The sequence below is a fragment of the Pseudomonas cavernae genome (genome assembly GCF_003595175.1).
Lineage (GTDB): Bacteria > Pseudomonadota > Gammaproteobacteria > Pseudomonadales > Pseudomonadaceae > Aquipseudomonas > Aquipseudomonas cavernae.
Window position 1 is genome coordinate 622,004 of sequence record NZ_CP032419.1, and the last position, 112,099, is coordinate 734,102.

At 64.2% G+C, this 112,099-nt stretch carries 110 protein-coding genes and 2 riboswitches (2 of these 112 cut by a window edge); of the genes, 72 read left to right on the top strand and 38 right to left on the bottom strand.

Features of this window, described 5'->3' with window-relative positions; all coding sequences use genetic code 11:
- The 14 genes from rplF to bfr all read left to right on the top strand — a co-directional run.
- A protein-coding gene (rplF, locus tag D3880_RS02880; RefSeq protein WP_119892023.1) for a 50S ribosomal protein L6 crosses the window boundary here: on the top strand, positions 1-257 show its final stretch. It extends 277 nt beyond the left edge of the window; only the last 257 of its 534 coding nucleotides appear in the window; the start codon falls outside the window, past its left edge; its stop codon occupies positions 255-257.
- A gap of 10 nt (positions 258-267) precedes the next feature.
- Positions 268-618 carry a 50S ribosomal protein L18 gene (gene rplR, locus D3880_RS02885; protein WP_119892024.1) on the top strand — a complete coding sequence of 117 codons (351 nt, stop codon included), beginning with the start codon at positions 268-270 and terminating at the stop codon, positions 616-618.
- A 3-nt stretch (positions 619-621) separates the two neighbouring features.
- Complete coding sequence (gene rpsE / locus D3880_RS02890; protein ID WP_119892025.1) at positions 622-1,122, top strand: 30S ribosomal protein S5; 501 nt, start codon at positions 622-624, stop codon at positions 1,120-1,122.
- Between the two features lie 2 nt (positions 1,123-1,124).
- On the top strand, positions 1,125-1,307 hold the full coding sequence (rpmD, locus tag D3880_RS02895) for a 50S ribosomal protein L30 (protein WP_119892026.1): 183 nt from the start codon (positions 1,125-1,127) through the stop codon (positions 1,305-1,307).
- A gap of 3 nt (positions 1,308-1,310) precedes the next feature.
- Entirely contained in the window at positions 1,311-1,745 is a 435-nt protein-coding gene (rplO, locus tag D3880_RS02900) for a 50S ribosomal protein L15 (protein ID WP_119892027.1), read from the top strand.
- Positions 1,746-3,074 carry a preprotein translocase subunit SecY gene (gene secY, locus D3880_RS02905; RefSeq protein WP_119892028.1) on the top strand — a complete coding sequence of 443 codons (1,329 nt, stop codon included), beginning with the start codon at positions 1,746-1,748 and terminating at the stop codon, positions 3,072-3,074. It begins immediately after the preceding gene.
- A gap of 28 nt (positions 3,075-3,102) precedes the next feature.
- Positions 3,103-3,219: a 50S ribosomal protein L36 gene (gene rpmJ, locus D3880_RS02910; RefSeq protein ID WP_002555468.1), complete on the top strand. Its 117-nt coding sequence runs from the start codon at positions 3,103-3,105 to the stop codon at positions 3,217-3,219.
- Between the two features lie 131 nt (positions 3,220-3,350).
- Positions 3,351-3,707 (top strand): 30S ribosomal protein S13, encoded by a 357-nt coding sequence (gene rpsM, locus D3880_RS02915; protein ID WP_119892029.1) that lies wholly within the window; start codon positions 3,351-3,353, stop codon positions 3,705-3,707.
- A gap of 30 nt (positions 3,708-3,737) precedes the next feature.
- Positions 3,738-4,127, top strand: a complete 390-nt coding sequence (gene rpsK, locus D3880_RS02920) for a 30S ribosomal protein S11 (RefSeq protein WP_039806105.1) — start codon at positions 3,738-3,740, stop codon at positions 4,125-4,127.
- A 17-nt stretch (positions 4,128-4,144) separates the two neighbouring features.
- Positions 4,145-4,765, top strand: a complete 621-nt coding sequence (gene rpsD / locus D3880_RS02925) for a 30S ribosomal protein S4 (protein WP_119892030.1) — start codon at positions 4,145-4,147, stop codon at positions 4,763-4,765.
- A 22-nt stretch (positions 4,766-4,787) separates the two neighbouring features.
- A complete protein-coding gene (locus tag D3880_RS02930) occupies positions 4,788-5,789 on the top strand; it encodes a DNA-directed RNA polymerase subunit alpha (protein ID WP_119892031.1) in 1,002 nt (333 codons plus the stop codon).
- A gap of 43 nt (positions 5,790-5,832) precedes the next feature.
- Positions 5,833-6,219 carry a 50S ribosomal protein L17 gene (gene rplQ, locus D3880_RS02935; RefSeq protein ID WP_119892032.1) on the top strand — a complete coding sequence of 129 codons (387 nt, stop codon included), beginning with the start codon at positions 5,833-5,835 and terminating at the stop codon, positions 6,217-6,219.
- 577 nt (positions 6,220-6,796) lie between these two features.
- Positions 6,797-8,947 carry a catalase/peroxidase HPI gene (gene katG, locus D3880_RS02940; RefSeq protein ID WP_119892033.1) on the top strand — a complete coding sequence of 717 codons (2,151 nt, stop codon included), beginning with the start codon at positions 6,797-6,799 and terminating at the stop codon, positions 8,945-8,947.
- 163 nt (positions 8,948-9,110) lie between these two features.
- Positions 9,111-9,575, top strand: coding sequence for a bacterioferritin (gene bfr, locus D3880_RS02945; RefSeq protein WP_119892034.1), 465 nt, complete (start codon positions 9,111-9,113; stop codon positions 9,573-9,575).
- A 65-nt stretch (positions 9,576-9,640) separates the two neighbouring features.
- On the opposite strand, the gene uvrA is transcribed toward bfr, so the two are convergent.
- Positions 9,641-12,475, bottom strand: a complete 2,835-nt coding sequence (gene uvrA, locus D3880_RS02950; RefSeq protein ID WP_119895650.1) for an excinuclease ABC subunit UvrA — start codon at positions 12,473-12,475, stop codon at positions 9,641-9,643.
- Positions 12,476-12,609: 134 nt separating this feature from the next.
- On the opposite strand from uvrA, the gene D3880_RS02955 reads away from it, so the two are divergent.
- Genes D3880_RS02955 through D3880_RS02970 form a run of 4 tightly spaced genes read left to right on the top strand, consistent with a single transcriptional unit; the run spans position 12,610 to position 16,323 of the window.
- Positions 12,610-13,998, top strand: a complete 1,389-nt coding sequence (locus D3880_RS02955) for an MFS transporter (protein WP_119892035.1) — start codon at positions 12,610-12,612, stop codon at positions 13,996-13,998.
- Between the two features lie 17 nt (positions 13,999-14,015).
- Positions 14,016-14,501 carry a single-stranded DNA-binding protein gene (locus D3880_RS02960; RefSeq protein WP_119892036.1) on the top strand — a complete coding sequence of 162 codons (486 nt, stop codon included), beginning with the start codon at positions 14,016-14,018 and terminating at the stop codon, positions 14,499-14,501.
- 15 nt (positions 14,502-14,516) lie between these two features.
- Positions 14,517-15,401 carry a sugar nucleotide-binding protein gene (locus D3880_RS02965; RefSeq protein WP_119892037.1) on the top strand — a complete coding sequence of 295 codons (885 nt, stop codon included), beginning with the start codon at positions 14,517-14,519 and terminating at the stop codon, positions 15,399-15,401.
- Complete coding sequence (locus tag D3880_RS02970; RefSeq protein WP_119892038.1) at positions 15,394-16,323, top strand: NAD-dependent epimerase/dehydratase family protein; 930 nt, start codon at positions 15,394-15,396, stop codon at positions 16,321-16,323. Before D3880_RS02965 ends, D3880_RS02970 begins: the two co-directional genes overlap by 8 nt.
- A gap of 52 nt (positions 16,324-16,375) precedes the next feature.
- Here the strand turns inward: D3880_RS02970 and D3880_RS02975 are convergent, their stop codons facing one another.
- The 5 genes from D3880_RS02975 to D3880_RS02995 form a co-directional block, all read right to left on the bottom strand.
- Positions 16,376-17,041, bottom strand: a complete 666-nt coding sequence (locus D3880_RS02975) for an OmpW/AlkL family protein (protein ID WP_119892039.1) — start codon at positions 17,039-17,041, stop codon at positions 16,376-16,378.
- Positions 17,042-17,179: 138 nt separating this feature from the next.
- Positions 17,180-17,698 (bottom strand): DUF3299 domain-containing protein, encoded by a 519-nt coding sequence (locus D3880_RS02980; protein WP_119892040.1) that lies wholly within the window; start codon positions 17,696-17,698, stop codon positions 17,180-17,182.
- Positions 17,699-17,708: 10 nt separating this feature from the next.
- Positions 17,709-19,115, bottom strand: a complete 1,407-nt coding sequence (locus D3880_RS02985) for an ABC transporter permease (RefSeq protein WP_119892041.1) — start codon at positions 19,113-19,115, stop codon at positions 17,709-17,711.
- Between the two features lie 2 nt (positions 19,116-19,117).
- A complete protein-coding gene (locus D3880_RS02990) occupies positions 19,118-19,825 on the bottom strand; it encodes an ABC transporter ATP-binding protein (RefSeq protein ID WP_119892042.1) in 708 nt (235 codons plus the stop codon).
- A gap of 87 nt (positions 19,826-19,912) precedes the next feature.
- Entirely contained in the window at positions 19,913-20,494 is a 582-nt protein-coding gene (locus D3880_RS02995) for a DUF2796 domain-containing protein (protein WP_119892043.1), read from the bottom strand.
- A 129-nt stretch (positions 20,495-20,623) separates the two neighbouring features.
- Here D3880_RS02995 and D3880_RS03000 point away from each other — a divergent pair, with 129 nt between their 5' ends.
- Positions 20,624-20,962 (top strand): hypothetical protein, encoded by a 339-nt coding sequence (locus D3880_RS03000; protein ID WP_119892044.1) that lies wholly within the window; start codon positions 20,624-20,626, stop codon positions 20,960-20,962.
- A gap of 57 nt (positions 20,963-21,019) precedes the next feature.
- Here D3880_RS03000 and D3880_RS03005 read toward each other — a convergent pair whose 3' ends face one another.
- The 3 genes from D3880_RS03005 to D3880_RS03015 form a co-directional block, all read right to left on the bottom strand.
- Complete coding sequence (locus D3880_RS03005) at positions 21,020-21,889, bottom strand: thioredoxin family protein (protein ID WP_119892045.1); 870 nt, start codon at positions 21,887-21,889, stop codon at positions 21,020-21,022.
- Positions 21,890-22,040: 151 nt separating this feature from the next.
- Entirely contained in the window at positions 22,041-22,697 is a 657-nt protein-coding gene (locus tag D3880_RS03010) for a class I SAM-dependent methyltransferase (RefSeq protein WP_119892046.1), read from the bottom strand.
- Positions 22,694-23,131: a hypothetical protein gene (locus tag D3880_RS03015; protein ID WP_119892047.1), complete on the bottom strand. Its 438-nt coding sequence runs from the start codon at positions 23,129-23,131 to the stop codon at positions 22,694-22,696. The genes D3880_RS03010 and D3880_RS03015 overlap by 4 nt, the downstream gene beginning before the upstream one ends.
- 117 nt (positions 23,132-23,248) lie before the next feature.
- Between D3880_RS03015 and nrdR the strand changes: the two genes are divergently transcribed.
- The 10 genes from nrdR (at position 23,249) to D3880_RS03065 (ending at position 31,387) form a co-directional block, all read left to right on the top strand.
- Positions 23,249-23,716, top strand: a complete 468-nt coding sequence (gene nrdR, locus D3880_RS03020) for a transcriptional regulator NrdR (RefSeq protein ID WP_119892048.1) — start codon at positions 23,249-23,251, stop codon at positions 23,714-23,716.
- 31 nt (positions 23,717-23,747) lie between these two features.
- A complete protein-coding gene (gene ribD, locus D3880_RS03025; protein WP_177412189.1) occupies positions 23,748-24,839 on the top strand; it encodes a bifunctional diaminohydroxyphosphoribosylaminopyrimidine deaminase/5-amino-6-(5-phosphoribosylamino)uracil reductase RibD in 1,092 nt (363 codons plus the stop codon).
- 59 nt (positions 24,840-24,898) lie between these two features.
- Positions 24,899-25,049: riboswitch (FMN riboswitch) on the top strand.
- 118 nt (positions 25,050-25,167) lie between these two features.
- Positions 25,168-25,830, top strand: a complete 663-nt coding sequence (locus D3880_RS03030) for a riboflavin synthase (protein WP_119892050.1) — start codon at positions 25,168-25,170, stop codon at positions 25,828-25,830.
- A 16-nt stretch (positions 25,831-25,846) separates the two neighbouring features.
- Positions 25,847-26,941: a bifunctional 3,4-dihydroxy-2-butanone-4-phosphate synthase/GTP cyclohydrolase II gene (ribBA, locus tag D3880_RS03035; protein WP_119892051.1), complete on the top strand. Its 1,095-nt coding sequence runs from the start codon at positions 25,847-25,849 to the stop codon at positions 26,939-26,941.
- 87 nt (positions 26,942-27,028) lie between these two features.
- Entirely contained in the window at positions 27,029-27,505 is a 477-nt protein-coding gene (gene ribH, locus D3880_RS03040) for a 6,7-dimethyl-8-ribityllumazine synthase (protein WP_119892052.1), read from the top strand.
- A complete protein-coding gene (nusB, locus tag D3880_RS03045; RefSeq protein ID WP_119892053.1) occupies positions 27,502-27,999 on the top strand; it encodes a transcription antitermination factor NusB in 498 nt (165 codons plus the stop codon). Before ribH ends, nusB begins: the two co-directional genes overlap by 4 nt.
- Before the next feature lie 70 nt (positions 28,000-28,069).
- A complete protein-coding gene (gene thiL / locus D3880_RS03050) occupies positions 28,070-29,029 on the top strand; it encodes a thiamine-phosphate kinase (protein WP_119892054.1) in 960 nt (319 codons plus the stop codon).
- Between the two features lie 443 nt (positions 29,030-29,472).
- Positions 29,473-29,985, top strand: a complete 513-nt coding sequence (locus D3880_RS03055) for a phosphatidylglycerophosphatase A family protein (RefSeq protein ID WP_119892055.1) — start codon at positions 29,473-29,475, stop codon at positions 29,983-29,985.
- 12 nt (positions 29,986-29,997) lie between these two features.
- Positions 29,998-30,753, top strand: coding sequence for a type 2 periplasmic-binding domain-containing protein (locus tag D3880_RS03060; protein WP_119892056.1), 756 nt, complete (start codon positions 29,998-30,000; stop codon positions 30,751-30,753).
- The gene (locus D3880_RS03065) at positions 30,740-31,387 is read left to right on the top strand and encodes a retropepsin-like aspartic protease family protein (RefSeq protein WP_119892057.1); all 648 of its coding nucleotides are present in this window, start codon (positions 30,740-30,742) and stop codon (positions 31,385-31,387) included. The genes D3880_RS03060 and D3880_RS03065 overlap by 14 nt, the downstream gene beginning before the upstream one ends.
- An 83-nt stretch (positions 31,388-31,470) precedes the next feature.
- Here the strand turns inward: D3880_RS03065 and D3880_RS03070 are convergent, their stop codons facing one another.
- The 5 genes from D3880_RS03070 to D3880_RS23165 are packed head-to-tail and all read right to left on the bottom strand — an operon-like array spanning position 31,471 to position 35,441.
- Entirely contained in the window at positions 31,471-33,483 is a 2,013-nt protein-coding gene (locus D3880_RS03070) for a hypothetical protein (RefSeq protein WP_162934925.1), read from the bottom strand.
- 15 nt (positions 33,484-33,498) lie between these two features.
- Positions 33,499-34,158, bottom strand: coding sequence for a PilW family protein (locus D3880_RS03075; protein ID WP_119892059.1), 660 nt, complete (start codon positions 34,156-34,158; stop codon positions 33,499-33,501).
- On the bottom strand, positions 34,155-34,574 hold the full coding sequence (locus tag D3880_RS03080) for a type IV pilus modification PilV family protein (RefSeq protein ID WP_162934926.1): 420 nt from the start codon (positions 34,572-34,574) through the stop codon (positions 34,155-34,157). Before D3880_RS03080 ends, D3880_RS03075 begins: the two co-directional genes overlap by 4 nt.
- The gene (locus D3880_RS03085; protein WP_119892061.1) at positions 34,552-35,019 is read right to left on the bottom strand and encodes a pilus assembly FimT family protein; all 468 of its coding nucleotides are present in this window, start codon (positions 35,017-35,019) and stop codon (positions 34,552-34,554) included. Before D3880_RS03085 ends, D3880_RS03080 begins: the two co-directional genes overlap by 23 nt.
- Positions 35,016-35,441, bottom strand: coding sequence for a type IV pilin protein (locus D3880_RS23165; RefSeq protein ID WP_119892062.1), 426 nt, complete (start codon positions 35,439-35,441; stop codon positions 35,016-35,018). Before D3880_RS23165 ends, D3880_RS03085 begins: the two co-directional genes overlap by 4 nt.
- Positions 35,442-35,752: 311 nt before the next feature.
- On the opposite strand from D3880_RS23165, the gene ribA reads away from it, so the two are divergent.
- The 3 genes from ribA to D3880_RS03105 are packed head-to-tail and all read left to right on the top strand — an operon-like array spanning position 35,753 to position 37,583.
- Positions 35,753-36,373, top strand: a complete 621-nt coding sequence (gene ribA / locus D3880_RS03095) for a GTP cyclohydrolase II (protein ID WP_119892063.1) — start codon at positions 35,753-35,755, stop codon at positions 36,371-36,373.
- Positions 36,370-36,783: an MFS transporter gene (locus D3880_RS03100; protein ID WP_119892064.1), complete on the top strand. Its 414-nt coding sequence runs from the start codon at positions 36,370-36,372 to the stop codon at positions 36,781-36,783. The genes ribA and D3880_RS03100 overlap by 4 nt, the downstream gene beginning before the upstream one ends.
- Entirely contained in the window at positions 36,783-37,583 is an 801-nt protein-coding gene (locus D3880_RS03105) for a cobalamin-binding protein (protein ID WP_119892065.1), read from the top strand. Before D3880_RS03100 ends, D3880_RS03105 begins: the two co-directional genes overlap by 1 nt.
- Before the next feature lie 426 nt (positions 37,584-38,009).
- Here the strand turns inward: D3880_RS03105 and D3880_RS03110 are convergent, their stop codons facing one another.
- From D3880_RS03110 to D3880_RS03125, 4 genes are all read right to left on the bottom strand, one after another.
- Complete coding sequence (locus D3880_RS03110) at positions 38,010-39,917, bottom strand: TonB-dependent receptor domain-containing protein (RefSeq protein WP_119892066.1); 1,908 nt, start codon at positions 39,915-39,917, stop codon at positions 38,010-38,012.
- Between the two features lie 104 nt (positions 39,918-40,021).
- Positions 40,022-40,224, bottom strand: a riboswitch (cobalamin riboswitch).
- A 227-nt stretch (positions 40,225-40,451) separates the two neighbouring features.
- Entirely contained in the window at positions 40,452-42,353 is a 1,902-nt protein-coding gene (gene dxs / locus D3880_RS03115; RefSeq protein ID WP_119892067.1) for a 1-deoxy-D-xylulose-5-phosphate synthase, read from the bottom strand.
- 251 nt (positions 42,354-42,604) lie between these two features.
- Positions 42,605-43,561: an alpha/beta fold hydrolase gene (locus tag D3880_RS03120; RefSeq protein ID WP_119892068.1), complete on the bottom strand. Its 957-nt coding sequence runs from the start codon at positions 43,559-43,561 to the stop codon at positions 42,605-42,607.
- A gap of 13 nt (positions 43,562-43,574) precedes the next feature.
- Positions 43,575-46,841 carry a carboxyl transferase domain-containing protein gene (locus D3880_RS03125; protein WP_119892069.1) on the bottom strand — a complete coding sequence of 1,089 codons (3,267 nt, stop codon included), beginning with the start codon at positions 46,839-46,841 and terminating at the stop codon, positions 43,575-43,577.
- 201 nt (positions 46,842-47,042) lie between these two features.
- On the opposite strand from D3880_RS03125, the gene D3880_RS03130 reads away from it, so the two are divergent.
- A complete protein-coding gene (locus D3880_RS03130; RefSeq protein WP_119892070.1) occupies positions 47,043-47,954 on the top strand; it encodes a phosphatase PAP2 family protein in 912 nt (303 codons plus the stop codon).
- A 230-nt stretch (positions 47,955-48,184) separates the two neighbouring features.
- Here D3880_RS03130 and ispA read toward each other — a convergent pair whose 3' ends face one another.
- Together ispA and D3880_RS03140 are read right to left on the bottom strand one after the other, a co-directional pair.
- Positions 48,185-49,072, bottom strand: coding sequence for a (2E,6E)-farnesyl diphosphate synthase (ispA, locus tag D3880_RS03135; RefSeq protein WP_119892071.1), 888 nt, complete (start codon positions 49,070-49,072; stop codon positions 48,185-48,187).
- On the bottom strand, positions 49,069-49,311 hold the full coding sequence (locus D3880_RS03140) for an exodeoxyribonuclease VII small subunit (protein WP_119892072.1): 243 nt from the start codon (positions 49,309-49,311) through the stop codon (positions 49,069-49,071). The genes ispA and D3880_RS03140 overlap by 4 nt, the downstream gene beginning before the upstream one ends.
- 771 nt (positions 49,312-50,082) lie before the next feature.
- Here D3880_RS03140 and rfaH point away from each other — a divergent pair.
- The 21 genes from rfaH (at position 50,083) to D3880_RS22600 (ending at position 72,426) form a co-directional block, all read left to right on the top strand.
- On the top strand, positions 50,083-50,589 hold the full coding sequence (rfaH, locus tag D3880_RS03145) for a transcription/translation regulatory transformer protein RfaH (RefSeq protein WP_119892073.1): 507 nt from the start codon (positions 50,083-50,085) through the stop codon (positions 50,587-50,589).
- A gap of 673 nt (positions 50,590-51,262) precedes the next feature.
- Positions 51,263-51,931 carry a hypothetical protein gene (locus D3880_RS03150; protein ID WP_218567590.1) on the top strand — a complete coding sequence of 223 codons (669 nt, stop codon included), beginning with the start codon at positions 51,263-51,265 and terminating at the stop codon, positions 51,929-51,931.
- Positions 51,932-52,042: 111 nt separating this feature from the next.
- On the top strand, positions 52,043-53,200 hold the full coding sequence (locus D3880_RS03155; RefSeq protein ID WP_119892075.1) for an outer membrane beta-barrel protein: 1,158 nt from the start codon (positions 52,043-52,045) through the stop codon (positions 53,198-53,200).
- Between the two features lie 77 nt (positions 53,201-53,277).
- The gene (locus tag D3880_RS03160; protein ID WP_119892076.1) at positions 53,278-53,817 is read left to right on the top strand and encodes a polysaccharide biosynthesis/export family protein; all 540 of its coding nucleotides are present in this window, start codon (positions 53,278-53,280) and stop codon (positions 53,815-53,817) included.
- 102 nt (positions 53,818-53,919) lie between these two features.
- Complete coding sequence (locus D3880_RS03165) at positions 53,920-56,160, top strand: GumC family protein (RefSeq protein WP_119892077.1); 2,241 nt, start codon at positions 53,920-53,922, stop codon at positions 56,158-56,160.
- A 360-nt stretch (positions 56,161-56,520) separates the two neighbouring features.
- Entirely contained in the window at positions 56,521-57,246 is a 726-nt protein-coding gene (locus D3880_RS03170; protein ID WP_119892078.1) for a tyrosine-protein phosphatase, read from the top strand.
- A 143-nt stretch (positions 57,247-57,389) separates the two neighbouring features.
- Positions 57,390-57,998 carry a hypothetical protein gene (locus D3880_RS03175; RefSeq protein ID WP_162934927.1) on the top strand — a complete coding sequence of 203 codons (609 nt, stop codon included), beginning with the start codon at positions 57,390-57,392 and terminating at the stop codon, positions 57,996-57,998.
- Positions 57,999-58,369: 371 nt separating this feature from the next.
- Positions 58,370-59,761, top strand: coding sequence for an undecaprenyl-phosphate glucose phosphotransferase (locus D3880_RS03180; RefSeq protein WP_119892080.1), 1,392 nt, complete (start codon positions 58,370-58,372; stop codon positions 59,759-59,761).
- A 98-nt stretch (positions 59,762-59,859) separates the two neighbouring features.
- The gene (wbpA, locus tag D3880_RS03185; RefSeq protein WP_119892081.1) at positions 59,860-61,173 is read left to right on the top strand and encodes a UDP-N-acetyl-D-glucosamine 6-dehydrogenase; all 1,314 of its coding nucleotides are present in this window, start codon (positions 59,860-59,862) and stop codon (positions 61,171-61,173) included.
- 78 nt (positions 61,174-61,251) lie between these two features.
- Positions 61,252-62,202 (top strand): UDP-N-acetyl-2-amino-2-deoxy-D-glucuronate oxidase, encoded by a 951-nt coding sequence (wbpB, locus tag D3880_RS03190; protein WP_119892082.1) that lies wholly within the window; start codon positions 61,252-61,254, stop codon positions 62,200-62,202.
- A gap of 8 nt (positions 62,203-62,210) precedes the next feature.
- Positions 62,211-62,792 carry a UDP-2-acetamido-3-amino-2,3-dideoxy-D-glucuronate N-acetyltransferase gene (gene wbpD / locus D3880_RS03195; protein ID WP_119892083.1) on the top strand — a complete coding sequence of 194 codons (582 nt, stop codon included), beginning with the start codon at positions 62,211-62,213 and terminating at the stop codon, positions 62,790-62,792.
- A gap of 3 nt (positions 62,793-62,795) precedes the next feature.
- On the top strand, positions 62,796-63,917 hold the full coding sequence (locus tag D3880_RS03200; protein ID WP_119892084.1) for a DegT/DnrJ/EryC1/StrS family aminotransferase: 1,122 nt from the start codon (positions 62,796-62,798) through the stop codon (positions 63,915-63,917).
- A gap of 35 nt (positions 63,918-63,952) precedes the next feature.
- Positions 63,953-65,326: a lipopolysaccharide biosynthesis protein gene (locus D3880_RS03205; RefSeq protein WP_119892085.1), complete on the top strand. Its 1,374-nt coding sequence runs from the start codon at positions 63,953-63,955 to the stop codon at positions 65,324-65,326.
- A gap of 341 nt (positions 65,327-65,667) precedes the next feature.
- On the top strand, positions 65,668-65,820 hold the full coding sequence (locus D3880_RS22855) for a hypothetical protein (RefSeq protein WP_177412153.1): 153 nt from the start codon (positions 65,668-65,670) through the stop codon (positions 65,818-65,820).
- A gap of 81 nt (positions 65,821-65,901) precedes the next feature.
- On the top strand, positions 65,902-67,020 hold the full coding sequence (locus tag D3880_RS03215; RefSeq protein WP_119892086.1) for a glycosyltransferase: 1,119 nt from the start codon (positions 65,902-65,904) through the stop codon (positions 67,018-67,020).
- A gap of 135 nt (positions 67,021-67,155) precedes the next feature.
- Positions 67,156-68,265 (top strand): EpsG family protein, encoded by a 1,110-nt coding sequence (locus D3880_RS03220; RefSeq protein WP_119892087.1) that lies wholly within the window; start codon positions 67,156-67,158, stop codon positions 68,263-68,265.
- On the top strand, positions 68,262-69,080 hold the full coding sequence (locus D3880_RS03225; RefSeq protein ID WP_119892088.1) for a glycosyltransferase: 819 nt from the start codon (positions 68,262-68,264) through the stop codon (positions 69,078-69,080). Before D3880_RS03220 ends, D3880_RS03225 begins: the two co-directional genes overlap by 4 nt.
- A 63-nt stretch (positions 69,081-69,143) precedes the next feature.
- On the top strand, positions 69,144-70,205 hold the full coding sequence (locus tag D3880_RS03230; protein WP_119892089.1) for a glycosyltransferase: 1,062 nt from the start codon (positions 69,144-69,146) through the stop codon (positions 70,203-70,205).
- A 20-nt stretch (positions 70,206-70,225) separates the two neighbouring features.
- Positions 70,226-71,248, top strand: a complete 1,023-nt coding sequence (gene galE / locus D3880_RS03235) for a UDP-glucose 4-epimerase GalE (protein WP_119892090.1) — start codon at positions 70,226-70,228, stop codon at positions 71,246-71,248.
- 67 nt (positions 71,249-71,315) lie between these two features.
- On the top strand, positions 71,316-71,675 hold the full coding sequence (locus D3880_RS03240) for a VanZ family protein (RefSeq protein WP_119892091.1): 360 nt from the start codon (positions 71,316-71,318) through the stop codon (positions 71,673-71,675).
- Positions 71,676-71,952: 277 nt separating this feature from the next.
- On the top strand, positions 71,953-72,426 hold the full coding sequence (locus tag D3880_RS22600) for a hypothetical protein (protein WP_162934928.1): 474 nt from the start codon (positions 71,953-71,955) through the stop codon (positions 72,424-72,426).
- A 22-nt stretch (positions 72,427-72,448) separates the two neighbouring features.
- Here the strand turns inward: D3880_RS22600 and D3880_RS03250 are convergent, their stop codons facing one another.
- From D3880_RS03250 to D3880_RS03265, 4 genes are all read right to left on the bottom strand, one after another.
- Positions 72,449-73,717 (bottom strand): O-antigen ligase family protein, encoded by a 1,269-nt coding sequence (locus D3880_RS03250; protein WP_238474396.1) that lies wholly within the window; start codon positions 73,715-73,717, stop codon positions 72,449-72,451.
- A 470-nt stretch (positions 73,718-74,187) separates the two neighbouring features.
- Positions 74,188-74,715 carry an inorganic diphosphatase gene (gene ppa, locus D3880_RS03255; protein WP_119892094.1) on the bottom strand — a complete coding sequence of 176 codons (528 nt, stop codon included), beginning with the start codon at positions 74,713-74,715 and terminating at the stop codon, positions 74,188-74,190.
- Between the two features lie 123 nt (positions 74,716-74,838).
- A complete protein-coding gene (locus D3880_RS03260) occupies positions 74,839-75,645 on the bottom strand; it encodes a M90 family metallopeptidase (protein WP_119892095.1) in 807 nt (268 codons plus the stop codon).
- 6 nt (positions 75,646-75,651) lie between these two features.
- Positions 75,652-76,314 carry a DedA family protein gene (locus tag D3880_RS03265; protein WP_119892096.1) on the bottom strand — a complete coding sequence of 221 codons (663 nt, stop codon included), beginning with the start codon at positions 76,312-76,314 and terminating at the stop codon, positions 75,652-75,654.
- Between the two features lie 215 nt (positions 76,315-76,529).
- Between D3880_RS03265 and D3880_RS03270 the strand changes: the two genes are divergently transcribed.
- Positions 76,530-77,129, top strand: a complete 600-nt coding sequence (locus tag D3880_RS03270) for a hypothetical protein (protein WP_119892097.1) — start codon at positions 76,530-76,532, stop codon at positions 77,127-77,129.
- Positions 77,130-77,136: 7 nt separating this feature from the next.
- Here the strand turns inward: D3880_RS03270 and D3880_RS03275 are convergent, their stop codons facing one another.
- On the bottom strand, positions 77,137-77,592 hold the full coding sequence (locus D3880_RS03275) for a GNAT family N-acetyltransferase (RefSeq protein WP_119892098.1): 456 nt from the start codon (positions 77,590-77,592) through the stop codon (positions 77,137-77,139).
- A 328-nt stretch (positions 77,593-77,920) separates the two neighbouring features.
- Between D3880_RS03275 and D3880_RS03280 the strand changes: the two genes are divergently transcribed.
- Complete coding sequence (locus tag D3880_RS03280; RefSeq protein WP_238474397.1) at positions 77,921-80,998, top strand: ATP-binding protein; 3,078 nt, start codon at positions 77,921-77,923, stop codon at positions 80,996-80,998.
- The gene (locus D3880_RS03285) at positions 80,995-82,194 is read left to right on the top strand and encodes a response regulator (protein WP_119892100.1); all 1,200 of its coding nucleotides are present in this window, start codon (positions 80,995-80,997) and stop codon (positions 82,192-82,194) included. The genes D3880_RS03280 and D3880_RS03285 overlap by 4 nt, the downstream gene beginning before the upstream one ends.
- Here D3880_RS03285 and D3880_RS03290 read toward each other — a convergent pair.
- Both D3880_RS03290 and D3880_RS03295 read right to left on the bottom strand, forming a co-directional pair.
- Positions 82,191-82,478 carry a DUF2218 domain-containing protein gene (locus D3880_RS03290; protein WP_119892101.1) on the bottom strand — a complete coding sequence of 96 codons (288 nt, stop codon included), beginning with the start codon at positions 82,476-82,478 and terminating at the stop codon, positions 82,191-82,193. The two genes, D3880_RS03285 and D3880_RS03290, sit on opposite strands and share 4 nt — an antisense overlap.
- 44 nt (positions 82,479-82,522) lie before the next feature.
- Positions 82,523-83,164, bottom strand: a complete 642-nt coding sequence (locus D3880_RS03295; protein WP_119892102.1) for an NAD(P)-dependent oxidoreductase — start codon at positions 83,162-83,164, stop codon at positions 82,523-82,525.
- Between the two features lie 369 nt (positions 83,165-83,533).
- Between D3880_RS03295 and D3880_RS03300 the strand changes: the two genes are divergently transcribed.
- From D3880_RS03300 to D3880_RS03310, 3 genes are all read left to right on the top strand, one after another.
- Positions 83,534-84,505: an IS110 family RNA-guided transposase gene (locus D3880_RS03300; RefSeq protein WP_119892103.1), complete on the top strand. Its 972-nt coding sequence runs from the start codon at positions 83,534-83,536 to the stop codon at positions 84,503-84,505.
- Between the two features lie 163 nt (positions 84,506-84,668).
- Entirely contained in the window at positions 84,669-85,565 is an 897-nt protein-coding gene (locus D3880_RS03305; protein WP_119892104.1) for a LysR family transcriptional regulator, read from the top strand.
- A gap of 97 nt (positions 85,566-85,662) precedes the next feature.
- Positions 85,663-86,556 carry a PA4780 family RIO1-like protein kinase gene (locus tag D3880_RS03310; RefSeq protein WP_119892105.1) on the top strand — a complete coding sequence of 298 codons (894 nt, stop codon included), beginning with the start codon at positions 85,663-85,665 and terminating at the stop codon, positions 86,554-86,556.
- 90 nt (positions 86,557-86,646) lie between these two features.
- Here the strand turns inward: D3880_RS03310 and cueR are convergent, their stop codons facing one another.
- The 3 genes from cueR to D3880_RS03325 all read right to left on the bottom strand — a co-directional run bounded on the left by cueR (position 86,647) and on the right by D3880_RS03325 (position 90,052).
- The gene (gene cueR, locus D3880_RS03315) at positions 86,647-87,048 is read right to left on the bottom strand and encodes a Cu(I)-responsive transcriptional regulator (protein WP_119892106.1); all 402 of its coding nucleotides are present in this window, start codon (positions 87,046-87,048) and stop codon (positions 86,647-86,649) included.
- Positions 87,045-89,441 (bottom strand): heavy metal translocating P-type ATPase, encoded by a 2,397-nt coding sequence (locus tag D3880_RS03320; RefSeq protein WP_119892107.1) that lies wholly within the window; start codon positions 89,439-89,441, stop codon positions 87,045-87,047. Before D3880_RS03320 ends, cueR begins: the two co-directional genes overlap by 4 nt.
- Before the next feature lie 203 nt (positions 89,442-89,644).
- Positions 89,645-90,052, bottom strand: a complete 408-nt coding sequence (locus D3880_RS03325) for a hypothetical protein (protein ID WP_420800860.1) — start codon at positions 90,050-90,052, stop codon at positions 89,645-89,647.
- Between the two features lie 140 nt (positions 90,053-90,192).
- On the opposite strand from D3880_RS03325, the gene D3880_RS03330 reads away from it, so the two are divergent.
- Positions 90,193-90,399: a heavy-metal-associated domain-containing protein gene (locus D3880_RS03330; RefSeq protein WP_119892109.1), complete on the top strand. Its 207-nt coding sequence runs from the start codon at positions 90,193-90,195 to the stop codon at positions 90,397-90,399.
- A gap of 234 nt (positions 90,400-90,633) precedes the next feature.
- Here D3880_RS03330 and D3880_RS03335 read toward each other — a convergent pair whose 3' ends face one another.
- Entirely contained in the window at positions 90,634-91,263 is a 630-nt protein-coding gene (locus D3880_RS03335) for a TetR family transcriptional regulator (RefSeq protein WP_119892110.1), read from the bottom strand.
- A 149-nt stretch (positions 91,264-91,412) separates the two neighbouring features.
- On the opposite strand from D3880_RS03335, the gene D3880_RS03340 reads away from it, so the two are divergent.
- The 3 genes from D3880_RS03340 (at position 91,413) to D3880_RS03350 (ending at position 97,230) form a co-directional block, all read left to right on the top strand.
- Positions 91,413-92,588, top strand: a complete 1,176-nt coding sequence (locus D3880_RS03340; protein ID WP_119892111.1) for an efflux RND transporter periplasmic adaptor subunit — start codon at positions 91,413-91,415, stop codon at positions 92,586-92,588.
- A gap of 11 nt (positions 92,589-92,599) precedes the next feature.
- Positions 92,600-95,785 carry an efflux RND transporter permease subunit gene (locus tag D3880_RS03345; protein WP_119892112.1) on the top strand — a complete coding sequence of 1,062 codons (3,186 nt, stop codon included), beginning with the start codon at positions 92,600-92,602 and terminating at the stop codon, positions 95,783-95,785.
- A gap of 260 nt (positions 95,786-96,045) precedes the next feature.
- On the top strand, positions 96,046-97,230 hold the full coding sequence (locus D3880_RS03350; RefSeq protein WP_119892113.1) for a multidrug effflux MFS transporter: 1,185 nt from the start codon (positions 96,046-96,048) through the stop codon (positions 97,228-97,230).
- Here D3880_RS03350 and D3880_RS03355 read toward each other — a convergent pair.
- Both D3880_RS03355 and D3880_RS03360 read right to left on the bottom strand, forming a co-directional pair.
- On the bottom strand, positions 97,218-97,418 hold the full coding sequence (locus tag D3880_RS03355) for a hypothetical protein (RefSeq protein WP_119892114.1): 201 nt from the start codon (positions 97,416-97,418) through the stop codon (positions 97,218-97,220). The two genes, D3880_RS03350 and D3880_RS03355, sit on opposite strands and share 13 nt — an antisense overlap.
- Before the next feature lie 444 nt (positions 97,419-97,862).
- Positions 97,863-98,879, bottom strand: coding sequence for a zinc-binding alcohol dehydrogenase family protein (locus tag D3880_RS03360; RefSeq protein ID WP_119892115.1), 1,017 nt, complete (start codon positions 98,877-98,879; stop codon positions 97,863-97,865).
- Between the two features lie 172 nt (positions 98,880-99,051).
- Between D3880_RS03360 and D3880_RS03365 the strand changes: the two genes are divergently transcribed.
- Positions 99,052-99,978, top strand: a complete 927-nt coding sequence (locus tag D3880_RS03365) for a LysR family transcriptional regulator (protein WP_119892116.1) — start codon at positions 99,052-99,054, stop codon at positions 99,976-99,978.
- Positions 99,979-99,988: 10 nt separating this feature from the next.
- Here D3880_RS03365 and D3880_RS03370 read toward each other — a convergent pair whose 3' ends face one another.
- The gene (locus D3880_RS03370; RefSeq protein WP_119892117.1) at positions 99,989-101,116 is read right to left on the bottom strand and encodes a M14 family metallopeptidase; all 1,128 of its coding nucleotides are present in this window, start codon (positions 101,114-101,116) and stop codon (positions 99,989-99,991) included.
- 521 nt (positions 101,117-101,637) lie between these two features.
- Between D3880_RS03370 and D3880_RS03375 the strand changes: the two genes are divergently transcribed.
- The 6 genes from D3880_RS03375 (at position 101,638) to D3880_RS03400 (ending at position 107,224) form a co-directional block, all read left to right on the top strand.
- Positions 101,638-102,024, top strand: coding sequence for a DUF2946 family protein (locus D3880_RS03375; RefSeq protein WP_119892118.1), 387 nt, complete (start codon positions 101,638-101,640; stop codon positions 102,022-102,024).
- A 289-nt stretch (positions 102,025-102,313) separates the two neighbouring features.
- Positions 102,314-104,332 (top strand): TonB-dependent receptor family protein, encoded by a 2,019-nt coding sequence (locus D3880_RS03380; protein WP_119892119.1) that lies wholly within the window; start codon positions 102,314-102,316, stop codon positions 104,330-104,332.
- A gap of 39 nt (positions 104,333-104,371) precedes the next feature.
- Positions 104,372-104,875 (top strand): copper chaperone PCu(A)C, encoded by a 504-nt coding sequence (locus tag D3880_RS03385; protein ID WP_119892120.1) that lies wholly within the window; start codon positions 104,372-104,374, stop codon positions 104,873-104,875.
- Between the two features lie 78 nt (positions 104,876-104,953).
- Complete coding sequence (locus D3880_RS03390; protein WP_119892121.1) at positions 104,954-106,330, top strand: PepSY-associated TM helix domain-containing protein; 1,377 nt, start codon at positions 104,954-104,956, stop codon at positions 106,328-106,330.
- An 84-nt stretch (positions 106,331-106,414) separates the two neighbouring features.
- Positions 106,415-106,681 carry a PepSY domain-containing protein gene (locus tag D3880_RS03395; RefSeq protein ID WP_119892122.1) on the top strand — a complete coding sequence of 89 codons (267 nt, stop codon included), beginning with the start codon at positions 106,415-106,417 and terminating at the stop codon, positions 106,679-106,681.
- 3 nt (positions 106,682-106,684) lie between these two features.
- On the top strand, positions 106,685-107,224 hold the full coding sequence (locus D3880_RS03400; RefSeq protein WP_119892123.1) for a cytochrome b/b6 domain-containing protein: 540 nt from the start codon (positions 106,685-106,687) through the stop codon (positions 107,222-107,224).
- A 317-nt stretch (positions 107,225-107,541) separates the two neighbouring features.
- Here the strand turns inward: D3880_RS03400 and D3880_RS03405 are convergent, their stop codons facing one another.
- The 4 genes from D3880_RS03405 to D3880_RS03420 form a co-directional block, all read right to left on the bottom strand.
- Positions 107,542-108,489 (bottom strand): adenosine deaminase, encoded by a 948-nt coding sequence (locus tag D3880_RS03405; RefSeq protein WP_119892124.1) that lies wholly within the window; start codon positions 108,487-108,489, stop codon positions 107,542-107,544.
- A 249-nt stretch (positions 108,490-108,738) separates the two neighbouring features.
- Positions 108,739-109,431, bottom strand: a complete 693-nt coding sequence (locus D3880_RS03410) for an SDR family oxidoreductase (RefSeq protein WP_119892125.1) — start codon at positions 109,429-109,431, stop codon at positions 108,739-108,741.
- Between the two features lie 435 nt (positions 109,432-109,866).
- Positions 109,867-110,085: a DUF2788 domain-containing protein gene (locus D3880_RS03415; RefSeq protein ID WP_119892126.1), complete on the bottom strand. Its 219-nt coding sequence runs from the start codon at positions 110,083-110,085 to the stop codon at positions 109,867-109,869.
- Positions 110,086-110,249: 164 nt separating this feature from the next.
- Positions 110,250-110,729: an Lrp/AsnC family transcriptional regulator gene (locus D3880_RS03420; protein ID WP_119892127.1), complete on the bottom strand. Its 480-nt coding sequence runs from the start codon at positions 110,727-110,729 to the stop codon at positions 110,250-110,252.
- Between the two features lie 937 nt (positions 110,730-111,666).
- On the opposite strand from D3880_RS03420, the gene D3880_RS03425 reads away from it, so the two are divergent.
- Positions 111,667-112,099: the 5' portion of a LuxR C-terminal-related transcriptional regulator gene (locus D3880_RS03425; RefSeq protein WP_119892128.1), read on the top strand. 404 nt of this gene lie beyond the right edge of the window; 433 of the gene's 837 nt are visible here — the first part of the coding sequence; it begins with the start codon at positions 111,667-111,669; its stop codon lies beyond the right edge, outside the window.

The window sequence follows — 112,099 nt, forward strand, 5'->3', positions numbered from 1 at the left end:
GCTACAAGGCTCAGGCCAAGGGTCAGGTGCTGAATCTCGCTCTCGGCTTCTCGCATCCGGTTGATTACGAGCTGCCGCAAGGTGTCACCGCTGAAACCCCTAGTCAGACCGATATTCTGATCAAGGGCATCGACAAGCAGTTGGTCGGTCAGGTGGCTGCGGAGATTCGCGACTTCCGTCGTCCTGAGCCTTATAAAGGCAAGGGCGTGCGTTACGCCGACGAAGTCGTCCGTCGTAAAGAAGCTAAGAAGAAGTAGGGCATAGCAAATGAGCGTAAAGAAAGAAACTCGTCTGCGTCGCGCTCGCAAGGCACGCCTGAAAATGCGCGAGCTGGAGGCCGTACGCCTTTGCGTGTACCGCTCTTCCCAGCATATCTACGCCCAGGTCGTTTCGGCCGACGGCGGCAAAGTCCTGGCCAGTGCCTCGACTTTGGACAAAGAGCTGCGTGATGGCGCTACTGGCAATGTCGACGCTGCAAAGAAAGTTGGTCAGCTGGTTGCTGAGCGTGCCAAGGCCGCTGGTGTTACCCAGGTGGCATTCGACCGTTCTGGCTTCAAGTACCACGGCCGCGTGAAAGCGCTGGCTGATGCTGCTCGTGAAGGCGGGCTGGAGTTCTAAGTTATGGCAAATAACGACCAAAAGCGCGACGAAGGCTACATCGAGAAGCTGGTTCAAGTTAACCGCGTTGCCAAAACCGTAAAGGGTGGCCGTATCTTCACCTTCACTGCGCTGACTGTAGTTGGCGATGGTAAGGGTCGTGTTGGTTTCGGTCGTGGCAAGTCACGCGAAGTGCCTGCTGCGATTCAGAAAGCAATGGAAGCTGCGCGCCGCAACATGATTCAGGTTGATCTGAACGGCACTACCCTGCAGTACGCAATGAAGTCCGGACATGGCGCCTCCAAGGTGTTCATGCAGCCTGCATCCGAGGGTACCGGTATCATCGCGGGCGGCGCCATGCGTGCCGTTCTAGAAGTCGCTGGGGTGCAAAACGTTCTGGCTAAGTGCTATGGCTCTACCAATCCGGTGAACGTGGTTCATGCCACTTTCAAAGGTCTGAAGGCCATGCAGTCTCCAGAGTCCGTGGCAGCCAAGCGTGGCAAGAGCGTCGAGGAGATTCTCTGACCATGGCTAATGCAACAGTCAAAGTTACGCTGGTTAAGAGCGTGAGCGGCCGTTTGGCCAATCACAAGGCTTGCGTCAAGGGCCTCGGCCTGCGTCGTATCGGTCACACCGTTGAGGTTCTGGATACTCCGGAAAACCGCGGCATGATCAACAAGGCCTACTACCTTCTGCGTGTGGAGGGTTAAGACATGCAACTGAACGATCTGCGTTCTGCGCCGGGTGCCCGTCGCGAAAAGCACCGCCCTGGCCGTGGTATTGGTAGCGGGTTGGGTAAGACCGGTGGCCGTGGTCACAAGGGTCAGACCTCGCGATCCGGCGGTACCATTGCTCCGGGCTTCGAGGGTGGTCAACAGCCGTTGCATCGTCGCTTGCCGAAGTTCGGCTTCGTTTCCCTGAAGGCTATGGATCGCGCCGAAGTGCGTACCTCCGAGCTGAATAAAGTGGAAGGCGATGTTGTAACTCTGCAGGCGCTGAAGGATGCCAACCTGATTAACCAAAACGTACAGCGCGTTAAAGTCATGCTGTCCGGTGAGGTTACTCGTGCGGTCACCCTTAAAGGTATCGCTGCCACCAAGGGTGCGCGTGCGGCTATCGAAGCAGCTGGCGGTAAGTTCGAGGAATAAATGGCTAAGCAAGGTGCTCTCTCAGCGCTCAGCAATGGTGGGTTGTCCGAACTTTGGGCTCGTCTGCGCTTCCTGCTGTTGGCGATTATCGTCTATCGGATAGGTGCGCATATTCCGGTTCCGGGGATCAATCCAGACCGGCTGGCTGACCTGTTCCGGCAGAATGAGGGGACTATTCTTAGCCTGTTCAACATGTTTTCCGGCGGCGCGCTGGAGCGGATGAGTATCTTTGCCTTGGGGATCATGCCGTACATCTCGGCGTCGATCATCATGCAGCTGATGACCGCTGTCAGTCCGCAGCTGGAGCAGTTGAAGAAGGAAGGTGAGGCTGGTCGTCGCAAGATCAGCCAATACACACGCTACGGCACTTTGATTCTGGCTCTCGTTCAGGCTACTGGCATGTCCATTGGTTTGGCGGGGCAGGGTGTGGCGTTTTCGGCGGATTTCGGTTTCCACTTCGTGGCGGTCACCACTTTTGTGGCGGGGGCTATGTTCATGATGTGGCTCGGTGAGCAGATCACTGAGCGTGGTGTCGGTAATGGCATCTCGATGCTGATTTTTGCTGGAATTGTCGCGGGTTTGCCGCAGGCGATTGGGCAGTCTTTCGAGTCTGCTCGCCAGGGTGATATCAATATCTTTGCCCTGGTTGCCATCGGTCTTCTGGCGGTAGCGATCATCGGTTTTGTGGTGTTCATTGAGCGTGGCCAGCGCCGCATTGCGGTGCACTATGCCAAGCGTCAGCAAGGTCGCAAGGTCTTCGCTGCGCAGACCAGCCATTTGCCGCTGAAAGTGAACATGGCGGGTGTGATTCCAGCCATTTTTGCCAGCAGCCTTCTATTGTTCCCGGCCTCGCTGGGTGCCTGGTTTGGGCAGTCTGAGGGTTTGGGTTGGCTGCAAGATGTTTCGCAGGCAATCGCTCCCGGGCAGCCGTTGAACATTTTGCTGTTTAGCGCAGGGATCGTGTTCTTCTGCTTCTTCTATACGGCCTTGATGTTCAACCCGAAAGACGTAGCAGAAAACCTGAAGAAGTCTGGTGCCTTTATTCCGGGTATCCGTCCCGGTGAGCAATCGGCGCGCTATATCGACGGCGTGCTGACTCGCTTGACCTTGTTCGGTGCTCTGTACATGACGGCTGTTTGTCTGTTGCCCCAGTTTCTGGTGGTTGCTGCCAACGTGCCGTTCTACCTTGGCGGGACCTCGTTGCTGATCGTGGTCGTGGTTGTGATGGACTTTATGTCGCAAGTACAATCGCACCTCGTTTCGCACCAGTACGAATCCCTGATGAAGAAAGCCAACCTGAAGGGTTACGGCAGCGGCATGCTCCGCTGATGTTCCCGTAAGGTTCGAGGAGTTGGTGATGAAAGTTCGTGCATCGGTGAAGAAGCTGTGCCGCAACTGCAAAATCATTCGCCGTGAAGGCGTTGTTCGAGTGATTTGCAGTGCGGAGCCGCGTCACAAGCAGCGCCAAGGCTGATTGTGAGCTAAAGCTACAAGCCCGGCAGCTAGTGCGCTGTCGGGTTGATTATTTGTTTTTACAGCGCTAATATCTCGCGCCCTTTTCTTGGCTTCCGGGGCGTAGGTAGCTGTCAATTGGAGTCCCACTGAATGGCCCGTATTGCAGGCGTAAACATTCCAGATAACAAACATGCTGTTATCTCGCTGACCTACATCTACGGTGTTGGTCGCACTACTGCGCAGAGTATCTGTGCGGCGACCGGGGTTAACCCGGCGGTAAAAATTAAAGATCTGAGCGATGAGCAGATTGAACTGTTGCGCGGTGAGGTGGCGAAGTTCACCACCGAGGGTGACCTCCGCCGTGAAATCAACATGAAGATCAAGCGCTTGATGGACCTGGGTTGCTATCGTGGCCTGCGTCATCGTCGCGGCCTGCCGGTCCGCGGTCAGCGCACCAAGACCAACGCCCGTACCCGTAAGGGGCCGCGCAAGCCGATCCGCAAGTAATCGCATTCGCGAATCGACAGGAATCTAGTCATGGCAAAACCTGCTGCTCGTCCTCGTAAGAAAATCAAAAAGACAGTGGTTGATGGCATCGCCCATATCCACGCTTCTTTTAACAACACCATCGTGACCATCACTGATCGTCAGGGGAATGCGCTGTCTTGGGCTACCTCTGGTGGTTCGGGCTTCCGCGGCTCCCGCAAAAGCACTCCGTTTGCTGCCCAGGTTGCAGCAGAGCGTGCCGGTCAGGCTGCTCTGGAGTATGGCCTGAAGAACCTCGACGTTAACGTCAAGGGCCCGGGTCCGGGTCGCGAATCCGCTGTGCGCGCTTTGAACGCCTGCGGCTACAAAATCGCCAGCATCACCGACGTGACGCCAATCCCGCATAACGGGTGCCGTCCGCCGAAGAAGCGTCGCGTGTAAAAAGGAGACAGTGAGAAATGGCTCGTTACATTGGTCCCAAGTGCAAACTGTCTCGTCGTGAAGGCACCGATCTCTTCCTGAAGAGTGGTGTGCGCGCGCTCGAATCCAAGTGCAACATCGAAGCGGCTCCTGGCATTCATGGTCAGCGTCGTGGTCGTCAATCCGACTACGGTACCCAGCTGCGCGAGAAGCAAAAAGTCCGTCGCATCTACGGTGTTCTCGAACGCCAGTTCAGCGGTTACTACAAGGAAGCAGCCAAGCGTAAAGGCGCTACCGGCGAGAACCTGCTGCAGCTGCTCGAGTGCCGTCTGGATAACGTAATTTATCGCATGGGCTTTGGCGCTACTCGTGCCGAATCTCGCCAGCTGGTATCGCACAAATCGATCACAGTAAACGGTTCGACCGTGAACGTGCCGTCCTACCAGGTTAAAGCTGGGGATGTGGTTGCCGTTCGCGAGAAGGCGAAGAACCAACTGCGTATCGCGCAGGCTCTCGAGCTGTGCTCTCAGCGCGGTCGCGTTGAGTGGGTGGATGTCGACTCCGAGAAAAAATCCGGCGTGTTCAAAAACGTACCGGCTCGCAGTGATCTGTCCGCCGACATCAACGAAAGCCTGATTGTCGAGCTCTACTCCAAGTAAGGGCTAGAAAATAGGTGCATCCATGCAGATTTCGGTAAATGAGTTCCTGACCCCCCGCCACATCGATGTGCAGGTGGTCAGTCCAACCCGCGCCAAGATCACCCTCGAGCCCCTCGAGCGTGGTTTTGGCCATACCCTGGGCAACGCGCTGCGTCGCATTCTGTTGTCCTCCATGCCTGGCTGTGCAGTGGTCGAGGCCGAGATTGACGGTGTGCTTCATGAGTACAGCGCCATCGAAGGTGTGCAGGAAGATGTCATTGAAATCCTGCTGAACCTGAAAGGCCTGGCCATCAAGTTGCACGGTCGTGACGAAGTCACCCTGAATCTGGCCAAGAAGGGCTCGGGTGTGGTCACCGCGGCCGATATTCAGCTGGATCACGATGTCGAGATCGTCAACGGCGATCACGTAATCGCCAACCTGGCGGACAACGGTGCTCTGAACATGAAGCTCACTGTGCGTCGTGGTCGCGGCTATGAGCCGGCTGACGCGCGTCAGAGTGATGAAGATGAAAGCCGCAGCATTGGCCGTCTGCAGCTTGACTCCTCGTTCAGCCCGGTCCGTCGTGTGGCATACGTGGTGGAAAACGCCCGTGTCGAGCAGCGTACTAACCTGGACAAACTGGTTATTGATCTGGAAACCAACGGTACTCTGGACCCTGAAGAGGCAATCCGTCGTGCCGCGACCATCCTGCAGCAGCAGTTGGCCGCGTTCGTCGACCTCAAGGGCGACAGCGAACCGGTTGTGGTTGAGCAGGAAGACGAGATCGATCCGATCCTGCTGCGTCCAGTTGACGACCTTGAATTGACCGTGCGTTCGGCCAACTGCCTGAAGGCGGAGAACATCTACTACATCGGCGACCTGATCCAGCGCACCGAAGTAGAGCTGTTGAAAACTCCGAACCTGGGCAAGAAGTCCCTGACCGAGATCAAGGACGTTCTGGCCTCCCGTGGTCTGTCCCTCGGCATGCGCCTCGATAACTGGCCGCCGGCAAGTCTGAAGAAAGACGATAAGGCGACTGCCTGATCGTCACGATCACCGAACTTCAAGTTTGGTAAGGAATTGAACCATGCGTCATCGTAAAAGTGGCCGTCATCTGAGCCGCACCAGCGCCCACCGTAAGGCCATGTTCCAGAACATGGCGGTGTCGCTGTTTGAACACGAGCTGATCAAAACCACTCTGCCGAAAGCCAAGGAGCTGCGCCGCGTTGCGGAGCCGCTGATCACCCTGGCTAAGGAAGACAGCGTAGCCAACCGTCGTCTGGCCTTCGATCGTACTCGTTCGAAAGCCATCGTCGGCAAGCTGTTCAACGATCTTGGCAAGCGCTACGCCACCCGTCAGGGCGGCTACCTGCGCATCCTGAAGTGCGGTTTCCGCGCTGGCGACAACGCGCCGATGGCGTATGTCGAGCTGGTTGACCGTCCGGTCGCTGGTCAGGTTGAAGCTGCCGAGTAAGTTACTGGTTGTGCGAAAAGACCGGGCCTTGTGCCCGGTTTTTTCGTTATCAGGATGTGTAATTTGCGGTATGAAGAGTTGGTGGTGCGTAGATATTGGCTCAGACAAAGTCGTCCCTACCAATCCAGTGCTCTGACCGTCTCGTTGCTTATCACCTCTGGGCCTGACGCTCGGCATCTCAGACGACTGTCGAGTCAAGGCCCTGGCAGCCTCGACTGACGCACCCGGCTCGCCCGGCTGAGGTATCTGCACCAGCCGGCTGCTGTCGCTGATCGATGCGTGTAAGAGCTTCGCCAGGCTTTCTCCGTGCTGATTCAGCACGAAGCCATTAGCTCGCTTCTCCAAGTCAGTCACCGCATCGCCAGGCAGGTAGCTGCGCTGGTGGATGTCGCTAGCGCGCCTGAATTTGTCCGCTTCGCTGCTGTTTGTTGAGCCGGCTGGCTGGAAAAAAGCAGATTCTGGTAATCCTGCCTGAAAGAGTAAGTCTATCGGTTCGTTATGCTCCATCTATTGGTTAGCCTGCTACACCGGGTCTAAGCTTTTTCTATTCGACCTGATGAGGACAAAGGAGAGAGCAATGTCGAATGAAGCAAAATGCCCGTTCAATCATGTCGCCGGAGGTGGCACTGCCAATAGGGACTGGTGGCCCAACCAGCTCCGCGTGGATCTGCTCAATCAGCATTCAGACAAGTCCAACCCGCTCGGCGAGAAGTTCAACTACGCCGAAGAATTCAAGAAGCTCGACTACAAGGCCCTCAAGGCCGATCTGGTCAGACTGATGACCGACTCGCAGGACTGGTGGCCGGCCGACTTCGGCCACTACGGTCCGCAGATCATCCGTATGGCCTGGCACGCCACCGGCACCTACCGCACCACCGACGGTCGCGGCGGCGGCGGACGTGGCCAACAGCGCTTTGCACCACTGAACTCCTGGCCAGACAACGTCAATATCGACAAGACCCGCCGTCTGCTCTGGCCGATCAAGCAGAAGTATGGCCAGAAGATCTCCTGGGCCGACCTGTTGGTCCTCGCCGGTAACGTGGCACTGGAGTCCATGGGATTCCGCACTTTCGGCTTCGGTGCCGGTCGCGAAGACGTGTGGGAACCGGACCTGGACGTGAACTGGGGGGCCGAGATCGCCTGGCTGGGCGTGGATCCGAAGCGTGTTGCCGATGACCGCGAGTTGACTCCGCCGTTCGGTGCCACCCATATGGGGCTGATATATGTGAATCCTGAGGGGCCGAACGCCAGCGGCGACTATATGCTCGCGGCCAAGGACATCCGTGCCACCTTCGGGCGCATGGCCATGGACGACGAGGAAACCGTCGCCCTGATCGCCGGTGGTCACACCTTCGGTAAGACTCACGGCGCCGCAGCCGAATCGCACAAGGGCCCGGAGCCGGAGGGTGCGCCGATGGAGGCCCAGGGTCTGGGCTGGATCAGTACTTTCGGCAGCGGTCACGGCAAGGACACCATCTCCAGCGGCATCGAGGTCACCTGGACGAAGACCCCGACACTGTGGAGCAACAACTTCTTCGAGAACCTGTTCAAGTACGAGTGGGAGCTGACCACCTCGCCGGCCGGTGCCAAGCAGTGGGTGGCAAAGGATGCGCCGGAAATCATTCCGGACGCGCATATCCCCGGCAAGTTCCACAAGCCGACCATGCTGACTACCGACCTGACCCTGCGTTTCGACCCCGAGTTCGGCAAGATCTCCAAGCACTTCCGGGACGATCCGCAGGCCTTCGCCGATGCTTTCGCACGTGCCTGGTACAAGCTGACCCATCGCGACATGGGACCGAAGGCACGCTACCTTGGCCCGGAAGTGCCGAAGGAAGACCTGATCTGGCAGGACCCGCTGCCCGCCGCCACCCATAACCCCAGCGCTGCCGATATCGCCGACCTCAAGGCCAGGATCGCCGCTTCCGGGCTTTCGATGGGTGATCTGGTCTCGGTGGCCTGGGCCTCGGCCTCGACCTTCCGCGGCGGCGACAAACGTGGCGGCGCCAATGGCGCTCGTCTGGCCCTGGCACCGCAGAAGGACTGGGAGGTCAACCGGCGCGCCATCAAGGCCCTGCCCAAGCTCGTGGAGATCCAGAAGGCTTCCGGCAAGGCTTCTCTGGCAGACGTGATAGTGCTGGCTGGCAACGTGGGCGTGGAGCAGGCCGCCAAGGCCGCCGGGGTAAGCGTGGATGTGCCTTTCGCGCCGGGGCGGGTCGATGCCCGTCAGGATCAGACCTATGTCGAATCCTTTGGCGTGCTCGAGCCCGTCGCCGACGGCTTCCGTAACTACCGCAAGGGCGAGCTCGGTGTTCCGACCGAGTCCATGCTGGTGGATAAGGCGCAGTTGCTGACCCTGACCGCGCCCGAGCTTACCGTGCTGATCGGCGGCCTGCGGGTGCTGGGCGCCAACCACGATGGCGGCCAGCACGGCGTGCTCACCGACAAGGTCGGCGAGCTGAGCAATGACTTCTTCGTCAACCTGCTGGACATGGGGACCGAGTGGAAGCCGGTGGATAGCAAGGCGGAAGTGTTCGAAGGCAAGGATTGCAAGAGCGGCAAGGTGAAGTTCACCGGCACCCGCAACGATCTGATCTTCGGCTCCAACTCGGTGCTGCGCGCCTATGCCGAGGTCTACGCCAGCGCCGATGCCAAGGAGAAGTTCGTCAAGGACTTCGTCGCGGCTTGGGGCAAGGTGATGAACCTCGACCGTTTCGACCTCGCCTGAGTCGTGGACCGGCCTGGGCACTGAATGTGTCCCGGGCTGGGCGGCGAGCCCGTCCGCTTAGTGCAGCGCCTCCCTTGTGGAGGCGCTGTGCTTTTCGCTTGACCGGCGTGTGCGTAGGGCAGAGCATTCGTGCATTCCAAGAGATGCAGCAAGGATTCCCGGCATGAAAGGCCAGATCGAAGTCATCGACTACCTCAAGCAACTGCTTAAGGGCGAACTGGCCGCACGCGACCAGTATTTCATCCATTCGCGGCAGTATCTGGATTGGGGATTTACCAAGCTCTACGAGCGCATCAACCATGAAATGGAAGAGGAAACCCAACACGCGGACGCGCTGCTTCAACGCATCCTCTTCCTCGAAGGCACACCGGACATGGCGCCCAGCCCCTTCAAGTTCGGGCAGAGCGTTCCGGAGGCGTTGAAGCTGGACCTGGCCCTTGAGTACGAGATGCGTGCCGCTCTGAGCAAGGGCATCGAGCTGTGTGAACGGCATCAGGACTATCAGAGTCGCGACATCCTGCTGGCTCAGCTCAAGGACACCGAGGAGGATCATGCCTACTGGCTGGAGCAGCAGTTGCGCCTGATCAAGACCATCGGTCTGGAGAATTACCTGCAGTCGCAGTTCTGAGCGCGCGATCCAAGAAAAAGCCCCGGGGCCATTGCAGGCGCCGGGGCTTTTTCGTTGAGGCCGATCTAGGCGCGGTCACGCTCCAGCAGCGGCTTGAGGAAGTGCCCGGTATGCGACTGCGGCATCGCGGAAACCTCCTCCGGCGTGCCGGTGGCGATGATCTGTCCACCCTTGGAGCCGCCCTCGGGGCCGAGATCCACCAGCCAGTCGGCGGTCTTGATCACGTCGAGGTTGTGCTCGATCACCACCACGGTGTTGCCGTGATCGCGCAGGCGGTGCAGCACGTCGAGCAGTTGCTGGATGTCGGCGAAGTGCAGCCCGGTCGTCGGTTCGTCGAGGATATACAGGGTCTTGCCGGTGTCGCGCTTGGACAGCTCGCGCGACAGCTTGACCCGCTGCGCCTCGCCGCCGGACAGGGTGGTCGCGCTCTGGCCGAGCTTGATGTAGGACAGGCCGACGTCCATCAGCGTCTGCAGCTTGCGGGCGATGGCCGGCACCGCGGCGAAGAATTCGCGGGCTTCCTCGATGGTCATCTCCAGCACCTCGTGGATGCTCTTGCCCTTGTACTTGATCTCCAGGGTTTCGCGGTTGTAGCGCTTGCTCTTGCACACGTCGCAGGGCACGTAGATGTCCGGCAGGAAGTGCATCTCCACCTTGATCAGGCCGTCGCCCTGGCAGGCTTCGCAGCGCCCGCCCTTGACGTTGAAGGAGAAGCGTCCCGGGCCGTAGCCGCGCGAGCGGGCTTCCGGCACGCCGGCGAACAGCTCGCGGATCGGCGTGAACAGGCCGGTGTAGGTCGCGGGATTGGAGCGTGGCGTGCGGCCGATCGGGCTCTGGTCGATGTCGACCACCTTGTCGAGGTGCTGCAGCCCGTCGAACGACGCGTGGGCAGCGGTTTCCAGGGTGGTGGCGCCGTTCAGCGCGGTGGCGGTGATCGGGAACAGGGTGTTGTTGATCAGCGTCGATTTGCCTGAACCGGAGACGCCGGTGACGCAGGTGAGCAGGCCGACCGGAATTTCCAGGTCGACGTCGCGCAGGTTGTTGCCGCGCGCACCCTTGAGCTTGAGCAGCTTCTGCTGGTCGCGCGGGGTGCGTTCGGCCGGGTAGCGGATCTTCTCGCGCCCGGACAGGTATTTGCCGGTCAGCGAATCGGGGTGGGCCATCACCTCGGCCGGCGTGCCTTCGGCGACGATGCGGCCGCCGTGCACGCCGGCGCCGGGGCCGATGTCGACCACGTAGTCGGCCATGCGGATGGCGTCCTCGTCGTGCTCGACCACAATCACCGTGTTACCGAGGTCGCGCAGGTGGTTGAGGGTGCCGAGCAGGCGTTCGTTGTCGCGCTGGTGTAGGCCGATCGATGGCTCGTCGAGGATGTACATTACCCCCACCAGGCCGGCGCCGATCTGGCTGGCCAGGCGGATGCGCTGCGCTTCGCCGCCGGACAGGGTGTCGGCGCTGCGGTCGAGGGTCAGGTAGTCGAGGCCGACGTTGACCAGGAACTGCAGGCGCTCGCGGATTTCCTTGAGGATCTTCACCGCGATCTCGCCACGCCGGCCCGTCAGGCTGAGCTCGCCGAAATACTCGCAGGCCGTGCCGATCGGCAGGCCGGTGACCGCCGGCAGGGTCTTCTCGCCGACCCATACGTGGCGCGCTTCGCGGCGCAGGCGGGTGCCCAGGCAGTCCGGGCAGGGTTGGGTGCTGAGGAACTTGGCCAGTTCTTCGCGCACGGTGGCCGATTCGGTTTCGCGGTAGCGGCGTTCGAGGTTGGGGATGATGCCTTCGAAGGGGTGCGCGCGCTTGACGATGTCGCCGCGGTCGTTGAGGTAGCGGAAGTCGACGCTGTCCTTGCCGCTGCCGTAGAGCACGGCTTTCTGTTGCTCGGCGGGCAGCTCGTCGAACGGCACCTCGAGGCTGAAGCCGTAGTGGCTGGCCAGCGAGCCGAGCATCTGGAAGTAGTAGACGTTGCGCCGGTCCCAGCCGCGGATCGCGCCTTCGGCCAGGGTCAGCTCGCCGTTGACCAGACGCTTGCCGTCGAAGAACTGCTTCACGCCGAGGCCGTCGCAGGTCGGGCAGGCGCCGGCCGGGTTGTTGAAGGAGAACAGCTTGGGCTCCAGTTCGCTGATCGAATGGCCGCAGATCGGGCAGGCGAAGCGTGCGGAGAAGATCAGCTCGTCGCCTTCTTCCTCGTCCATCGGCGCCACCAGGGCGATGCCGTCGGCCAGGTTCAGCGCGGTCTCGAAGGATTCGGCCAGGCGCTGCTGCAGGTCCTCGCGGACCTTGAAGCGGTCGACCACCACGTCGATGCTGTGCTTCTTCTGCTTGTCCAGCTTGGGCAGTTCATCCAGCTCGTAGAGCTTGCCGTTGACCCGCGCGCGGACGAAGCCCTGGGCGCGCAGCTCCTCGAACACCGACAGGTGCTCGCCCTTGCGCTCGCGGATCACCGGCGCCAGCAGCATCAAGCGGCGGCCTTCGGGCAGGGCGAGGACCTGGTCGACCATCTGGCTGACGGTCTGCGCCTCCAGCGGCACGTCGTGGTCCGGGCAGCGCGGCGTGCCGACGCGGGCGTAGAGCAGGCGCAGGTAGTCGTAGATCTCGGTGATGGTGCCGACCGTCGAGCGCGGGTTGTGCGAGGTCGACTTCTGCTCGATGGAGATCGCCGGCGACAGGCCCTCGATGGTGTCGACGTCGGGTTTCTCCATCATCGACAGGAATTGCCGGGCGTAGGCCGACAGGGATTCCACGTAGCGGCGCTGGCCCTCGGCATAGAGGGTGTCGAAGGCCAGGGAGGACTTGCCGGAACCGGACAGGCCGGTGATCACGATCAGCTTGTCGCGCGGCAGGGTCAGGTCGATGTTCTTCAGGTTGTGGGTGCGCGCCCCACGGATCAGGATCTTGTCCACAAACAGCGGCCTCGCATGGCGGGCGGAAACCGCCAAGTATACGGCTCGTGTCAAGTCAGCGGCAAAGCGTCGCAGTCGTGCCGGAGTGGGGCGGGACTGGTAGAATCGCCGGCTGGTTTGAATAGGGCTTTGCAATGCACGATCTGCACAGTGAACGCATGAGTGGCAGCGAGACCCGCGCGGCGGGTGGCCTGGCGCTGGTGTTCGCGTTTCGTATGCTGGGGATGTTCATGATCCTGCCGGTCATGGCCACCTACGGCATGGATCTGGCGGGCGCCACGCCGGCGCTGATCGGTCTGGCCATCGGCGCCTATGGCCTGACCCAGGCGCTGCTGCAGATCCCCTTCGGCGTGCTGTCCGACCGCATCGGTCGGCGCCCGGTGATCTATGTCGGCCTGCTGATCTTCGCCGCCGGTGCGGTGCTGGCGGCCAATGCCGACTCGATCTGGGGGGTGATCGCCGGGCGCGTGCTGCAGGGTGCCGGGGCAATCTCGGCGGCGGTGATGGCGCTGCTGTCGGATCTGACCCGCGAGCAGCACCGCACCAAGGCGATGGCGATGATCGGCATGAGCATCGGTCTGTCGTTCGCCGTGGCCATGGTGGCCGGGCCGCTGCTGACCCGCGCCTTCGGTCTTTCCGGGCTGTTCTGGACGACTGCCGGCATGGCCCTGCTCGGCCTGCTGATCGTCGCCGGCTTCGTGCCGCGCGCGGCCGGGCACCTGCAGCACCGCGAGTCCGGGGTGGCCAAGCAGGCACTGCTGCCGACCCTGCGGCATCCGGATCTGCTGCGCCTGAATCTGGGCATCTTCGTGCTGCATGCGATTCTCATGGCCAGCTTCATCGCCCTGCCGCTGGCCTTGGTTGGGCAGGCCGGGCTGCCCAAGGAGGAGCACTGGTGGGTGTATCTGACCGCCTTGCTGGTGGGCTTCTTCGGCATGGTGCCGTTCATCATCTATGCCGAGAAACGGCGGCAGATGAAGCGCGTGCTGCTCGGCGCGGTGGCCGTGCTACTGGGTTGCGAGCTGTTCTTCTGGCAGTTCGGCAGCAGCCTGCAGACGTTGCTGCTCGGTACCGTGGTGTTCTTCACCGCCTTCAATCTGCTGGAGGCCAGCCTGCCGTCACTGATCAGCAAGGTGGCGCCGGCAGGCGGCAAGGGCACGGCGATGGGGGTCTACTCCACCAGCCAGTTCCTCGGCGCGGCGCTGGGCGGCATCCTCGGTGGTTGGCTGTTCCAGCACTACGGTTTGTCGGGCGTGTTCCTGGGCTGCGCGGCCCTGGCTCTTCTCTGGCTGGCCTTTGCTGTTACTATGCGGGAGCCGCCCTATGTGACCAGCCTGCGCCTGCCGCTTTCCGCCGCGGCACTCGCGGATGCAGGACTGGCCGAGCGTTTACAGGCAGTGCCCGGAGTGGCGGATGCCATGGTGGTGGCCGATGAGGCCGTCATCTATATCAAAGTGGATACCCAACAATTGGACCGCACGTCCCTTGAGCGCCTGATCGAACCGGCGCCGGCGACGTGCTGATAGCCTAGGAGAACGTTATGGCCCGTGGGGTTAACAAAGTCATTCTGCTCGGTAACGTCGGTGGCGATCCGGAAACCCGTTACCTGCCCAACGGCAATGCCGTCACCAACATCACCCTGGCCACCAGCGACAGCTGGAAGGACAAGCAGACCGGCCAACAGCAGGAGCGCACCGAATGGCACCGCGTGGTGTTCTTCGGCAAGCTCGCCGAGATCGCCGGTGAATACCTGCGCAAGGGCTCGCAGGTGTATGTCGAGGGTCGTCTGCAGACCCGCGAGTGGGAGAAAGACGGCGTCAAGCGCTACACCACCGAGATCGTCGTCGACATGAACGGCAGCATGCAGCTGCTCGGTGGCCGTGGTGGTGCCGACGAAGGCGCGCCACGTCCGTCCCGTCCGCAGCAGTCGCAGCCGGCGCGTGAATCGCGTCCGGCCCCGCAGCCACAAGCGGCCGCGCAGCCGGCGCCGGACTACGACAGCTTCGACGACGACATCCCATTCTAATCGGGGCCGTCAACCATGCGTATGCGCCTGATGTTGCTGGGCGGTGGTAGTGCCCTGGGTCAGGCGCTGATTCGCCTGGGTGCGGAGGAGGACATCGGTTTCCTCGCTCCGCGCCCGCCGCAGGACGGCTGGGATGCCGCCAGTCTCACCCAGTTGCTGGACGACACCCGCCCGGATGCCGTGATCAACCTGGCCTACTACTTCGACTGGTTCCAGGCCGAAGAGGTCAGCGAGACGCGCTTCGCCGCTCAAGAACGAGCAGTCGAGCGGCTGGCCGAGCTCTGCCAGCACCACCAGATCATCTTGCTGCAGCCGAGCAGCTACCGGGTGTTCGACGGCTCGCGGGCCACCGCCTACAGCGAGAAGGAAGAGCAGGTGCCGCTCGGCCTGCGCGGCCAGGCGCTGTGGCGCAGCGAGCAGAGCGTGCGAGCGACTTGCCCGCGGCATGTGCTGCTGCGCTTCGGCTGGCTGATGGACGATAGCCCCGGCGGCCTACTCGACCGCTTCCTCAGGCGGGCCGAGCAGGATGCCGAGCTGTTCGGCGCCGACGACCGCCGCGGCAACCCGACGCCGGTGGACGATGCCGCGCGGGTGCTGATCGCCGTGCTCAAGCAGCTCGACTGCGCAGCGCCGCTGTGGGGGACCTACCACTACGGCGGTCACGAGGCGACCACGGCGCTGGCGCTGGGCCAGGCCATCCTCGGCGAGGCGCGCGCCTATCGGCCGGCGCTGCTTGAGCAGATCAGTCCGCAACCCCATGCCGCGCGCGCGGATGCCGCCGACGAGCCGCAGCATGCGGTGCTGGCGTGCAAGAAAATCCTCCATACCTTCGGCATCAAGCCGCGCGCCTGGCGTGCCGGCCTGCCGACCCTGCTGGATCGTTACTATCGCCATGTCTGAAGCTCCCGTATTGATCACCGGCGGTGCCGGCTTCATCGGTTCGCATCTGGCCGACGCCCTGTTGGCCAAGGGCCACAGCGTGCGCGTGCTGGACAACCTGTCCACCGGCAAGCCGGCCAACCTGCCGCTGGGCGACTCGCGCCTCGAGCTGATCGAAGGCGATGTCGCCGATGCCACTCTCGTGCGCCAGGTCATGGCCGGTTGCCGGGCGGTCGCCCATCTGGCCGCGGTGGCCTCGGTACAGGCCTCGGTCGACGACCCGGTGAGCACCCACCAAAGCAATTTCGTCGGCACCCTGAACGTCTGCGAGGCGATGCGCGAGCTGGGCCTCAAGCGCGTGCTGTTCGCCTCCAGTGCGGCGGTGTACGGCAATAACGGCGAAGGCCAGGCGATCGACGAGGACACCGCGAAGGCGCCGCTGACCCCCTATGCCGCGGATAAGCTGGCCAGCGAGCACTACCTGGATTTCTACCGCCGTCAGCACGGCCTGGAGCCGGCGCTGTTCCGCTTCTTCAACATCTTCGGGCCGCGCCAGGATCCATCCTCGCCGTACTCCGGGGTGATCAGCATCTTCACCGAGCGCGCCCAGGCCGGCCTGCCGATCAGCGTGTTCGGTGATGGCGAGCAGACCCGCGATTTCGTCTATGTCGGCGATCTGGTCCAGCTGCTGGTGCAGGCGCTGGAAGCACCGAGGGTGGCGGCCGGGGCGGTGAACGTCGGGCTGAACCGCGCCACCAGTCTCAATCAGCTGCTGGCGGACATCCGCAGCGTGCTCGGCAGCCTGTCGGCGGTCAGTTACGCCGCGGCGCGGCCCGGCGATATCAAGCATTCGCGGGCGGATAACCGGCGCCTGCTGGAGCGTTTCGACTTCCCCGAGCCGACGCCGATGGCGGTCGGCCTGGCCCGTTTGCTCGGGCGCTAGAGCACGAAAAAGCCGGCGATAAACGCCGGCTTTTTCGTATGCGCGGATGGCTTTAGAACTTGTAGCCCAGGCCGACCATGTAGACCCAAGGGTCGACGTCCACATCGACGGTGACCCTGGTGGTCCCGGCGAAGGTGGTGGCCTCTTTGGTGTCGATATCGATATAGCGCACCTGGGCATTGAGCATGACCTTGTCGGTCAGCATGTAGTCCATGCCCAACTGGGCGGCGAGTCCCCAGGAGTCGTCCAGGTCCAGGCCGCGGAAGCCGGCGGCTTCGGCTTCGCTGCTGAGCTTGTCTTCGAAGAACCAGGTGTAGTTGATGCCCAGGCCGGCGTAAGGCTGGAAGGCCGAGGAGCGGTCCAGTGGGTAGTAGACCGCGCTCAGGGTCGGCGGCAGTTGCTTGACCTCGCCCAGTTTCAGGCCGCCCAGGCCCTTGGTGCCGATGTCGTGGCTGAACGGGGTGGCGGCCAGCAGTTCGATGCCGACGTGATCGGTGACCATGTAGGCGAAGTTCAGGCCCAGTTGGGTATCGCTGTCGAGGGTGGCGCCGGTGCCGGCTTGGGCGACGCCGCCGATTTTCACCTTGCCGCTGTCCTCATGGGGGTCGACGGTGATGGCGCCGGCGCGAACGATGATGTCACCCGCCTGGTGCGCCATGGCCAGCGGACTGGCCAGGGCAAGGGCTGTCAGCGAGGCGGTGACGAGAGACTTGTGCATGGGAACTCCTCAGCTTTAACAATTGGCTGAGGTCAATGTGCCGGAGGCGCGGCGGGCGGATATTGATCCAGCGCAACGCTGGATCGAATAGGCCTAGGTTGGTGCGTTATTGCGACTTAAAAGAATAAGGCGAATGCGCTACTCGGAAATTTCATAGGGATAGATCTTGCTCGCCGCCAGCTGGTAGCCGGCCTCGGCCAGCTCGCTGCTGCTCGCCTCGACCTGCAGCGGCCCCTCGACCCAGAACGGCTGGTACAGCGCGTCCATCTGCACGCCGAGTTCGCTGGTGACGTGGACGATCTGGTTCGACGGCGGTGGCGGCACATGGATGCAGGCGCCGAAGTAGGGCACCAGCAGGAAGTCGGTCACCCGGCCTTCCTCGCTGACGTCCAGCGGCACTATGTAGCCGGGGATCTTCACCTGCTGGCCATCCAGCGCCTTGACCACCGGCGCCGCCGGCGCTTGCTGCTTGGCCGCCGGCGCGGACTCGGCGGCCAGGGCGTCGGCCAGTTGCGCCAGATCATGGATCGGCGCCTGGGCCTGCGCTGCCGGCGGGGCGTCGGCCGGCACCAACTCGGACCAGCTCAGCTCGCGCGGCTCGGCCGCCCACAACGGGCTGCTCAGCAATAGGGTCAGGGCCAGCAGGCGGCGCAACATCGGGACTTCCTCACAGACGAATGGACAGGCCGTCGGCCAGCGACTGCCGGTAGGCGCGCCAGGCCGGCACGCCGCCCATCAACAGGGCGGCGGCCAGGATAGCGCCGAGCAGCGTCCACTCATAGCCACTGGGCAGCGCCAGCGGCAGATGCAGGCCGTAATGGCTCTGCACATGGCCCTGGGCCAGGGCGATGCCCAGGTACAGCAGGGCGAGGCCGAGCAGCACCCCGGCCAGCGCCAGGGCGAAGGCTTCCAGCACCAGCAGGCTGGCGATATGCCAAGGGCGCGCGCCGACCGAGCGAAGGATGGCCATCTCGCGGCGGCGTTCGTTGAGGCTGGTGAGGATCGCCGTGAGCATGCCGATCAGGCCGGTCAGCACGACGAACAGCGAGACCACGAACAGCGCCTGCTCGGCGGTGCCCATCAGGCTCCACAGTTCTTGCAGGGCCACGCCGGGGAGAATCGCCAGCAGCGGCTCGCCGCGATAGTCGTTGATCTCCCGTTGCACGGCGAAGGTGGCGATCTTGCTGTTGAGGCCGAGCAGCACGGCGGTGATCGCCTTCGGCGTCAGAACCTGTCCACAAGCTACTGCGCTTGGCGGTGCGGCGTTGAAAGCAGGCTCGGAATGCTCATTTACAGGCTCGTAAACTCCGCTTCCTCCTCTGCTTTCGCCTTGCCCCGCCTGCGCTCGTGACGCTTGTGGGCAGGCTCTTGCCAGTTGGCGCACCTGCTCGGCGCTGACCTTGCCGGCGCCGCGTGCCGGAACGCCGTTCTGCCAGTCGATGTGCAGCGCCTCCATGCCGCCCAGGCCGATGTGCAGGGTGCGGTCGACCGGGGTGCCGGTGCGGGCGAGGATGCCGACCACGCGGAACGGCTTGTCGTCGTGTTTGACCAGGCTGACCGTCGCCACGCCGTGGGCGAGGACGATCCGCTCGCCGAGCCGGTAGTGCAGCGCCGCGGCCACCTCGGCGCCGAGCACCACCTCGAACGGGTCGTCGGCGAAGGCCCGGCCTTGCGCCAGTTGCAGCTGTTGGCCACGCGCGTAGCGGTAGTGTTCGAAGTAGCTGGCGTCGGTGCCCATCACCCGGTAGCCGCGGTGCGAGTCGCCGAGGGAGATCGGGATCGCCCACTTCACCCGCGGACTGTGGGCGAAGTGCTCGAAGCTGTCCCAGCGGATGTTGTTGGTGGCGTTGCCGATGCGAAACACCGAGTACAGCAGCAGGTTCACCGAGCCGGAGCGCGCGCCGACGATCAGGTCGGTGCCGCTGATGGTGCTGGCGAAGCTCGCCCGCGCCTCGCTGCGCACCCGCTCGACGGCCAGCAGCAGGCACACCGACAGGGCGATGGCGAACATCGTCAGCAGGGCGGTGAAGCGGCGATTGTTCAGGCTCGCCAGGGCCAGACGCAGCAAATACATGCCTACACCTCCGCCGGGCGCGCGGCGCGATTGAGCTCGGCCAGCGACAGGTGGCGATCGAACAGCGGCGCCAGGCTCTGGTCGTGGCTGACGAACAGCAGGCTGGAGTCGGCTGCGCGGCATTCGGCGAACAGCAGTTGGAGGAACGCCTCGCGGGCGTCGGCGTCGAGGGCCGAGGTCGGTTCGTCGGCGATCACCAGTTCCGGCTGGCCGATCAGCGCGCGGGCGGCGGCGACGCGTTGCTGCTGGCCGATCGACAGGCTGTCGGCGCGCCGCTCCAGCAGCTCGGCGTTGAGCCCGAGGTGGGCGAGCAGGCTGGCGGCGGCCGCATCGACGCTGCCGTGGCGCTGCTTCGCCCGGCGGGCGCGCAGCTGGGAGAAATGACAGGGCAGCTCGACGTTGGCGCGCATCGAGAGGAACGGCAGCAGGTTGAACTGCTGGAAGATGTAGCCGGTGTGATCGGCGCGGAAGTGGTCGCGGGCGGCGGCGGATAGCGTGGTCAGTTGCTTGCCGAGCAGGCGGATACTGCCGCGTGCGGGCGTCTGCACGCCGCCGAGCAGGCCGAGCAGGGTGGTCTTGCCGCTGCCGCTGGGGCCCTTGAGGAACAGGGTTTCGCCGCTGCCCAGATGGAAGTGGGGGATGTCCAGGAGTTCGGGCTGACCGGGCCAGGCGAAGCCGAGGTCGCGGAGTTCAAGCAGGGTCGAGGTCATGGGGGCGCCGATTGGACGGTGAAGGGGGGCAGTCTACGTGGTCTCCCGGGCGCCGCGCTAAGGGGCAGCGCCTGCGCTGGACGGCCTTCAGAGCTGCAGGCGGCTGTTGCTCGGGGTCAACTCGGCGCCTTGCTGGCCGTTCGGGCCGATCAGCTGCACCTTGAGCTTTTGCGTGGCCGGGAAGGCCTTGAAGAATACGCCGAGGTCCAAACCTTCCAGGGCTTCTGGATGGCTGCAGCTGAGCTTGTACCCCGCATCGATATCGCTGTGTTCGGACTCGTGGGCCGCGGCGTGGTCATCATCGCCGTGTTCATGCTTCTCGGCAGGGCCGCCGAAGAGCGGGCTGCGCAGGTCTTTTGCGCTGACGCTGCAGCCGGCCGCGGCCGGCAGGCCGAACAGCGCCAGCGGTTGTTCCAGCTGCGCCCGGGCGGCGGCGACCCTGGCCTGGTCCTCTGCACTCGAGGCCGCGTGTTCGAAGCCGAGCAGATTCATCGCCGGGCTTTCCAGGGCGATCTCCAGGGCCTGAGCGTCCAGCGCCACGTTCAGCGTCGCGACGCCGTGTTCGTGGGCGCCGAGGCTGCCGTGCGCCTCGTGGTCTTCATGGTGATCAGCGTGCGCCGCGGCGAGTGGCAGCAAGGCGAAGGGCAGGGCGAGCAACAGGCGGCGCATGGACAACTCTCCGGTAGCGAAGGCTTGCAATTGATTGTTACGTTATAACAAGTTTTGGCGAATGGCTAGCCGCTTGGCGGCGACGATGCGGCGTGGGAGCATGCCGGCAATTGGCGGGAGGAGAGGATGATGCTGCGGATTCGCGGAACGATTGGCGCTTGGCCGGTGGACCTGAGCGTGGAATTGGGCGACGAGGACTGGGCGCGTCTGGCCGCGCATTGGGCGGCCGGAGCGCCAGTGCAGCCGCCGGAGCGCGCGACGCTGCCGTCAACCGATGGGCTCTGGGACAGCGCTCAGGCGTTGCTGCGGCAGGCCGGGCAGGTGGAGGGCACGGCCTTGCTCGCCGAGCTGCAAGCGCTGGCCGGCAATGCGGCCGCCGGCAAGCGCTTGCTGGTGCGTCTGCGCCACTCCCCGCAGGTGCAGGTGGAGAGCGGCGTGGAAACGCCGTTGTATCGCTGGATCGGCTGATGCTTTGCCGCGTAGGCTGGCGCTGAGCTGCGCGAAGCCCGACCTACGCAGCGGCGCTCAATAGATCGCCTGATACAGCTTGCGCCGATAGAGGGTGACCAGCGGATGGTCGCTGCCGAGCAGGTCGAACACCTGCAGCAGGGTCTTGTGCGGCAGGCCGTCGGCGTAGCCGCGGTTGCTGACGAACAGCTTGAGCAGGCCGTCCAGCGCCGCCTCGTATTGCTGGCGCGCCAGCTGCTGGATGCACAGCTGGTAGGCCGCTTCCTCATCCCCGGCGTTCTGTGCCAGGCGGCTCTTCAGCAGCGCCGCATCCGGCAGGTCGGCGGCCTGGCGCAGGAAGGTCAGCTGCGCGCGCGCCGCCGCCAGCGCCTGCTTGTGGGCGTCGCCCTTGACCGCATTGAGCACCGTATCGGCTTCGCCCAGTTCGCCGCGTTCGGCCAGGCAGCGGGCGTAGAGAATCAGCGCCGCGGGCTGGTCGCTGTTTTCCCCGAGCAGGGTCTGCAGCAGGCTTTCCGCCTCGCCGAAACGGCCTTCGGCGAACAGCGCCTGGGCGCTTTCCAGCGGATCGGCGGCGGCGGGCGGCGGCGCCTGCACATGCGGTTCGAGCATGGCGCGGATCGCCGACTCCGGCTGCGCGCCGGCGAAGCCGTCGACCGGCTGACCATCCTTGAACAGCACCACGGTGGGCAGGCTGCGGATACCGAAGCGGGCGACTATGTCCTGCTCGACGTCGCAGTTGACCTTGGCCAGCAACAGGCCGCCGCGGTAGCCCTCGGTGATCTGCGCCAGGAGCGGCATCAGCGCCTTGCACGGGGCGCACCAGTCGGCCCAGAAGTCCACCAGCACCGGCTGGTGGAAGGAGTTCTGGATCACCAGTTGGTCGAAGTAGGGGCTGCTGACATCGAAGATATGGGGGTTGTCGCTCATGGTCGGTCTCGGGTGGGCGCAATGCTGATGACTATAAATGTGGGCGCCGTTGCATGGAAACAAGCCCGATATCGGTAGCTTGGTGCTGAGCCTGCGAAGCCCAGCAGCGCGTGCCGATGGTCCGTTGGGCATCGCTGCGCTCAGCGCCAACCTACGCCCGCCGCGCGTGATACAGGCTGACGTGGCGGAACTCCGCCGGTTCGGCCAGATCCGGCCAGGTGCAGGCTTCGAGTATCGCCAGCCGCCGGTACAGCGGATGCTGGAAGTCGCGCACCCGCGAGTCGGCCACCAGCGCCTGGCGGCCGCGGCTGAGGAACTGGTCGAGCAGCGGCAGGTTGGCGCGGTCGTAGAGCACGTCGGCGACGATGATCAGGTCGTAGCGGTCTTCCTCGGCGAAGAAGTCCGCCGAATAGTTCAGGGTCACCCCGTTCAGCTCGGCGTTGGCGCGGCAGGCAGCGAGGGCCAGCGGGTCGAGGTCGCAGGCCACCACTTCCGCCGCCCCGGCCTTGGCCGCGGCGATCGCCGCCACCCCGGAGCCGGCGCCGAAGTCCAGCACGCGCTTGCCGCGCACCCACTGCGGCTGTTCGGCCAGCCAGCGCGCCAGCACCAGGCCGCTGGCCCAACAGAAGCTCCAGTAGGGCGGTTCCTCGAGGATGCGCCGGGTTTCCTCCGGGTTGAAGGCGCGGTCCATGTTGGCGGCGTCGATCAGCCACAGCTTGAGGTCGGTGCCGGGCAGGGTTTCGGCGCTCAGGCGGGCATCGCCGAGCAACTGGCCGAGGGCGTCTTGCAGGACTTGTGGCGCGTTCATGGGGCCGGCACCAGGTGCAGGGTGCCGAGGACCTGGCTGGTCGGCGCGACGATGCGTAGCGGCGGCAGGCGCCGGGTCAGGATGCCGGACTGGCTGGCGCGGCCGCGCAGTTCGACCCGTGCGCCCCGGGGAAAACTCTCGGGGTTGAAGCGCAGACGAAACGGCAACAGCGCGCCGGAACCCTGCAACTCGATGTTGGCCAGCAGGCGCTGCGGGCGGTCGCGTTCGTCGATCACCAGCAGCGCCAGCTCCACCGTGCTGTTGGCCGGCGCGCCGGCCAGGTTGCCGCTCAGCTCGCGCAGATGGGCCGGCAGCGGGACGACCATCGCCGTCTGCGGCTGTTGGCTCGGGGCCTGCTTCGGCGCCGGTGGTTCGGCGGCGCAGGCGGCGAGCAGGCCGGCCAGGGTGAGGAGCAGGAGAGGGCGCAACGGCATGGCAAGGGTTCCATCACGGCGACAGCGGTGGGCGCCTATATACCGTATAGCCAGCGGCTTGTCTTGCCATCGGGATGCGCTACCATGAGCCCTCCCGTTCTCTGTTGCCTGCCTCCTATGCACTGTCCCTTCTGCGCTGCCAATGACACCAAGGTGATCGACTCGCGCCTGGTCGCCGAAGGCGAGCAGGTGCGCCGCCGCCGCGAATGCCTGGCCTGCGGCGAGCGTTTCACCACCTTCGAGACCGCCGAGCTGGTGATGCCGCGCCTGATCAAGCAGGACGGCAGCCGCCAGCCGTTCGACGAAGACAAGCTGCGCGCCGGCATGCAGCGCGCGCTGGAAAAGCGCCCGGTGAGCATCGAGCGGCTGGATGCGGCGATCGCCCATATCAAGCAGCGGCTGCGCGCCACCGGCGAGCGCGAGATCAAGTCGCTGGTGCTCGGCGAGCTGGTGATGGCCGAGTTGCAGAAGCTCGACGAGGTCGCCTACATCCGCTTCGCCTCGGTGTACCGGCGGTTCCAGGACCTCAACGAGTTCCGCGAGGAGATCGACCGCCTCGCCCGCGAGCCGTCCAAGCATGAGTGATGGCGCGCAGGACCGGCTCGACGCGCACTGCATGAGCCGCGCCCTCGAATTGGCGCGCCAGGGCCTGTATTCCACCCATCCCAATCCGCGCGTCGGTTGCGTCATCGTTCGCGACGGGCAGATCGTCGGCGAAGGCTGGCATGTCCGTGCCGGCGAACCGCACGCCGAAGTCCATGCCCTGCGCCAGGCCGGCGAACGGGCGCGGGGCGCCACCGCCTACGTGACCCTCGAGCCCTGCAGCCACCACGGCCTCACCCCGCCGTGCGCCGAAGCGCTGGTGCAGGCCGGCGTGGCGCGGGTGGTGGCGGCCATGCAGGACCCCAACCCGCAAGTCGCCGGGCGCGGCCTGTTGCGCCTGGCCGCGGCCGGCATTGCGGTGCATAGCGGCGTGCTGGAGGGCGAGGCGCGGGCGCTGAACCCCGGCTTCATCAAACGCATGGAGCAGGGCCTGCCGTTCGTGCGGGTCAAGCTGGCGATGAGCCTGGACGGGCGCACGGCGATGGCCAGCGGCGAGAGCCAGTGGATCACCGGCCCAGCGGCGCGCGCCGCGGTGCAGCGCCTGCGTGCGCGCTCCAGCGTGGTGCTGAGCGGCGCCGACACCGTGCTGGCCGATGCTGCGCGGCTCACGGTGCGCGCCGAGGAGCTGGGTCTGAATGCCGAACAGACCGCCCTGGCCATGAGCCGTGCGCCGCTGCGCGTGCTGGTCGACGGCCGTCTGCGGGTGCCGCTGGAGGCGCCGTTCTATCAGGCCGGCGCGGCCCTGGTGGCGGCCTGCACGGCGGCGGGGCGCGAACGCTTCCGCGCCGCCGGCCATGAATTGCTGGCGCTGCCGGGCAGCAGCGGGCAGGTCGACCTGCACCGGCTGCTCGTCGAGCTGGCCGCGCGCGGCGCCAACGAGGTGCTGGTCGAGGCCGGGCCGCGGCTGGCCGGCGCGTTCGCCGCGCTCGGCCTGGTCGACGAGTATCAGCTGTTCGTCGCCGCCAAGTTCCTCGGCTCCAGCGCGCGGCCGCTGCTCGAGCTGCCGCTGACACGGATGGCCGAAGCGCCGGCACTGAAAATCGTCGAGATGCGTGCGGTCGGCGATGACTGGCGGATCATCGCCGTGCCCACGGCCGCGTCGTAGGTGGTGATGTGCCGCCTGGGCCTTTTGTGATAAAAAGCCCACTGTCACGCGAGTGACGATGACGTTCTCAGGGCGGGGTGCAATTCCCCACCGGCGGTAATGGTGCGCAATGCCCCTAGCCCGCGAGCGCTTCGCCGGCAACGGCGAAGGACAGCAGACCCGGTGTGATTCCGGGGCCGACGGTACAGTCCGGATAAAGAGAGAGCGGGATAGCCTCACGGGCCGCGCGCCGGTGCCTGATCCCTTTCGATCCCATGCCCTGTTTTGACCAAAACAGGAGTTTGCCCATGTTGTTCTGCACTACCCCGAACCGTGCGCGGGAGGACCTATGTTCACCGGCATAATCGAAGCCCTCGGTACTGTCCGCGCGCTCAGCCCGAAAGGCGGCGACGTGCGCGTCTATGTCGAAACCGGCAAGCTGGATCTTAGCGACGTCAAACTGGGCGACAGCATCGCCGTCAACGGCGTCTGCCTGACTGCCGTGGAGCTGCCCGGCGACGGCTTCTGGGCCGACGTCAGCCGCGAGACCCTGGCGCGCAGCGCCTTCGTCGACCTCAGGGCCGGCAGTAAGGTCAACCTGGAGAAGGCCCTGACCCCGAGCAGCCGTCTCGGCGGCCATCTGGTCAGCGGCCACGTCGATGGCGTCGGCGAGGTAATCACCCGTGCCGACAACGCCCGCGCGGTGCAATTCACCCTTCGCGCGCCGCGCGAGCTGGCCAAGTACATCGCCCTCAAGGGCTCGATCACCGTCGACGGCACCAGCCTGACGGTCAACGCGGTGAATGGCGCCGAGTTCGAGCTGACCATAGTGCCGCACACCTTGGCCGAGACCATCATGGTCGACTACCGCCCGGGGCGCCTGGTCAACCTCGAGGTCGACCTGCTGGCGCGCTACCTCGAACGTCTGCTGCTCGGCGACAAGGCGGCCGAGCCGCAAGCCAGCGGCATCAGCGCAAGTTTCCTGGCCGAACACGGCTATCTGAAGAACTGAATTAGGGGCTGCCCACATGGCACTCAACAGCATCGAAGAACTGATCGAAGACATCCGCCAGGGCAAGATGGTCATCCTCATGGATGACGAGGACCGCGAGAACGAAGGCGACCTGATCATGGCCGCCGAATGCGTGCAGGCCGAGCACATCAACTTCATGGCCCGCTTCGCCCGCGGTCTGATCTGCATGCCGATGACCCGCGAGCGCTGCGAAACCCTCAAGCTGCCGCTGATGGCGCCGCGCAACGGTTCCGGCTTCGGCACCAAGTTCACCGTCTCCATCGAGGCCGCCGAAGGCGTCACCACTGGCATCTCCGCCGCCGACCGCGCGCGCACCGTGCAGGCCGCCGCGGCGAAGAGCGCCAAGGCCGACGACATCGTCAGCCCCGGCCACATTTTCCCGCTGATGGCCCAGCCCGGCGGCGTGCTGGCGCGCGCCGGCCACACCGAAGCGGCCTGCGACCTGGCGCGCATGGGCGGCTTCGACCCCAGCGGGGTGATCTGCGAGATCATGAACGACGACGGCACCATGGCCCGGCGCCCCGAGCTGGAGGCCTTCGCCGCCGAGTACGGGATCAAGATCGGCACCATCGCCGACCTCATCCACTACCGGCTGATCCACGAGCGCACCGTCGAGCGCATCAGCGAACAGCCGCTGGACAGCGAACTCGGCCATTTCACCCTGGTCACCTATCGCGACGCGGTGGAGAACACTGTGCACATGGCCCTGACCCTCGGTCAGATCAGCCCCGACCAGCCGACCCTGGTGCGCGTACACAACGCCGACCCGCTCCGCGACCTGTTCATGGTCAAGCAGCCGGGGCGCTGGAGCCTGCGTGCGGCGATGGCCAAAGTGGCCGAAGCCGGTCGCGGCGTGGTGCTGTTGCTCGGCAACCCGCTGACCGGTCCCGAGCTGCTCGCCAGCCTGGATCGGCAGCTGGGCAGCGAGGGCAAGGTCACCAGCCCGGCGACCTACAGCACCGTCGGCGCCGGCTCGCAGATCCTCCGCGATCTCGGCGTGCGCAAGATGCGCCTGATGAGCTCGCCGATGAAGTTCAACGCGATATCCGGTTTCGACCTGGAAGTTGTAGAATACCTGCCTTCCGAATAAGGCCTGTGGCCGATGGGGCGCCAAGTTGCGCCCCGTCTTCTTTATTCTTTACTCCTTAAGACCTGCTCTTTACAGACGAGAACGCTCATGACCCTGAAGACCATCGAAGGTACTTTCATCGCTCCCAAAGGCCGCTATGCCCTGGTGGTCGGCCGCTTCAACAGCTTCGTGGTTGAGAGCCTGGTCAGCGGCGCGATCGACGCGCTGGTGCGCCACGGCGTGAGCGAGAGCGACATCACCCTGATCCGCGCGCCGGGTGCCTTCGAGATTCCGCTGGTGGCGCAGAAAATCGCCCAGCGCAGCGAGTTCGACGCCATCATCGCTCTCGGCGCGGTGATCCGCGGCGGTACCCCGCACTTCGAATACGTCGCCGGCGAATGCACCAAGGGCCTGGCCCAGGTGTCCATGGAGTTCGGCGTACCGGTGGCCTTCGGCGTGCTGACCGTCGACTCCATCGAGCAAGCCATCGAACGTTCCGGCACCAAGGCCGGCAACAAGGGCGCCGAAGCCGCGCTGTCGGCCCTGGAAATGGTCAGCCTGTTGGCGCAGCTGGAGGCCAAGTGATTAGCGACGATAACGACAGCTTCAACCCGCAGCCCGAGAAGCGCCCGAACGCGCCGACCGGCAAGCTCGCCGCGCGCCGCCAGGCGCGCAGCTTGGCGATGCAGGCGTTGTATCAGTGGCAGATGGCCGGCCAGTCGCTGAACGAGATCGAAGCGCAGTTTCGCGTCGACAACGATTTCACCCAGGTGGATGGCGCCTACTTCCGTGAGATCCTGCACGGCGTGCCGGCCAACAAGAGCGAGATCGACGATGCGATCCTGCCCTGCCTGGACCGCCCGCTGGAGGATCTCGATCCGGTCGAGCTGGCGATCCTGCGCCTGTCGACCTACGAGCTGCTCAAGCGCGTCGACGTGCCTTACCGCGTGGTGATCAACGAAGGCATCGAGCTGGCCAAGGTGTTCGGCGCCACCGACGGGCACAAGTTCGTCAACGGCGTGCTGGACAAGCTGGCGCCGCGCCTGCGCGACGCCGAAGTGCGCGGCGCCAAGCGCTAAAGGATGCCGCACGCGTCTCCTTTCCCGCTCTGCCGGCCCGTTCTCCGTGACCGGGAGAGGGGTGTAGCGCATGGGTGAGTTCGAACTGATCCGCCGCTTCTTCGCCGCCGCGCCCTGCGCGCAGACGGCGGCGGGCGTGGCCCTGGGCATCGGCGACGACTGCGCTTTGCTGCAGCTGGCCGCCGGCGAACAGCTGGCGGTGTCCACCGATACCCTGGTCGCCGGGGTGCATTTCCCCGATCCCTGTGATGCCTTCCTCCTCGGCCAGCGCGCCTTGGCCGTCGCCGCCAGCGACTTGGCGGCGATGGGCGCCGCGCCGTTGGCCTTCACCTTGGCGCTGACTTTGCCGGCGGCCGAAGCGGCCTGGCTCGAAGCCTTCGCCCGCGGCCTCGGGCAGATGGCGCACGGTTGCGGCCTGGCGTTGGTCGGCGGCGATACCACCCGCGGACCGCTGAGCCTGACCCTCACCGTGTTCGGCCGGCTGCCGGCCGGCCTGGCGTTGACCCGCAGCGGCGCGCGCGTCGGCGATCTGCTCTGCGTCGGCGGCTCGCTCGGCGATGCGGCCGGCGCCTTGGCGCTGGTGCTCGGTCAGCAACAGGTCGAGGAGGCGCTCGCCGCACCGCTGCTGGCGCGCTACTGGGCGCCGCAGCCGCAACTGGCGCTCGGTCAGTTGCTGCGCGGCAAGGCCACGGCGGCGCTGGATATTTCCGATGGCCTGCTGGCCGACTGCGGGCACATCGCCCGCGCCTCGGGCGTCGCCCTGCTGATCGAGCGCGAGCGCCTGCCGCTGTCGCCGGCGCTGCTCGCCATCTATGACCGCGAAGCGGCGCTGAATCATGCGCTGGCCGGTGGCGACGACTATCGTCTGGCGTTTACCCTGCCGGCGGCGCAGATGGCCGAACTGCAGGCCGCCTGGCCGGAGCTGACGGTGGTCGGCCGGGTGGAGCAGGGTGAGGGGGTGCAGTTGCTGGACGCCGGCGGTCGATCGCTCGACCTGCCCGAGACGGGCTATCAACATTTCCGGCCATAGCCGCTCGGAAGACTATGGTCCAAACGCGAGTGAAGCAGGCCGGCCTTGTAGGCGATGCCCGCGGCAAGATGACGGGTAGGCTGGGTTAGCCGCAGGCGTAACCCGCCAACCCTGCAGGACAACGGTGTTCATGGCCACACCGCGGGTGGGTTACGCCGCTACGCGGCTAACAGGCCGTTGAAAAACTACCTACGTTGCCGATACGGCGTTAAAAGCGGCCTCAAAATGCTCATTTACAACACGTAAACTGCGCTTTTCCGGTCGTTTGACTCGCTACGCTCGCCCTGCGGGCCAGCCTTCGGCTGTTACTCCGCTTCGCTGCGTTGCGCCTTGTCTCGGCTGCCTCGCCTACATTTTTCAACGGCCTGCTAACCCACTCTACAAAAGCCGTGCTACAAAAACCGTGCTCAAACTTAACAGGCCATAGCCTTCAGGAACGCCGCGTGCCCGAACATTCAGACCAAGCTCCCGCGCAACCCGTACCGCCGTCGGTATGGCGCAATCCTTGGCACTTCCTCGCCTTCGGTTTCGGCGCCGGCACCTTGCCGAAGGCGCCGGGCACCTGGGGCTCGCTGGTAGCGCTGCCGTTCATCCCGCTATGGCAGCAGCTGCCGGACTGGGGCTATTGGCTGATGCTTGGCCTGACCATGCTGTTCGGCTTCTGGCTGTGCGGCCGGGTCGCCGACGACCTGCGCGTGCACGACCACGAGGGCATCGTCTGGGACGAGATGGTCGGCATGTGGATCACCCTCTGGCTGGTGCCCGAAGGCTGGCAGTGGCTGTTGGCGGGCTTTCTGGTGTTCCGCATCTTGGATATCCTCAAGCCATGGCCGATCCGCTGGATCGACCGGCACGTGCATGGTGGCGTCGGCATCATGCTGGATGACGTCCTCGCCGGGGTGTTCGCCTGGCTGGTCATGCAACTGTTGGTGTGGGCCGTAGCGCTGGTGGGCTAGGAAGGAGTCTGTATGCGTGGCTGGATAGGGACATTGTTCTGCACGCTGGGTCTGCTCATGGCGGCGCAGGTGCAGGCACAGAGCGCGTTGCCGAGCGAGGTTCGTGTGGCCAGCGAGGTCTGGAGCCAATACACCGAGGCCGACGGCAGTGGCCTGGCGTGGGATGTGCTGCGCGCGGTGTTCGAACCGGCCGGGGTCAAGCTGCGCACCCGCAGCGTGCCCTATACCCGCTCGATCGGCCTGGTGCAGCGTGGCGCGGCGGATGCCTGGGTCGGCGCCTACCGCGATGAAATCGGCGGCGGGGTGGTCTATCCGCTCTGGCACTTCGACGCCGATCAGATCTACGCCCTCGGCCGGGTCGATCAGCCCGCGGTGAATCCGGACAATCTCGGTCGCTTCCGCCTGGTGTGGATGCGCGGCTACGGCTTCGACAAGTATCTGCCGAATTTGACCCACTTCGAGGAAATCCAGCGGCGCGACGGTATCCTGTCGATGCTCGATCGCAAGCATGCGGACTTCTACATCGATGCCCGCCCCGAGGTCGAGGAGGTGCTGAAGGGCGCCAAGGCCCCGTCCGCCTACCGGCTCACAGCGCTGACCCAGCTGCCGCTCTACCTCGGCTTCGCCGACACGCCGCAGGGGCGCGCGTTGGCCGCGCTGTTCGACCGGCGGATGGACGCGTTGGTGGCGGCCGGCAGCCTGCGGCCGATTTTTGCCCGTTGGCAGTATCCCTACCCATTCCAAGAGAAGTCCGATGCGTTGCCTTGATCTGATCTGTGCCGCCGTCCTGCTGGCCACTGCCGGTTCGCTCAACGCTGCGCCGCAGGTGCAGGTGGTCGGCCTGTTTCCCGGCGCGGCGGTGCTCAATGTCGATGGCCAGCGCAAGCTGGTGAAGGTCGGTCAGACCGGCCCCGGTGGGGTCCAGGTGATCAGTGCCGACAGCCGCGGCGCGGTGTTGCGGGTCGACGGCGTCGAGCGCAGCTATAGCCTCAGCCGTGAGTACGGCGAGGGCTTCGCGGTGCCGAGCAAGCAGCAGCTGAGCATCGCCAAGGGCATCGGCGGGCACTACTGGGTGGCCGGCTCGATCGACGGCCATCCGGTGCAGTTCCTGGTCGATACCGGCGCCACCTCGATTGCCCTCAACGAGGGGCAGGCGCGCATGCTCGGCCTGGACTTCCGGGTGCAGGGCCAGCCGCTGCAGGTCAGTACCGCCAGCGGCACGGCCAAGGCCTGGCGGGTCAAGCTCGACCGGGTCAAGGTCGGCACCCTGGAGTTGCTCGGCGTCGAGGCCATGGTGCTGGAGGGCGATTCGCCCAACGAGGCGCTGCTCGGCATGAGCTTCCTCAATCGCGTCGGCTGGCGCGAGGAGCAGGGCGTGTTGCTGCTGGAATCCAAGCACTGACGCGCGCGCCCCGTAGGGTGGGTTGAGCGCCGCGATACCCACGCGGGAGTCTGATCGATGGGTATCGCTGCGCTCAACCCATCCTACAAATAGCGGCTCCACAGCAGCTTGGCCTGGCTGCTCTGGCTGCCGTCTGAAGGTTCGCAGTCGGTCTGGCAGGTCTGCTCGCCACTGCCGCTCATGTCGGGGATAGCCCCCGGGTTGAAGCTCTGCGGCAGATTGCGCAGGTCGATCACCGTGTTGCCGGCGAACGTGTTGCTGCCGCCGCTGCCCTGTCCGGCGGCGGTGACATGTCCATGCACTGTGCTGTCGCCATCGGTCAGCAGCAGGTTGCCGGCGACCAAACTGCCGAAAGTCTCGCTGGCGGCGCCGAGCGCGATGTCGCCGCCGGAGAAACTGCTGTCGACATAGCCGCCGGCGAGCAGCGCGACGTTGCCCAGCGAGTTGGCGATCAGGCTTTGCGTGGCGGTGTCGCAGAAGTTGCTGGGAAACAGGTCGGCGAACAACAGGGTGCGGTTGAGCGGGTCTTGGTTGGCGCAGACCACCGGGTAGCCGGCGAAGTTGAGCGCCTGGCTGCGAAAGGACGCGGCGGTTTCGATATTTCCGGTGGCGATGAAGCCGTTGTAGAACATCGAGCCGTCGGTACTGCCACTGCCGAGCAGCAGGTTGCCGGCAAACCACATCACCCCCGGCGCCAGGCTGCGGCCCCGGACTCGCCAGGTGTTATCGGCATAGTCGAAGCAGCCGCTCTGCAGCGAGTCGCCCTGGCAGATGGTGCGGCTGTCGGTGGCCGCCACCGGCAGGGTGCAGAGACCGTCGACGCCGACTTCCTGGCACAGATAGTCATTGCGGTCGTTGTTCGGCGTCGGATAGCGGCCGAGGAAATAGACACCGCCGGGGATGCCGTTGACATTCCGGACCGTGACCTTCTTCTTGCCGCCCTCGATCTCGAATACGTAGTTGGCCAAGGCCTGCAGTTCGAAGGCGTCGACATTGGGCTTGGGCAGGGTGAAGGGCTGCAGCGGCGCCATCAGGACGATGCTGACGGGCACTGGCGCATTGATCTGGGCGGCGCTGGCGCAGCTGACGTTGCCGCTGGCATTGATAGTGCCGGCGCTGCCGCCGCTGCAGCTGACATTGGCCTGGCTGTTGACGGTGTTGGCCGCGCCGCCGCTGATGCGCACGTCGCCGACGGCATTGTTCTGGCCACTGCTGCCGCCATTCATTTCGATTCGCTGGCCGGCGGTCAGCTCGCCGTGGGGGGTGTCGCTCTGGGCGAAGATGCTGCCCAGAGCATTGACTACGCCGGTTTGCCCACCTTGCAGGCTGACATCGCCATTGGCGTTGATGAGGCCCTGGGTGCCTGAGCTGGTGATCGTGACATTCTCGACGGCCGAGGCCTTGAGGCTGGAGGCCGCGTTCTCGAGGAAGATGTCGGCGTTGGAGAACAGCTCCTCGATCAGGGTGTCGCCGCCGATGCGGATGTCATCGGTGGCCTGCAGGGTCTTGATGCCGGTGAGCGAGCCGTTGTTCAGGGTGACTTTGCCCTGAACGTTAATTTTCGCCCCATCGCCACCCTTGACGTCGATGCCGCCGCGTAGATCCAGGTCGTTGAAGCTGTTCAGCGCACCATCCCAGGGTTCGCGGGTGTTGGTTTGGCCAGGGTTCAGCGGGGTGATGGCGAACACCGCCTGGAGCGTCGTCGCGGCGCGCGCGGCGCTGTCCTCGTTGCGGATGTTGGCGGTGATCCGGTAGCTCGGGTCGCTGGCCCCGGGAGTGGGTGCCTGGTTGGCGACTATCTTGGCCAGCAGGGTGCGCTCGCCGATGCGCATATCGACCACGTCGTCCGCCAGCAGGGCGCCGAGCGCGCTGGCGTCGAGCTGCTCCAGGTAGCTGCGGAAGATTTCCACCCCGGCCCAGGCGCCGGCCTGGGCGTGGGTGCTGGCGTGCAGCGCCACCAGCTTCTCCTGGCTGCCGCGCACCGCGTGCATCACGCCGAGGGCGGTGACGGTCAGCGCCATGCCGGCCAGCAGGATGATCAGGATGGTGGCCATGCCGCGCTGGCGGGAGGGCAGCGGCTGGGATGTTTTCAGCATGCGGTCCATGGTCCGTTACTCCGCGATGTTCGGCAGGCAGATGCTGTAGCTGAGCGGGGCGATGCCGCCGGCGCCGGCCAGTTGGGCGCTGCTCGGGGCGCTGAGGGTGACCTGCGGGTGGCGGTCCGCGGCGCCGATGCCGAATGGTGCGCAGTTGAGGCTGGCGATGTCGAAGGTCACCAGCGGTTGCGGCGCGGCCTGCTGCGCGGCGGGCACCGCCAGCTTGGCCAGGTCGCTGCGCACCGCCCAGTTCAACCCGCTGAGGCCGGCGCCGGCGCTGCAGCCGCCGGCGACCTGGAGCAGCGACAGCAGGCGCACCGGCTTGCCGCTGTGGGGGTCGCTGGCGCCACGGTCGATCAGGCCGCGGCACTGATAGCCGGCGCCGTCGAGGTAGCGCCAGAGCAGGGCCGGCTGGTTGACGCCGGCGAACGCCAGGGTGGTCTTCAGCAGGTTCGGCGGGCTGGCGCTGTCGATGCCGAAGCCGGCGCTCTGCAGCTCCAGCTGTGCGGTGAGCAGGCCGCTGGTGAGCTGCCCATCCTGGTTGGCATCCTGGGTGGCGACCACGGCGGTCTGCACCAGGTTCTTGTACAGCGCGAGCATCGCCAGGACGCACAGGCTGGAGAGCAGCATGCCGACCATTAGGCTGATCAGGCTGACGCCGCCTTGCCGCTTCACAGGCCACCCCCCACCCGCACTTCGCCGCCCAGGGCTGGGTCGGTGACCGACAGTGACAACGGGCCGTGCAGGCCGGTGAGGGTCTTGCGCGCGCTATCGCTGGTTTTGCCCACCGAAGCGCTGAGGCTGGCGTCGCAGCCGCTGACGCTGACCGGAAGGCTCAGTTGCGGCGGCAGCTTAATGCTCGGCGCCGTGGCGCACAGGTCGAGGCTGCCGCTGCCGTTGCGCTGCAGCAGGTCGCGCAGTTGGGCGACGGCCAAGCTCTGCAGGTTCATGTCCTTGTGGCTGACTGCCACCCGCGAGCTGGTGTAGACCAGGCCGAGGCCGATGACCGCCACCAGCAACATGCCGATCAGCGCCTCGATCAACGCGTCGCCGCGCTGGCGCTGCGGCTCAGTTGAGGCTGATCGTGACATTCTCACTCCCCACGGCGAGGGCGAAGGTCAGGCCCTGGCTGCAGCCGCTGAGACTGGTCGGCGTCGCCTTGGCGTCGAAGGCCAGGCAGCTGAAGTCGGCGCCGCCGCTCTGCACGGCGACCCGCTTGGGCAACTGGGTGGTCCATACCGACGGGCTGCTGCAGCTGGCCGGGCTGTCGGCGGAGGCGGCCTCGTGCAGGCTCAGCCGCTTGTCCTGGCCGAGGCACAGGAGAGCGGCGGGCTTGTCGTCGATGATGCCGAAGCGGTTGCGCAGGGCGTGAGCCTTGGCCCGGGCGATGCCTTGGTTGAGCAGGCCCTCGGCGTCGCGCACCTGGGCGCTGTCCGACCAGGCGCCGGTGAAGGGCACGGCGATCATCAGCAGCACGCCGATCAGGGCGACCGTGATCATCAACTCGATCAGGCTGAAACCGCCATGGCGTTTCATAGCCAGTTGCCGTTGTGGTCCGCGCAATTGCTGATGGTGCGGACGTTGCTGTTGTCCAGGCTGATCTTGCAGCCCTCCAGGCGACCGCCGCTGCCGGTGGCGGTCAGGCTGTAGCCGCTGGCGACCGACGTCACGCTGTACACGAAGCGGGTCTCCGCCGGGTGCCAGCCGGCGAAGGCGGCCTTGCTGGCGGCGGTGTCAGCTGCGGTCACGGCCGGGTAAGCGAGGGTGCGCTGGTAGGCGTTTTCCAGGTTCAGGCTGAGGGCCACCAAGTCGGCCTGGGCCGTCTTGATCCGGCCCTTGTCGATGTAGCCGTGGTAGGCCGGCAGGGCGATGGCGGCGAGGATGCCGATGATGGCGATGGCGATCAGCAGTTCGATCAGGGTGAAACCGTGCCTGTGCCCTGACGGGGTGGTCTGCATGGAGGAACCCTCCGCAAAGCAGCAGTTCGTCAATGCGTTACTTCGGGCGGCTGCTCCGCGTGTGAATATGTGACGTGGTTCACGCTGTTTTGGCAGTCTAGACTGCTTGCGTATTGACTCGGCGCATTTTTCCGGAAATTGGGAGACTTTTTCTGCCTCATCGGCATGAGCGGTCGACTGCGCACGGTTATTGGCGGCGCTCTTCGAGATTTTCGATGGTTATCCCGCACTATTCGGTCTGACTGCTGCGCCGGCGCTGCTGCTACAATGCCGGCCCTTCGATCTTCCAGACTTCTAGACAGGAGCATCCGGTGTCCGTCGTTTTTGTCGCCGCCTCCCAACTGCCTACGCCCTTCGGCGTGTTCACCATGCACGGTTTCCGCGAGGAGGCCACCGGGCGTGAACATGTGGCGTTGACCCTCGGCGATGTGGCCGATGGCGAGCCGGTGCTGGGCCGCCTGCACTCCGAATGCCTGACCGGCGATGCGCTATTCAGCCTGCGCTGCGATTGCGGCTTCCAGCTCGAGGCGGCGCTGCGCGCGATCGCCGCCGAAGGCCGCGGCGTGCTGCTGTACCTGCGCCAGGAAGGCCGCGGCATCGGCCTGCTGAACAAGATCCGCGCCTACGAACTGCAGGACGGCGGCGCCGACACGGTCGAGGCCAACGAGCGCCTGGGCTTCGGTGCCGACCAGCGCGATTACGCCATCTGCCTGCCGATGCTCGATCATCTGGGCATCAAGGCGCTCAAGCTGATGACCAACAACCCGCGCAAGGTCAAAGGCCTGGGCGAGCTGGGCATCCAGGTGGCGCTGCGGGTGCCGCTGCAGATCGCCCACAACCCGCACAACAAGAAGTACCTGGCCACCAAGGCCGGCAAGCTCGGGCACATGCTCGGCAACCAGCATCAGGGCGAGGAAGAGGAAAACGCGTGAACCGCAGCCAGTGGCGCCGGCGCCTGGCGCTGGAATGGTGGCTGCAGCTGGCGCTGACTCTGGCGCCCTGGCTACTGCTCAAGCTGTGGGTCGAGGCCGAGGGTCCCTCGCGCCTGGCCATGCCGCTGTTCATCGCCGGGCTGCTGGCGATGTTTCTCAGCCTGCCGCTGTTCCGCGCCTACAAACATGCCCTGATCGCCACCCAGCAGGCCTTCGACAGCTCGGGCGAAGATGCGGCCTGGAGGCAACTCGGCCAGCGCCGCCGCCGCGCGCTGCTCGGCGCCGGCCTGCCGGCCTGGATCGCCGCCCTCGGCCTGTTCGCCGGTCTCGAGGGCGTGCCGCAACTGCTGCTGCTGTGCTCCAGCCTGGTGCTGCTGGTGCTCTACCGCATTCCCCGCCAGCTGCGCTGATGCCACGCCTGCTCGCCTGCCTGCTGCTGCTCCTGGCCGGACCGCTGCCGGCGGCCGAACGGGTGGTCAGCCTGGCGCCGTCGTTGTCGGAAATCATGCTCGAACTGGATTCCGCCGACCTCCTGGTCGGCGTGCTGGATGGCGGCGAGCGTCCGCCGGCGCTGGCGCGGCTGCCGTCGGTGGGGCGCTACGGCCAGCTCGAACTGGAAACCCTGCTGAGCCTCAAGCCCGACCTGCTTCTGCTGTGGCCCAACAGCGTGCCGCCGGCGCAGCAGGAGCAGCTCAAGCGCTTCGGCATTCCCACCTATGTCGCCGAGCCGCAGCGCCTCGATGAACTGGCCAGCGAGTTCGCCGCGATCGGTCGGCGTATCGGCCGCCCGGCGCAGGGCGAGCAGCTGGCCGCGCGCTTCCGCCAAGGCCTGGCCGAGCTGCGCCAGCGCTACCGGCGCGAGCCGCCGCTGCCGGTGTTCTATCAGGTCTGGCACAAGCCGCTGTACACCGTCGGCGGCGCGCAGATCATCAGTGACGCCCTGCAGGTCTGCGGCGCGCGCAACGTGTTCGCCGACCTCCGCCAGCCGGCGCCGCAGGTCGGCATCGAGGCGGTGCTGGCGCGCGATCCGCAGGTGATCCTCGGCGGCACCCGCGCCGAACTGGGCATCTGGCAAGCCTGGCCGCAACTCAGCGCGGTGCGCCTCAAACAAGTCTGGGAAGTGCCGGACAAGGGCCTGGAACGACCGAGTTTCCAGATGCTGGCGGCGACGGAGAAGCTGTGCCGGGTGCTGGCGAAAGCCAAGTCGTAGAAGCGTCCTCACCCCGGGCCTCTCCCGGCGGGAGAAGCACAGCGTCAAACCCGTGCAGCCGGTAGGATGGCGTTGAGCGCAGCGATACTCATCAAGCCTAGACTCCGCCATGTGCCCATGATGGGTTACGGCGCAACGGCTCGAGTGCCGGCCGATAAGCTTGTGCCAGGCGCCTAACCCATCCTACGGTTGCGAGGCACTTACAGGGCCGGGGTCCAGGTCAGTCCGTAGGGTGGAAAACCGCGAAGCGTTTTCCACCTGTGCGTCGGTGGATGTGAAGAGCGACATCCAGCCTACAAGCCCGACACTGCGTAGCCCGGATGCAATCCGGGAGAACCGGCTCAGCACCGTCCCGGATTGCATCCGGGCTGCGGCCAATAAACCAAGGCCCCGCAGTGCGGGGCCTTGGCGTTTTCGCGGGAGGGTTTACAGGGCCGGAGTCCAGGTCAGCGAGAGCAGGGCGTTGCGCCCCTCCTGGCGATAGCCATGGGTGCTGGCGCTGGTGAAGAACGGGTCGTTCGGCCGGCTGTAATCGACCAGCGCGTACTCCTTGTCCAGCAGGTTGTCGACCTTGGCCTGCCATTCCAGCTCGTCGTTCATCTTCCAGCTGCCGCGCAGGCCGAGCACGCCGTAGCCGCCGATCTCGGTACGGTTGGCGGCATCGTCGAAGCGGCTGGACACCGCCTGCCAGCCCAGGCCGACACCGAAGGCACCGAACTGGCGATCCAGGTCCAGGCTGAGGGTGCGCTTGGCCCGGCGCGGCAGGGTATGGCCGCTGTCGCGGTCGCGTGGGTCGAGGATCCCGGCCGCCAGCGCGGCCTGCCAGCCCAGCACCTCGCGGCTCAGCTCCAGCTCCAGGCCCTGCAGGCGCGCGCGGTTGATGTTCTGCGGCTGGCTGAAGAAGGTCACGGGGTCGCTGACCACGGCGATCAGGTCGTCCACGTCGGTGCGGTAGGCGGCCAGGCTCCAGTGGGTGTCCAGCTGCTCGCCGCGCAGCTGCACCTCGTAGCTCTTCGAGCGTTCCGGGTCGAGGTTGGGGTTGCCGCTGAAGAACTGATCGGCCGGGAAGTACAGGTCGTTGAAGGTCGGCGCGTGGAAGCCTTCGGCGTAGCTGAAGATCAGCTCGCTGCTCTGGCCCAGGTCGAAACTGAGCGCGGCGTTCCAGGTGTTCTCGCTGCCGAACTGCTCGTTGTCGTCGTGACGCAGACCCAGCTCGGTGGCGAAACCGTTGCCCTGGTAGCGGTGCTGGACGTAGGCCGCCTGGTTCCAGCGCTCGGTCTGACTGAATTCGCTGTCGCTGTTCAGGCGGTCCTCGTACCAGTCGGCGCCGAGCAGCAGTTGCTGACTATCGGTCAGCTGCAGGGTGTTCAGCCAGCCCAGCGAGTCGCGGTAGGTGTTGAACTGGAAGTTGTTGAAGACGTTGAAGTCATCGTGGTTGTCGCTCTTGTCCTCGACGTGGCCGAGTTCCAGGCGGCTGGTCCACAGCTCGCTGAACTGGGCGTCGAGATGGCTGGCGACGCTGCTGAGGCTGAAGCGCTCGCTGGGGTTGCCCGGGTCGAAGCTGAAGGCGTCGTCGTATTCGGTTTCGCCGCGCTGATCGATGACGTTGAGGCCGGCCTTGAGGCTGTCGCTGAAGCGATGTTCCAGGCTCAGGTTGACGGCCTTGCGGCGCAGGCCGTCGTGGTCGGCGTCGCGCCCGCGGTTGTCACTGGTGCGGTCGAAGCCTTCGCTCTCGTCGAGGCTGGCACCGAGGTCGAAACGGGTCTGGTGGTCGCCGCCGGAGAGGCCCAGGCTGCGCTCGAACGTCTGCTGGCTGCCGGCGCCCAGGCGCAGACGCGGCTGCAACCCGGCTTCGCCGCGGCGGGTGAAGATCTGGATGACCCCACCGATGGCGTCGGCGCCATACAGGCTGGAGCGCGAGCCACGCAGCACTTCGACCCGCTCGATCTGATCGGGGCCGAGGAACTCCAGGCGCGCCAGGCCGCTGGCGGCGGCGTTGAGGCGCACGCCGTCGACCAGCACCAGGGTCTGGTTGGCGTTGGCGCCGCGCAGGAACACGCTGGTCAGGCCGCCGCGGCCGCCGTTCTGGGCGATCGACACCCCCGGTACGCGCGCCAGCAGTTCCGGCACGCTGCGCGCCTGCAGGCGCTCGATGTCCTTGCGGGTGAACACTGTGGTGGCGGCGGTGGCCTGGGCGCGCGGTTCGACTTCGCGCCCGGAGGTGATCACCAGGGCCGGGGTTTTCAGTGCATCGGGGTTGTCGCCGGGCGCTTCTTCAGCCTGGGTAGTCAACGGCAGGAGGGCGATGGCCAGGGCCAGCGGGGAAAGTTTCATCGGTAATCCTCAAAAGTGGTCAGCAAGCTTTTGAGGAGGGCAGGAACAAGCGCTCGGCGGGGATTAAAGCGGCCAGCGCTTGACGGTGATGCCCTCCGCAACACCTGTCACAACGCACCGAGGCCGGTCTCCGGGCTGCCGACTCACGCGGGTCTCACCTTCCCGGACGCGGAGGTCCAGTGGTCTATCGAGACAGCGTGCCATCCTCGGGATGGCGGTCGGTTTACCGTTGCGGGGGCAGCGCAGGCGTTTCACCTGCTTCCCGTTTAACGCCCATGACTGGGCGACCTCGGTACAGCAAAAACGCCGCGCACCTTAAGCGCGGCGGGGTAAGAGTACAAGCTGGGCCTGCTTTTATCCGCTCGCCATACAGGGGGCGGGCGTCATTTGTCGCTCGTAGGATGGGTTGAGCGTAGCGACACCCATCGAAACCGCGGCATGGTCAGACTCCGCTGATGGGTTACGGCGCCAGCGGCCGAGAGGCGGGCGACGATTCTGCGCCAGACGCCTAACCCATCCTACGGTTTGCCGCGTCTACAACTTCTCCAGCCGCGCGCGCACGCTGCGCTCGATGCCGGCGGCATCCAGGCCGCATTCGGCGAGCATCTGCGCCGGTTTGGCGTGCTCGACGTAGTAGTCCGGTAGGCCCAGTTGCAGCAGCGGCTGGTGCAGGTTCTCGCGGGCGAGGAATTCGCCGACCGCGCTGCCGGCACCGCCCATCACGCTGTTTTCCTCGATGGTCACCAGCAGCTCGTGGCTGGCTGCCAGTTCGCGCACCAGCGCCTCGTCCAGCGGTTTGACGAAGCGCATGTCGACCACGGTCGCATCCAGCGCCGCGCCGACCTTGAGCGCCTCGGCCAGTTGCACGCCGAATACCAAGAGCGCGACTTTCTGCCCCTGGCGGCGGACCACGCCCTTGCCGATCTCCAGCGGCACCAGGGCCTCGTCGATCGGCGCGTTGGGGCCACTGCCGCGCGGGTAGCGCACCGCCGCCGGGCCGTCGAACAGGTAGCCGGTGGTGAGCATGCGGCGCAGTTCGTTCTCGTCGCTGGGGGTCATCACCAGCATGCCGGGGACGCAGCGCAGGTAGGTGAGGTCGAAGCTGCCGGCGTGGGTCGGGCCGTCTTCGCCGACCAGGCCGGCGCGGTCGATGGCGAACAGCACGTCGAGGTTCTGCACTGCGACGTCGTGGATCAGCTGGTCGTAGCCGCGCTGGAGGAAGGTCGAGTAGATCGCCACCACCGGCTTGGCGCCTTCGCAGGCCATGCCGGCGGCGAGGGTCACCGCGTGCTGCTCGGCGATGGCGACGTCGAAGTAGCGCGCCGGGAAGCGTTCGCTGAAGGCCACCAGATCGGAGCCTTCCTTCATCGCCGGGGTGATGCCGAGCAGGCGTTCATCGCTGGCGGCCATGTCGCACAGCCACTGGCCGAACACGGCGGAGTATTTCGGTCCGGAGGCCTGCTTTGGGCTAGAGAGCGGCGCCACCGGGGCGTTGATCGGTTCGAGCTTGGTGATCGCGTGGTAGCCGATCGGGTCGGCCTCGGCCGGGGCGAAACCCTTGCCCTTCTTGGTGATCACGTGGAGGAACTGCGGGCCCTCGAGGTCGCGCATGTTGCGCAGGGTGGCGAGCAGGGTCGGCAGGTCGTGGCCGTCGATCGGGCCGATGTAGTTCCAGCCCAGTTCCTCGAACAGGGTGCCGGGGACCAGCATGCCCTTGGCGTGTTCCTCGGTCTTGCGCGCGATTTCCCAGGCGCCGGGCAGGCGCGACAGCACCTTCTTGCTGCCCTCGCGCATGCTCGCATAGGTGCGGCTGGAGAGGATCTTGGCCAGGTAGGTGGACAGCCCGCCGACGTTCTTGGAGATCGACATGTCGTTGTCGTTGAGTATCACGAGCATGTTGGCCTGCACGTCGGAGGCGTGATTGAGCGCCTCGAAGGCCATGCCGGCGGTCAGCGCGCCGTCGCCGATCACCGCCACGCTCTTGCGCTTGCTGCCTTGCAGCTTGGCGGCGATGGCCATGCCCAGGGCGGCGCTGATGCTGGTGCTGGAGTGGCCGACGCCGAAGGTGTCGTACGCGCTCTCGGAGCGGCGCGGGAAGGCGGCGATGCCGTCCTTCTGGCGCAGGCTCAGCATCTGCTGCCGGCGCCCGGTGAGGATCTTGTGCGGATAGGCCTGATGGCCGACGTCCCAGACCAGGCGGTCGTCGGGGGTGTCGAACACGTAGTGCAGGGCGATGGTCAGCTCGACCACGCCGAGGCCGGCACCGAAGTGCCCGCCGGTCTGGCCGACGGTGTAGAGCAGGTCCTGGCGCAGCTCGTCGGCCAGGGTTTCCAGCTCGGCCTCGCTCAGCCGGCGCAGCTCGTCCGGCGTCGCGGCGCGGTCGAGCAGGGGCGTGGCGGGGCGCTCGCGGGGAATCTCGTGAAACGTCGTGGGCATCAGGCAGATCGTTATAGGTAAAAGATGCGGCAGTTTACCCGATGCGCCGGAAGCTGCCCAATCCGCAAGGTTGGCGCTGAGGGGGAGGCGGCTGCCTGGGGGATATCCGGGCGACTGGACTGGGCGGCGTGCACGGACTGCCCCCTCTCCCGTTTACGGGAGAGGGCTGGGGAGAGGGTAGTTCTGCTCTGCGCCACCCTTTCCCCCCCCGGCCCCTCTCCCACAAGTGCGCGAGGGGCGGGCGCGGCGTCTCAGGCGGCGGGGTAGTGGCGGGCGAGGAAGTCCAGCAGCAGCGCATTCACCTCGGGCGCCCGCTCGTTCTGAATCCAGTGCCCGCAGCCTGGCAGCAGGTGCTGCTCGAGTGCGGGCACCAGCTCGGCCATGCGCTTGAGCGTATGGGTCTCGAGCTTGCCCACCGGGTCGCGGTCGCCGAGCAGGAACAGGGTCGGCTGCAGGACTTTCTGGCCGGCGAGAAACTCGCTGCGCTGCCAGTTGCGGGTGAAGTTGCGGTACCAGTTCAGCGGGCCGCGGAAACCGCGGGCGAGGGCGCGTTGGTAATAAGCGAAGTCATCCTCGCCGCACCAGGCCGGGAAGCCCTGCGGCTCCGGCAGGCCGTCGAGCAGTCCGGCGCCCTCCGGTTTGTCCTGCAGGAACGCCTCGCCCTGGCTGCCGAGCAGGATCAGGCGCAGGCTGCGGGCGATGTCGGCATCCAGCTCAGCCTCGGCCACACCCGGCTCCTGGAAGTAGAGGATGTAGTTGAAGCGGCCTGCATTCACCTCGCGCATGATGTCGATGGCCGGGCGCTTGGGCCGGCCGCCGAAGGGCACCGACAGGGTCGCCAGCGCCTTGACCCGCTGCGGTTCGAGCAGACCAAGATGCCAGGCCACCGGCGCGCCCCAGTCGTGGCCGACCACGCAGGCCTCGGTCTGGCCGAGGGCGTCCATCGCCGCCTGGATATCCGCGCACAGGGTCAGCAGCTCGTAGGCCTGCGGCTCGGCCGGCGCGCTGCTCTGGCCGTAGCCGCGCATCTCCGGGATCAGCACCCGGTAGCCGGCACGGGCCAGCGGCTCGATCTGGCCGCGCCAGGAATGCCAGCACTCGGGAAAGCCGTGCAGCAGCCACACCGGCCGCCCCTGTTCGGGGCCGGCGCTGTAGAGGCTGAGGCTGATGCCGTTGACGGCCAACAGTTGGTGGGTGAGTTCAGGCATGGTCGGGCTCCGCTTACCAGGTATCCACGAACGGCCGCTTCTTGCCCTCGCGCGGCGCCGGCTTCGGTGCCGCGTTGAGGCCGCGCAGCAGCCAAGCGCGGGTGTCCTGCGGGTCGATCACCGCGTCGATCTCGAGGAAGCTGGCCATGTTGATCGCCTTGCCGCTGTCGTAGGCCTTGGCCACCAGCTTGTCGAACAGCGCCTGGCGCGCCTCGGGTGTTGCCTGGGCCGCCAGCTCCTTAGCGAAGCCCAGGCGTACCGCGCCTTCCAGACCCATGGCGCCGAACTCGGCGCTCGGCCAGGCGATGGTGAACAACGGCGAGTGGAAGCTGCCGGCGGCCATGGCCTGGGCGCCGAGGCCGTAGCCCTTGCGCAGCACCACGGTGAAGAACGGCACGCTGAGGCTGGCGGCGGCGACGAACATGCGCGACACATGGCGCACCGTGGCCTGCTTCTCCGCCTCCGGGCCGACCATGAAGCCGGGCGTATCGCACAGCGAAATCATCGGCAGGTCGAAGGCGTCGCACAGCTGCATGAAACGCGCTGCTTTATCTCCGGCCAGCGCGTCGATGGCGCCGCCCAGGTGCGCCGGGTTGTTGGCGATCAGGCCGAACGGCTGACCCTCGATGCGCACCAGCGCGGTGATCAGCCCCGGGGCGAACTGGCGGCGCAGCTCCAGCACGCTGCCGCTGTCGGCGAGCTGCTCGATCACCCGGCGAATGTCGTAGACGCGCAGGCGGTTCTCCGGAATGGCGTGGCGCAGTTCGCGCTGGTCGACGCACTGCCAGTCGCGCAGCGGGCCCTGGAAGTAGGATAGGTACTGCTGGGCGACGCGCACCGCCTCGGCTTCGTCCTCGACGATCACGTCTATCACCCCGTTGGGCCCCTGGACGCCGACCGGGCCGACCTGCTCGGGCGTGTAGCTGCCCAGACCTCCACCTTCGATCATCGCCGGGCCGGCCATGCCGAGGGTGGCGTCCTGGGCGGCGATGATCACGTCGCAGCAACCGAGCAGCGCGGCGTTGCCGGCGAAGCAGCGCCCGGAGACCACGCCGACCAGCGGCACCAGGCCGGACAGCTTGGCCATGCCGACGAAGGTGTGGCAGTCCAGCCCGGCGACGCCGACGAAATCGCTGTCGCCCGGCCGCCCGCCGCCGCCCTCGGCGAACAGCACCAGCGGCGTGCGCCACTGCTCGGCGAGCTGCAGCATGCGGTCGGTCTTCTTGTGATTCATCATCCCCTGGGTGCCGGCGAACACCGTGTAGTCGTAGGCGATCGCCATACAGCGAGCTGCTTGCTGTCCAAACTGCGCGGCATTGACCGTGCCGAGGCCGGCGACCAGGCCGTCGGCCGGGCTCTGCTCGATCAGCTCCTCCAGCGAGCTGCGCCGGCGCCGCGCGGCCAGGGCCAGGGCGCCGTATTCGATAAAGCTGTTCTCATCCAACAAGTCCGCCAGATTCTCTCGAACCGTGCGCTGGCCGCTCTTGCGTCGCCGCGCCACCGCCTGTGGGCGGCGTTCGTCGGTCAGCACGGCGTGGCGCTCCAGCACCTCGGCGAGATCGGCGCGGATCTGCGCGAGGTCGCGGCTCTCTTCATCCTCCTGGCAGGTTCCTTCAACGTCGGCCGGCTCGATAAACAGCAGCGCCTGGCCTTCGTTCAGCGCCTGGCCCGGCTGCGCGGCGAGCACGCGGACGATGCCGCTGGTGCTGGCCTTGACCACGAACTCCATCTTCATCGCCTCCAGCACCGCGACCGGCTGGCCGAGCGCCACCGCGTCGCCCTCGCCGACCTCCAGGGCGACCAGCACCCCGGTGCTCGGCGTGGCCAGCGGCAGGCAGCCGGGCGGCACGTCGAGGATGGCCTGCGCGGTGTCGGCGCTGGCGGCGGCACCGGCGAAATACAGGTGCGGATGGGCCTGTTCCTGCGGCGCCAGCAGCTGCTCCAGCTGGCGTTCGACGAAGCGGGTATCGACCCGGTAGCTCGCCACCTCGGGCAGGCGCAGCAGGTTCTGCAGCAGGTGCAGGTTGCTCGCCACGCCCTCCAGGCGGAACTCGCACAGCGCCCGGTAGGCGCGGCGCAGGGCGCTCGGGTAGTCGGCGGACTGGGCGATCAGCTTGGCCAGCAGCGAGTCGTAGCTGGGGCTGACTGGGTAGCCGGCGTAGCCGTAGCCGTCGACGCGCAGGCCGGGGCCGGACGGCGGCTCGTAGGCGCCGAGGGTGCCGGCGGCCGGGCGAGTGCTGCCGTCGGCGTTCATGCTTTCCAGATTGATGCGCAGCTGCACCGCAAAGCCCTGGGTGGCTGGTGGCTGTGCCAGGCCCAATTCGGCCAGCGACTGGCCGGCGGCCAGGCGCAGTTGCGTATGCAGCAGGTCGACGCCGGTGACCTGCTCGGTGACGGTGTGCTCGACCTGGATGCGCGGGTTGGCCTCCATGAAATAGAAACGCTCGCCCTCAAGCAGGAACTCGAAGGTGCCCAGACCTTGGTAGCCGACTTCGCCGGCCAGGCGCAGGGCGGCGTCGATCAGATGGTCGCGCAGCGCGGGGTCGAGGCCCGGGCTGGGGGCGATTTCCACCAGTTTCTGGTGGCGGCGCTGCAGGCTGCAGTCGCGCTCCCACAGGTGGCTGACCGCGCCGCTGCCGTCGCCGAGCACCTGCACCTCGATATGCCGGGCGTTTTCCACCAGCTGCTCGGCGTACAGCGCGCCGTTGCCGAACGCCGTCTGCGCCTCGGACTGGCAGCGCGTGTAGGCCTCATCCAGTTCGGTATCGCTGTGCACCGCGCGCATGCCGCGGCCGCCGCCGCCGGCCAGGGCCTTGAGCATGAGCGCGCCGTGTGCGGCGAGGAAGGCGCGCGCCTCTTCCAGGCTCGCCGCGCGGTTGATCCCGGCCACCAGCGGCACCCCGCAGCGCTCGGCCAAGTCGCGGGCCCGGGCCTTGTCGCCGAACAGCTCGAGCACCTCAGGCGCCGGACCGATGAAGCGCAGGCCGGCCGCCGCGCAACGGCGGGCGAACTCGGCGTTCTCGGCGAGGAAACCGTAGCCGGGGTGGATCGCGTCGCAGCCTTGCTCGCGGGCGATGGCGATCAGCTGGTCCATGTCCAGATAGGCCGGCACGCCGCGGCCCTTGAGCGCCACGGCTTGGTCGGTCTTGCGAACGTGCAGGGAGGCGGCGTCGTCCTCGGCGTAGACGGCGATGCTGCGGATATCCAGCTCGGCGCAGGCGCGGGCGATGCGGATGGCGATCTCGCCACGGTTGGCGATCAGCAGGGCGGAGAAGGGCATGCGGCAATCCTGACGGGAAGGTTCGAGTTGTGCCCCAGCTTAGGCGCTCACGACGGTGAGCTGAACACTTGCCCACTGCGGCGAATATCGCCACCTCTTGCGCGGTTATCCAAATGAATCATTTTTACCCTTCCGGGTACTGGCGGCGGGGTCGTGCCTGCGGGTTCAATAGTCACTCCATAACAATAAGACGGACTGGTCATGCTCGAATTGCTGCACAACATGGACTGGGTGCTGCCGCTGCGCTCGCCGGCGCTGACCCAGGTGGCCAACGGCTTCACCTGGCTGGGCTACGCCACTTTCATCCTGTTCGCCCTGCCGATCGGCTACTGGGTGTGGAACAAGGGCACATTCTTCCGTTTGCTGGTGCTGATCGCCGTGACTGCCTGGCTGAATGCGCTGCTCAAGGACATCTTCCAGGACCCACGGCCGCCGTTGGAGCTGCGCCTGGACGACCGCGTCGGCGACAGCTACGGCCTGCCCAGCGGCCACGCGCAGATCGCGGTGGTGATGTGGCTGTGGCTGGCCTATGAGGTGCGCCGCGCCTGGTTCTGGGTGGTCTGTGCGCTGATCTGTCTGGGGGTGTGCCTGAGCCGCCTGTATCTCGCCGCCCACGATGTCGAGGACGTGCTGGTCGGCGCCTTGCTCGGCGGCGCCACCCTGCTGCTGTTCGCCCGGGTCAAGGACTGGGCGTTCTGGCGCGAGGCGAATCTGGGCTGGCCGCTGGGTGCGGCGCTGCTGGTGACCGCCGCCAGCCTGGCCCTGTGGCCGGGGCAGGCGCCGGACTATGTGCCGCTGCTGGCCGGCCAACTGGTCGGGGTCAGCCTGGGCCTGCGCCTCGAACAGCGGACACTCGGCTTCGGCATCGCGGTGCCGGCCTGGCGCCGGCTGCTGGCCGGGGTGCTCGGCGCCGTCGGCTTTGTGCTGCTGCAAAAACTGCTCAAGCTGCTCGGCGCCAACCTGGAGCTGCCGCCGCTGTACTGGCAGGGCCTGCGCGGGCTGCTTATGGGCCTGTTCGTCACCCTGCTGATGCCCTGGCTGCTGGTCAAGGCGCGGCTGCTGTCGGCGCGCCAGCGCGAGCCGGTGGCGGTGGCGGACGTGGCAGGGGCGTAGACACCCCCTCTCCCCCGGCCCCTCTCCCACAAGTGGGAGAGGGGCGCAAAGCTGAGCGCCCGCACGTGCCAGTCCCCTCGCCCGTTTACGGGAGAGGGTTAGGGAGAGGGCGGCAGCGTCAGCTCACGCCCCGCCCTACCTGGTCAATGAATGCAGGAAGCGGCATCCATCCGATAGGGCTTGAATAAAAAACGCCGGGCATGCCCGGCGTTTTTTATTGCGGCTGACGACTAGCTGCGCCGTTCGACTATATAGCGCGCCAGCTCGCGCAGCGGCTCGGCGCGCTCGTCGAACGGGCGCAGGGCGTGCAAGGCCTGGTCGCGTAGTTCGAGGGCGTAGGCCTTGGCGACATCGAGGCCGAGCAGCGCCGGGTAGGTCGGCTTGTCGTGCGCTTGGTCCTTGCCCTGGGTCTTGCCCAGGGTGACGGTGTCGCTTTCCACGTCGAGGATGTCGTCCTGCACCTGGAACGCCAGGCCGATGGCCTGCGCGTAGGCGTGCAGGGCCTTGAGGCTGCGCTCGTCGGCGCGGCCGCTGGCCAGGGCGCCGAGGCGCACGCTGGCTTCGATCAGCGCGCCGGTCTTGTGCCGGTGCATGACCTCCAGGGCTTGTTGATCGAGCCGGTGGCCGACCGAGCCGAGGTCGATGGCCTGGCCGCCGACCATGCCGGCCGGGCCGGCGGCGCGACTGAGGGCGACCAGCATGGCCAGGCGGATATCGGCTTCGTGCGGGTTCAGCCGGCGGTCGGCGAGCACCTCGAAGGCCAGGCTCTGCAGACCATCGCCGGCGAGGATCGCGCAGGCCTCGTCGAAGGCCTTGTGGGTGGTCGGCTGGCCGCGGCGCAGGTCGTCGTCATCCATGGCCGGCAGGTCGTCGTGCACCAGTGAATAGGCGTGGATCAGTTCCACCGCACAGGCGGCGCCATCGGCCTGCTCATCATGGCCGCCAAGCGCCTCGCAGGCGGCATAGACCAGCAGCGGACGGATGCGTTTGCCGCCATTCATCACGCTGTAGCGCATGGCCTGGTAGAGGCGGTCGAGCTCATGGCGCGGCGCTTGGAACAGCTGGTCGAGCGCCGCATCGACGCGCTGCTGGCAGCGTTTCTGGTAGCTCGCGGTCATGCCTGGTCGTCCGCCTCGAAGGGCGCCTCGGCCAGTTCGCCATCGCGTTCGAGGAGGATCTGCACCTTCTGCTCGGCCTGCGCCAGCGCGCCCTGGCACTCACGGGTCAGGCGGATGCCCTGCTCGAAGGCGGTCAGTGAGTCTTCCAGCGACAGTTCGCCGCTTTCCAGGCGTTCGACCAGGGTTTGCAGTTCGGTGAGCGACTGCTCGAAATCGGGGGTGGTTTTCTTGCGGGCCATGGCGGCTATCTCGGCGGGACTCAGCGTGCGCGACACTAGCAGAGCCGCGCCCGGCGGGGCAAATCGCGGGCAATAAAAAAGCCGGCTTGTGGTCGGCATTTTTAGATAATTAAGATATTGGTTTATAACTGTATTTTATTTTTCTCATTGTTTGTCCCCCCATTTGTCCCCCCATGTTGATTCTGCGTGACATTATCCCATCTCACTGTTCGAACCCATTCGAGCCCCGAAAGTGTACAGAGCGTTCGAGCTGTCGGATGGAATCCGTCTTCGCCTCCTGCCTGGATAAGTCGAGCGCGTTCTTCCAAAACGGTAGCGACGAGCTGTTCACGACTGGTTGAGCTGTTAAAGCTTGGGCGCTGGTTACGAGTGACCGACTCCAGCCTCGCATTTTGGCGTCAGGCGAGCAAAGCGCTTGAGGACACTGCTCCATAAGCCGAAGCTGCTGGGGGAGTATTCGCCATTGGGCTGCACTACGAAGCGCCCTCAGCGTTGCCGCGACAAGCCGGCGACAGCTCGCTACCATTCATCAATGGAACCCTCTTCGTGGCGCTCAGCAGGCTCTGTATACGTGCCCAATCGTTATCGCTCAGTTGGCTTCTGTCGGTCATGGCAAAAGCAAAATTCTGGTGGCGGGCTTAGGTCAACAGAGTCGAGGGAAACTCGCTCGCAGCAAGAGAGGCGCACAGCCTTCTACGCCCCCAAGGGCTAGGAGACAGGGACGCGCGAAGCACTCGCCAGATCGCGACGTAAGCAAGGAAGTCCACGCGAATGAACTCCAGCAAGGAAAATACAGGCAAAGCCTGGTATCTAGTCCAGTGCAAGGCACGCCAGGACGAGCGCGCAGAAGAAAATCTGCTGCGCCAGGGGTACGTCTGCTATCGCCCCAAGCTCAAGCGCGAACGCCTGTTGCGCAGACATAGGCAAATGGTCGAGGAGTCCCTTTTTCCGGGTTACCTGTTCGTCCAGCTCAGCCAGCAGGATGGCTGGGGGCCGCTGCGCTCCACCCGTGGCGTGACCCGCATCGTCAGCTTCGGCAGTCAGCCGGTGGCCGTCGACGATTACCTGATTGAGCAGCTCCAGCAGCACGAGCATGAACCCTATACGCAAGAGCTTCTTACCGCAGGTGAAAAGGTCCGCATCAATGAAGGGCCTTTCGCCGAGTTGGAGGGGATATTTCTGGCAATGGATGGAAATAAGCGTGTGGTGCTCCTGCTGAATTTCCTGCAACGCGAGCAAAAAATCCTCATGCCAGTGACTGGCATCAGCAAAATCTGAAGGAGGCGCCGCCTCCGTGCCGACAATGCTCCAATCATCGGGGCGGGGTTCGACTCGCTAGAGTGAATCTGTATACTCGCTCGCAGAATGAACAGGGGGGCGCGACTCAAGTCCAGAGCGCGTCATCCAAACCCACAAAAAAAGCAGAAAAATCAATAGGGTGAGAGCAAGGAGGCATCCGGCCAGCGCAACATAGCACCCAAAGGGCTGGATACAAGCCTGGGGCATTAGCATTTCATCATTAGCTCAATTTGCCTTCTTCACAGCGTGCTGCGCGGTTAAGTTTTGCCTGTAAAAACAATTAGTACCATCGTGCTCGGGAAGCTACGGAAAATCCTGGGGCGGTAGCGTGTCAGGACCCAGGCTTTTACCCTGACGGGCAAAGTTGTAGCAGGACATGCGCCGATGAGTCAGCCAGGCGAAACTGTTGATAGCAGTCGGGTTGCCCAGGAGTCCGCAGGGTGATTTATCGACGAGTAACTGTTAAGGGACTAACAGCATGTCAGTTTTCATAGCCTCCCCCATGGTTCCGGGCATGGAGCCAGTTCTTGTGGATTTGCACTGGCTTTGCCGTGCGACAGAGTTCGCTGCGCCGGTGCGCAAGCAATCAGGCTGCGCAATGCCATGTGCGCGGAATCTGGGAGAGGTGGGGCCGCGGGCTGGATGCAAGCATTTGCAAGACACGAATAACAACCTTTGCAATAACCAAAACTGCCCACTGCTCACCGCAGAAAAGGGACAGGATTCCATGCAACATCTAACGAGGACGTTTGATATGCGTAAAGCCCTTTCCAGCCTCACTCTGGCGGTGGCATTGGCCTCCGGCCAGGCCTTCGCTGACCAAGCCACCCTGGCAGCCCTGCAGACGGCAGGTGTAGCTCTGACCGAAGCCCAGACCCAAGCTGTAGCCGCCGCGGAAGGTGATGCTCTGGCTGAAGCAATCGCCGGCATCGTTGCCGCCAACCCTGAGGCTGCTGCCAGCATCGTTGCCGCTGCCGTGGCCGCGGCGCCGGCTCAGGCCGCTGCCATCACCGCGGCTGCCGTAAGCGCGGCGCCGGCTCAAGCCGCCGCTATCACCGCTGCTGCGGTAAGCGCGGCTCCGGCTCAGGCTGCCGCCATCACTTCGGCTGCAGTAAGCGCAGCTCCGGCTCAGGCCGCAGCCATCACCGACGCGGCGGTAAGTGCAGCCCCGGCTCAGGCCGGCGCGATCAACGCCGCAGCGAACAATGCTGTCGGCAACACCGCAGTTGCCTCGGCTGCTACCAGCTCCGGCAACACCACCGCCTCCTCCAGCGTGCCAAGCAGCAGCGGTGGCGGCGGCGGTTCTGCCAGCCCGAACTAATCGGCTGAGCTTCAGCTGAATCAACACCGATGCTGGCGTCCATGTGCCAGCATCGTTTTGCCTTTTCCACCGGCAAAATCACAGGTAAGGAACGCTAGGTTCTCTATGAGTATGAAATTCACCGCAAGTTCACTGGCTGCCGCCGTTTCGGCTGCGCTTTGTGCCAATGCCTGGGCCATCGAGCCGCAAAGCGTCAAGCTGTCCGACGGCCTGACCTTCACGCCCACCCTGGAAGTGAGTGAGCGTTACGACGACAACTTCCGAGCTGTCGAAGATGGCGAGGAATCCTCCTGGATTACCGGCATCACCCCGACCTTCGTACTCGGTGCCCTGGGCCGCAAGAGTGAGTACGCGCTGAGCTACTCGGCCGCCAGTGACATTTTTCACTCGAGCCATGACGACGACAACACGGACCACCATCTGAACGCAGATGCCGGGTTTGAATTCGATGCGCGCAACCGGCTGAAGCTGAACGCCGGCTACGACAAGGTTGAAGAGACCGCCTCGCTAGACCAGAACGTCGAAAACGACAAATACACCACCAGCAACCTGGGCGGTGTGTACACCTATGGCGCCGAGAGCTCCCGCGCGCAGGTCGATTTCGGCGCCAACTACGAGGAGCTGCGTTACCAGAACAGCGACCACCTCAATGCCGACAAAGAGCGCGACACCACCGCCCTCAGCAGCACCTTCTACTACCGAGTGGCGCCCAAGACCCGCGCCTTGGTCGAAGCCCGCCACACCGAGTACGACTACGTCTCCAACGACCGTCTCAACAGCAACAACATCGCTCTGCTCGGCGGTCTGACCTGGGACGCAACTGCCAAGACCAGCGGTACCGTCAAGATCGGTGGCGAGAAGAAGCGTTTCGATGACTCCAGCATCGACGACAAGAGCGGTTCGCTGTGGGAAGTGGGCGCCAGCTGGAAGCCGCGCACTTACTCCACCTTCAACCTGAAGACGCGCCGTGCGCTCGACGAAGGTGACAATGGTGCCTCCTCCATCCAGTCCCAGAGCTCCACCCTGAGCTGGGAGCACGAGTGGCTCGAGCGCCTGACTTCCGACGTCAGCTACACCTACTCTGACCAGGAGTACCAGGACATCGATCGCGACGACAAGATCGACACCTTCGGCCTCGGTCTGACCTATGAAATGCGCCGCTGGCTGGATGTGGGTGTCGGTTACAAGTATTCCGAAAACGACTCCAGCGCACCTAACGAAAGCTACCAACGCAACATCTACTCGCTCAGCTTCACCGCCAGCCTGTAACCTTGCGCCCGTAAAAAAATAGGGGGGCTCTTCGCCCCTCTTTGTTCCCCCGAGATATTTGAGAGCAACCGAGCCATATGGTCATTCGCATTTTTTTCAGCCTGATCCTTGGCATGCTGCTGATCAACAGCAGCGTCGTGCAGGCGGAGGGCAACTCCCAGTACAAACTGGCTTCGGGTGATGTCATCCGCATCAATGTCTTCGGTGAACAGGATCTCAGCTTCGAAGAGCTGCGCCTGACCGATGCCGGCACCTTCTCCTACCCCTTCATTGGTGAAGTCCAGGCCAAAGGTAAGACCGCTGCCGAGATCGAACAGATGATCATCGACAAGCTCAAGGGCGATTACCTGGTCGACCCGCGCGTATCGGTCAGCGTCCTGCAATACCGCGAATTCTTCATCAGCGGCGAGGTGAAAGAGCCCGGCGGCTATCCCTTCCAGCCCGGCCTGACCCTGCGGCGTGCCGTTGCTCTGGCTGGCGGCCTGACCGAGCGCGCATCGGAGGGCCGGATCACCATCATCCGCGACCACGATGCCAGCCGCACCCCGGAGGCAGCCTCCCTCGACACCCAGGTCATGCCCGGCGATACCATCACGATTGACCAGGGTTTTTTCTAAGCATCGAGCCGTCCTCCCGGCGAGCCTGGGCACAGGCCGCAGCGCGCGGCCTGCCCTCACCGGTGCCTGAGCGCCTTCAACTTTTTCAGAGTTTCCCCAAGCATGGAAAGTAATACCCATATCCTCGAGCGCAACCTGATCGCCCAGCGCCAGGAGGAGGATGACGACGAGATCGACCTGCTCAAGCTGTGGCAAACCATTTGGCACCGCAAGTGGAGCATCCTCACCCTGGTGCTGGTGGTCAGCATGGTCGCGATTCTCGCGGTTTTCGCCATCACGCCCATCTACCGCGCCGCCGCCACCCTGATGATCGAGGAGAAAGCCGCCAAGGTGGTGTCCATCGAACAGGTCTACGGCCTAGAAGGGACGGGCAGCGAATACCTGCAAACCCAGTTCGAACTGCTCAAGTCGCGCTCCCTCGCCGAGCGCGTGGTACGTCAGTTGAACCTGACCACCCACCCCGAGTTCGACCCGCGCCAGCAGCCCGAACCGCTGATCGACATCAGGGGCCTGTTGGCCAATTTCGACTTCAACAAGGTCGTGCCGGCAACCCTGCCCGGTGACCTGGAGGAGGGGATCGACCCCACCGAAGCGGAAATCTTCGATACCGTCACCAAGGACTTGATGGAACGCATCAGCATCGAGCCGCAAGGCAAGAGCCAACTGGTCAAGGTGCAGGTGGACATGGCCGATGCGCGCATGGCCGCGCTCGCCGCCAATGCCCTGGCCAATGGCTTCATCGAAAGCCAGCTGGAAGCGACCATGGACATGTCCATGACCGCCACCAACTGGATGAATAGCCGTCTAGGTGAGCTGCGCACCAAGTTGAAAGATGCAGAAGACCGCCTGCAGGCCTTCCGCGAAGCGGAAAACCTGGTGGATGTGGACGGCGTGGCCACCATCAGCGCCGCCGAGCTGACCCTCACCGGTGAGCGCATGATCGATGCGCGCCGCCAGCGCGCCGAAGCCGAAAGCCAGTACCGCCAGGTCCAGGCCATGCGCGGCGGTGGCTGGGAGCGCCTGGCCAGCATTCCGGCCGTACTGGGGCATCCGCTGATCCAGCAGTTCAAGGCGGAAGAAGCCAAGGCCAGGGCCAAGGTCGACGAGCTGTCGCGCCGCTATGGTGCGCGTCACCCGGCCATGGATGCCGCCCGCTCCGATCTGAGCGCCGGCTCCGCCAGCCTGCGCGGTCAGGTCGAGCAGGTGGTTGCCGGTATCGAGCGCAACTATCAGCTGGCCGCCGCCAACGAAAATTCCCTGCAGGCCTCATTCAACACCAACAAGTCGCAGATCCAGGACATCTCGCGCAAGGAGTTCAAACTGCGTGAACTGCAGCGTGAAGTGGAAGGCAACCGCGCGCTCTACGACACCTTCATGACCCGACTGAAGGAAACCGCCGCCACCTCCGACCTGGACAGCGCCAATGCCCGGGTTGTGGATCAGGCCGTGGTTCCGTCTGAGCCCATCAAACCGAAGAAGTCGCTGATCGTCGCGATCGCCGCCCTGCTGGCCGGCTTCATCGGTGTGGGCCTGACCCTGCTGCTGGACGCGCTGAACAACACCTTCAAGAGCACCGAACAGGTGGAAAGCCGCCTGAACATTCCGGTGCTTGGCATCCTGCCGTTGATGAAAAACTTGGAACGCAGCGACCTTGCGCGGATGTTCACGATCGACAAGGACAAGAGCTTCTCCGAGTCGATCCGCACCATTCGTACAGGCGTTGTGCTTTCGGGCATCGATCACCCGCACAAGGTCATGGTCATCACCTCCTCCATCCCAGGCGAAGGCAAGAGTACCGTCTCGGTCAACCTGGCCTTCGCCCTCGGCCAGATGGAAAGGGTATTGCTGATCGACGCGGACCTGCGTCGCCCGACGCTGGCCAAAAGCTTCGAGTTCCCGGTTGGTACTCCTGGTCTGGCCAACTTGATCGCCGGCACCGCCACGCTGGAGGAATGCATCAAGCATGTCGACGGCATTGACATGATCAGCGCCGGCACCGTGCCGCCAAACCCGCTGGAACTGCTATCGTCGCCACGCTTCGCCAAGGCCATCGAAGTGCTCAAGAGCAAATACCAGCGCGTCATCATCGACTCGCCACCGACCCAAGCGGTGAGCGACGCGGTGGTTCTGTCGACCTTTGCCAACTCGCTGATCTACGTGATCAAGTCCGACTCCACGCACATCCCGTTGGTGGAGAAGGGCGTCGGCCAGTTGCTGCAGAACAATGCCCCAATCAACGGCATCGTGCTCAACCAGGTCGATATCAAGAAGGCCAAGAAGTACGGCTACAGCTACGGCGGTTACTACGACTACTACGGCTACAGCAACGCCAAGCAAGCCTAATTGCTTGATGCCTGCGCCAGGTGAGTTACGGCGTGTAGGCTGGGTAGAGCGGAGCGAAACCCAGCAAGACTGGCCGTCGCTGGGTTTCGGCAAAAAAACGCCTCTACCCAGCCTACCTCGGCCTGCACGTTGGGCTACGTAGGATCGCAGGGTGGAATCCCCGAAGGGGCTTCCACCGCTCGCCGCGCAGGGGCCGAGCCCAACACGCAGGCCAGCCTGAACACATTGCCCGCATGGGCACGCAACGGTGGCTTACGCCGCTGCGCGGCTAATCCACCCTACGGGTACGACAAGCAACCCGCACCACCCTGTAGAAACGCCGCCCCGGAGCGAGACAAACATAGGTTTTCAGCACTGACTATGATCGACCTGCACAACCACCTGCTCCCCGGCATCGACGACGGGGCCCCCAACCTCGAAGCTTCGCTGGCACTGGCGCGCGTGGCCGTGCAGGACGGCATCACCCATCTGGTCTGCACCCCGCACATCCATCCCGGCCGTTACGACAACAGCCCCGCCAGCATCCAGGCAGCGCTGGCCCTGTTTGTCGCCGCCCTGAAAGAGCAGGGCATCCCCCTGCAGGTGGCGGCCGCAGCGGAAGTGCGCTTCGGCATGGAGCTGATGGTCGGCGTCAGCCAGGGGGCCATTCCTTTCCTGGGCGAATGGCAGGGCAAGAAGGTCCTGCTGCTCGAATTCCCCCATGGCGAAATACCCTTCGGCGCCGAGCGCCTGATTAGCTGGTTGCTGCAACGCAACATCATTCCGATGATTGCTCACCCGGAACGCAACAAAGGCATCATGCGCACACCGTCCAGGCTCAAGCCCTTCCTTGAGCAGGGTTGCCTGCTGCAGGTCACGGCCGCTTCCGTGGCCGGCCGCTTCGGTCCAGCCGCCCAGGACGTTGCCCATGCACTGCTGGAGCAAGGCGTGGTCAGCATACTCGCCAGCGATGCGCACAACCTGCAGCACCGCCCGCCCTTGCTCAGCGAGGGCCTGCAACAGGCCGCTCGCATAGTCGGCGATGCCAAGGCCGAAGCCCTGGTCAAACACACTCCCTGGGAAATCGCCCAGAGCCATTTCGCATGAACCCCAGCCTATCCATCGACCGGCTCAGCCGCCGGCAGCAGCGCTCGCCCGCGGGCGAGAAAAATGTGAGTGCCATCACACAAAAAGTGTCTGCCGTGCTGGTGTTGCTGTTGGCCTTGGTCCTGTTATTTGCAGGGGGCCGCATGATCGTGGCCGGCATCGCCAGCTACCAGGCTGAAGCCTTTCTAGCCGCGTGGGAAAAGGCCGGTAACGAGCCCGAAGCCCGTGCCTGGCAAATCGCCCACGATGCGGCGCAACGTGCCATCGGCTTGTACCCGGTTGCCAATGGCGATTACCTCGACCGCCTCGGGCGTATCCACAGCTGGCAGCAATTCCGCCAACCCTATGCCGCCCCGACTGCGGAGCTCTCGCGGCGTGCCGCATTAGCCGCCTACCGGGCTGCGGTAGTTGCCCGCCCGGCCTGGCCCTACACCTGGGCGCGTCTGGCCCACAGCAAGCTGTACCTGCAGGAGTTCGATGGCGAGTTCGACCAGGCCCTGGCCCAGGCTTTCCAGCTGGGCCCCTGGCGCATCGGGGTGAACCGCGAACTGGCGGAAGTCGGCTTCAGTGCCTGGCCGCATCTGGATGAGAGCCAGCGTCAGGCCACCCTCGAATCGGCGCGGCGCAGCGTGGCCTACGGGCCAGCAGAAGCCCAGCGCCTGCTCAAGGTCGCTCAGCACACCGGCATGCTCCAGATGCTTTGCGACAGCCTGAACAGCGAACTGAAAAGCACCCGCAAACTATGCCTCTGACAGTCACGCATTCACCGATATTCGTAGGGTGGAATCCCCGAAGGGGCTTCCCGCCCGAGACGCATCGCCAGAGCCCAACACAAGCAAGCCTGCCAGAGCGCTTAGCCCGTATTGGCACGGGGCGGCGGATTACGCTTCGCTAATCCGCCCTACCAAGCCCCAGAGATTCGTAGGGTGGGTTGTAACCCACCAATAGAGCTCGCTGACCACATTGCCTCAATCTCTACAGGTAACTGTTTGTGCCACAGAACCACCCAGCAACCCCAGCGGCCCATAGAGCACCTCACAGGTCGAATAGCCCGTTCAGCAAAGGCATAGCAACAGCGCGAGGCCGGGACGCCAGCGTCAATCACCCACGCAGGGACATCAACTTGATCGGCAAACGCGACACGAGCATTCCCGGCGGGCGAGGCCTGACCTTCTGGGGGCAGTGGCTGGCAGCAGCCACCCTGCTCATTCTCCTGCTCTGCACACTGGCCATGCTGAAGACCGGGGAGATAGGCACCCAATACCGCGTCCTGGCGGCCTTTGCCTTGTTCGCTTCGGTACCCGTTTACTCATTGATGCGGGTCTATCACAAGCAGCATGGCTACCTGGTTGGCCTCGGCCGTTTGCTCGGTGGCTGGCTGATCCTGCTGTCCATGCTCACAGTTGCAGCTTTCGTTACCAAGACCAGCGAACTCTTCTCCCGTGAAGTGACCCTCACCTGGGGCGTGCTCGGCTTCGCCCTGCAAGTCGGCCTTTACGTGCCGCTGCATGGCGTCTCCAGGCGCTACCACCAGAAGCTGCAAGCCGCACGCACCTCGCTGATCATCGGCACCGGCGAGCTGGCCATGGACCTGGCGGACAAGCTCGTGCGGCAGAAGAGCGAGCCCATGATGGGCCTGGTGGCAGCGAACGACCACCTGCAACCGGATAACCTCCTGTACCCGATCATCGGCAGCCTCGCCCATCTGCGTGACCTGATCGCGGCCCATCGCATCCGCCGCCTCTATATAGCCCTGCCCCTGACCGAGGCCGAGCAGATCGAAGGCCTGTATATCGACCTGCTTGACTCCAGCGTCGACGTGGTGTGGATTCCCGACTTGCGCAGCCTGATGCTGCTCAACCACTCGGTTGCTGAGATCGAAGGCATGCCGGCCATTCACCTCAATGAAAGCCCGCTGACCGCCTACCCCACTGCAGCCCTGACTAAGGCGTTGATGGACCGCGCGGTCGCCCTGCTGGCCATCCTCGCCCTCAGCCCCGTGCTGCTAGCCACCGCCATCGCCGTGAAGTATTCATCGCCCGGCCCGATCCTGTTCAAGCAGAAACGCCACGGCTGGAACGGCAAGATCATCAAGGTGTGGAAGTTCCGCTCCATGCGCCTGCACGACGATAAACAAGTCAAGCAGGCCAGCCGCGAAGACCCGCGCATCACCCGTGTCGGCCGCTTTATCCGCCGCACCTCGATCGACGAGCTGCCGCAGCTGTTCAACGTCCTGCAGGGCCAAATGTCCCTGGTGGGTCCGCGCCCGCATGCCGTCGCCCACAACGACTATTACACCGGCAAGATCGACGCCTATATGGCCCGCCACCGGATCAAGCCCGGCATCACCGGCCTGGCACAGATCAGCGGCTGCCGTGGCGAAACCGAAACCCTCGACAAGATGGAGAAGCGCGTGGAACTCGACCTGGCCTACATCAACAACTGGTCGCTGTGGCTGGACATCAAGATCCTGATCAAGACGCCGTTTACCCTGCTGTCGAACGACATTTATTGAAATCAGTCGCTCCTCCCCGTAGGAGCGACGTCCCGGCGCGAAATAAACAACCGCGCAGTGACACATCTACTAACCCCTAACCATCCCGAGTTTTTCTTATGTCCGAACACCAGGAAGCAAGCGTTGCTAAGTTCAAAAGCAAGGAAGCCATTATCGGCATCGTCGGCCTCGGCTACGTAGGCTTGCCGCTGATGTTGCGCTACAACGCCATCGGCTTTCGTGTACTGGGCATCGACATTGACGAGAGCAAGGTGACCAGGCTCAACGCCGGCCAGAGCTATATCGAGCACATCCCGGCTGACAAGATTGCAGCGGCCCGTGACAGTGGGTTCATAGCCACCACCGACTTCAGCCGCGTCAGCGAGTGCGATGCGCTGATTCTCTGTGTTCCGACTCCGCTCAATAAATACCGCGAGCCGGACATGAGCTTCGTGATCAACACCACCGATGCGCTCAAACCCTATCTGCGCGCCGGTCAGATCGTTTCCCTGGAAAGCACCACCTACCCCGGCACCACCGAAGAAGAACTGTTACCGCGTGTACAGGAAGGCGGCCTGGTCGTTGGCGAGAGCATCTTCCTAGTCTACTCGCCGGAGCGCGAAGATCCGGGCAATCCCAACTTCGAAACCCGCACCATTCCCAAAGTGATCGGCGGTCATACTCCGGCCTGCCTTGAAGTTGGCATTGCTTTGTACGGGCAGGCCATCGACAAGGTCGTAGCGGTCAGCTCGACCAAGGCAGCGGAAATGACCAAGCTGCTAGAGAACATCCACCGTGCAGTCAATATCGGCCTGGTCAACGAAATGAAAGTCGTTGCCGACCGCATGGGCATCGATATCTTCGAAGTGGTTGATGCCGCCGCCACCAAGCCGTTCGGTTTCACTGCCTACTATCCCGGCCCCGGCCTTGGTGGTCACTGCATCCCAATCGATCCTTTCTACCTGACCTGGAAAGCCCGCGAGTACGGTTTGCATACCCGCTTCATCGAACTGTCCGGTGAGGTCAACAAAGCCATGCCAGAGTACGTGCTCAGCAAGCTGATGGACGGCTTGAACAACAGTGGCAAGGCACTCAAAGGCAGCAAAGTCCTGGTGCTGGGCATTGCCTACAAGAAGAACGTCGACGACATGCGCGAATCTCCCTCCGTGGAAATCATGGAACTGATCGAAGCCAAGGGCGGTATCGTCGCCTACAGTGACCCGCACGTACCGGTCTTCCCGAAAATGCGCGAGCACCATTTCGAACTAAGTAGCCAAGCACTGAGCGCAGAAAACCTCGCCAACTTCGACGCGGTGGTGCTCGCCACCGACCACGACAAGTTCGACTACGAGCTGATCAAGCAGCACGCTCGCTTGATCGTCGACAGCCGTGGCAAATACCGCGCTCCCGTCGAGCACATCATCAAAGCCTGATTACCCGTCTTTCTGCAGAAACATCCAGCAAGGTCTTCAGACGTCTTGTCGGGTTGTCGTGCTTCGCAAGGAATACCCATGAAAAAATTCGCCCTGATCGGCGCCGCCGGTTACATCGCCCCCCGTCACATGCACGCCATCAAGGACACCGGCAACCAGCTGGTCTCCGCCTACGATATAAACGACTCGGTCGGCATCATCGACAGCATTTCGCCCCAGAGCGAGTTCTTCACCGAGTTCGAGCGCTTCCAGGAGCACGCCTTCCGGCTCAAGCGTAACCCGCAAACTGCGCTCGACTATGTGGCTGTCTGCTCGCCCAACTACCTGCACCATTCGCACATCACCGCCGGCCTGCGCCTCGGCTGCGACGTGATCTGCGAAAAACCGCTGGTACCCACGCCGGCAATCCTCGACGACCTGGCCCTGGTCGAGCAGGAAACCGGCAAGCGCGCGTACAACATCCTGCAGCTGCGTCACCACCAGGCGATCCTCAACCTCAAGGACAAGGTTGCCCGCGAAGCCAGCGAACACAAATACGATGTCGAGCTGACCTACATCACCTCGCGTGGCAAGTGGTACATGGAGAGCTGGAAGGGCGACCCGCGCAAATCCTTCGGCGTGGCCACCAACATCGGCGTGCACTTCTACGACATGCTGCACTTCATCTTCGGCAAGCTGCAGCGCAACATCGTGCACTTCACCTCCGAGCACAAGGCCGCCGGTTACCTGGAATACGAGAAAGCCCGCGTGCGCTGGTTCCTCTCCATCGATGCCAACGACCTGCCGGACTCGGTGAAAGGCAAGAAGCCTACCTATCGCTCCATCACCGTCAACGGCGAGGAAATGGAGTTCTCCGAAGGCTTCTCCGACCTGCACACCACCAGCTACCGGGAAATCCTCGCCGGTCGCGGTTACGGCATCGAAGATGCCCGGCACTGCGTGGAAACTGTCAACACTATCCGCTCCGCCGCTGTCGTCAGTACGCAGAATGATGAAGGTCACCCATTCCTCAACAGCCTGAAGCGCTGAGGTTTGCCATGAGCCACTACCAGCACCCCAGCGCCATCGTCGATGACGGCGCGCAGATCGGCGAAGATTCGCGTGTTTGGCATTTCGTTCACGTCTGTGGCGGTGCGCGCATCGGCAAGGGCGTGTCCCTTGGTCAGAACGTCTTCGTCGGCAACAAGGTCATGATCGGCGACAACTGCAAGGTGCAGAACAACGTCTCCGTCTACGACAACGTAACCCTCGAAGATGGCGTGTTCTGTGGGCCAAGTATGGTCTTCACCAACGTCTACAACCCGCGCTCGCTGATCGAGCGCAAGGACCAGTACCGCGACACCCTAGTGAAGAAAGGCGCCACCCTGGGCGCCAACTGCACCATCGTCTGCGGCGTGACCATTGGCGAATACGCCTTCGTCGGCGCCGGTGCGGTAGTGAACAAGGACGTGCCGGCCCACGCCCTGATGGTCGGCGTACCGGCACGACAGATTGGCTGGATGAGCGAGTTTGGTGAGCAATTGGAGCTTCCGCGGCAAGGACAGGGCGAAGTCACCTGCCAGCACACCGGCGCACGCTATGTACTGAGCGGCAACACCCTGAGCAAAGTGGAGGCGTAATAAATGATCGAATTCATCGACTTGCAAACACAGCAAGCCCGCATCAAGGACAAGATCGACGCCGGCATCCAGCGCGTCCTCGCCCATGGCCAGTACATTCTCGGCCCGGAAGTCGCGGAGCTGGAAGAGAGGCTCGCGGCCTTCGTCGGCGCCAAATACTGCATCACCTGCGCCAACGGCACCGATGCCCTGCAAATCGCACAAATGGCCTTGGGCATTGGCCCGGGCGATGAAGTCATCACCCCTGGCTTTACCTACATCGCCACCGCCGAAACCGTGGCCCTGCTGGGTGCCAAGCCGGTGTATGTGGATATCGACCCGCGCACCTACAACCTCGACCCGCAACTGCTGGAAGCCGCCATCACCCCGCGTACCAAGGCGATCATTCCGGTATCGCTATACGGCCAGTGTGCGGATTTCGACGCCATCAACGTCATTGCCGCTAGGCATGGCATTCCGGTAATTGAGGATGCGGCGCAGAGCTTCGGTGCCACCTACAAGGGCAAGCGCTCCTGCAACCTGACCACCATCGCCTGCACCAGCTTCTTCCCTAGCAAGCCCTTGGGCTGCTATGGCGACGGCGGTGCAATGTTTACCAATGACGATGAGCTGGCCGTAGTCCTTCGCCAGATCGCCCGCCACGGTCAGGATCGTCGCTACCACCACATCCGCGTCGGCGTGAACAGCCGCCTGGACACCCTGCAAGCCGCCATCCTGTTGCCCAAGCTGGAAATCTTCGAAGAGGAAATCGCACTGCGCCAACAAGTAGCCGCTCGCTACAACGAACTCCTCGCCACTTGTGAGAGCGGCGGCCCCGCCGCGAATGCCCTTTCTCCGATCATCGCCACACCCTGGGTCGAGCCCCACAACACCAGCGTTTACGCCCAATACACCCTTCGCGTCACCGACCGCGCAGCGGTGCAGGCGAAACTGAAGGAAGCCGGAATCCCTACTGCCGTTCACTACCCAATCCCGCTGAACAAGCAACCGGCGGTGGCGGACAGTGCGGCCCGGCTGCCGGTGGGCGATGACGTGGCGGAGCAGGTAGTGAGTTTGCCGATGCATCCGTATATGACTGCCGACATCATCAATAATGTTACCGATGCAGTAGCTGACCAAAAATAAATAACCATTCCAAACTCCTGTCGAATAGCCGCCTCATGTCGCTTAAAGCGAAATTCCAGCAAACAACACAGAATGGATTCATTCGCTCGGTCAGCGTACTGGTGAGCGGCACAGCATTTGCGCAAGCGCTAATGGTGCTTGTCCTGCCAATCCTGACCCGCTTGTATACTCCCGAAGATTTCAGCGTATTGGCGGTTTATGCTGCGCTACTTGGAATAATTTCTGTAGCGGCATGTCTGCGACTTGATGTGGCCATACCCATGCCACAAAAAGATGAAGATGCAGCAAATCTTTTTGCATTGGCTCTGTCTTTCACGATCATCACGGCAAGCATTACCACTTTGGTGGTGCTGTTTTTATCCACTGAGTTCATGGTTGAAGTTGGTCTTGAAGCTCTGCTGCCTTACATATGGATGCTCCCGGCAGGCATTCTTTTCGCCGGCTCTTATAGCTCACTCCAGTTTTGGGCTACCCGAAAGAAGGCTTTTCCGTTTGTTGCCAAAACTCGCATGACTCAGGCTACCGCCGCAGCAACGTCACAGGTGGGCCTTGGCTGGTTTGGGCTAACACCATTCGGCCTACTATTTGGCCAGATGCTCAGTAGCGGCAGTGGTGTATTGGGCCTTGGAAAACGCATGTGGATGGAAGACCGTAGCGTTTTAAGGGCCATCTCGATAGCAGAAATGCGGCACCTGCTCCATGAATACCGGCGTTTCCCGCAATACTCGACCTTCGAGTCCTTAGCGAACAGCGCAGCCATCCAGCTCCCTGTGATCATTATTGCCTCCCTGGCCATCGGCCCAGAGGCAGGCTTCTTGATGCTGGCCATGCGCGTGATGCAAGCCCCAATGGGACTAATTGGTGGAGCGATTGCACAGGTCTACCTTTCGCGTGCACCCGAAGAGTTCCGCAAAGGCAATCTTGGCCCTTTCACAGCGACCATATTCGGCGGACTGCTGAAAACCGGTGTTGGCCCTCTTGTTTTTGCCGGCATCGTAGCACCAGATGTATTCGCACTTATTTTTGGTGAGGAGTGGCGCCGTGCTGGTGTCTTGGTCATGTGGATGACTCCGTGGTTCATTATGCAGTTTCTGTCGTCGCCTATTTCAATGGCGCTACATGTAACCAACAACCAGCGCACAGCGCTGTATTTGCAAGCATTCGGGCTTGCTCTTCGGGTAGGATTTGTTTTTGCAGCAGCTGAGTTTTCGCGATCAAATATTTCCGAAGTATATGCAGTGTCAGGCTTGATTTTTTATTGTGCATATATTGTTTTTATTATTCGCTCAATTAAATGCAGTTTGAGTGATTGTTTAAAAGAATCGAAATCCGGTATTCCTTATGTCTTGGCTTGGGTTGCTTTTGGTTTACTCGCCTCATTTATTTTTGAAGTTATAAACTTTCCATGAGAAAGGCTTTGCCATGGCAAGTGTTGTGCTCAAACGGACGAATGCAAAAGCGCGCTGCTGGTGCCTTGGGTACGCCTCAATAGTCACGCAGCCCTGCATCCAGCTGATCTAGTCAACACCTTCGACTGGATCATGGATGTCTCCAAGCGGCACGGACTGGTCAGTGCTTCATCTGTGGCCGCACCGCCCCGAGCAAGGATGCCGACTATGAGCCAATCCACGAACTGATGCGCCGCATTCATGCGTTTGGTCATGGAATTGGCCTGCATCCGCCCGCTGATCGCTAGGGAATGCACCGTCATGGCCCCGCGTTACATGGGGCTCGGTACTGGAGATGCCGCATGGAACAAGTGCGTGAACTGAAAGACGCCTGCAAAGCGGTCAACGGCCGCTTTACCTTGCTTTGGCATAACTCACAGGTTGATAGCCGCGCCCTCCAAATTGTGGTCTATCGGCTCTTCAACTCCTCCTTTTTGATGCCAGAAGTTAAATAGCTCTGCCGTAAAGCCAATCATCTAAGCGCCCAGATCAATCAAACTAATCTTGCCACCGCCCCAACCAATAGTGATTTCAAGATGAGCAACACTGCACTATTCATTAACTACTGTGGTATTCCAGGTGGCGCCGAGCGGCGCTTTGCTAGAACATTTCTAGCAATTCAAGGAAAAAATAAAAACGTATTTTTAATAATAAACAAACATGGGAGAGAAGCTCTTGAAAAAAAAGGGATAACCCTTGGTAAAAAGAATATATTACAAACCGATTCCACTAAAGAAAAAAAAGAAAAAATCCTAGATAAGATTCTAACTCTTGCCAGCACTTGGCTAATCATAAAGAAAAACAAAATTCACCATGTGCATTACCCTGTCGACCCATCAATATACACATTTGCTCACTCTTTTCTCGTCAGAATACTAAACGTTTCCTACTCGCTTTCCATAGTGGACTCAAGTAGGGTTTCAAAAAACGACCTGAGCTTTTTACAAAAAATAATATGGAAAAGAAGCATAAAGAAAGCCTCAAGGCTTGACATTCTTTCAGATGGAATACATGCCAATATAACCAAGATCTTCGGAAAACTACCGTCTTGGGAGATTTCCCCTTGCTCATTCACTGACTACTCCAAATCACACAAAGGATCCACTAGAAGAGATTTCAATTTCGTAATGATGAGCCGATTCACTCAAGGGAAAGGCTATGAATTACTTTTTGACGCACTAGAATACATAAAAAAAAATCGGCCGCTGGATATAAATAAAATAGGCAAAATTGGTCTATTTGGAGATGGCCCACTGAACACGTACATCGCCAAAAGAGTACAAGACAACAAGGAGTTCAAAATACAAATAAGTTATACTGACAATCCATTTGAAGTTTTCTCAAAGTCTAACTTCTTTCTATCCTTGCAAAAGAGCGAAAACTATCCTTCACAATCAATATTGGAAGCAATGTCTTGCGGCGCAATAGTTATAGCCACTGACGTTGGCGAAACTTACAAAATTGTCCCAGACGGCATAGGCTACAGGGTCAACCCAACCCCTAAGAGCCTTGCCCTTACCATGATTGATTTTGCGGACAAACATGACAATCGAGCTGAAATGTCAAACGCATCAATCGATTTCGTTAAAAAAACACATACTATTTCTAGGTTCTCCACATATCTTGACAATTTCTTGCGCGATGCCAGCCGTTAACCTTTGCCTTAATTGACCTCACCTAAAACTAACGCAACCATTCCGCACAAAGAAACACTCACCATAAACGAAAGCACTCACAAAAGCTCAGAAATACACTTGAAAAATCTTAAACAATAATGGCAATCTAAAATCATGAGCAGCACCTTAACGCTATATTTTTATCTAATCGTTAGCTGGTTCTTAGCAATATTTTTGCATAACAAAAAATCCATCACCCAAAATACCGGCACCTTAAATTTATACAAGCTTATTTTTTTTACCGTACCACCACTGATCGTTGGCTTCTTCTTTGCTGCACTACGCCCCTTCAACGCAGGTGGAGATACAATTTCGTACATCTCTGCCTTTTCTCGCATTTCATCTCCCTTTACAGCGGCAGAAAATGCAAGCTATGGAACTGAACTTCTGTTCTGGCCAACCCAGGCAGTCATAAAATTTTTCTTTGACGCGCGCGGCTGGCTTGTCGCAAATTATCTGATTGTTGCTTTTCTGGCTTTTTTTGCCTATAGAAAAATCACGCAAAACACAAAAATATCTCCTTTATTATTTTCCTTAGTGTTCATGACGTTTTTTGCCGTTTACACCGGTAACGCCATGCGCCAGGTATACTCCATCCCATTAGGGCTAATTGCATTTCATTACTGCTATAATAAAGACCATCTCAAGTTTTTGATTTTTTCTGCCCTAGCAATTTTCTTTCACTGGTCTGCTGCAATAGTGCTGTTCAGCCCTGTATTCACAAGAATACCAAACAACATAAAATTCTATATAGGCATACCCATTGCCGCACTCGTCTGCTCATCACTCATCGAGCAAGTCACCGATCTTGTAATAAGCCTCTCTGGCTTTGACTGGCTGATTGCCAAGGCGAATCTTTACTTTAAAGGCGGACGTGTCTCACATATTGAGGCCGCCTGGAAGACGATGAATTTCTGGTTATGCATAGCCATATACTTATCCTTGATAATCACCAAAGCAGTAACTACCAAGGCATACCAAGAAACAACTAAATATTCTCTCATGTTCATATCGCTGATGCTGTTTTCTGTCAACAATCCTGATGTCTCAGAAAGATACATGGTTTGGTTTGTTTTTATAATCCCAATATCCGTCGCCATTATTTTATCAAGATTCAAAATAGCTATTCCGGTAAATAACGCCATTTACGCAATCTTATTTTCACTGATGGCCGTCCTCGTCTTTACCCGCGCAAGCGCTATGGAAACACTGGGAATCGCATGATGAAAAAATGCTGTGTGCTAATTCCATACTACAATGCTGGCGAATCCTTGCTTCATTCGATCGAATCAATCGACCATGAATTTGTCCGCCCTGATGTGATTGTGGTCGACGATGGAAGCCTAAAAACAAAAGCCGCAGAGGTCATTAAGCACTATAACGGCCCACTCACTATAAAGCTGGTCGAACTGGAGCAGAATCAAGGAATTGAACATGCCCTAAATAAAGGGCTGGACACTTATGGGCGTGACTATGAGTTTATCGCCCGCCTTGACTGCGGCGACCTATGCAAGAGCGATAGAATCAGAAAGCAAATCCAGTTTCTTGAAAAAGAAAACTCCTATTATTTTGTGGGGAGCTGGGTTGATTTCATAGGGATTAGTGGAAAACATCTCTTTACATTACAGCAACCGTGCGATTTCGATGAAATCAAGAAAAAAATGTTCCTAAATGCAACCTTCACGCATCCATCTGTGACTTTTCGAAGCGCAGTACTTGACTCAATCGGAACATACCCAACTGACGCCCCGGCAGCTGAGGATTACGCTTACTTCTTCAAAATCATAAAAAAACATAAAGCATCAAACATACAAGAAAGCCTTGTCAGCTGCCTTATAGACCCTAATGGAATATCTACTATAAAGAGGAGATCGCAAATAAGAAGCAGGATATCAATAATTATAAAAAACTTCGACTACACCCCTCACGCTTTTTATGGATTAGTCAGATCCGCAATCTTACTGCACACTCCAAGGAGTCTTTCAATCCTCCTAAATAAATATCTTAAGCAAGGCATGAGAAAGACTTCCGAATTCTGATCAAATTGGCTCTCCCTGCGCCCCAGCCAATCGCCCTTGGCTATACTATATTTTGAGTTTTGCATGATGAAAGTCGTACATGTTATTGAGGCATGGAAAGGTGGCATCGCAAGCTACGTGGAAGCTCTAGTAAAATATCAATTAGCCAAGGGGTATACTGTATTCTTATTGGCAGACAGTAATCAGTTAGATACTGACGCTAGGGATCTTGGCGCGGAGGTTATTAATTATAAATCATCTAGAAGCCCCCTGGCCTTTATTCGTATTGCAAAAGAAATCTCCGAAAAAATAGAAATAATTTCACCTGATATAGTTCATTGCCATAGCACTTTTCCAGGTATATATGTACGACTCTTAAAAAATTCGAACAAGGTAATTTATACGCCGCATGCTTGGAGTTTCTTCAAGAAAGATGTAGGTTGGTTAGCCCGTTTTACTTACAAGCGCATTGAATACTTCATGAGCAAGCGGTGTAAAAAAATAATCTGCATGTCCCTTGAGGAAATGAAAGCGGCGCGTTCGATTGGCATATCGCCCGAACGACTTTCTTTGGTTTACACAGGTATTCCCGGTCTGTCTCAGGGAATTGCCGCAACGAAGAAAAATGAATCATGTAGTGGTGATGGGCCACTCAAAGTCGGCTTCTTCGGCCGATTTGACTATCAAAAGGGCTTTGATTTGCTCGAGAAGGTCGTCCCATTACTGGCTAACAATGTGGAAATTCACTTGTTCGGTGGGGCGGTAAGGGGGGACAACAAGAGAATTGATAGCCATTTTTTTCTTCATGGATGGATTGATCATTCGAAAATCCATGATTGCATGTCATCCATGGACGTTATCCTTATTCCGTCCAGGTGGGAAGGTTTTGCCTTGACCCCTCTGGAAGCAATGCGGGCGGGACGGTCAATAATAATATCCAATCTTTCATCGCTGCCTGAGGTGGTAATCCATGGGTTCAATGGAATTATCCTGCCTGATTACTCTGCAGAGCAATTGGCCATGGTTTTGAACTCCTTGGACAAGACCGAATGTTTTCGGATGGGCGAAAATGGCCGGAAAATTTACGAGCAAACTTTCAGATTTGATGACTTTGCAGAGAAAGTTTCTGCTGTCTATTTGAGCTGACTTTTAAATGGTGCCCCGCTTTGAATAAAAAAATCCTCGTAACCGGCGGCGCCGGCTATATCGGTTCACACACCACCTTGGCCCTGCTCGAAGCCGGTTTCGAGGTGGTGGTGCTGGATAACCTCTGCAACAGCTCGCCGGAGTCGTTGCGCCGCGTCGAGCAGATTTGCGGCAAGGCGCCGGTGTTTATTCAGGGCGATATCCGCGACCGCGAGTTGCTCGATGATCTGTTCTCCCAGCACCGGATCGGCGCTGTGTTGCAATTCGCCGGTTTGAAGGCGGTGGGGGAGAGCGTGCAGAAGCCGCTCGACTATTACGACAACAATGTCAGCGGAAGTGTGACCCTGTGCCAGGCCATGGCCCAGGCCGGGGTGTTCCGCCTGGTATTCAGCTCGTCTGCAACCGTGTATGGCGAGCCGGCGCAGATGCCGATCCGCGAGGATTTCCCCACGGGTGTGCCGACCAATCCCTATGGCCGCTCCAAGCTGATGGTCGAGGAGCTGCTGAAGGATCTGGCGCACTCCAACCCGCGCTGGAGCATCGCCCTGCTGCGTTACTTCAACCCGGTGGGGGCGCACCAAAGCGGGTTGATCGGTGAGGACCCCAACGGTATTCCCAACAACCTGCTGCCCTATGTCAGCCAGGTGGCCATCGGCAAACTCGCGCAGCTTTCGGTATTCGGTGACGATTACCCGACCCCTGACGGCACGGGTGTGCGCGACTACATCCATGTGCTCGATCTGGCCGCTGGCCATCTGAAGGCGCTACAGGCGATCAGCCAGAAAGCTGGGTTGAATATCTGGAACCTGGGCACCGGTACCGGTTACAGCGTGCTGGAGATGATTCGCGCTTTCGAGCTTGCCAGCGGCCAGGCGGTGCCTTACCAGATCGTTGCCCGCCGCCCGGGGGACATCGCCGAATGCTGGGCGGACCCGGCCAAGGCTGCACTTGAACTGGGCTGGAAAGCCGAGCGAGGGCTTGAGGCGATGATGGCCGACACTTGGCGCTGGCAGTCGCGCAACCCGCGGGGTTATGCGCAGTAAGGGGGGCCTTTTTATCTTTGCCCTTGCGTTCATCACTCACTCGGAAATTTGAGAGTCTCTAGCCTTTATGCAGTATCTGCGTGTTTTGCCCTTTCTTGCGGTGCTGGTGGTAATCCTGTGCACCGGTTTGAAGCCTGAGCCTGTGGCACAGGTGTTCGATCAGCAGGACAAGTTGCACCATCTGCTCGGCTTCGCAGCCCTCTTCTTTACCTTGCGCTTGGCTTTCCCCCGCCCGCATTTCATTTGGCTGATGGCCCTCAGCCTGGCGGCTGCGCTGTTGATCGAGCTAGGCCAGGGCTTGTTGCCCCATCGCACGCCCTCGGCGGTGGACATGCTGGCTAATATGCTGGGTGTCGCTTTGGGTTGGCTTTGTTCGCTGGCGCTTGGCTGGCTGCACGCTCGGGGCGCTTGTCAACAGGGCAATTGATGCCTGGTTCGGCTTAATCCCCGTGCACCTCGGCTGAGGTTTGTCACTGGCAAAACGCACAAGATCTTGGCGCAGGCATAACCCCGGCAAGGCTTAGCTCTGGCTGCGTTTGAGCGCTGGTCGCACCATGCCCGTCCGGCTAATCCTTAAGCCCGCAACCACTACACTCAAGCTGGAAAGCGGGTGTATCGATGAGGAGTTGGGGGAGTATTGAGTTAGGGATGAATGCTTAGGGAATTGCTGCATACACCCGCTCGTGGCGTAACAGGCACCGAGCGTGAACGTGATGAACCTATGGCCGAATATTGTCTCCCATACAGCTTCAGGGCTGGCTTTTTCCCTCCTGCGTGCTTGGCGCTATGAGCCGGCGGGCGCAGAGCGCTACAAACATGCGCGTCTAATCGATAACGCGGCTTGCTGCCGACTGGCGAGTAGTTGCGTGCTGTGTGAGTTGGCACTGCAGCGTATGTTCTGCTGTATGCAGCTTGTGCTTTTTGCACTGCTGTCTGGCTGTGCAATGGATGACGCGCATCTGGTGTTAATACGTGACGATGTGTTGATCCACGTGCGCTTGGTCGAGCATATCGACTACAAACCCGGTGCTGAGGCATACGGCCTTACGCGTTGTGCCAATGGAGTGTGCGTGCTGGAGATTCTGCGCGATCGCTACCCGTTCTGCCTGCAGCATGAGCTGCGCCATGCCTTTGAGGGCGATTGGCATGGACAGCAAGAAACCCTTGAGGATTGTTAATCGGTCTGCCTGCTTGGCGCGCTTAGGCCTGCTGGCTGCGTGTTTTGCGCTGGCGCGGGTTGCTGTGACTGCCGGCGAGCACGGCTATGGCGCAGAGCACCACCAGGGTTGCGGCGTTGGCCGGGATCTGCAGGTTGAAGTCGGTGCTGGAGTGGATCAGCAGGGCGATGATGCCCATGCTCGCGCCGAAACCCACCCCGCTGCGGTACACCGATTCGCGCCGCCATAGCGCACGGAGGGCATGCCACAAGGCCAGCAGAATGAAGACCGCCAGCGGCAGGCTGCCCAGCAGACCGAACTCGATGGCGAACTGCAGGTAGTCGTTGTGCGCATGGTCGAAATGAATGCGGATGTCCTCGCCCGGGTACTGGGGGAACACCGCTTCGAAGCTGCCCGCGCCTTGCCCCAGCAGTGGGCGTTCCTGCAGCAGCGGGATGGCGTAGCCGAACACGTCATCGCGGACTTCGTTGGCCTGCTGGACCACTTCGCCATTGACCACCACGTCGTTCAGGCGGGTGTTGAGCACGCGGTCTTTGAGCTTTTCCAGGCCGAAGTACTGGCTGATCACCAATACGTCGATGAGGATGATGCTGGCGAGGATCAGACCGTTGCGCAGGCGGTGTTCCTTCTCCAGCAGGACGAACAGGCCGCCCACCAGCAGCAGGCTGGCGAAGAACGCGGTGTTGCCCATGCGCGAGTGAGTCATGACCAGGGCGATGACCATCACCACCAGCGCCAGGCGCAGGCGCGCCTTGGGGCCCATCAGCAGTTCCAGCAGGTTGACCCAGCTGAACGGGCGGCCATCACGCAGGGCCAGCAGTAGGCCGATGCCGCAGGCCAGGGTCATTTCCAGGTAGCCCGCCAGGTGGTTGCGGTTGACGAAGGTGCCGGTGGCATCGCCGAGGTAGCTGGTTTTGGGGCCGGCCAGCAGCCATTCCACGCCGGAGAGGGTCATGAAGGCGCCGAAGAAAGCCTGCAGGGTACCGCTGACCACCAGCGTGCCGAGCAGCAGGCTGAGGCGCTTGCGGGTCTGGAACAGGCTGACCACCAGGAAAAACAGCAGGCAGTAGGCCAGGCCGAGCATCAGGTACTGGAAGCTCGAGCCGTTATCCAGGCTCAGCCCGGCCAGCCATTGCACCGCGACCCAGGCCTGAGTGAGCAGGAGCAGGCCGAGCATGGGCAGGGCGACTCTCAGCGCCTGGTTCCGACTGCCTTGCGCAGCCCCGCCGCGCAGTTGGCCAACAGCCCAGAGGCTGCCGACCACCCCCATGAGGCACACGAACAGCCCCATGGACCAGTCCCGGTTGCTGCCCAGAGGAAGGGGCAGCCACACCAGGAGGAAAAGGGTGGCGCATAACAGAAACCGCTCGAGGAAGCTTGTGGGCTGGGACATAGGCGATGCTGGTTGGTGGTGTCGCCGTGAGGCAGGCGTGGTGTGTCGAGGGTGCTCAAAAGGGCAGCAATTGTAGGGGGTTCTGCCGCTAATAACCACGGCACGAGAAGCTCTTACGCACCGTCGTCTTGATAACTGGCCCGCGCCTCGTCGCTAGGAAGCACCGTGCCCGCTATGGGCGCAATTTCGCAGGCAGCCGATGGCTATGGTGCTGGACGGAGCTTTGGCAGGAGAGCCCGGGTAGCTTCAGGGCGGTGGGGGAACAAGTGGGGGAACAAATCAATGTATAAACGCCAAGCTCGAAAACTACTTGGGTTTCAGACATAAAAAAGCCGGCTTGTGGCCGGCTTTTAGGGGGTGGCTTTGGCTTATTTTTGGTAAGCCGCAACCGCCTTGGTAATTTCGGCGCGGGCCTCTTCAGCGTTGCCCCAGCCCTCAACCTTGACCCACTTGCCCTTCTCGAGATCCTTGTAGTTCTCGAAGAAGTGCTTGATCTGCTCGAGCAGCAGGGCCGGCAGGTCGGTGTACTCCTGCACGTCTTTGTACAGAACGGTGAGCTTGTCGTGTGGCACGGCGAGCAGCTTGGCGTCGCCGCCAGCCTCGTCGGTCATGTGCAGGACGCCGACCGGACGCGCGCGGATCACCGAGCCCGGGGCGACCGGATAGGGGGTCACGACCAGCACGTCGAGGGCATCGCCATCGTCGGCCAGGGTGTTGGGGATGTAGCCGTAGTTGGCCGGGTAGAACATCGGGGTGGCCATGAAACGGTCGACGAACAGGCAGTCGCTGTCCTTGTCGATTTCGTATTTGATCGGCGCATGGTTGGCCGGGATCTCGATGGCGACGTAGATGTCGTTCGGCAGGTCTTTGCCGGCCGGGATCTTGCTGTAGCTCATGGGCGACTCCCAAAGGGTGGGCCTAAAAAGTGGGCGCGATTATAGGCACATTCCCCGAGCGTTACCATGCCGCTGAACTCAGTCATTGGTCGAATAAGGTATCGGGGCGAGGCAAAGGCACTGCTAGCCGCGGTAGTCCGGGTGTTCGGCCTGCAGCTGGCACAGGCGGGTGAGCGGATCCTGGCGGTAGAACGCCTGGAGCTGGACGTAGACCTGCGGGTAGGCGCCGTGCAGCAGGTCCGGGGCGCTGAAGAAGTATTCGCTGGTGACGGCGAAGAACTCCGCCGGGTTTTCCGCGGCGTAGGGGTCGATCGGCGTTTCGGCGTCGGGATTGCGGTCGAGGCGGGCATTGAGGTCGTCGAAGGCGGCCTGCATGGCGCCGGCCCAGTCGCTGACGCGCATGTCACTGTGCAGCGGCGGCAGGCCGTTGGCGTCGCCATTGAGCATGTCCAGCTTGTGCGCCAGCTCGTGGATCACCAGGTTGTAGGCGTCCCAAGTGCCGCTGGCCTGCACGCCGGGCCAGGCGAGGATCACCGGGCCTTGCTGCCAGGCCTCGCCGCTGTGCTCGGCGTCCCACTCATGCACCACGCCGCTGGCGTCGCGGTGGCGCTGCGGGCTGACGAAGTCGTCCGGGTACAGGACGATCTCGTGGAAGCCGCGATACCAGTCGAGGTCGGCCAGGTGCAGCAGCGGCAGTTGCGCCTGGGCGGCGAGCAGCAGCCGTTCGGGCTGCTGCAGTTCGACGCCGGGCAGCGCGGTCAGGCGCTTGCCATGCAGGAACAGCACGGCGCGCTGGCGCAGGCGCTGGTCTTCGGCCGCGCTGAGGCCATCGAGGATCGGCAGGCTCTGGCGCACCTGCTGCCACAAAGCGGGGTCGAGTGGATAGCGGGCGAGGATGCGACGGTGGCGCCAGGAGCGCAGGAACCCCATGGCGGGTCAGCTGGCCTGTTTGATATCGCCGGCGGGCACCCGGCGCAGTTTGTGGTGGAGGACGCTGAGGGCCATCGGCAGCAGCGACAAGGCGATGACCACCAGCACCATCAGCGACAGGTTCTGCTTGATGAAGGGCACGTTGCCGAAGAAGTAGCCGAGGGTCACCAGGCCGCCGACCCAGGCGATGGTGCCGAGCACGCTGAAGGCGAAAAAGCGTGGGTAGGGCATCTTGCCGACGCCGGCGACGAACGGCGCGAAGGTCCGCACTATGGGCAGGAAGCGCGCCAGGGTCACGGTCTTGCCGCCGTGGCGGTCGTAGAACTCGTGGGTGCGCTGCAGGTAGTCGCGGCGGAAGATCTTCGACTGCGGGTTGCGGAACAGGCGCTCGCCGGCCGTGCGGCCGATCAGGTAGTTGGTGCTGTCGCCGGCGATCGCCGCCAGCATCAGCAAGGCACCGAGCAGGAGCGGGTCCATGTTGCCGCTGGCGCACAGGGCGCCGGCGATGAACAGCAGCGAATCGCCGGGCAGGAAGGGCATCACCACCAGGCCGGTCTCGCAGAAGATCACCAGGAAGAGGATGGCGTAGATCCACGTGCCGTAGTTGACGACCAACAGGTTCAGATAAGTGTCGAGGTGGAGGATTAGATCGATCGGGTTGAAATCCATGAGACGCCTGTACTAATGCGCATAACGAGGGAGATGCGCTGAGCAGGACGGCGCATGTCGAAGCAGATTGTCTGGAGTATAAGGCCAAGCGTTGGGCAGGGAACCGCAGTTTGTCGCAGCTTGTTACTCCGCCCATCCGACTGCCGCCAGGGCTGCGAGTCGGCACAAAGGCTGCACGGGCAGCCCCAGGCAGGCGGGTAGGAGGGCGGTGGCCAATGACGGTGCAAGTCGTGGAACACCCGGCGATCACCCTGGCTCTCGGGCATGGCTTGGACCTGCCCGGCCAGGCGGCGCGGGCGCGCGCCGGTGCGGGTGGTCGCCCTGCTGTGGGCGCGCAATTGCCCAATGTGGTGCGGGGACTCGGCCATTTGCTCGATGGTCTGTGCGCCGACTACAGCTGCACACCGGAGGGCTGGAGCGAGGCGCAGGCCGCCCGTCAGGTGCTGTCGACCCGGGTGCCGCGGCGGCATGCCTTCCTGCTGTTCACCTTGCCTGCGGCCGGCATGCGCAGCCTCGACGAGTGGGCGGCGGCGCTGGTCTACTGGCCGCTCGCCGGGCACTGGCCGGACGCCGCCGCCAGCGAGGTGGCGGGGCTCGGCCGCTACGTACCCCTGGCCGGGCGTGTGGCGGCGTTGCCAGAGGGCTGGGATGGCATGCTGGTGCGCGCCCTGGCACCGACGCCGCAGGCGCGTTATGAGGCCTTGTCGGAGTTGCAGCAGGCGCTGCAAACGCCCCTGCAGCCGCGCCGTCGCCCCGGCGCAGTCCTGTGGCTGCGTTGCCTGGCGGCTCGGCTGCAGCGCTGGGGGCGGGGTTAGGCGGGGCTCAGTTGTCGTTGATCGGCAGGATGTAGTTCTTGAATTCGCGATCCTCGTGGAAACCGATCGACTCGTAGACCCGGTGCGCCACCTCGTTGTCGATCTGGGTGGACACCCGCATGCGCACGGCGTTGGTTTCCTTGGCCATCTTCTTCGCGGTTTGCAGCAGGCGGTCGGCGACCAACTGCCGCCGGGCGTCCTCGGCGACGAAGATGTCGTTGAGGATCCACACGCGCTTGAGCGACAGCGACGAGTAGCTGGGATACAGCTGGCAGAAACCCAGTAGCTTGTCGTCGTTGTCGGCCAGGGCCAGGTAGACCACCGACTCCTTGCGGCGCAGGCGTTTCTCGAGAAAGCGCCGCGAGGCTTCGGGGAAGGCGAGTTCGCCGTAGAACTCGCGGTATCTGACGAACAGCGGAGTCAGCAGGTCCAGGTGCTCCAGACTGGCTTGGATAATGCGCATGGTGGGCCTCGGCGTCAGTGATGGGGCTGCTCAAACAATGCAGGTGCTGTGCCAGCAGTCGCACTGATGCTGCCTAAGGGATTTGGAAAGCGCAATCCAAGCGAGCGTTTGCTTGGCTGGGCCCTCGGTCGACTTCGAGGGCGCGCGCCATAGCCTGCGTTGACTCATCGCCGCGCCTGGTCTCGGCGTCTCAGTCAGCCGAATTTGTGTCACCCATCAAACGCTCAGGCCATGGCTGGCGTTCGCCCCGACACGCCGCCCAGCGGCTGGCTACGCTTGCATGATGGAGTGATGGGATGGATCCACGATGAGCAGATGGGCGCGGTGCTTGCTGATACTGATCTGGGGGCTGCTGGGCGCCGTGCCGGCAGCCGCCGCGGCCTTGTCGCTGAGCGCGCAGGAACAGGCCTGGCGCCAGCAGCACCCGTTGCTGCGGGTCGGCATCGAGCGCAAGGGCTGGCCGCCGTTCGACATCATCGAGAGCGATGGCAGCTACCACGGCATCAGCGCCGATTACCTCGCGGCGCTCTGCCAGCGCCTCGGCCTGCGCTTCGAGCCGGTGTACTTCGACACCTGGGACCAGGCGCTGGCGGCTTTGCGCAGCGGCGCGGTGGATGTGCTGCCGTCGATGGCGCGGACCCCGGAACGCGAAGACCTGATGCTGTTCAGCCAGCCCTACCTGATCAGCAACAGCCTGATCTTCAGCCGCCGCGAGGTGGTCGACCTGCACGGCCTCGATGACCTGGCGCGCAAGCGGGTGGCGATCGAGCGCGGCTATGCGCTGCAGGAGCTGCTCAAGAGCCGGGTGCCGCAGGTCCGCCTGGTCGAGACCGCGGACACCGAGGCGGCGCTGCGGGCGGTCTCCGGCGGGCGCGCCGAGGCTTATGTTGGCGACATGATCGTGGCCAGCTACCTGATGCGCAAACTCAACCTGGCCAACCTGCAGCTGCTCGGCGAGAGCGGCCTGGCCGGCAGCGAGATCCGCTTCGGCGTGCGCCGCGACTGGCCGCTGCTCGCCGACCTGTTCGACCAGGCGCTGAGCGATCTCAGCGAGGCCGAGCGGCAAGCCATCGACGGCCGCTGGCTGTTGCCGTTGAACGAGCTGAGCTGGCGCAATCTGCTGCGCGTCGGCTGGCCCTACGGGCTGGGCTTCATCCTCCTGCTCGGCTTCGTCCTCTCGTGGAACCGCCGTCTGGCCGTGCAGGTGGCCGAGCGGCAGCGCGCCGAAACCGAGGCCGAGCAGCAGCGCAGCACGCTGCAGGCGCTGGTCAATGCGCTGCCCGACCCGATCTGGTTCAAGGACAACGAGGGCCGCTACCGCGGGCTCAATCAGGCGTTCGCCGAACTGGTCGGCCGGCCACGCGAGGCGCTGCTCGGCCGGCGCGACGACGATCTCTTGGCGGCCGCCGAGGCGCAGCGCCGCTGGGACCGCGATCGGGCCGCGCTGGCGCGTCAGCAACCGGCCGAGAGCGAGGACTGGTGGGCCTGTGCGGACGGCCGCCAGCTGCTGCTGGCGACCATCCGCGCCACCTTCTACGACGCCCAGGGCCAGCTGCTCGGGCTGGTCGGCGTCAGCCGCGACATCACCGCGCGCAAGGAATTCGAGGCGGCACTGGAGCAGGCCAAGGAGCTGGCCGAGGAGGCGACGCGGCTGAAGTCCGACTTCCTCGCCAACATGAGCCACGAGATCCGCACGCCGATGAACGCCATCATCGGCATGACCCACCTGGCCTTGAACAGCGGCCTGGAGCCGCGCCAGCGCGACTATGTGGCGAAGATCCAGCTGGCCAGCCAGCACCTGCTCGGCCTGCTCAACGATGTCCTCGACTTCTCCCGCATCGAGGCCGGCAAGCTGCCGCTGGAGCGCATTCCCTTCGATCTGCGCCTGGTGCTGGAAAACCTCGTCAGCCTGGTCGGCCATCGGGTCGCCGACAAGGGCCTGCAGCTGCTGCTCAACCTCGACCCGCAGGTGCCTTGCCAGCTGCTCGGCGACCCGCTGCGGCTCCGGCAGATCCTGATCAACTACGCCAACAACGCGCTGAAGTTCACCGAGCAGGGCGAGATCGAGGTGCTGGTGCGCCTCGAGCAACAGCACGGCCAGGAGGTGCGCTTGTACTTCGGCGTGCGCGACACCGGCATCGGCCTCAGCCAGGAGCAGCAAGGGCGGCTGTTCGCCTCGTTCCAGCAGGCGGACAACTCGACCACCCGCAAGTACGGCGGCACCGGCCTCGGCCTGGCCATCTGCAAGCGCCTGGCCGAGGCCATGGGCGGCGGCGTCGGGGTGGAAAGCCGGCCGGGGCAGGGCAGCCTGTTCTGGGCGCGGCTGCCGTTCGGCCTGGCCGACGCGGCGCAGCCGGTGAGCGAAACGCCGGCCCGGCGCACGGAGTTCCCCGGTCAGCGGATCCTGCTGGTGGAGGACAGCGAGCTGAATCAGGAGGTGGCCTGCGGTTTGTTGCGTGCCGTCGGCCTGCAAGTGGAGGTGGCCAACAACGGCGCCGAGGCCCTCGAGCTCCTGCGTCGGCACGCGGATGACTACTACACCCTGGTGTTGATGGACATGCAGATGCCGGTGATGGACGGCATTACCGCGACCCGCCAGCTACGCCAGGACCCCCGCTTCGCCAGGCTGCCGGTGCTGGCGATGACCGCCAACACCTTGCCGGGCGAGCGCGATCAGTGTCTGCGCGCGGGCATGAATGCGCACCTTAGCAAGCCGGTCGAGCCCGAGCGCCTGTGGGCCGCCTTGAGCCGTTGGCTGACGCCGCTCGACGTCACGCGCCCGGCCCCCGCCACAGCCGCGCCACGCTGGGTGTTGCCGGGGGTGGACTGCGCCAGCGGCCTGCGGCGCATGCTCGGCATGGCCGAGCTGTACCAGTCCCTGCTGCGCGCGTTCGCCGCCACCCAGCGGCGCTTCGCCGACGAGCTGCGCGAGGCGCTGGCCGGCGGCGAGGGCGAGCAGGCCGAGCGGCTGGCGCACAATCTCAAGGGTCAGGCCGGCAGTCTCGGCGCCGAGGCGCTGCAGGCGCAGGCCGGCGAACTGGAGCGGGCGATTCGCGGCGCTGCCGGAGCCGCGCCACTGGACGCGCAGATCGCCGCGCTGGACGCCGAGCTGCAAGCGCTGATCGCCGCCATCGACGCCCAGCTGCCGGCGCAGGACGCGGTGGAGCCGGCGCTGGAAGTCGACGAGCTGGCCCTCGGCGAGCTCTGCCAGCGCCTGCAGCGCCTGTTCGCCGAGCACGATCCGCGCGCCGGGCGGCTGTTCGGCGAACAGGCGGCGCTGCTGCGCGCCGCCTTCGCCGACGGTTACGCCGTCATCGAGGCGGCGGTCCGCGGCTATGATTTCGACATGGCATTGCAGGCGCTGGGCGCCGCCGTGCAGCAGCGGCAACTGAGGAGGCAGTCATGAGCGAGATGTTGGACCGGTCCGAGCAGGAAGTGATCCTGGTGGTCGACGATATGCCCGACAACCTCGAGCTGATGAGCGAGTTGCTGCTCCAGCACTACCGGGTCAAGGTCGCCAACAACGGCGCCCAGGCCCTGCGCATCGCCGCCGCGGCGCCGCAGCCGGACCTGATCCTACTCGACGTGATGATGCCGGCGCTGGACGGCTACGAGGTCTGCCGCCGGCTCAAGGCCGAGCCGGCGACCCGCAATATCCCGGTGGTGTTCCTCACCGCCCGCAGCGAGGTGGCCGACGAGCAGCACGGCTTCGATCTTGGCGCCAACGACTACATCACCAAGCCGATCAGCCCGCCGATCCTGCTCGCCCGGGTGCGCGCGCAGCTGCAGCTGAAGGCCGCCGCCGATTATCTGCGCGACAAGAGCGAATACCTGGAGCTGGAGGTCAAGCGCCGCACCCGCGAGATCCAGAACCTGCACGACGCCACCCTCGAGGCCATGGCCCATCTCGCCGACACCCGCGACAACCCCTGCGGCCATCACCTGACCCGCATCGAGCTGTTCATCCGCGTGCTGGCCGGCGCCCTGGCGCGCCAGGTGCCGGCGCTGACCGCCGAGCTGAACGAGGAGCACATCGCCCTGCTGGGCAAGTCGGCGCTGCTGCACGACATCGGCAAGCTGAGCATTCCCGACCGCATCCTGCTCAACCCGGCGGCGCTGGCGGGCGCCGACCTGGAGTTGATGCGCAGCCACACGCGCGCCGGCCGCGACGCCATCGAGCGCGCCGAGCGCAGGCTCGGTGGCTCCGCCAGCTACCTGACCCTGGCCAAGGAAATCGCCTACAGCCATCACGAACGCTGGGATGGCAGCGGCTATCCGGAGGGTCTGCGCGGCGCGCAGATCCCGCTGTCGGCGCGGCTGATGGCGCTGGCCGACTGCTACGACGAGCTGACCAGCCGCCACCCCTACCGCGCCAGCCTCGGCCCGGCCGAGGCGGTGGCGCAGATCGGCGCGGCCAGCGGCACCCACTTCGATCCGCAGGTGGTGCTGGCCTTTCTCGAAGTGGCCGGTACCTTCGCCCTGATCGCCGAGCGCCATGCCGACAACGCCGCCGCCCTCGGTGGCGGGTTGCAGCGCCTGGAAGAGTCGCTGGCGGAAAGCATCGAGCTGACCCCGCCGCCGACCCTGTTCCACCAGCGCTAGGTACGGTGCCAGTCCAGCTGCAAGGCCTCCTGCCAGGCGAAGCGCTCGAAGTGGCTGGCAACCACCTGCTGCAACTTCTCCAGATCGGCGGTGTTGCTGCTCTCGACGCGTAGGGTCAGGCCGGCGTTTTCCGCCGTCAGCAGGCACAGGCCGAAGGCGAACTCGATGCGGCCGGCGTGCTCGTCATAGTGCACCGGGATCTTGTGGGCGAAGTGCTTGCACAGCCGGCCGATATAGCGCGCCGGGGTGGCGGTGGGGACGTGGGTGGTGGCGCTCAGGGGCATGGGGACTCCAGTACGGGTTGCATAAGGTTGGCCTCTCGGGGGGATCAATAGCCGACGGTAAAGCGCTGGCGCAGATGCTGCGGGCGCTCCAGCTCGTCGACGATCGCCACCGCCAGGTCGGCGACGGAAATGCTCGCCGGCGCAGCGCCGTTCATCAGCAGCTGATCGCCGCCGAGGCGGAACTTGCCGCTGCGCTCGCCCGGCTGCAGCAGTGCCGGCGGCGAGATGAAGCTCCAGTCCAGCTCGTGTTCGGCGCGGATCATGTTGAGCAGCTGCCGTGCGCCCTCGGCGCCTTCCTTGTACGCGGCCGGGAAGTCTGGGGTGTCGAGCAGCTGCACGCCGGGGGCGACATACAGGCTGCCGGCGCCGCCGACCAGCAGCAGGCGGCGCACGCCGGTCGCCTTGACCCCGGCGATGATGCTCTGACTGCCCTCGATGAAGCGCTGGCGGATCTCCGGGTCGTCCCAGCCGGGGTTGAAGGCATGGATCACGGCGTCGTGGCCGCTGACCGCAGTGGCGATCTCGTGGGCCTGGTAGGCGCTGGCCTGCACCACCCGGAGCCGAGCGTGCGGCGCCAGCTTCTGCGGATTACGGACGATGGCGGTGAGCTGATGGCCACGCTGCAGCGCTTCCTGCAGAACGGCGCTGCCGACGAAGCCGCTGGCGCCAATCAAGGCGATTTTCATGGGAATCTTCCTCTGGATGGATTGGAGATTCGGGTGGGTTAGCCGTAGGCGTAACCCGCCGACCAGGCTGGACGCCGGTGTCCAGGGTGGCTCCGCTGGTGGGTTACGCCGCTGCGCGGCTAACCCACCCTTGTATCTCGACTATCGTCCCGTGAGGGGGATAGTCCCCGACTGATCATCGGGGGAGGGCCTGGAAGTCGTACCCACCCTAAGGCCTCGAGCCAGCTTTGTAGATAGTGCTCCAGCCCTCCACACTCACTCGAACAGTCCGAACGGTATCTAGGGCCCACGACAGGTGAGAGCTCGCATTCACAAGGTAGGGCCGGGTGCAGTGATGATCATCCTGAATGGATTAGCTGAGGAGTCTTCATGTCCAGCATCGTCGGCATCGACATCGCCAAGCACAGTTTCGACATCGCCACCCTGCAAACCAACGGTAAGTACCGCACTAAGGCCAAGTTGGCCAACAGCGCCGCCGGTTTCCAGGTACTCCAGGAGTGGCTGCAGCAGTACGCCGAGCCGGGTGCCTGGCTCGTGATGGAGGCCACCGGCACCTATCACGAGGCGCTGGCCGAGCACCTGCACGGCCTGGGCTACCGGGTCTGTGTGATGAATCCCGCGCAGCTTGCCAGCTACGCCCGGAGCCAGCTGCAGCGGGTCAAGACGGACCAGGTCGACGCCAAGCTGATGGCCAGCTACGGCCAGCGGCACGTGGATGAGTTACGCGCCTGGCAGCCCGAGCCACCGGCGATACGCCGCCTGCGCGCGTTGGTGCGGCGTCTGCAGGACCTCAAGGAGATCGAGCAGATGGAGCGCAATCGCCTGGATGTCGCCGATGCCAGCGTGCAGGATTCGATCCGTTCGGTGCTGGAGCATGTCGAGCAGCAGATTGCCGAGACCCTGAAGGCGATTCGGGACCACCTCGACGACGACCCGGACCTGTGCAGTAAGCGCGATCTGCTGGTCAGCATCGATGGCATCGGCGAGCAGACGGCCGCCTTGCTCCTGGCGGAGCTGGGCGATCCGCTGCAGTTCAAGAATGCCCGGGCAATTACCGCGTTCGCCGGGCTGAACCCGAAGCTGCAGGAGTCGGGCCAGCACAAGGGCCGCGTGCGCATCTCCCGCGTGGGCTCGGCTCGTCTGCGCACCGGCCTGTACATGCCGGCGGTCGTCTCGCTGAGCCACAATCCGGCCATCAAAGCCCTGGCACAGCGCCTGCGAGCCCGCGGCAAGGCCGGCAAGCAGATCGTCTGCGCGGCGATGCGCAAACTGCTGCACATCGCCTATGGCGTACTCAAGTCGGGCCAACCCTTTGATGCTCGCCTGGCCCTTGCCCACTGAGTGACAAGACGGTATCTACAAAAGCGCTGCGCAACACTTAACTGGTACATAGCCATTTTCATGGGGGCTTCCTCTGGGTTGCTTGCAGGGTTGTCATGGTTGCAGAGGGTAAAGTCCGGAAAAATAGGCTAAAAAGCCTTTAATAATTAAGCGGGGCTTAATAATGGAACAGTTGAAGCGCATGGCGGTGTTCGCCACCGTGGTCGAGCGCGGCTCCATGGTGGCGGCCGCCGAAGTGCTCGGCATGAGCGCCTCGGCGGTCAGCCAGCAGATCCGTAAGCTGGAAGAGGGCACCCAGGTCAGCCTGCTGCACCGCACCACGCGCAAACTGACCCTCACCGAGGCGGGCGCGCTGTTCTACCGCAGCTGCGCCCAGGTGCTGGAACTGGCCCGCGAGGCCGAGCAGCGCCTGGCCGAGCTGCGCGATGCGCCGGTCGGCGAACTGCGCATCGCCGCGCCGGTGGGCTTTTCCGGGCGGCCGATCAGCGACGCGCTGGCCCCGCTGTTGCAGGCGCACAGCGGGTTGCGCCTGAGCCTGTTCTTCCAGGATGAACAGATCGACCTGATCGAGCAGCGCATCGACCTCGCCGTGCAGGTCGGCAAGCTCGACGACTCCAGCCTGGTGGCCCGGCATATCGGCGATGCGCGCCAGCTGCTGTGCGCCGCGCCGGCCTATCTGGCGCGCCGCGGGCCGATCCGGACGCCGGCGCAACTGCTCGACCTGGACTGGTTGGCGCTGCACAACGACACGGCGCCCGCGCCGCTGGTGCTGAGCGGGCCGGGCGGCGCGGTGGAAAAGCTGCGCCTGGACAGCCGGGTGAGCTGCAACAACATCCTCGCGGTGCGCCATTTCACCCTGGCCGGCATGGGCGTGTCCCTGCAGCCGGAGCAGGAGATCCGCGAGGAGCTGGCCAGCGGCCGGCTGCTGTCGGTGTTGCCGGACTGGCAGGCGCCGCCGTTCGGCGTCTACCTCGTCACCCCACGGCGCGACGCGCAGCCGGCCAAGGTGCGCTACGCCATCGAGGCGCTGCGCCAACATCTGCTGAGCGGCGCGCCCTAGGGTCTGTTCGGCAGGCGGTGCTGGGCGCTGCGCGGCGATTGCCGTATAACGTGCGGCTCGAAGAACATCCGGCAGATGAGGACCGCGATAGCATCCGATGAAACCGCCAAAACGCATTGAGCCGCTGATCGAAGATGGGCTGCTGGACGAAGTGCTGCGCCCGCTGATGAGCGGCAAGGAAGCCGCAGTCTATGTGGTGCGCTGCGGCAATGAGCTGCGCTGCGCCAAGGTCTACAAGGAAGCCAACAAGCGCAGCTTCCGCCAGGCCGCGGAATACCAGGAAGGCCGCAAGGTGCGCAACAGCCGCCAGGCGCGGGCCATGGCCAAGGGCTCGAAGTACGGCCGCAAGGAGCAGGAAGACGCCTGGCAGAACGCCGAAGTGGCGGCGCTGTTCCGTCTCGCCGCCGCCGGCGTGCGGGTGCCCAAGCCCTACGACTTCCATGACGGCGTGCTGCTGATGGAGATGATCGCCGACGAATCCGGCGATGCCGCGCCGCGCCTGAACGACGTGGTGATGGAGCCGGAGCAGGCGCGCGAGTACCACGCCTTCCTGATCCGCCAGATCGTGCGCATGCTCTGTGCCGGCCTGGTGCACGGCGACCTGTCCGAGTTCAACGTGCTGCTCGACCCGGACGGCCCGGTGATCATCGACTTGCCGCAGGCGGTGGACGCCGCCGGCAACAACCACGCGTTCAGCATGCTCGAACGCGATGTCGGCAACATGGCCGCCTACTTCGGCCGCTTCGCCCCGGAGCTGAAGGCCACTAAGTACGCCAAGGAGATGTGGGCGCTGTATGAGGCCGGCACACTGCATCCGCTCAGCCCCTTGACCGGCGAATTCGACGAGCCGGAAGAGCTGGCCGATGTCGATGGCGTGATCCGCGAGATCGAAGCGGCGCGGCTGGACGAACTGCGCCGTCAGGCCGGCCGCATCGAGGCGGAAGGCCCGCCCAGAGCCGAAGAGCCGCCCCCGCCGCCGTGGTTGCAGTAGCCGCCGCGGCAACGGCGCAAGCCGCCGGGTTGCGCCCGACTACCGGCCGCTGTGTTCAAGCCATCCGCCGAAGTTGACGGGCCAGGGCGCTCAATGGCAACCGCCGCCGGACTCCAGGTCCTTGAGGATCGGGCAGTCCGGGCGCTGGTCGCCCTGGCAGTGCTCGAGCAGGTCCTGCAGGGTGTCGCGCAGGCCGCTGAGTTCGGCGATCTTGTGGTTCAGTTCGGCAATGTGCGCGCCGGCCAGCGCCTTGACGTCGGCGCTGGCGCGCTGGCGGTCCTGCCACAGGGCCAGCAGCTTGCCGACTTCTTCCAGGGTGAAGCCGAGGTCACGGGCGCGCTTGATAAACGCCAGGCTGTGCAGGTCCTGCGCGGCGTAACGGCGGTAGCCGCTGTCGCTGCGGCTGGCCGGCTGCAGCAGGCCGATGGCCTCGTAGTAGCGGATCATCTTGGCGCTCAGGCCGCTGCTTTTCGCCGCTTGGCCGATGTTCATTGCGCAATCTCCTCAAGCTGCGGTTTCCAGCGCTTCAGCAGCAACGCATTGCTGACCACGCAGACGCTGGAGAAGGCCATGGCGGCGCCGGCCAGCATTGGGTTGAGCAGGCCGAAGGCCGCCAGCGGCAGGCCGATCAGGTTGTAGACGAAGGCCCAGAACAGGTTCTGCTGGATCTTCGCATAGGTGCGCCGGCTGATCTCCAGAGCCGCCGGCACCAGGCGCGGATCGCCGCGCATCAGGGTGATGCCGGCGGCCTGCATGGCCACGTCGGTACCGCCGCCCATGGCGATGCCGACATCGGCGGCGGCCAGCGCCGGGGCGTCGTTGATGCCGTCGCCGACCATCGCCACCACCGCGTGCTGTTTCAGGGCGACGACGCTGGCGGCCTTGTCCGCCGGCAGCACCTCGGCGTGCACGTTGCGGATGCCCAGCGCCTGGCCCACCGCCGCCGCGCTGCCACGGTTGTCGCCGCTGATCAGATGGCTGTGGATATTCCGTGCGTCCAGGGCCGCGATGGCTGCGGCGGCGCCCGGCTTGAGGCTGTCGCCGAAGGCCAGCAGGCCGAGCACGCGCGCTTGCGGGCTTTGCTCCAGCAGCCAGGACAGGGTGCGGCCCTCGGCTTCCCAAGCGCTAGCCTGTGCGGCGAGGGCGCCGGCGTGCAGGCCATGGTCTTCCAGCAGGCGGCGATTGCCGAGGGCCAGGCGGCGGCCGTCCAGGCTGCCGGCGATGCCGCGGCCGGGCAGCGCCTGGCTGTCGGTCACCGCGGGGGGCGTCAGCTCGCGTTCGTGACAGGCGTCCAGCACCGCCTTGGCCAGCGGGTGTTCGCTGCCGCGCTGCAGGGCACCGGCCAGGCGCAGCAGCTCGCGTTCATCGCCCTGTGCGGCGGCGAGGTGGACCACGCGCGGGCTGCCGGAGGTCAGGGTGCCGGTCTTGTCGAAGGCCACGACGCCGACCCGATGGGCGATTTCCAGGGCTTCGGCGTCCTTGATCAGGATGCCGTGCTTGGCCGCCGCGCCGGTGCCGGCCATGATCGCGGTCGGGGTGGCCAGGCCGAGGGCGCAGGGGCAGGCGATCACCAGCACCGCCACGGCATTCAGCAGCGCGGTTTCCAGGCCGGCGCCGAGCAGCAGCCAGGCGCACAGGGTGAGCAGGGCGATGGCGATCACCACCGGCACGAACACGGCGCTGACCCGGTCCACCAGTTTCTGGATCGGCGCCTTGGCCGCCTGGGCGTCTTCCACCAGGCGGATGATCCGCGCCAGCACGGTTTCCCCGCCGAGCGCCGTGGTGCGTACCAGCAGGCGGCCTTCGCCGTTGATTGCCCCGGCGGTGACCTGGGCGCCGGGCTGCTTGGCCACCGGCAGGCTCTCGCCGCTGATCAGCGCTTCGTCGGCGTGGCTCTGGCCTTCCAGCACTTCGCCGTCGATCGGGAAGCGTTCGCCGGGTTTCACTGCGACCCAATCGCCGAGTTGCAGGGCGGCGATCGCCACCTCTTCTTCCACACCGTCGCGCACCCGCCAGGCGCGTTCCGGGCGCAGCGCCTCGAGGGCGCGGATGGCGCTGGCGGTCTGCCGTTTGGCCCGGCTTTCCAGGTATTTGCCCAGCAGCACCAGGGCGATGACCACCGCTGCCGCCTCGAAGTACAGGTGCGGCATGGCCGCGGCCGGTGCGCGCCACCACAGGTACAGGCTCATGCCGTAGGCGGCGCTGGTGCCGAGGGCGACCAGCAGGTCCATGTTGCCGGTGCCGGCGCGCACGGCCTTGTAGGCGGAGGTATAGAAGCGCGCGCCGAGGACGAACTGCACCGGCGTGGCCAGGGCGAACTGCACCCAGGTCGGCAGCATCCAGTGGCCGCCGAACCAGTCGGCGAGCATCGGCAGCATCAGCGGCGCGGCCAGCAGCAGGGCGAGCATGACCGTCCAGCGTTCGCGGCGCAGGCGCTGCTCGGCCGCGTCTTGTGGCGGTATAGCTTCATCCAGCACTTGCGCCTGATAGCCGGCGCCGGTCACCGCTTGCAGCAGCGCCGCAGTCGGCACCGCGCCGAGCAGCTGCAGGTGGGCGCGTTCGCTGGCCAGGTTGACCGTCACCGCGCCGACCCCGGGGACTTTCGCCAGCGCGCGCTCGACCCGACCGACGCAGCTGGCGCAGGTCATGCCGTCAATGGCCAGCTCCAGGCTGTGGCTCGGTACCGCATAGCCGGCGCCCTGCACCGCGGCGATCAGGCTGGCCAGCGGGGTGGCCTCGGCTTCGATGCGTGCCTGTTCACGGGCCAGATTGACACTGGCGCTGCGCACGCCGGGGACTTTTGCCAGTGCGCGCTCGACCCGGCCGGCACAACTGGCGCAGGTCATGCCGCTGATGGGGAGGTCGAGGCTGGTCGATGCAGTCATGGGCTATCTCCTGAGAACCTGTGCGTTGCCTACAGGATCAACCTTGACACATGGGTAAGGTCAAGGCCCCGATCTGGATCAATGCCCTGGCTCTTACAGGCCCGGTCCAAGCTCTGCCTGAAACCTGTAGTCCGGATGCAATCCGGGGCGCGGAGCTGTCTGCTACTCCCGATTGCATCCGGGTCACAGCTGTCGCGTCGGCTTCAATAGTTCAACGGTGCCGGAGTCAGGTAGAAACCGGCATCGCCGAGGGCGATGCGGTATTTGCGCACTTCGCCGGCGCGGATCGGCAGCGGCTGGTTTTCTTGCGCCAGGATGCCCGGCGCGCAGGTGCCGCGGCCGACCAGGCCGAGGCGCAGCGGCACCTCGCCGGGCGGCAGGTTGAAGGCGGCCGACTGGCCCTGGAACAGGCGCGCGGCCAGTTGGTCGTGCAGGTAGAGGCCGATCTCGCAGGGGCTGGCGACCTCCAGGCGCTCGCGGGAGATGATCAGCACGCCGTAGCCTTTGGCTTGCGCGCTGTCGGCCGGGGCGCTGTAGGCCGCGGCGTTGCCAGTCGGGGTGCCGTCGGCCTGGCTCAGGAGCGGCAGGACCAGCAGGGCGGACAAGAGCAGGCGGCGCATGGCTATTCTCCGGGAACGGTACGGCAATGGTGGTCGACTGCTGGCGGGTCGACAAGTCTTGCCGGCTTGACCTTGCCCTTGTGGCAAGGTGCAAGGTAGCGCCAACTCAATCCACACCGAGGAGTGTGAACATGCAGATCTACAAGGTGCAGGGCATGACCTGCGGGCATTGCGTACGGGCGGTGACGACTGCGTTGCAGGCGCGCGATCCGGCGGCCGAGGTGCGGGTCGACCTCGGTGCCGGCGAGGTGCAGGTGGACAGCCGGCTGGCGGTCGCCGAAGTGCTGGAAGTGATTGGAGCCGAGGGCTATCGGGCCAGTCTGGCCGAGGAGGCCTGAGAGCCTGCTTACGATCTGCTGCGCGTCAGCCATACGGCGTTAACAATGCCGCTGTCCCAGATACCTGTTGCATGGCCTCGCGTAGGGTGGGTTAGCCGAAGGCGTAACCCACCGACCGGCCGTCAGGCTGGCAATGGCGATGGCTGCTGGCATCGATGGCGGGTTACGCCGCTACGCGGCTAACCCACCCTACGGAAACACCGAGCCGCGGCAGTCAGGCGCGGGGCTCGACGATCAGGCGCAGGCGTGCCAGTCGCGCAGCAGTCCGCGGAACAGGGCATCGATCAGCGTGGGGGTGTCGTGCAGCGGCTCGAACAGCTTGGGGTCGCGGGTCCAGTCGCTGAACAGGCCGACCAGCAGGGCATGCAGGGCGCGGGCGGCGAGCGCCGGGCTGATGCCCGGCTGCAGGTGGCTGCGGGTCGGCTCCTGGCTGAACAGTGCCTCGCAGAGGGCGATGAACTGGTTGATGAAGGCATTGTGGCGCTCCTCCGCCTCGCGCAGCTCTTCGGTGAATTCGCAGCGGTGCAGGAGGATGGTGAGAATCCGCCGTTTCTGCTCGTCGCGCGCCAGGTCCTCGATGATCTCGATACACAGATTGCGCAGCGCCAGCAGCGAGGCGCAGGCATCTCCGCCGCCGAGCAGGGCGGCCATGTGCTCCGGCGGCAGGCGCACCTGATTGAGCATTTCGTGGAACAGGTGGGCCTTGTTCTGGAAGTGCCAGTACACCGCGCCACGGGTCACGCCGACCTGGCGGGCAATCTCTTCGAGGCTGGTATGCGCCACGCCTTTTTCCAGGAACAACATCTCCGTGGCTTGCAGGATGGCGCAGCGGGTCTTCTCGGCATCTTCTTTGGTGCGGCGCATGGCGGCTCGAAGTATTCTGGCTAGGCTCTTGATTGGGGAGAGTTTAACGACTTTAGCCCGGTCTGTTCGCAGTGCCTGTTTGCAGCTTGGCAACGGGCCGTGCTTCCCTCTTTATTTTTATGCGCTCTGCGTTTGTCATGGAGACACCTATGTTGTTTGCTGTTCGCCTCCCCGTTGCCTGCCAACTCCTCGTTCTCAGTGGCCTGTTGGCCACCCAGGTACAGGCAGCCGATGCGCCGACCGGAGCGCCGCCAGCGCCCGAGGTGGTGGTCGAGAAGGTCGTCGCCACGCCGCTGCCGCTGCTGCTGGAATATTCCGGGCGTACCGCCGGCTACCGTGAGGTGGAGGTGCGTGCCCAGGTCAGCGGCATCCTCCAGCAGCGTACCTATCAGGAAGGCGCGACGGTGAGCAAGGACCAGGTGCTGTTCCGCATCGACCCGCGCCTGTATCAGGCGGCGCTGGCCCAGGCCAAGGGCGCCTTGGCCCAGGAGCAGGCGCGTTACCGCCAGGCCGACCGCGATCTCAAACGCATTCGCGAACTGCAGAAGAAGGGTTTCGCCAGCGAGAGCGAACTGGACCGCTACATTTCCAACTTCGAGCAGAGCAAGGCCAATATCGAGGCGGCCAAGGCCAACGTGCAGGCCAAGCAGATCGACCTCGACTACACCACGGTGAAGGCGCCGATCAGCGGCATCACCAGCAAGGAAACCGTCTCCGAGGGCAGCCTGGTGGCGGCCAACGACCCGAACTCCAGCCTGCTCACCCGCCTTACCCAACTCGACCCGCTGTACGTCAACTTCGCCTATTCCGACACCGAGGGCGCGCGCGTGCGCGAGGGTGTGCAGAGCGGCCGCCTGGTGATGCCGGCGGACGGCAAGCTGAGCGCGGTGATCAAGTTCGGCGACGGCTCGACCTACCCGCTGGAGGGCCGGGTGGACTTCACCGACAGCTTCGTCGACACCGGCACCGGCACCATCAGCGCCCGTGCGGTGCTGCCCAACCCCGAGCGCAAGTTGCTGCCCGGCCAGTTCGTGCGGGTGCTGATCAAGGGCTTCGTCCATCCGCAGGCGCTCACCGTGCCCGAGCAGGCCCTGGCGCAGGGGCCGAAAGGCACCTTCGTCTATGTGGTCGACGAGGGCGGGGTGGCGCGCATGCGCGAGGTCAAGACCGGCGAGACCGCTGCCGGCCGCTGGGTCATCGAGTCCGGCATCCAGGCCGGTGAACGGGTGATAGTCGAGGGCCTGCCGCGGGTGCGCCCGGATGCGCCGGTGAAAGCGGTCGAGGCCGCCAGCCAGCCCGTCGACCCGTCCGCCAAGAAATCCTGAGGAGCGCCGCCGTGTTCTCACGCTTCTTTATCGACCGGCCGATCTTCGCCGCGGTCATCTCCATCATCATCATCCTTGCCGGGCTCGCCGCGATGCGCGCGTTGCCAATCGCCCAGTACCCGGAGATCCTTCCGCCGCAGGTCTCGGTCAGCGCCAGCTACCCGGGCGCCAGCTCGCAGGTCATCGCGGAAACCGTGGCCGCGCCGCTGGAGCAGGAAATCAACGGCGTCCAGGGCATGATCTACCAGCTGTCGAACTCCGACAGCAACGGCGCGATGAGCCTCACCGTGTACTTCGCGGTCGGCACCGACCCGGACCAGGCCACCATCGACGTCAACAATAAGGTGCAGGCCGCGCTGGCCAAGCTGCCGGAGGAGGTGCGCCGCCAGGGCGTCAAGGTGGAGAAGAAGTCCTCCGACATCCTCCAGGTGGTGACGCTGTTCTCGCCGGACAACTCCCGCGATCCGATCTTCATCAGCAACTACGCGCTGATCAACGTGATCGACGAACTCAAGCGCATTCCCGGGGTCGGCGACGCCAGCCAGTTCGGTTCCAAGGACTACTCCATGCGCATCTGGCTGCGCCCGGACAAGCTGGCGCAGTACAACCTGACCCCGAGCGACGTGGTCCAGGCGATTCAGGAGCAGAACTCGCAGTTCGCCGCCGGCAACTTCGGCAAGGAGCCGCTGCACGACCCGCAGGCGTTCACCTACACGGTGAGCGCCAAGGGCCGCTTCACCAAGCCCGAGGAGTTCGAGAACATCATCCTGCGCACCGACGCCACCGGCGCCAGCCTGCTGCTCAAGGATGTCGCGCGGGTCGAGTTGGGCGCCCTCGACTATTCCCTGGCGACCAGCCTCAACGGCCAACAGAACGCCGCCTTCGGCATCTACCTGCAGCCCGGCGCCAACGCCCTGGATACCGCCGACGCCGTGCGCAGCACCATGGAGCGCCTGGCCAAGCGCTTCCCCGAGGGCATCGCCTACAAGATCCCCTACGACACCACCATCTTCGTCAAGGTGTCCATCGAGGAGGTGATCCACACCTTCGTCGAGGCGCTGGTGCTGGTGATGCTGGTGGTGTTCATCTTCCTGCAGAACTGGCGCGCCACACTGATTCCCGTGCTGGCCATCCCGGTATCGCTGATCGGCACCTTCGCCGGCATGTATGCACTGGGGTTCTCGATCAACCTGCTGACCCTGTTCGGCATGGTGCTGGCCATCGGCATCGTGGTCGACGACGCCATCGTCGTGCTGGAGAACGTCGAGCGGGTGATGCGTACCGAGAAGCTCGGCCCGCGCGAGGCGGCGATCAAGGCCATGGAGGAGGTGACCGGACCGATCGTCGCCATCGTCCTGGTGCTCTGCGCGGTGTTCGTTCCGGTCGGCTTCCTCGGTGGCCTGGCTGGGCAGATGTACAAGCAGTTCGCGATCACCATCGCGGTGTCGGTGGTGATCTCCGGCATCGTCGCCCTGACCCTGTCTCCGGCGCTGTGTGCCTTGCTGCTGAAACCCGAGCACCAGGAACCGGCGGCGCCGTTCCGCTGGTTCAACAACGCCTTCGAGCGCTTCACCAACGGCTACACCGCCGGCGTGCAGTTCTTCCTCAAGCGTTCGCTGATTGGCCTGCTGCTGTTCGGCGGGATGATTGCCATCATGGTCGTGCTGTTCGGCCGCGTGCCAGGCTCGCTGGTGCCGGATGAGGATCAGGGCTACGTGCTCAACGCCTATTTCCTGCCGCCGGCGGCCGCGCTGAGCCGCACCGAACAGGTCACCGACGCGGTCACCGAGGAACTGATGCAGCACCCGTCGGTGCAGGATGTGGTGACCTTCGCCGGTTTCGACATCCTCACTTCCGGCTCGCGCAGCAGCGCCGGGGTATCGTTCATTACGCTCAAGGACTGGAAGGAGCGCAGCACCGCCGAACTCGATGCGCGCAACCTGCCGCCGCAGTTCATGGCCATGGCCGCCAAGCAGAAGGACGCCATGGTGATGACCTTCAACCCGCCGCCGATCAGTGGCATGAGCACCACCGGGGGTTTCGAGGCCTACATCCAGGATCGCAGCGGCGGCAGCGTCGCGCAGCTCGAGGATATCGTCCACAAGTTCATGGCCGCGGCGGCCAAGCGCCCGGAACTGGCCGGGGTCAACACCACCTTCAACGCCGACGTGCCGCAGTATTTCATCAACCTCGACCGCATCAAGGCGCGCGCCCTGGGGGTGGCGATCAACGATGTGTTCACCGCCATGCAGGCGACCTTCGGCAGCTACTACGTCAACGACTTCAACCTCTACGGCCGCACCTGGCAGGTCAGCCTGCAGTCCGAGGCGGATTTCCGCCGCAAGCCGGAAGACCTCACCCAGGTCTTCGTGCGTTCGAGCAGCGGCGACCTGGTGCCGCTGTCCTCGCTGGTCAGCGTGGAGCGCATCCTCGGCCCGGACTCCTATGCGCGCTTCAACGTCTACCCGGCGGCCAAACTGCTCGGCGGCCCGGCGCCGGGCTACAGCTCCGGCCAGGCCCTCGCCGCCATGCAGGAAGTCGCCGACGAAGTGCTCGGCGAGCAGTACAACCTGGCCTGGATCGGCTCGGCCTATCAGGAACTGGCGACCCAGGGTTCCGGTAGCACCGCGTTTATCTTCGGCCTGGTGCTGGTGTTCCTGATCCTCGCCGCCCAGTACGAGCGCTGGACCCTGCCGATGGCGGTGGTCACCGCCGTGCCCTTCGCGGTGTTCGGCGCGATTCTGGCGATCTGGCTGCGCGGGCTGGCCAACGACGTGTACTTCCAGGTCGGCCTGGTGACCCTGATCGGCCTGGCGGCGAAGAACGCCATCCTGATCATCGAGTTCGCCGTACTGTGCCGCGAGGAACAGGGCATGGGCATCTTCGAGTCGGCGCTGGAGGCGGCGCGGCTGCGCTTCCGGCCGATCGTGATGACCTCGCTGGCCTTCATCCTCGGCTGTGTGCCACTGGCCATCAGCAGCGGTGCCGGTTCGGCGAGCCGCCACTCGATCGGCACCGGGGTAATCGGCGGCATGCTCGCCGCGACCCTGCTGGCGACCTTCCTGATCCCGATGTTCTACCTGCTGGTGGAATCGGCGGCGGCCAAGTTGAGCGGGAAGAAAGAAGTGAGCGATAAGCAGGTGAGTGGGCTCGGCAAGGACCAGCCGGCCAGCGAGCCGCCGGCGCATCTCGAATAGTCGTAGGGTGGGTTAGCCGTAGGCGTATAACCCACCAACCCTGCTGGACGCCGGTGCCCAGGGCGGCCGCGCCGGTGGGTTACGCCGCTACGCGGCTAACCCACCCAAAAAAACTGTGCTCAACCCTTAACCAGGGCATAGCCAAGGAAAAGGTCGAAGTGTCGCCAGGCGGCCCCGGCGGGGCTTGGGCTAACGCGCGTTGGCGGCTATCCTGCCGGTCCGACGGAATCGTTCCGCCCCGCCGCACCACCGGAAACCCCATGACCCTGCGCATCCTGCTGATCCTTGGCGCGCTCAGCGCCTTCGGCCCGTTAGCCATCGATTTCTACCTGCCGAGCTTCCCGGCGCTGGCCAAGGCCTTCGCCACCGATGTCGAACACGTGCAGCTGAGCCTGGCGGTGTACTTCGCCGGCCTGGCCATCGGTCAGCTGCTCTACGGCCCGCTGGCCGACCGCTTCGGCCGGCGCGGGCCGCTGCTGGTCGGAGTGAGCCTGTTCACCCTGGCATCGCTGGCCTGTGCCCTGGCGCCGAGCCTGGAATGGCTGATCGCCGCGCGCTTCGTCCAGGCCCTCGGCGGTTGTGCCGGGATGGTGGTGTCGCGCGCGGTGGTGCGCGATCTGTGCGACCCGATCGCCTCGGCCAAGGCCTTCTCGCAACTGATGCTGGTGATGGGCCTGGCGCCGATCCTCGCGCCGCTGCTCGGCGGTTGGCTGCTGGCGGTCGCCGGCTGGCAGGCGATCTTCCTCTGCCTGACCCTGTTCAGTGCGCTGTGCGGCCTGGCGGTGGCGCTCTGGCTGCCGGAGTCGCTGCCGGCGGATATGCCGCGCGCGCCGCTGCGTGGGGCGCTCCAGCGCTACCGGCAACTGCTGGGGGACGGCGTATTTATCGGCTATGTGCTGACCGGCGGGCTGGTGATGGCCGGGATGTTCGCCTACATCGCCGGCTCGCCGTTCATCTTCATCCAGCTCTACGGCGTGCCCGCCGAGCACTACGGCTGGCTGTTCGGCAGCAACGCCGCCGGCTTCATCCTGGTCGGCCAGATCAACGCCCGGCTGCTGCGCTACCGCCGACCGGAGTACTGGCTGCGGCGCTTCGTCTGGGTCTACCTGGGTTGCGGGCTGCTGCTCACCGGCGTCTCGGCGCTGCAGCCGGCGCAACTGTGGCCGCTGCTGATTCCGCTGTTCTTCGGCATCGCCAGCCTCGGCTGCATCCTGCCCAACGCCTCGGCCTGCGCCATGGCCGGGCATGGGCAGCATGCCGGCAGCGCCTCTGGGTTGCTCGGCTCGCTGCAGTTCTGCGTGGCAGCGGCGGCCGCCGCACTGGTGGCGGCGCTGCACGACGGCACGGCGCTGCCGATGGCCGAGGTCATCAGCCTGTGCGGCATCGCCGCGGTGGGTGTGGCGTGGTTGACCGCGCGGCTGGCGCGTCGGGGTCAGCCGGCCTGACTGACCGGGGGCGGAAAGGCTGCGGCGCGTTCGGGTAGGACATGCGGGGCGCGCAGGCGCGCCTCCAACGTGGCGACGAACTGGCGAGCCTCGGCTTCGCTGCGAAAGCCCACGGCATGCTGATCCAGGTGCACTTGCCAGGCCCGTTGGCCGTGGGGCGGGGTGAGCGGGCTGACGAGAATCTTCATCACGGGCCTCCCGAGGAATGCTCAAGAGCTTGCAGTGTAGCCCGCCCGGATGGCGCTTCGGAGGCTGGCGACCAGTGGTCGTGGCACCGGCGCTAGAGCCCTCTAACTCAAGGGTTTTGGCGAATTTTTCCGCTGTTCGATCGGGCCCTTCGACCCTGCGCGCGGAGCTGTCCCGAATGCCAGTCGGTTAAGCGCCGCGCGCCCCTCTCCCACTTGTGGGGGAGGGGCCGGGGGAGAGGGGAAACAGGCCGCTCGGCCCTCTCCTGAGCAGCGCCTTGCGGGCTTACTCCTGCGTGGCCCTCAGAGTCTGTTTACGATCTGCTGCGCGTCGGCCATACGGCGTTAAAAATGGCCTCGGGATGCTCATTTACAGCTCGTAAACTCCGTTCCCTCGGCCATTTTCTGCCTTGTCTGGCTCTAGCTCGCGAGATCGTAAACAGACTCTTAGGCGAAGCCTTCGAGGACGATCTTGCCCTTGGCCTTGCCGCTTTCCAGCAGGGCGTGGGCGCGGCGCAGGTTGGCCGCGTCGATGCGGCCGAAGTGCTCGCCGAGGGTGGTCTTCAGCACGCCCTGGTCGATCAGTTGGCTGACCCGTTCCAGCAGTTTGTGCTGTTCGAGCATGTCGGCGGTCTGGAACAGCGAGCGGGTGTACATGAATTCCCAGTGCAGCGACAGACTCTTGCGCTTGAGCTTGCGCACGTCGAGCTCGAGCGGGTCGTCGATCAGACCGAGCTTGCCCTGCGGTGCCAGGGCCTCGACCAGCTGGTCGAGGTGCTGGTCGGTGTTGGTCAGGCTGGCGACATGGCTGACCTGGCCGACGCCGATGCGCTTGAGTTCCTCGGCCAGCGGCCGGCTGTGGTCGATGACGTGGTGGGCGCCGAGTTCGCGCACCCAGGCCTGGGTAGCGGGGCGCGAGGCCGTGCCGATCACGGTCAGGCCGGTGAGCCGACGCGCCAGTTGGGTGAGGATCGAGCCGACGCCGCCGGCGGCGCCGACGATCAGCAGGCTCTGGCCGGTGCTGGCTTGGCCTTCGGCGATACCCAGGCGCTCGAACAGCAGCTCCCAGGCGGTGATCGCGGTCAGTGGCAGGGCGGCGGCCTGGGCGAAGTCCAGGCGCTGCGGCAGATGGCCGACGAGGCGCTCGTCGACCACGTGCAGTTCGCTGTTGGCGCCGGCGCGGTCGAGGGCGCCGGCGTAGAACACCTTATCGCCCGGTTGGAACAGGCCGACCTCGCTGCCCACCGCCTTGACCACGCCGGCCACGTCCCAGCCGAGCACCTTGGCCTGGCCGGGTTCCGGAGCGACGTTGCGGCGGATTTTGGTGTCCACCGGGTTGACCGAAATCGCCTTGACCTCCACCAGCAGGTCGCGCGGGCCGGGCGTCGGCGCGGGCAGTTCGACGTCCTGCAGCGCCTCGGGGTTGTCGATCGGCAGGGATTGGTAGTAGGCGATGGCTTTCATGGCGGGGCTCCGGTTTGGCATGGCCCGGATGCAATCCGGGGCAGGGCGGGACGATCCCGGAGTGTCTCCGGGCAGCAAGACATTGGAATGCATGCTCGGCTATTTGCCTGGCATGAAAAAGCCGCTGGGAATAGAGTCTCTTTCAAACCAATTTTGAAAATGGATGCCGCCCATGTTGCGCTTAGACGATCTCCAGCTGTTCGTGCGTACCGCCGATGCCGGCAGCCTGTCCGCCGCCGCGCGGGCGCTGGAGGTGTCGCCGGCGGTGGCCAGTGCGGCGCTCAAGCGTCTGGAAGGGCAGCTCGAGGTGCGCCTGTTCGCTCGTTCCACCCGCAGCCTGCGCCTGACACCGGAGGGCGAGCAGTTCCTCGGCCACGCGCGCGCCGCTTTGCAGAGCCTGGACGACGGCCAGCAGCAACTGGCCGGCGGCAAGGCGGCGATCAGCGGCGTGCTGAAACTCTCCGCGCCCTCGGATTTCGGTCGCAACGTGCTGCTGCCCTGGCTCGATGCGTTCCAGCAGGAGCATCCGCAACTGAGCGTGCGCCTGCTGCTGGCCGATCGGGTCGCCGACCTGTTCCGTCAGCCGGTGGATATCGCCATCCGCTCCGGCGCGCCGGAGGACTCCAGCCTGGTGGCGCTGCCGCTGGCCGCCAGCAACCGTCGCGTGCTGTGCGGCGCGCCCGGCTACTTCGCCCGCCATGGCGTACCGCGGCAGCTGGATGACCTGCGCCGGCACAACTGCCTGCTGTACATGCTCGGCGAGCGCGTGCACGACCGCTGGAGCTTCACCCAGGGGCGGCGCGAATTGAGTGTCGCGGTCAGCGGCGACCGGGTCAGCGACGATGCCGACGTGGTGCGCCGCTGGGCTGTGGCGGGGCAGGGCTTGACCTACAAGTCCTGGCTGGATGTCGCCGCCGATGTGCAGGCCGGGCGCCTGCAGTTGGCGCTCGGCGACTACCTGGGCGAACCGACGCCGCTGAATCTGCTCTGCGCCCACCGCGCCCAGCTGAGCAAGCCGGTGCGCCTGCTGCGCGAGTTCCTCCAGGCGCGCTGCGCCGAATTGCTGGCGCAGGCGCCCTGGCTGAACACGCCAGACTGAGGCGGGCCTGTTAGCGCAGGCTGCCGACCAGCGCCGCGACGGTCGAGAGCACATGCCGGGCCAGGCGTTTCGAGCGCTCGCCGTTCCAGCCGGTGCGCGGGTTCGGCGTGCTGTCGTGGTCCTTGAACGGCATTTCCAGGGTGAAGGACAGGCAGTCGTAGGTCTGGCCGACGAAGTTGCAGGCCAGGCGCAGGTCGGCCTGCCCCGGCGCATGGCGCGGGTAGCCGTGCTCGCTCTGGAACTCCGCACCGCTGTCCTGCAGGCGGCGGCGGAACTCGCTTTCCAGCTGGGCGAGGCGCGGGCTGTAGCCCGGGTTGCCTTCGCAGCCGGCGCTGAACACGTAAGGGATTTCCTCGTCGCCATGGATGTCGAGGAACAGGTCGACGCCGCTCCGCTGCATCTGCTGCTGGACGAACAGCACCTCGGGGCTGGCCTCGGCGCTGGGCGCCAGCCAGGCGCGGTTGAGGTCGGTGCCGGCGAGGTTGGTGCGCAGATTGCCGCGCAGCGCGCCGTCGGGGTTCATGTTCGGCACCAGATAGAGGTCGGCCTGGGCGAGCAGCTGTTCCAGCTCGGCATCGGCCTCCTGCAGGCGTTCGATCAGGCCTTCCATGAACCACTCGGCCATGTGCTCGCCTGGGTGCTGCTGGGCGATCAGCCACAGCTTGCGCGGCGCCGCGGCCTGAGCGCTGACGCGCAGCAAGGGAATGGCGCGGCCCTCGATGCTCTGGCCGCAGGCCAGCTGCTCGACGCCGGGGGTGGCCAGCGCCTGTTCGATCAGTCGGGCATGGCGGGCGCGGCTGTAGGGTTCGAAATAGGCGAACCAGGCTTGCGTCTGGCTGCTGTCCAGTTCGAAGTGCAGGCCCTGCTCGTCGTAGCGGGTCGGCACGCGGAACCAGTCCTGCTGGTCGTAGGAGGCGACCGCCTGGTAGCTGCTCCAGGCCTGGCTGTAGGCCGACTGTCCGGCATTGGTCAGGCTGAAGCCATAGCGCTGGCCGGGCGTCAGCCCTTCGGCGAGGAAGTGGAACCACTGGAAGTGCGGGCTGTTCAGGTCCGGGCGGATGGCCAGCAACACCTGGTGCGAGTTGCTGGCATCGAGGACCTGGATGTTGCCGCTGTCGAAGTCGCAGCGAATGTGCATGGGCGTTTCACCAAACCGAGGAATGCGTGCGCGACGCTAGCGCTTTCAAGGCAGTGAAGTCCATGTCGGCGCCGAAGACGCGCGGGCCGACGAGCTGCAGCGCTAGGCCTTCGGGTCGGCAGCGAAGTTGACTTCATCCGACCGGGGTGGAGGTTCGCCGCGGGGCGAAATTGCGCTCACTTGGCTGCCGGTTCACCCAGCGCCTGACGAGGCGCTATGACCACCCTCGCGCGTCAGCGAACGACTGAGTTCGAGCCGTTGCTGAGGCTCAGGGACGTCTACGCAACCGCGAGCGATTCACAGCTGGAGTGCATACGCAGGGCCAAGTCCAGGCAACTGCCCGATAGGGGCCATTGGCTCTTGGTCGCGAGGTGTTTCTGTCCGCGCGGCATACGGCGGATGGATAGCCCTGCGGCAGGGCCTCCAGCTCGGCCAGCGGCTGCGACAATTGGTGCCATGCGCGACGATATTTTTCATCCAGGCTTGCTGCTAAAGTCGCGCCGCCGTCTAGAGTGGAACCTATGGACACCCATCGCCGCCACCGCCCGCAGGTCGCCTGGATGCTGTACTGCAGCGTTCTCTTCGGCGTGCTCGCGTGTGGCCTGGGCCATGGCCAGATGCTCGGCCTGCAGCTCAACGGCATTGGCGGTCTGTACTGTACGGTCGACAACGGTGGTGGGCCGCTTCGCGACCTCTCCAGCGACAGCCCGCTGAGCAGCTCCCTCTCCCTCTCCAGCATCTCGAGTTGCTCGCTGTGTGCCAGCCTGGGCCTCGGCCTGGCCCTGCTGTTCGGCATGATCTGGCTGTACTGGCCTGCCACCACTCCGCGCCTGGCCCGCGAGCGACGGATCAAGGCGCCCCCCCGCTACAGCTGGCCGCCATCCAGCCCGCGCGCGCCACCCCTGTAACCCCTGCTGCACCCTGCCCCCGCTCGGCGGGCGTCTTCGTGGGCGCCTGGCCGTCGGCGTTGTCGGATGCGGGCCGGTGCGCCCAATGCAGTTGAAGTCGTCCCGTGGGGCGACCCAAGAACCTGTTCATGATCTCGCGAGCTAGAGCCAGACAAGGCAAAAACAGCCGAGGAAGCGGAGTTTACGGTTGTAAATGAGCATTCCGAGGCTGTTTTTAACGCCGTATGGCTGACGCGCAGCAGATCGTGAACAGGCTTCTAGGGAATTAATAAGAATCAGGGGTTAGTCCATGCGTCATCTATCGCTCCTAGGCCTGTGCGCGCTCGGCGCCGGCTGGCAGGCGCCGGCTCAGGCCGACCATCTGGAGCTCGAGCAAACCACCATAGTCGCCGAGCAGGCCAGCGACCCGACGGCCCCAGGCCTCGCCGAGAAGCAGGCCGAGTTCGCCCATATCCCCGGCGGCGCGTCGCTGGTCGATGCGGAAACCTACAAGGACGGCCGCAGCAGCACCCTCCAGGATGCCCTGGGCATGGCCACCGGGGTGCTGATCCAGCCGCGTTTCGGTGCCGAGGAGGCGCGCCTGTCGATTCGCGGCTCCGGCCTGCAGCGTACCTTCCACGGTCGCGGCCTGCTGCTGATGCAGGACGGCGCGCCGGTCAACCTGGCCGACGGCAGCTTCGACTTCCAGACCATCGAACCGCTGGCCACCGACCACATCGAAGTGCTGCGCGGCGCCAACGCCTGGCGCTACGGCGCGGCCACCCTCGGCGGTGCGATCAACTTCGTCGCCCCGACCGGCAAGAGCGCACCGCCGCTGGATCTGCGCGCCGAGGGCGGCAGCTTCGGCTATCGGCGCCTGTTCGGCGCGGTGGCGCAGGACTTCGGCGATGCCGACGCCTACCTGAGCCTCAACGACTATGCCCAGGACGGTTTCCGCGACCATGCCAAGCAGGACAACCAGCGCTACTTCGCCAACCTTGGCGGGCGCATCAATGATCGACTGGCCACCCGCGTCTACCTCACCCATGTGGAGACCGATTCCGAATTGCCGGGCAGCCTGACCAAGGCGCAGCTGCGCCGCGACCCGGAGCAGGCGTCGGCGGCCAGCATCAGCGGTGACCAGCACCGTGACTTCAACCTCAACCGCCTCGGCAACCTCACCACCCTGCAACTGGACGGCGGCCACCGCCTGGAACTGGCCAGCTACTACAGCGAGAAATCGTTGTTCCACCCGATCTTCCAGGTCCTCGACATCGACAGCGAGGACTACGGCCTGCGCCTCTCGCACCTGTGGGAGAACGCGCAGGGCTGGCGCTGGCGCAGCGGGCTGGACAGCAGCCACGGGCGCAACCAGCAGTCCAACTTCGTCAATGTCGGCGGGCATAAGGGCGCCAAGGTCGACGAACTGCGGCAGACCGCGCGCAACCTGAATGTGTTCGGCGAACTGGAAGTGCCGCTCGCCGAGCGCTGGGCGCTGATCGGCGGCTTGAGCTGGCTGCATCAGCAACGCGATTCCGACGATCGCCTGCTGATCGGCCGCGATACCTCGTTCGACCAGACCTACATCGGCCGCATCGGTCGTCTCGGCGTGCGTCACGACCTGGCCGAGGGCGTGCAGCTGTTCGCCAACTTCAGCCAGAGCTTCGAGCCGCCAAGCTTCAGCGAACTCACCGGCGGCCAGGTCATCGCCTTCGCCCCCAACAGCGAGCAGCAGGCCAGCACCTGGGAGGCCGGCATGCGCTGGTCACGCGATAGTCTCGACCTCGATCTGGCGGTGTACCGCAGCGAGATCCGCGACGAGCTGCTGAGCCTCAACGACGCCAACGGCCAGCCGCTCGGCACGGTCAACGCCGATCGCACCGTCCACCAGGGCGTCGAACTGGGCGGCGCCTGGACCCTCGGCCAGGTCGTGCTGCGCGGCCAGTATCTGTTCAACGACTTCCGCTTCGACGACGACCCAATGTTCGGCGACAACCGCCTGGCAGGCGTGCCACGCCAGTTCCTCAAGGGCGAGGCGTTGTGGCAGCTGGAAGGCTGGTACGCCGGGCCGACCTGCGAGTGGGTGCCCAGCCATTACAACGTCGACCAGGCCGAGACCCTGTATGCCGAGGGCTACGCCATCTGGGGCCTGAAGGGCGGCTACCGGCCGGCCGACGGCCTGGGCTTCTTCGTCGAGGGCCGCAACCTCGCGGACAAGACCTATATCGCCACCACCGGCGTGATCGCCAATGCCGACGGCCGGGACAGCGCGCAGTTTCTGCCCGGCGATGGCCGCAGCCTGTATGTCGGCCTGGAATGGCGCCTGTAGTTTTGCCACGCGAACCCTGATCACCCAAGGAGATGGACCATGAAACTGACTAACGCCCTGCTCTTGACCGCCCTGCTGCTGCCCGCGGCGTTCGCCGGCGCCCACGACTACGCGGCCGGCACCCTGCACATCGAGCATCCCTGGTCGCGCGAGATGCCGCCGAGCGCACCGACCGCCGCCGCCTATTTCGTCGTGCACAACAAGGGCGCGGCCGCCGACCGCCTGCTCGGCGTCGACACCCCGATGGCCGCCAAGGCCGAGCTGCACGAGCACGTGCAGGCGGGCGAGCTGATGAAGATGCAGCAGGTGCAGAGCGTCGAGGTGCCCGCCGGCGGCGAGGCCAGCTTCGCGCCGGGCGCCTACCACGTGATGCTGTTCGGCCTGCAGCAGCAGTACCGGGACGGCCAGCGCTTCCCGCTGACCCTGCATTTCGAGAAGGCCGGCGACGTCAAGGTCGAGGTGGCGGTGCAGAAGCAAGCGCCAGCCGAACAGGCCGACCACGCCGACCATGCCCAACACGCCGAGCACGATCACGCGCAGTAGCGCCGAGCAGCCGCGGCTCAGTCCGGCCGACCTTGGCCTGAGCCGCGCGGTATTCGCCACCAATGGAGGCCGAGCACCATGAACCCGTCGATCCCGTCGTTCTACAACCAGGCCTGGCGCTGGCATTTCTATGCCGGGCTGTTCGTCATCCCCTTCCTGCTCATGCTGTCGCTGACCGGCATGGTCTACCTGTTCAAGCCGCAGCTGGACCGGCTGATGTATGCCGAACTGTTGCTGGTGCCGCGCGGCGAGCAGCTGCTGAGCGCCGACCGGCAGCTGGCCGTGGTCAGGCAGGCCCACCCGCAGGCGAGCGTGAGCAAGTACCTGCCGCCGGTGGATGGCGAGCACAGCGCGCAGTTCGTCATCGCCGAGGGCGAGCGCCAGCTCAACCTGTTCGTCGACCCCTATCGCGGCACGCTGCTGGGCAGCCAGGATGCCGAGAACAACCTGCAGGCCATCGCCCGTGCGCTGCACGGCACGCTGCTGGCCGGTACAGTCGGCGACCGCCTGATCGAGCTGGCCGCCGGCTGGGGCATAGTCCTGGTGATCTCCGGGCTGTACCTCTGGTGGCCGCGTGGCCAGGGTGGCGCCGGCGTGCTGTGGCCGCGCCTGAGCGCGCGCGGGCGGCTGTTCTGGCGCGACCTGCATGCGGTGACCGGTTTCTGGGGCGCGCTGCTCTTGCTGTTCATGCTGCTCACTGGGATGACCTGGACCGGCCTGTGGGGCGAGCAGTTCGCCGCGGTGTGGAACCGCTTCCCGGCGCAGATGTGGAACGCGGTGCCGAAGTCCGACCTGCAGGCGCGCAGCCTCAACAGCGCCAGTCAGCAGACCGTCGCCTGGGCGGCGGAGAACACCCCGCTGCCGACTTCCGACCCGCATGCCGCGCACCAGGGCCATACCCAGGCGGCGAGCGGGCCGGTGTCGGCGCAGATCGGCCTGCAACAGGTGGTCGACCTGGCCCGCGCCGAGAACGTGCAGCCGGGTTACAGCGTGAGCCTGCCAAAAGGCGCGGAGGGCGTGTACACCGTCGCCCTGTTCGCCGACGACCCGCGCGCCGACGCCACCCTGCATGTCGACCAGTACAGCGGCAAGCTGCTCGCCGACCTGCGCTGGCAGGACTACGGCCTGGTGGCGAAGAGCGTGGAGATGGGCGTGGTGCTGCACGAGGGCAAGTTCTTCGGCCTGGCCAACCAGCTGCTGATGCTGGCGGTGTGCCTGATGATCCTGCTCAGTTCGCTCAGTGGCCTGGTGCTGTGGTGGCAGCGCCGGCCGCAGGGCTCGTTGGGTGTGCCGCCGCTGCGCCACGACCTGCCGTTATGGAAGGGCGCGGTGGTGCTGATGCTGCTGCTCGGCCTGGCGTTGCCGTTGGTCGGTGCCTCGCTGCTGCTGATTTGGACGTTGGACTGGCTGGTTTTATCGCGTTTTGCTCCGGCGCAACGGGTGTTGGGCAGCTAATCTTGCTCGGCGAGGATGGACGAGTTAAGAATCATTCCTTATTGTGCGGCAGGCTTCACCCCCGTTCTGATAGAGGATATATCCATGCGCAAATTGCTTCTGCTCAGTCTGATTGCCGCCAGCCCTCTGGCTTTCGCCGATCCGCAATGCACCACCGCCGACAAGGCGCAGTGGCAGGATCAGACCAAATTCCAGGAAACCCTCAAGGGTCAGGGTTACGAGATCAAGAAGTTCAAGGTCACCAGCACCAATTGCTACGAGATCTACGGCTGGGACAAGGACAAGCGCAAGGTCGAAATCTATTTCGACCCGGTGAGCGGTAACGTCGTCGAGCAAGAGATCGAAGACTGAGCCATGCGCGACGACACCCTGCGCCTGTGGGACCCGCTGGTGCGCTTCTGCCACTGGTCGGTGGCCGGGGTGTTCTTCGCCGATTACTTCTTCCTCACCTCCTTCGGCTCCCAGGTGCAGTTCTGGCATCGCTGGCTCGGCTATTACGCCGTGCTGTGCGTGCTGATCCGCGTGGGCTGGGGCTTCGTCGGCTCGCCGGCGGCGCGTTGGGCGGACTTCTGGCCGACGCCGACGCGACTCGCCACGCACCTGCGGGCGCTATTCAAGAGGCAACCCTTCCACCGCCTCGGCCATTCGCCGCTCGGCGCGCTGGTGATGTTGCTGATGCTGCTGTCGATGCTGAGCCTCGGCGTCAGCGGCTTCCTGATGGAGGAGGTCGACTACTTCTGGGGCGAGGATCTGCCGCGCGACATCCACGTGTGGATCGCCGACGCGCTGTTCGCGCTGGTCTGCGTGCATATCGCCGCCGCCCTGTTCGAGAGCTGGCGGCTGAAGGAGAACCTGCCGTTGTCGATGATCACCGGCAAGCGGCGCAGGCTGTAGGGTGGAAAACCGCGAAGCGTTTTCCACCGTCGGTGGCTGTAAGAGCCTGTTTACGATCTCGCGAGCTAGAGCCAGACAAGGCGCAACGACCAACGGGAGTAACAGCCGCAGGCTGGCCCAAAGGGCGAGCGTAGCGAGTCAAATGGCCGAGGGAGCGCAGTTTACGAGCTGTAAATGAGCATGACTCGCTGCGCTCGCCCCGTCGGGGCCGCGCTAAAGCGCGTTAGCCGCAAGCGGCTTGCCGAGGCCATTTTTAACGCCGTATGGCCGACGCGCAGCAGATCGTAAACAGGCTCTAAGAAGCGACAAGGCGATTGCTACACCAGGCGGGCCTCCAGGCTGTTCTGCGCCAGGCGTTTGGCCTGCTCCTCGGTCATGCCCAGGCCTTCGTGCAGGGCGGCGAAGTTCTCGGTGACATAGCCGCCGAAGTAGGCCGGGTCGTCGGAGTTGACCGTCACCTTCACTCCCGCTTCGAGCATGTCGAGGATGTTGTGCCGGCGCATGTCGGCGAACACGCAGAGCTTGATGTTGGACAGTGGGCAGACGGTCAGCGGGATCTGCTCGTCGATCAGCCGCTGCATCAGTTTCGGATCCTCGGCGGCGCGCACGCCGTGGTCGATGCGGCTGACCTTCAACAGATCCAGGGCTTCCCAGATATATTCCGGCGGGCCTTCCTCGCCGGCGTGGGCGACGGTGAGCAAGCCTTCGCTGCGCGCGCGGTCGAACACCCGCTGGAACTTGCGCGGCGGGTGGCCCAGCTCCGAACTGTCGAGGCCGACGGCGAAGAAGGCGTCGCGATAGGGCAGGGCCTGGTCGAGGGTCTTTTGCGCTTCTTCCTCGGAGAGATGGCGCAGGAAGCTCAAGATCAGCCCGCTGCTGATGCCCAGCTGCTCGCGGCCATCCTTGAGCGCCTGGCGGATGCCGTTGAGCGCGACCTCGAAGGGGATGCCGCGCTCGGTGTGGGTCTGCGGGTCGTAGAACGGCTCGGTGTGGATGACGTTCTGCGCCTTGCACTTGTGCAGGTAGGCCCAGGTCAGGTCGTAGAAGTCCTGCTCGCTGCGCAGCACGGCGGCGCCCTGGTAGTAGAGGTCGAGGAATTCCTGCAGGTTGTTGAAGGCGTAGGCCTGGCGCAGGGTTTCCACATCGGCCCAGGGCAGGGCGATCTTGTTACGTTCGGCCAGGGCGAACAGCAGTTCGGGTTCCAGCGAACCTTCCAGGTGCAGGTGCAGTTCGGCTTTGGGCAGGGCATTGAGCCAGTCGTACATGGTCGTCCTCGTGATCGGGCGGGTATGCCGGCTAGTTTAACGGCGCGGTCAGGATGACGGCAGGTTCGTAGGATGGGTTGAGCGTAGCGATAGCCATCGATCGTCGGTGATGGGCAGCACAGGCTCAACCTCTCCTCGTATCTTCTCACCCTAACGACAGGTCCTGACCGATCATCGGGAGGTGGTCTTCACCTGGTCGCCGATCTGTTGCGCCCGCTGGACGCGGGGTGGCGAGCGGTGGGGACGGGGTTACCAGGGCAGCGGCGTGCCCTCGTAGTCGATATACAGATGCTTGCCGCTGCCGCCGTGCAGGGCGATTTGCTGGACCAGGCCGCTGCAGCTGGTCGGCACGTCCAGCGGCGCCTCGCTGCCGCCCATGTCGGTGCGCACCCAGCCGGGATGCAGCGACAGCACGGTCAGGTGGCGCTCGCTCTGTTCCTGCTCGCCATGGAAGCCGCGACTCAGGCAATTCAGCGCGGCCTTGCTGGCCTTGTACAGGGCCAGGTAGCTGCTGTCGTTGCCGGCGATGCTGCCGAGGATCGAGCTCATGAACGCCACCGTACCGCTGCCCTCGCGCACCTGCATGGCGAAGCGCTCGGCCAGGCGCACCGGCGCCACCGCGTTGGTCATGAACAGCTGGCCGAGTTCGGCCTGAGTGGCGGCGCCGACGGATTGGTGCTGCGGGCCGGAAATTCCGGCGTTGACGACCAGCAGGTCGAACACCTGGTCGTGCAGGCGTTGCTGCAGGGCGTCGACCGCCTCGCCATCGTCAATATCCACCTGCGCGATGACCACGCCGGGCAGTGCACGCAGCTCGTCGGCGCGCTGCGGGTCGCGCACCGTGGCAGTGACCTGCCAACCTTCCGCCCGCAACTGGCGCACTAGCCCCAGGCCGAGGCCGCGGGAAGCGCCGATGATCAGGGCCGATTTCGTCTGGCTCATGGCTGTCGATCCTCCGTCAGGTGAAGAGACCTACAGCATAACGGGCCGGGCGGCTTGCTGCCTGGCCAGGTCGGTCATCGCAACCCTGTTGCGGGCCAACTTCGGCCCCTATCTAGCGTCTTACCGCCCTTCCAGGCCGCCGATCACCACGGTCTTGATGATGAAGCCGAGCACCCGAGGCCGAGGAACAGCACCGTGGTGCCGTCGCGGCCGGCCTTGGACTGGGGCTGGGCGAGTGGAAGGAAGTGCCGGCGCGTTTGCCTACGACTAGTGGCCTGTACGGTTAGTTGGCTAACTCAAGTTCGGATGGCTGAGGTTCTGAGACCAGGCGCTGCGACGAGTCATAGCCCGCTATGGCGAGGAGCAGCAACGCCGTATCGGGGCCTCAGACGCCGAAATTGACTAATTGAACTAACCACACAGGCCACTAGCTGTTTAGCCGTGAATACCGCGCGTCATTTCGATGATGTAGCCAATGAGCGGCTTCGCCAGGAAGGCGAACAGGCACAGGCCGAGGCCGAGGAACAGGATGGCGGTGCCGAGGCGGCCGGCCTTGGACTTCTTCGCCAGGTCCCAGATGATGAAGGCCATGAAGATCATCAGGCCGCCGACCAGGACGTACATCATCAGCGCTTCGAACTGTTCCGGTTCCATCGCTTACCTCCAGCAATTAGGCAAAGACAGGCAAGGGCCAGTCAAGGGACTGACCATGGGGCGGGCGATTGTTGTTGGGATGCTCTGACGGCGGGGCCACGCGAAATCGGCGGCGATTATACGGGAATGCCGCCGTCGCGCAGCGCGCCTTCGTCGGCCGGCACTCAGCTGCGCAGATGCTGCAGCGGCAGTTCGGTGCTGGAGATCACCTGGTCGAGGACGAAGCTCGAGCGCACGCTGGACACGCCCTCGATGCGCGTCAGAGTGCCGAGCAGCAGCTTCTGGTAATGGTCCATGTCCGGCACCACCACCTTCAGTTGGTAGTCGGCATCCATCCCGGTGACCAGGCTGCACTCCAGCACTTCCGGGCATTTGCGGATGACTTCCTGAAAGTGCTCGAAACGCTCGGGGGTGTGGCGGTCCATGCCGATCAGGACGAAGGCGGTGAGGCTCAGACCGAGCTTCTTGCGGTCCAGCAGCGCCACCTGGCGGACGATGAAACCGTCGTCTTCCAGCTGCTTGACCCGCCGCGAGCAGGGCGAGGGCGACAGGCCGATGCGTTCGGCCAGTTCCTGGTTGGACAGGCGGGCGTCGCGCTGCAGTTCGGCGAGAATGTTCAGGTCATAGCGGTCGAGTTTGTTCATGGCGCGCAGTCTTTGTTGTTTGATTGCTGTTGATCATGCTGTTTTAGCTAAAAATTGCGCAAGTGCCAGTTATATGGACAGTCTTCGCAAGCCCCTGCTGCACCGATAGGCCTAAGCTTTACCTCAGTTTCACGGCCCGGACGTAAGCGTCCATCCGGCCCGCCCAATCAGGCAGGCCGTCGCCGCCGATCCCACCGGATCGTCACGGCCCCCGGGTCCGCACCGCCCAACCAGGCAGGCGAGGAAAGCGGCGACACAATCGCCAGCACAGGACAGACAGCAAAAAGGGAGACCGCGGGGTCTCCCTTTTTGCTGTCCGGCGTTCGCTGCCAGCGGCGTAACCCACCAGCGATGTCGCCATGGACGTCCAGCAGGGCTGCTGGGTTACGCCTACGGCTAACCCGCCCTACGAACCTGTACAAGCGGATTTATCCGCGAACCCGGGATAAAGGCGGTGCCAAGCCTTTCGCGAATGAATTCGCTCCTACAGGTTCGGCATGTGCTGACAGTCCACAGGGCAGGGGCTGCTGCACTCCGGATTGCATCCGGGCTACGACATCTCCAACTCGTAAACTCCACACCCTCGACCATTTTGATTAGCTACGCTCACCCTGCGGGTGTTACTCCGCTTCGCCACGTTGTGCCTTGTCTGACTCTAGCTCGCGAGATCGTAAACAGGCCCTGAGGCGGATGGCTGACGTTACCGGCAGTGGGGTGGCGGGTGACATTTGCGGGTGCCGGGCCGGGCCATGCCGGTGCGCCGGCGCGCGCTAAAACCGCGCCCGGTCAGCGCCTGGGCTTGCCGGCTGGGGCGCTCAGGCGGGGGGCGTGGGGTTTCAGGATAGTGGCGCAAAATGTGCATTTCCGTGTGAAATCCGCAACGCCTATAGTGTGTTGCAGGCTTTCCCACCTTGCGCACCACCACACAGACCAGCCCATGCGCCACAAGGAACTGAAACACTGGACCGCCGGCGTCGCTCATTTGCTGGCCCTGCCCAGCGGCCGCGCGCGCTTGCTTGGCCTCAGCCAGTGGCTGAAGCAGATCTGCCACGTCGATCACTTCGTCCTCTTCGTCTATGAAGGCAATCACCGCCCGCTGGCGCTGTTCGACACCTTCCCGGCGGACAAGCGCAAGGTCTACGTCGACGACTATCAGGTCGGCCCCTATCTGCTCGACCCTTTCTACCTGGCCTGTACGCGCAACCAGCCGCCCGGCCTGTGGCGCTTGCGCCAGTTCGCCCCGGACCACTTCTACCTCGGCGAGTACTACCTGAATTACTACCAGCTGACCGGTCTGGCCGAAGAGGTGGCCTTCTTCGTCGATCTCGCCGACGGCGCCAAGGGCGTGCTGTCGCTGATGCGCAGCACCG

Coding starts and splice junctions, on each gene's coding strand:
- D3880_RS03400 (WP_119892123.1), top strand. CDS start 106,685: ATGCGCGACGACACCCTGCGCCTGTGGGACCCGCTGGTGCGCTTCTGC.
- D3880_RS02955 (WP_119892035.1), top strand. CDS start 12,610: ATGCACGATCTGCACAGTGAACGCATGAGTGGCAGCGAGACCCGCGCG.
- cueR (WP_119892106.1), bottom strand. CDS start 87,048: ATGAACATCGGCCAAGCGGCGAAAAGCAGCGGCCTGAGCGCCAAGATG.
- D3880_RS03370 (WP_119892117.1), bottom strand. CDS start 101,116: ATGCACATTCGCTGCGACTTCGACAGCGGCAACATCCAGGTCCTCGAT.
- D3880_RS02995 (WP_119892043.1), bottom strand. CDS start 20,494: ATGCGCCGCCTGTTGCTCGCCCTGCCCTTCGCCTTGCTGCCACTCGCC.
- D3880_RS03265 (WP_119892096.1), bottom strand. CDS start 76,314: ATGGATTTCAACCCGATCGATCTAATCCTCCACCTCGACACTTATCTG.
- D3880_RS22855 (WP_177412153.1), top strand. CDS start 65,668: ATGGAACAAGTGCGTGAACTGAAAGACGCCTGCAAAGCGGTCAACGGC.
- D3880_RS02985 (WP_119892041.1), bottom strand. CDS start 19,115: ATGTATTTGCTGCGTCTGGCCCTGGCGAGCCTGAACAATCGCCGCTTC.
- D3880_RS03260 (WP_119892095.1), bottom strand. CDS start 75,645: ATGGGGTTCCTGCGCTCCTGGCGCCACCGTCGCATCCTCGCCCGCTAT.
- dxs (WP_119892067.1), bottom strand. CDS start 42,353: ATGCCCACGACGTTTCACGAGATTCCCCGCGAGCGCCCCGCCACGCCC.
- D3880_RS03060 (WP_119892056.1), top strand. CDS start 29,998: ATGCGTGGCTGGATAGGGACATTGTTCTGCACGCTGGGTCTGCTCATG.
- D3880_RS03340 (WP_119892111.1), top strand. CDS start 91,413: ATGTTGTTTGCTGTTCGCCTCCCCGTTGCCTGCCAACTCCTCGTTCTC.
- rplO (WP_119892027.1), top strand. CDS start 1,311: ATGCAACTGAACGATCTGCGTTCTGCGCCGGGTGCCCGTCGCGAAAAG.
- ppa (WP_119892094.1), bottom strand. CDS start 74,715: ATGAGCTACAGCAAGATCCCGGCCGGCAAAGACCTGCCGAACGACATC.
- wbpD (WP_119892083.1), top strand. CDS start 62,211: ATGAGCCACTACCAGCACCCCAGCGCCATCGTCGATGACGGCGCGCAG.
- D3880_RS03420 (WP_119892127.1), bottom strand. CDS start 110,729: ATGAACAAACTCGACCGCTATGACCTGAACATTCTCGCCGAACTGCAG.
- rpsD (WP_119892030.1), top strand. CDS start 4,145: ATGGCTCGTTACATTGGTCCCAAGTGCAAACTGTCTCGTCGTGAAGGC.
- D3880_RS02965 (WP_119892037.1), top strand. CDS start 14,517: ATGCGTATGCGCCTGATGTTGCTGGGCGGTGGTAGTGCCCTGGGTCAG.
- D3880_RS03410 (WP_119892125.1), bottom strand. CDS start 109,431: ATGAGCCAGACGAAATCGGCCCTGATCATCGGCGCTTCCCGCGGCCTC.
- D3880_RS03105 (WP_119892065.1), top strand. CDS start 36,783: ATGCCACGCCTGCTCGCCTGCCTGCTGCTGCTCCTGGCCGGACCGCTG.
- D3880_RS03170 (WP_119892078.1), top strand. CDS start 56,521: ATGATCGACCTGCACAACCACCTGCTCCCCGGCATCGACGACGGGGCC.
- D3880_RS03125 (WP_119892069.1), bottom strand. CDS start 46,841: ATGCCCTTCTCCGCCCTGCTGATCGCCAACCGTGGCGAGATCGCCATC.
- rpmD (WP_119892026.1), top strand. CDS start 1,125: ATGGCTAATGCAACAGTCAAAGTTACGCTGGTTAAGAGCGTGAGCGGC.
- rplR (WP_119892024.1), top strand. CDS start 268: ATGAGCGTAAAGAAAGAAACTCGTCTGCGTCGCGCTCGCAAGGCACGC.
- D3880_RS03275 (WP_119892098.1), bottom strand. CDS start 77,592: ATGCGCATTATCCAAGCCAGTCTGGAGCACCTGGACCTGCTGACTCCG.
- D3880_RS03285 (WP_119892100.1), top strand. CDS start 80,995: ATGAGCGAGATGTTGGACCGGTCCGAGCAGGAAGTGATCCTGGTGGTC.
- D3880_RS03365 (WP_119892116.1), top strand. CDS start 99,052: ATGTTGCGCTTAGACGATCTCCAGCTGTTCGTGCGTACCGCCGATGCC.
- ribD (WP_177412189.1), top strand. CDS start 23,748: ATGAGCCGCGCCCTCGAATTGGCGCGCCAGGGCCTGTATTCCACCCAT.
- D3880_RS03225 (WP_119892088.1), top strand. CDS start 68,262: ATGATGAAAAAATGCTGTGTGCTAATTCCATACTACAATGCTGGCGAA.
- D3880_RS03390 (WP_119892121.1), top strand. CDS start 104,954: ATGAACCCGTCGATCCCGTCGTTCTACAACCAGGCCTGGCGCTGGCAT.
- D3880_RS03205 (WP_119892085.1), top strand. CDS start 63,953: ATGTCGCTTAAAGCGAAATTCCAGCAAACAACACAGAATGGATTCATT.
- D3880_RS03215 (WP_119892086.1), top strand. CDS start 65,902: ATGAGCAACACTGCACTATTCATTAACTACTGTGGTATTCCAGGTGGC.
- D3880_RS03335 (WP_119892110.1), bottom strand. CDS start 91,263: ATGCGCCGCACCAAAGAAGATGCCGAGAAGACCCGCTGCGCCATCCTG.
- D3880_RS03030 (WP_119892050.1), top strand. CDS start 25,168: ATGTTCACCGGCATAATCGAAGCCCTCGGTACTGTCCGCGCGCTCAGC.
- D3880_RS02990 (WP_119892042.1), bottom strand. CDS start 19,825: ATGACCTCGACCCTGCTTGAACTCCGCGACCTCGGCTTCGCCTGGCCC.
- D3880_RS03200 (WP_119892084.1), top strand. CDS start 62,796: ATGATCGAATTCATCGACTTGCAAACACAGCAAGCCCGCATCAAGGAC.
- D3880_RS03120 (WP_119892068.1), bottom strand. CDS start 43,561: ATGCCTGAACTCACCCACCAACTGTTGGCCGTCAACGGCATCAGCCTC.
- D3880_RS03110 (WP_119892066.1), bottom strand. CDS start 39,917: ATGAAACTTTCCCCGCTGGCCCTGGCCATCGCCCTCCTGCCGTTGACT.
- D3880_RS03165 (WP_119892077.1), top strand. CDS start 53,920: ATGGAAAGTAATACCCATATCCTCGAGCGCAACCTGATCGCCCAGCGC.
- wbpB (WP_119892082.1), top strand. CDS start 61,252: ATGAAAAAATTCGCCCTGATCGGCGCCGCCGGTTACATCGCCCCCCGT.
- D3880_RS03405 (WP_119892124.1), bottom strand. CDS start 108,489: ATGTACGACTGGCTCAATGCCCTGCCCAAAGCCGAACTGCACCTGCAC.
- D3880_RS03375 (WP_119892118.1), top strand. CDS start 101,638: ATGGACACCCATCGCCGCCACCGCCCGCAGGTCGCCTGGATGCTGTAC.
- D3880_RS03085 (WP_119892061.1), bottom strand. CDS start 35,019: ATGAAACGCCATGGCGGTTTCAGCCTGATCGAGTTGATGATCACGGTC.
- D3880_RS02970 (WP_119892038.1), top strand. CDS start 15,394: ATGTCTGAAGCTCCCGTATTGATCACCGGCGGTGCCGGCTTCATCGGT.
- D3880_RS03220 (WP_119892087.1), top strand. CDS start 67,156: ATGAGCAGCACCTTAACGCTATATTTTTATCTAATCGTTAGCTGGTTC.
- D3880_RS03350 (WP_119892113.1), top strand. CDS start 96,046: ATGACCCTGCGCATCCTGCTGATCCTTGGCGCGCTCAGCGCCTTCGGC.
- D3880_RS03355 (WP_119892114.1), bottom strand. CDS start 97,418: ATGAAGATTCTCGTCAGCCCGCTCACCCCGCCCCACGGCCAACGGGCC.
- D3880_RS03015 (WP_119892047.1), bottom strand. CDS start 23,131: ATGCCGTTGCGCCCTCTCCTGCTCCTCACCCTGGCCGGCCTGCTCGCC.
- D3880_RS03330 (WP_119892109.1), top strand. CDS start 90,193: ATGCAGATCTACAAGGTGCAGGGCATGACCTGCGGGCATTGCGTACGG.
- D3880_RS03270 (WP_119892097.1), top strand. CDS start 76,530: ATGACGGTGCAAGTCGTGGAACACCCGGCGATCACCCTGGCTCTCGGG.
- D3880_RS03290 (WP_119892101.1), bottom strand. CDS start 82,478: ATGCCCCTGAGCGCCACCACCCACGTCCCCACCGCCACCCCGGCGCGC.
- D3880_RS03310 (WP_119892105.1), top strand. CDS start 85,663: ATGAAACCGCCAAAACGCATTGAGCCGCTGATCGAAGATGGGCTGCTG.
- D3880_RS03160 (WP_119892076.1), top strand. CDS start 53,278: ATGGTCATTCGCATTTTTTTCAGCCTGATCCTTGGCATGCTGCTGATC.
- ribH (WP_119892052.1), top strand. CDS start 27,029: ATGACCCTGAAGACCATCGAAGGTACTTTCATCGCTCCCAAAGGCCGC.
- ribBA (WP_119892051.1), top strand. CDS start 25,847: ATGGCACTCAACAGCATCGAAGAACTGATCGAAGACATCCGCCAGGGC.
- nrdR (WP_119892048.1), top strand. CDS start 23,249: ATGCACTGTCCCTTCTGCGCTGCCAATGACACCAAGGTGATCGACTCG.
- D3880_RS03320 (WP_119892107.1), bottom strand. CDS start 89,441: ATGACTGCATCGACCAGCCTCGACCTCCCCATCAGCGGCATGACCTGC.
- ispA (WP_119892071.1), bottom strand. CDS start 49,072: ATGACCGCGAGCTACCAGAAACGCTGCCAGCAGCGCGTCGATGCGGCG.
- D3880_RS03155 (WP_119892075.1), top strand. CDS start 52,043: ATGAAATTCACCGCAAGTTCACTGGCTGCCGCCGTTTCGGCTGCGCTT.
- D3880_RS03010 (WP_119892046.1), bottom strand. CDS start 22,697: ATGAACGCGCCACAAGTCCTGCAAGACGCCCTCGGCCAGTTGCTCGGC.
- D3880_RS03230 (WP_119892089.1), top strand. CDS start 69,144: ATGATGAAAGTCGTACATGTTATTGAGGCATGGAAAGGTGGCATCGCA.
- rpsK (WP_039806105.1), top strand. CDS start 3,738: ATGGCAAAACCTGCTGCTCGTCCTCGTAAGAAAATCAAAAAGACAGTG.
- D3880_RS02960 (WP_119892036.1), top strand. CDS start 14,016: ATGGCCCGTGGGGTTAACAAAGTCATTCTGCTCGGTAACGTCGGTGGC.
- katG (WP_119892033.1), top strand. CDS start 6,797: ATGTCGAATGAAGCAAAATGCCCGTTCAATCATGTCGCCGGAGGTGGC.
- D3880_RS03295 (WP_119892102.1), bottom strand. CDS start 83,164: ATGAAAATCGCCTTGATTGGCGCCAGCGGCTTCGTCGGCAGCGCCGTT.
- secY (WP_119892028.1), top strand. CDS start 1,746: ATGGCTAAGCAAGGTGCTCTCTCAGCGCTCAGCAATGGTGGGTTGTCC.
- D3880_RS02980 (WP_119892040.1), bottom strand. CDS start 17,698: ATGTTGCGCCGCCTGCTGGCCCTGACCCTATTGCTGAGCAGCCCGTTG.
- thiL (WP_119892054.1), top strand. CDS start 28,070: ATGGGTGAGTTCGAACTGATCCGCCGCTTCTTCGCCGCCGCGCCCTGC.
- D3880_RS02930 (WP_119892031.1), top strand. CDS start 4,788: ATGCAGATTTCGGTAAATGAGTTCCTGACCCCCCGCCACATCGATGTG.
- rpmJ (WP_002555468.1), top strand. CDS start 3,103: ATGAAAGTTCGTGCATCGGTGAAGAAGCTGTGCCGCAACTGCAAAATC.
- rfaH (WP_119892073.1), top strand. CDS start 50,083: ATGAACTCCAGCAAGGAAAATACAGGCAAAGCCTGGTATCTAGTCCAG.
- D3880_RS03300 (WP_119892103.1), top strand. CDS start 83,534: ATGTCCAGCATCGTCGGCATCGACATCGCCAAGCACAGTTTCGACATC.
- D3880_RS03065 (WP_119892057.1), top strand. CDS start 30,740: ATGCGTTGCCTTGATCTGATCTGTGCCGCCGTCCTGCTGGCCACTGCC.
- rpsM (WP_119892029.1), top strand. CDS start 3,351: ATGGCCCGTATTGCAGGCGTAAACATTCCAGATAACAAACATGCTGTT.
- D3880_RS03415 (WP_119892126.1), bottom strand. CDS start 110,085: ATGGAACCGGAACAGTTCGAAGCGCTGATGATGTACGTCCTGGTCGGC.
- D3880_RS03080 (WP_162934926.1), bottom strand. CDS start 34,574: ATGTCACGATCAGCCTCAACTGAGCCGCAGCGCCAGCGCGGCGACGCG.
- rpsE (WP_119892025.1), top strand. CDS start 622: ATGGCAAATAACGACCAAAAGCGCGACGAAGGCTACATCGAGAAGCTG.
- D3880_RS03000 (WP_119892044.1), top strand. CDS start 20,624: ATGCTGCGGATTCGCGGAACGATTGGCGCTTGGCCGGTGGACCTGAGC.
- wbpA (WP_119892081.1), top strand. CDS start 59,860: ATGTCCGAACACCAGGAAGCAAGCGTTGCTAAGTTCAAAAGCAAGGAA.
- D3880_RS23165 (WP_119892062.1), bottom strand. CDS start 35,441: ATGCAGACCACCCCGTCAGGGCACAGGCACGGTTTCACCCTGATCGAA.
- D3880_RS03385 (WP_119892120.1), top strand. CDS start 104,372: ATGAAACTGACTAACGCCCTGCTCTTGACCGCCCTGCTGCTGCCCGCG.
- D3880_RS03240 (WP_119892091.1), top strand. CDS start 71,316: ATGCAGTATCTGCGTGTTTTGCCCTTTCTTGCGGTGCTGGTGGTAATC.
- D3880_RS03305 (WP_119892104.1), top strand. CDS start 84,669: ATGGAACAGTTGAAGCGCATGGCGGTGTTCGCCACCGTGGTCGAGCGC.
- D3880_RS02975 (WP_119892039.1), bottom strand. CDS start 17,041: ATGCACAAGTCTCTCGTCACCGCCTCGCTGACAGCCCTTGCCCTGGCC.
- D3880_RS03175 (WP_162934927.1), top strand. CDS start 57,390: ATGATCGTGGCCGGCATCGCCAGCTACCAGGCTGAAGCCTTTCTAGCC.
- rplQ (WP_119892032.1), top strand. CDS start 5,833: ATGCGTCATCGTAAAAGTGGCCGTCATCTGAGCCGCACCAGCGCCCAC.
- D3880_RS03140 (WP_119892072.1), bottom strand. CDS start 49,311: ATGGCCCGCAAGAAAACCACCCCCGATTTCGAGCAGTCGCTCACCGAA.
- bfr (WP_119892034.1), top strand. CDS start 9,111: ATGAAAGGCCAGATCGAAGTCATCGACTACCTCAAGCAACTGCTTAAG.
- D3880_RS03250 (WP_238474396.1), bottom strand. CDS start 73,717: ATGGGGCTGTTCGTGTGCCTCATGGGGGTGGTCGGCAGCCTCTGGGCT.
- D3880_RS03395 (WP_119892122.1), top strand. CDS start 106,415: ATGCGCAAATTGCTTCTGCTCAGTCTGATTGCCGCCAGCCCTCTGGCT.
- D3880_RS03380 (WP_119892119.1), top strand. CDS start 102,314: ATGCGTCATCTATCGCTCCTAGGCCTGTGCGCGCTCGGCGCCGGCTGG.
- D3880_RS03130 (WP_119892070.1), top strand. CDS start 47,043: ATGCTCGAATTGCTGCACAACATGGACTGGGTGCTGCCGCTGCGCTCG.
- D3880_RS03005 (WP_119892045.1), bottom strand. CDS start 21,889: ATGAGCGACAACCCCCATATCTTCGATGTCAGCAGCCCCTACTTCGAC.
- D3880_RS03360 (WP_119892115.1), bottom strand. CDS start 98,879: ATGAAAGCCATCGCCTACTACCAATCCCTGCCGATCGACAACCCCGAG.
- D3880_RS03070 (WP_162934925.1), bottom strand. CDS start 33,483: ATGCTGAAAACATCCCAGCCGCTGCCCTCCCGCCAGCGCGGCATGGCC.